Genomic DNA, 111,107 nt, shown 5'->3' on the forward strand with positions numbered 1-111,107 from the left:
GGGCCGCTGCGCTGACAACGGCTCGCGGAGGGACCCGTTGATGCGAAGGACCCAGCGGGAGATGATCCGGGTGTCCTGGTAGAACGCACCGTTCGTGCCGGCGTCGGGACTGATGTCACCGGTTCCTGCAGAGATGCAAAACGAAGAACCTTCCAGGACGGTGACGGCGCCAACGTCGGAACCGGAGGCTTCGTTGTCTTCATTCCAGGCGGTCATGGAAGGGCTCCCTCCTGAGGGGAAAGCTGCCCCGGCGGACCGGGGGAAAGCGGCATTGTCCCTATCGATTCTGGTGCACCCGCGAATGATGCGGAACCCCTGGAACAATTCTTCCTGCAACGAGGTCCGCATAGAGTTCAAGGTGCTCCCCAACCATCCGCTCCGCGCTGAACCTGTCCTCCACATCCTTGCGGCAAGCGGCCCTGTCCAAGGTTGCTGCGGCAGGAACCAGGCCCGCCAGTTCGGCAGTCCCTCCCAGGAAGCCGGTGCGTCCGTGGTCAACGATTTCCGGGGCGGAACCGATGGATGTCCCCACCACCGGTGTCCCAGTCGCCAGGGCTTCAATCATCACCAGGCCAAAGGGTTCAGACCACTGAATGGGATTCAGGAAGGCCATGGCTTCCCCCATCAGCCGGTATTTCCTGGCGTCGTCCACCTCGCCCACGAAATCCTCGTTGGGCCCAAGCATCGGTTCGATGACGTCCCGGAAGTAGCGGACCTCGTCCGGCTCCCGCATCTTGACCGCGATCTTGAGGTGCATCCCGGCCTGGCGGGCGATGGTGATGGCTTCAAGCAGTCCTTTGTCCGGGCACGACCGGCCGACGAAGCACAGGTAGCCGCCCTTCCCGGTTCCCACCGGAACCCTCGACAGGTCCATGCCGTGGTGGATGACCCGTGTGACGGGAAGATCAGGAGCATGTGACGCCTGGTCCCTTGAGATGGCGATGACAGCGCCCTTCCGGGCAACGGCGCGGTAGATGTCCGCAGCCTGTGCGTGGATCGGGCCGTGAATGGTGGTGGCCACAGGTACTCCGGCCGGCCGGTGCAGGTAGAGGGGGCCCGCCAACGTATGGTCGTGGATGATGTCCACGTCCTGGAGCTCCTCATAAGCCCTGGCCACATGGCTGAGCTCGGCGAGGGTGGTGCCCAGTCCCCCATAGTCGGTGGGCCGCATGCCCGGAACGATCTGCACGGGACAAGTGCTGTCTGCCGGCGCCGCCAGCAGCACCTCATGCCCGGCGGCGGCAAAACCCCTGGCAAGCGTGTCCACTACTCTCTCGGTTCCCCCATATGTTGCCGGTGGGACCGGAATCCACGGCCCCGTAACAAGTCCAATCCGCATTCCTGGCCTCCCAGGTTTGACAGGCCGGGCTCCCCAGTTGGCCGGGCAGGAACGCACCGCCCGGGCTCATATCCCGCCGCAGCGCAGTTCGATTCGAAAAGGGCCTACTGTTTGACCCCTGATCCGACTATTGCCCACGATTGCCCCCGCCACAAGACCCCGACCGTGATGGATGTCATGCCAGACCGAAGGAATGCCGGCCCCGGCCAGGCAGGTTATGCAGGGCATGAAGATTGAGATCTGGTCAGACGTTGCCTGCCCGTGGTGTTTCATTGGCAAGCGCCGGTTCGAGGCGGCCCTTGCAGCATTCCCCCATCATGACGCCGTTGAGGTGGTGTGGCGGAGCTACCAGCTGGATCCCACCCTGCCGGACCACTACGACGGGACCGAACTTGAGTACCTGAGCAACCGCAAGGGCATGGCAGCCGGGCAGGTCTCGCAGATGTTCGAGCACGTGGCACAGCAGGCAAAGGGCGAAGGCCTGGACTACCACTTCGACAAAGTGGTGGTGGCCAACAGTTTCACGGCCCACCGCCTGATCCACCTTGCAGCGGCGCACGGCCGGCAGGACGCGGCCAAGGAGCGCCTGCTCAGCGACCATTTCGAGCATGGCAAGGACATCGGCAGCAAGGACTATCTGTCGTCCCTCGCCGGGGACCTTGGCCTGCCCGCCCACGAGGTGGATGAACTCTTCACCACTGACAAGTATACGGACGAGGTCCGGTTCGACGTCCAGGAGGCCCGGAGCCTGGGAATCAGCGGCGTGCCGTTCTTCGTGATCGACCGCAAGTTCGGCCTCTCCGGCGCCCAGCCCACGGAGACGTTCACTGCCGCCCTCAACCAGGCCTGGCAGGAGGCCAACCCGCTGGTCCTGGTCAACTCCGCCGAGGCCGAGGCCTGCGGCCCCGAGGGCTGCGCGGTGTAGCGCTTTTTACTGACACATCGCGGTAAAGTGTCTGCATGCCCAGGATTTCAGCGGCCAGCAATGCCGAACAACGCGCGGACACCCAGCGCCGCATCCTCACCGCTTTCGGCGAACTCCTCTTTACCCATGGCCTTCCGGGGCTGACCATGACCGACGTGGCCCGGCACGCAGGGGTGGGCCGCACCGCCGTCTACAACTACTACGCGGACATCGAGGAACTCCTCATCTCCTACGCGCTGGATGAGACCGAGAAGTTCCTGTCCGACCTGCGCGAATCGCTGGCCCGCCTGGAGAACCCGGTGGAGCGGCTGGCCCTGTATGTCCGCGCCCAGGTGGTTGACCTCAGCCGCCGCCACCTCCCGCCCGGGCCTGCCATGGGGGCGGTGCTGTCGCCGTCGTCCTTTGCCAAGCTCTCCGACCACGTGGGTGAGCTGAGCGTCCTGCTGCAGGGCATCCTGCGCGACGGCATGGAGCAGGGCTACCTGCCGGTGGCCGACGTGGGCCAGCAGTCCCAGTTGATCCTGGGCACCCTGTCCTCCAGCGCGGCCAGGGGCAGCGACGAGCCTGCGGAACTGGAGGCCCGCGTGGCCAGGACGGTGCGCTTCATCCAGTTGGGCGCGGGTGCACGGTTCGACGACGACGGCCGGCCCATTCGGGTGGCACAGCTTCCGGCAGTCGCCGGCTGAGTCACAGTCAGGCCGCCGGGGTAACGGGCAGTTTGTTAAGGTCCGCTGTGCGCCGGCTTTCCCGTGGGCAGCTGAGCTTTCCGGGCGTCTGGTCCACCAGTTCCGGCTGGACGAGCGCCTTGTAGTCCTGCGCCAGGATCAGGTCCACGCTGGCGTCGGTCCTGCCGTCCTGGAAGTAGTCCGAGCCCGGCACGTTGCGCTGCACGGCGAATGCCGCCGACTGTCCGGCCGGACCTGACACCACTGCCGCCACACCCCGGTAGCCGGCGTTGATGTTCGATACGTTCCCCACCACGAACTTCCGTGCCAGCAGCTCGTCCGCAACGGTGCGGGCCAGCCCGGGTCTGCTGGTGGAGTTGTAGACGTTGAGGTTGATCTTGTCGTTGGGCGTGTAGTCGAACATCGGGGCCGGGCAGGATGACGCCGGGGCGGCGGCAGGCTCGGCGGTGGGGAGATGCAGCCGGCCGTTGATGATGGCCAGGGCAACGATGATGCCTGCGGCGATCAGGCCTGCCAGGAGGACCAGCACCACCCCGTGCAGCACGCGGCGGCGGACCCGGGCGGTCTCGTCGGCATCCGCGGCCGATTCCATGGCGGCGCGCAACTCAGGACCGGAAACAACATGGTGGCCGTGAAGGACACTGGGGTCCTTCGGCCGCTTCCTAGCCATCGAGCACCAGGACCCGGGCATGGATGGCAGTGCGCTGGTGCAGGGCAGTGCGGACCGCGCGGTGCAGGCCGTCCTCCAGGTAGAGGGTCCCCTGGTACTGCACCACGTGCGGGAACAGGTCACCGAAAAATGTGGAATCTTCCGCCAGCAGCGCTTCCAGGTCAAGGGTGCGCTTGGTGGTCACCAGTTCGTCCAGCCGGACCGGCCGCGGCGGCAGCGACGCCCACTGCTTGGGGGTGCTGTAACCATGGTCGGGGTAAGGGCGGCCCTCGCCCACAGCTTTGAATATCACCATGCCACAGTAGGCACCGCGGTGCCCCAGCGAAAGTGGCAGGGCGGACCGGCGACAGGTTGTAGCCAAACAGTGACCATACGCCGAGGGCCCGGGTGCTGGGACGGCGGACCGGGCAGCTCCGCTCCAGCTGACAGAATGGAGCCATGACAGCATCCGAGTCCCCTGCCGTGCCCGTGCCCGGAATCCGCCTGCCGTCCGCACCGCCGCTGGCGCTCCTGCTTGACGTGGACGGGCCGGTGGCCAGCCCCGTGACCCGGGACGTCAAGCCTGACATCATCCTTGACCTGGTGGCCCTGGCAGCCGCGGGGATTCCCGTCATCTTCAACACCGGCCGCTCCGACGCCTTCATCCGTGAACAGGTCATGGAACCGATGATCGCCGCCGGCATTCCGGCGGGAACGGTCATCCACGCCGTCTGCGAAAAGGGCGCGGTCTGGTTCAGCTACACCTCTGCCGGCCCCGGCCCCATCCATGTGGACCGGGAGCTTGCCGTTCCGGCGGCGTACGGCGACGACGTCCGCCGGCTGGTGGCGGAAGACTATGCAGCCCACATGTTCTTCGATGAGACCAAGCGGGCCATGGTGTCCGTGGAGCAGCACATCGATGTGCCCAGTGCCGAATACCTGGCCGAGCAGAAGCTGTTCGACGCCGAGGCCATGGAGCTCATGGCCCGCCACGGGCTGGGCGTTGTCAGGCTGGACCACCACGCCCCGAATTCCGACGACGAGGTGGACTACCGGGTGGACCCCACCATCATCTCCACGGACATCGAGTCGGTGCGGCTGGGGAAGGACCTTGGCGCCAGCCGGGCGGTGGAGTTGCTGGCCGCCCAGGGTATTACCCCGCAGGCCTGGCGGACGGTGGGCGATTCGCGCACCGACTACGCCATGGCGGACTGGCTGCACCACAACGACCACGCGGTGAAGCACGTGGACGTGCGGCCCGCGGACGGCGTGCCGGCCAAACCCTATCCGGTGCTGACCGCAGCGGACCTGGGGCTGGAGGCAACAGTAATCCACGACGACGCCGGCGGCGCCTTCCTGCGCAGCTGGCGTGAGGCGCTGGACGCCTGAGCCCCTGCCGGGCCGCCGTCGAACGTTCCCGCCGGGGCCCCAACAGCGCCCCGAAACATTCCGTTACTCCGGCAGGACTATCATGCAGGTAAGAATGCCCACTTCCACCAGCTCGGAGACAACCATTACAGAAGCACCGGTCCAGGACGAGGTCTACTACGGCGGCCAGGCGTCCGTGGAGGAACAATTTCACGCCGAGATCACGTCGGCGGCGGCGGAGCAGCGGCTTCGGCACCGGCCTGATGTCATCCGGCACAAGGGCCGCTATGCCCTGATCAATGACACCAGGACCCCGTACCAGGCCATGGTGGAAGACCTGCTGTTCCTGCGCAATGTCCTGGCCAACGCCGGCCTTGCCTATCTCCTGGTCCGCGGCAACAACGACCGGCCCGTGCTGGCCCTGGACTGGCAGGACCGGAAGAAGCTGAGGGCCGCCCTGGTGGAGGCGTGCCGGGACGAGCCCTTCTATTCCATGACCGTGGACGCCAAGAAGAAGACGTCCGTCCTGGTGGCCGACGGTGAGCTCTCGCCCAACCGGCAGGGACGCATCTTCCGCCTGTACCGGCCCCGGGTGGAGCCGGTGGGCGGCTTCGAGTTCGGCGCCTCTGCCGGCGTGCAGATCGAACTCTGGTCCTTCGAGGGCGAGGAGCTCACTCTTCCCATCGAGAACTCCCTGACCCGCAGGACCCTGCTGCGCCAGGACGCGGTCCGCGGCACCGTGGAACGCTACGGCCACACCTGGCCCACGATCGAAAACATGTTTGCCGACCACGCAAGCGACATCAGCTTCGACATCGACATCGTTTTCTCCTGGGTTGACGGAAGCTCGCCCGAATACATTGCGGCACGCCGCGCCCAGCAGCAGGGCGTTGTCCTCGGTGAAGGCGACGACCACGAGGCCCGGTTCCGGCAGATCAACGAACTCAAATACGCGCTGCGGTCGGTGTACATGTTTGCGCCCTGGATCCGCCGCATCTTCATCGCCACGGACTCCCCCGCGCCTGCCTGGCTGGCGGAGCACCCCGCGGTCACTATCGTCCGCAGCGAGGAGTTCTTCGCCGACCCCTCCGTGCTGCCCACCCACAACTCGCAGGCCGTGGAATGCCAGCTGCACCACATTGAAGGGCTGTCCGAACACTTCCTCTACTCCAATGACGACATGTTCTTTGGCCGCCCCGTGGGCCCTGACATGTTCTTCACCCCCGGCGGCATTACCAAGTTCATCGAGGCGGAAACCAGGATCGGCCTGGGTGAGAACGCCGCTGAGCGCAGCGGGTTCGAAAACGCCGCCCGGGTAAACCGGAAGCTCCTGTGGAACCGGTTCGGCAGGATCACCACCCGCCACCTGGAGCACACCGCCGCGCCTTTGCGGCGCAGCGTGGTGGCCCAGATGGAGGAGGAGTTCCCGACGGAGTTCAGCAAGACGGCGGCCAGCCGGTTCCGCGCGGCCGACAACATCTCCGTGACCAACTCGTTCTACCACTACTACGCTCTGCTCACCGGCCTGGCCGTCACGCAGACCGCCGCCAAGGTGCGCTACGTGGACACCACCATGCGGTCAGGTCTCAAGTACCTGCCCAAGCTGCTCGCCAAGCGCAACATGGACTTCTTCTGCCTGAATGACGGCAGCTTCCCAGAGGTCAGCGCCGACGAGCGCGCTGAAATGGTGACGGACTTCCTGGAGAGGTATTACCCCATCAAGGCACCCTGGGAGAAGTAGCCCGGTAGGGCTGCTCACCTTCCCGCTGTGTTCACCGCCCGGTGGACACTCCGAGCTTTGCGTTGCCCCGCTGCTTGGTGGTCTCCGGGATCCGGATCCCCGCAACCTCCAGCCGCCGGGCCGTCTCCTCGGGTGACACGTATTCGCCCACCGTGGGTGAACTGCCAAGGGGGACCACCGAGTGCACGATCGTGTGCTCGTACACGTGCACCAGGTTGAAGGATTGGCCGCCGTCCTGCCCGCGGGTGCCTCCGACAGGGACGTTCAGGTCCTGCGTATAGCAGGAGGCGGAAGCGACCGAGACGGGGACTCCGGCGAAGCTGGCCGTGGTGGAGTAGTGCAAGTGGCCGGCCAGGATGGTGCGGACATCCGAGTTGCGGACCACTGCTGCCAGCGATGCCTGGTCGCGCAGTTCCACCAGCACGGAAAGGTCCAGGACCGACGGGACCGGTGGGTGGTGGAGGGCCAGGATGGTGCCGTCCGGGGCGGGCGTTTCCAGCTGCTGGGCCAGCCAGTCCAGCTGGGCGGCACTCAGTTCGCCGTGGTGGAAACCGGGGACAGTGGTGTCCAGGGTGATGACGCGCAGCCCATTGATGAAGTAGCTGTGGTCCACCGGTTCGTCGCTGCCGGGCTGGTCGAGCAGTCCCCTGCGGAAGTTCGCCCGGTCGTCATGGTTTCCCATGGCCCAGATGACCTGGGCACCGAGTTCCTTGCAGGCAGGCTCCACGATGGCCCGCAGCTTTACGTAGGCCCGGGGATCGCCTTTGTCTGCGAGGTCGCCCGTGAAGATGACAGCCTCCGGCCTGGCGCCCGACGCTTTGACTTCGTCAAAGAGCTGGATGAGCCTGGCTTCGCTGTTGACAGTTCCGTAGAGGGGGTCCGGACCTCCCAACAGGTGGGGATCGCTCAGGTGGAGTAGGAAGTGGCGTGGCCGGGGATGTTCGGCCTCGATGTGCTCCATTGCTACCTCTATGGTCGGTGGGAAGCCGTTCTTCCCTTGTACCCTTCAGTAATATTTATCCAATCAGACATTTGGCAAACATGGGGTAAATCGCCGTAGCTGATGTGGAAAAAGTTGGAAGAACTGCGCTTTTGCAGGCCCAATTCGGCGGAACCCCCGTTTACCCGAGCGCCTGCTCGATCGCGTCAATGACTTCGGCCGAGTCCGGCTCAACAGTGGGGGCGAACCGGGCCACCACCTCGCCGTCGCGGTTGACCAGGAACTTCTCGAAATTCCACTTCACCAGTCCCGGCAGCAGCCCCGTTTTGAACTTGGTCAGCTCGCTGTACAACGGGTGCTGGTTCCTGCCGCGGACGTCGGCCTTGACGGTGAGCGGGAACGTGACGCCGAAATTCCGCTCGCAGAACTCGGCGATGTCACCGTCGGTGCCGGGTTCCTGGCCCGCGAACTGGTTGCACGGAACGCCCAGGACCTCGAATCCGCGGTCCTGCAACTTGCCGTAGAGCGCCTCCAATCCGGCGTACTGAGGGGTGAAGCCGCAGTTGGAGGCCACGTTGACCACCAACACGACCTTTCCCTTGAACTGTCCGAAGTCTGTCCTGGTGCCGTCGTTGAGGATCAGTGGGATTGGATACAGCGGCGCCGGCTGCCGGGTCTGCGGAAGGTTATACATAAGGGCAGTTCGTTGCCGCTGCCGGCAGGTACGGGTCGTGAGTGGAGATTTCTCAGGCCGGCGGGGGCGTTGGCGTTGCGCTCAACGTCGGGGTTGGCGTTGGCGTGGGCTCCGGTTCGGCGGGCGGCAGGGTCGGGGCGGGCGTAGGTTCAACCGTCGTTGGGGCCGGCACGGGAGCCGGCGCTGGTTCCGCGGGCGGCAGTGTCGGGGCGGGTGCAGGTGCGACTGTCGGTGGCGCCGGAACCGGAGCGGGCGCAGGTACGAGTATCGGTGGCGCCGGGGCCGGCACAGTGGCCACCGGAGCAGTCGGCAGGGGTTCACTCGGCGATGACACCGGATCGCTCGACGCCGGAGCAGGCTCGGATTGAGTCCGCGTCGGAGTGGGAGTCGGGGTCGGCGTCGGACTGGGGCCCGTAGGCGACGGCGTCGGAGGCGGCGTCGGACTGGGGCCCGCAGGGGACGGGGTTGGAGTCGGCGTAGGCGACGGAGTCGGAGTCGGGGTCGGAGTCGGGGTCGGAGTCGGGGTCGGCGTCGGCGACGGCGAAGGAGTTGGGGTCGGAGTCGGCGACGGCGTCGGGCTGGGGTCCGGGCTGGGCGCCGGGTTTATCGGCGACAGTGCCGGGTCGTTGGGTGCCGGGGTCGGCGAAGGTTCGGCGGGTGGCCTGGCCCCCGTCGTCAATTGCACATCAGGCGGCGGAAGCACCACACCCGTGGCCTCCGCCGGCGCAGGTACCGGAGCAAGCGGCAGGAGTGGCGGGAAGGGCGGGGCCTGCAGCCCGGCTGCGGGGAATCCATCGCCCGTGTCCACTTTGAGGGGGATGGTCCAGGTGATTCTGTCGCCTGCTATCCCCTGGCCAGGCGTATACGAAACCATGCCGGCAGGAAGTGTCCAGGTCACGTCGCGGAGCTGGAGGAAGCTCCATCTGAGCGGGTTGGTATAGCGTCCGTTCAGGATGGCCTCGAAATGCAGGTGGCAGCCCGTGGACCAGCCGGTGCTACCAACACGCGCGACGACCTGTCCTGCCTGCACCGTGTCACCCGAATGGACCCCGATGGAATCGAGGTGGTTGTAGGTGGTGATGAGTCCGTCGCCGTGATCGATTTCCACCCGGTTGCCGCCACCCCAGGGGTGCCATCCAGCCGCGCGAACAATACCGGCGTCAGCTGCGTGGACGGGTGTGCCGCAGGCCGCGGCATAATCCTGGCCCAGGTGGAAATCACCAGCGGTCCCGCTGATCGGACTGACCCGGAAACCGAACGGCGAACTCGGATCGAGAAGCTGAAGCGGGGCCATCAGAAAACCGGCGCCCGGCCTGCCCATGCCCGCCGGCCCTACCGTCAGGTCTCCGTGGGCAACTTGCGCCGCACCCCCTACTGCCGTGTGCGGGAAGGTCAGGGTGACCAGCGGATTGGACATTATCGCCGGGGGCGGAAGGGAACCTGCTGCGCCGACCTGGTCCGACGCCGGCGGAACCCGTTCCCTTTGTGCTTCCTGGACATTGCCACTCCCGGAAGTTCCACTGGGGACAGCAGCACTCTGGGTCCCGGCGCCCGAAACCGATCCCGCCAATTGCACCGGCCCTGCGGGGCCGGCAGAAAGGTTGATGGCATAGAGGGAAGCCGCGAGCACCCCTGCAGCGGCGGCGGCGCGGGCAACGGGGGGAAGGATACGCTGGTCCGGCTTCCTGTTGCCGGGCACTGAATTCTTGCCCAATTGACTGACTCCACGACGTGGCCGGCCGCACTTTGTCTCGACGGTATGTCCCATGGGACCACAGCACCGGAGGGGTGGAAACCCTATAGGTGGACATTGCGGGTTTTTTGCGGGCGTTAGGGGGTGGGAGTTTCCGCTGTTGAGACGGCAATTACCGTCGCCATTGCTGGAATGGGCGACAATGTCCCATGCGCAATGTCCTTCGTACATGGCAGGACGAAGTCAAGAAAACATTCTCAGGGAAGGCCGACGCACCACCGGAATGGTCGCTCCGGCTGGCGGAAGGCGACGATTCCGGCTACCACCTGCCCGGGTCCGCGGTGTGGGCAGTACACGGCTCCATGACGCCGATCGTTGGGGGAATCCGCACGTTGCTCATGCAGTCCCTCCACCCCGGCGCACTGGCGGGAGTCCACGAACACTCCAACTTCCGGGAAGACCCCCTGCGACGGCTGGCCAACACCATCCGGTGGATCTTCACGGTGACTTACGGATCCACGGCGGCAGCGGAGGAGGCAACGCGCCGTGTCCGCCGCCTCCATGAGCCTGTCCAGGGCACCTTCCAGGACAACGACGGCGGCGTCCGCACCTACAGTGCCAACGATCCCGGGCTGGCCCGGTGGGTCCACATCGCCTTTACCGATGGATTCCTCGCAGCCCACAAGATCTGGGGCGGACCCATTCCTGGCGGCCCGGACGCGTACGTCCGGGAGTGGGCCCAGGCGGGGCGGCTGATGGGAGTGGACAACCCGCCGCTGACGGAGGCGGAGATGCGCAGCCAGCTGGACCAGTGGTACGCGCAGGGTGAGCTGCGGGCGGACGACAGGGTGAAGGAAACCATTCAGTTTATTCGTTACGCTCCGCTGCATCCCCTGCTGAAGCCCGGCTACCGGATCCTGTTCGAAGCTGCCGTCTACAGCCTGGAACCCCGGTACCGGCAAATGCTCGGGCTTTCCGTTCCACGGCTGGGCCCCTTCCCCCTGCCCGTAAGGCTGGCCACAAAGGTGGTGCTCGGCGTCGTCCATCTTGCCCTGGGTGGACCCCGTCGGCGGATGGGTCCCAGCGAACTGGCAGCAAGGCAGCGCCTGAAGCGACTTGGTCAGCCAGCGGCAGACAAGGCCTAGCGGTGCCCTGAAATCCAAGCCCTGGTGCCGTAAACGAAAGAACCCGGCCCCGGAAATACCGGGGCCGGGTTCTTGACCGGCGGAGAATGGGGGATTTGAACCCCCGAGGGCGTTAACCCAACACGCGTTCCAGGCGTGCGCCATAGGCCGCTAGGCGAATTCTCCAACTGCTTCTGAATCAAAAGCAGGTACTAGATTACCTGAACTTTTCCCCATCGCCCAATCGGACCGTTCCGGGCAGAATCCCGCGCTCTCCTGCACCCTGCCCTGAGGCGACTCAGCGGCGCCCTTAACCTGACAATGGGCGCCCCCAATGCGCCCATTCCCCGTTGCACCGTTGAGCTGCCGGGTCCGTCCCGTTCAGCCAGGCCACGCAGCTCACAACCTTGAGATTGCCCCAATCGGTGTACATATCCATGATCGCCGCTGGGGCTGGGATAAGCAATGAAACCGGCGGAGTGATTGCGCCTTTCGGCAGTGCGGCGGAGCTCAGCAGGGTGTCCAGGACGGGAGCGGAGGCCGATTCGAGTCGAGCCGGATGTTCAGGTAAAGTATCTGACGGCCCCTCATGTGGCGTCATCCTGTTGAACTCCCCCAGGACCGGAAGGTAGCAAGGGTAGGCGGGCTCTGGCGGGTGCATGGGGGGTCTTTACTATTCCCCCACAGGGCGGCATTATGTCAGCCCGGATTGGTAGGGTTTTCTCTGTGACAGTTACTACCGCCCTGTACCGCAGATACCGTCCCGACTCGTTCGCTGACGTTATCGGGCAGGAGCACGTCACCGAGCCGCTGATGACGGCTTTGCGGAAAAACCGCGTCAACCATGCCTACCTTTTTTCCGGCCCCAGGGGCTGCGGCAAGACCACGTCCGCCCGCATCCTGGCCCGCTGCCTGAACTGCGCGCAAGGCCCCACCGACACTCCCTGCGGAACCTGCTCCAGCTGCGTCGAACTCGCACGCGGCGGCTCGGGCTCCCTTGACGTCATCGAGATCGACGCCGCCAGCCACGGCGGTGTTGACGACGCGCGGGACCTCCGCGAGCGCGCCACTTACGCCCCTGTGCGGGACCGCTACAAGATCTTCATCATCGACGAGGCCCACATGGTTACTTCAGCCGGGTTCAACGCCCTGCTGAAGATCGTGGAAGAGCCGCCGGAACACATCAAGTTCATCTTCGCCACCACGGAGCCGGACAAGGTCATTGGAACCATCCGCTCCCGGACACATCACTACCCCTTCCGGCTGGTGCCGCCCGAGCCGCTGATGGCTTACCTCGAGCTCCTGTGCCGCCAGGAAAACGTTCCTGTGGCCCCGGGGGTCCTGTCACTGGTCATCCGTGCCGGCGGCGGGTCGGTCCGTGATTCGCTCTCCGTCCTGGACCAGCTCATGGCCGGCGCCGGTCCGAATGGACTGGACTATGAGCTCGCCGTCGCCCTGCTGGGCTACACCCATGCGTCCCTGCTGGACGACGTCGTGGAGGCGGTTGCCGCATCCGACGCCGCCACCGTTTTCCGTGCCGTGGACCGCGTCATCCAGACCGGCCACGATCCCCGCCGGTTCGTTGAGGACCTGCTGGAGCGCTTCCGGGACCTGATCATCGTCCAGGCCATGCCCGAAAGTGCGCACGCCATCCTGCGCGGAATGCCCGCGGACCAGATTGCCCGCCTGCAGAACCAGGCCCACAACCTCGGCGCCGCGGAACTTTCCCGCGCCGCGGATGTGACCAACACGGCCCTGACCGAAATGACCGGGGCCACCTCCCCGCGGCTGCACCTGGAACTGCTGTGCGCCCGGATCCTGCTGCCCAGCTCCGAACAGAATGAGCGCGGCATGGCGGCCCGGATCGACCGCGTGGAGCGACGCCTCAACTACACCGGGAACGACGTCACCGTACCGGCAGCCCAGGGGGCTCCCGGCGCGGCCGTGCCGGCAGCCGCGCCTGCCGCCACTCCCGGCGCTTCCTTGCCCGAGCTCCCGCACGCGCCCGTGACGGCCGGCCCCTCCGGTCAGGCGGCACCACAGCCGCCGTCCCAATCCGCAACGGTGACGGGCGGCCCTTCCGGTCAGGCAGAGCCACCATCGCAGACCGCGGCCGCACGGCCCGCCTCGGCCGAGTCCATGCCAGGCGCATCCGCACCTGCGCAGCCCACCGCTGATGGTCCCCGAAGCCAGCTGACACCGCCGCGGGTGAGCACCAATGACTGGCCCATCGAGGAAGCGGCGCGCGTCCGGACACCGGACGGCTTCGCCGCGGCAGGCACCGGCCAAGCAGCGACGCAAAGCAGTGCAGCAGCCAGCCCAGACCCGGCCAACCGCCCATCCCCGGGCATCGAGCCAGCTGGCGCCGCAGCACCGCCGTCGGCGCGGCAGGAAGCACCGGCCGCGCCCGCCCCTGCCGCTCCCCCTGCGATGGGCGACGTGGAGGTCCTCCGCAGGGCCTGGCCGGACGTCCTGCAGGCACTGTCCAAAATCAAGCGCAGCACCTGGGCCCTCGTTGAGCCCAATGCGCAGGTCAGTGCCTTCGACGGCAGCGTTGTGACCTTGTCCTTCACCACTCAGGGGCTGGCCGGCGCGTTTGGCAGGGCGGACCACGCGGACAACCTGCGCCAGGCCATCCACAAGACCGTCGGCATCGACTGCCAAATCAACGCGGTTGCCGGCGGCACCAGCCAAGCGAGCGCTGAGCCAAACCCAAAAGTGCCCGCCAGCCCGGTGGTTCCGGCCACTTCAGCTGACGTTGCCTGGGGGCTTGCTCCTGCGCCCGCGCAACCTGCCTCACCGTCACAAGCTTCCGCGGCCGCCGGATCCCCCGCTGCACCGGCAAGCGGAAACTCTGAGCGCCCCACCACTGCCCGTAGCTCGACCACCGCCCAGAGCTCCCCTGGGGGCGGAGGTTCCGGGAGTAGTGCTGTTGCTGCAAGCCCGGGAGCCGCACCGGAGGGAACTCCCGCGGCGGCCACCTCTCCAGCCACCCGCCCGGCCGACGAAAACCTGCGCGGCCACCAGGACGCAAAGTCTTTGCAGCCTGGAGCCCAAGGCATGGGACCTGCTGCCAGTGGGTCCGGCGCGGACGCCGGTCAGTCTCCGTACCCTTCAGCCGGCGGCGACTACTCCTACTCCGATGACGACTGGGGACCGCCGCGGGACGAGGACGCTCCCCCGCTGGATGAGGAACCCCCTATGGATTGGGAGCCCTCCACCCGACCGGGCAACAGGACAGCGCCGTCATCCCCTTCGGCAGGCAGCGGCCAGGAAGCCCCGGGCTCCCGCAGTAAGCCTGCCGCGCGCCCCCAAGGGGCGGCGACCGGTGGCTCCGCCACAGACACGGTGGCCCTGCCTGTCCACCAAAATGCTGGCCCGGCGCACGATCCGTGGGCGCGGGCTGTGGAACAGGCCCCCGGCGTCTGGGTGGTCGGAGACAAGAGCAATATCGGTGCCAACCCCGCGCCCGGGTCCGTGCCTGACAACATCGGAACACAGGCCAACGTGCCGCATTACGCCCCCGCAACGGCCCAGGTGCCGCCCACCATCCCCGTGGCACCGGCAGCCAAGGCCGCTGCTGCAGCAGCTCCGGGCTGGGGTCCGGGTTCCAACGCAGCTTCGGGTCCGGGGGCAGCTTCCGGGGCCGGTCCCGGCGCGCCGGGCGCGGAAAAATACCAGGTGTTGTCCCCGGACCGCGTTCCCGCACCCGAATTCGCCATGGCCTCCGCGGCACCCGCCACGGTTGCCCGCTCAACGACCGCACAGGCTCCGGCTCCACAGTCCCCCGCTGCCCAGCCGACCGTTGCCCAGACCACCGTTGCCCAAGCCACTGTTACCCAATCCGCTGTTACCCAGTCCACCGTTGCGCCCTCCCGTCCCCAGACGCCGGCGGCTGCACCGGCCGCGGGACAAGGCGAAACGCGGCAAAGCCTTTACCAGCGGCTATCCAACAGCCCCGAAGCTGAGGCCGGACGCGCCAAGGCACCGGCCAGGGCGGCCGCCGCGCCGAGCGCCTTTATCCAGGACGTGCCGAGCGCCGACGATGAGACCATCGAGGAGTCGGGCGTGTTCGGCCGGGCCGCTGTGGAACGCATCCTGGGTGGAAAATTGATCGAGGAGCGGTCCGTGGACGGGAGCCCGGTCACGCCACGCTATTGACGGCCGCAAGGCAGCCGTGGCAGTCATGACCAACTGCTTGTTCCACCCGCCATCCACATCGAACTAAAGAGGGAAACGTGTACGAAGGTGCTGTCCAGGAGCTGATCGATGAGCTCGGACGCCTTCCAGGGGTGGGCCCCAAGTCCGCACAGCGGCTGGCGTTCCACATCCTTGAAGCAGACCCCCAGGACATGAAGCGGCTGGTGGAAGCGATCACCACGGTCAAGGAGCGGGTGAAGTTCTGCACGGTCTGCGGCAATGTCACCGAGCAGGAGCTGTGCAACATCTGCCGCGACCCGCGCCGCGATCCCTCGGTCATCTGCGTGGTGGAGGAATCAAAGGATGTCCTGGCCGTGGAGCGCACCCGTTCGTTCCGCGGCCGCTACCACGTACTGGGCGGCGCCATCAATCCCATCGCGGGCGTGGGACCGGAACAATTGCGGATCCGGGAGCTGCTCACCCGGTTGAACGACGGCGAGATCCAGGAAGTGATCATCGCCACCGACCCCAACCTGGAGGGTGAGGCAACGGCCACCTACCTGGCCCGCATGCTCAAGACGATCGGCATCGCCGTCACCCGCCTTGCCTCCGGCCTTCCCGTGGGCGGTGACCTGGAGTACGCGGACGAAGTCACCCTGGGCCGCGCCTTCGAAGGCCGGCGCAACGCCCTGGGCTGACGCACCTGGCGGCCTCCCGCCGTCGTACCTCACTACGAATTGGACCTGGCACTACGGATTGGACCTGCCGCAGCCGTGCACCGGCACCAGCGCCGTCCATGGCCGGTATGTGGTCACAATTCAACGCCGCTCCGGGCACGGCGATAAACTGTCGGAGGAAAGTCGCGCCGTCCCGGCGTCAGGCTGCCTGGCCTCCAGAACTCCAATTGATCCAATGAAGGTACGCGCATGAGTACGCCCACTACCGAAGTGCACAACGCAACGCAGCCGCAGGTTGCCCCCGCCGCCGGCGCGGTGACCAAACAGCTCATCGTGCAGAAATTCGGCGGCTCCTCCGTTGCGGACGCGGACGGGATCAAGCGCGTGGCAAAGCGCGTCGTCGATGCCCAGGAAGCAGGCAACGAAGTGGTTGTGGTCGTCTCGGCCATGGGCGACACCACGGACGAGCTCCTGGACCTCGCTGCCCAGGTGACCGATTCCGCCCCCGCCCGCGAAATGGACATGCTGCTTTCGGCCGGTGAGCGCATCTCCATGGCACTGCTGGCCATGGCCATCAACAAGCTCGGCGCCTCCGCCCAGTCCTTCACCGGGTCCCAGGCAGGCATGATCACCGACGGAATCCACGGCAAGGCCCGGATTATCGACGTCGACCCGCACCGGATCCGCACCGCCCTGGACAAGGGCAACATCGCCATCGTGGCAGGTTTCCAGGGCATGAGCCGGACCACCAACGAGATCACCACGTTGGGCCGCGGCGGCTCCGACACCACGGCGGTGGCACTGGCGGCAGCCCTGGAAGCTGACGTCTGCGAGATCTACACTGACGTGGACGGCATCTTTACCGCCGATCCGCGGGTGGTCCCGTCAGCCCAGAAGATTGACAGGATCTCCAGCGAGGAGATGCTGGAACTCGCCGCCTCAGGCGCCAAGATCCTCCACCTGCGCTGCGTGGAATACGCCCGCCGGTTCGGTGTCCCCCTGCATGTCCGTTCCTCGTTCAGCCAGCATGAAGGCACCTGGGTCATCCCCAGCGCCGACGACAAGATCACCACTCAAGAGGGAGTTGCCTTGGAGCAGCCAATCATCTCCGGCGTTGCGCATGACCGTTCCGAAGCGAAGGTCACCGTGGTCGGCGTTCCCGACATCCCCGGCAAGGCCGCCGCGATCTTCCAGGTCATCGCCGACGCACACTCCAACATCGACATGATCGTCCAGAACGTGTCCACCCACGGCACGGGCAAGACCGATATCTCCTTCACCCTGCCCATCGTCGAAGGCGCAGACGCCCTGGCAGCGCTGCACGCCGCACAGGACCAGATCGGCTTCGAGACCATCGAATACAACGAGCAGATCGGCAAGCTCTCACTGATCGGCGCCGGTATGCGCTCCCACCCTGGCGTCTCCGCCACCTTCTTCAAGGCGCTGTCCGACGCCGGCATCAACATCAATATGATCTCCACCTCCGAAATCCGCATCTCGGTGGTGACCCATGCCGACCTGCTGGATGAGGCCGTGCGCGTGATCCACAAGGCGTTCGGACTGGACACCGAAACCGAAGCGACTGTTTACGGCGGCACCGGCCGCTAGGCCCCGCGAAAAAAGCCGGGCGGCCCTTCCCTCAGGGGAATGGGCCGTCCGGCTTTTGGCCTTAAGGCGCGGCTGGAATGAATCAGCTCTCGCGGTCGATGTCTTCCCGGCGCACCGCGTAATGGTGTCCGGTTGAATCGGTTTCCACCACGAAATGTGAAAGGTCCTCTTCGGAAGCCTGTTCGAATTCGTCGTGTTTGTGCACGACGGGCGTGTCAGCGTCCAGTCGGGTGGCAGGACCAAAGACGAAGCGGAGCCTCTCAGTCAGGCCCATGAAACTGTTGAGGACATGTGCCACTGTTTCCACCCCCTTCCCGAACCTCGGGCTAAAGTGCAGCCGGCTCCGACGGGAGCCAGTGCCCTTATCTTAAGCCCGCGACAGGGAAAAGGCGCCGGTAGGCGAGGGAATGAAACCGCTAGCGCAGGGAGCGGTCTTCAGGGTTCCGCGGGACAACGTACGTGCTGCCGTCCGGCCTGGTGACGGTCTCCCACTGCTGGGTTTCTGCCTGGCGCTGTGCCAACAGCCTGCGGTTCTCCTCGGTCATGTCGTGCGCCAGCGCAGTCCGGCTCGCGGGACCAAAAACGGCCCGCAGCTTTCCTGTGGCGCGCATGAAGCGCTGGGAGGCGTTGCCCTTGTCCGCGGACTTGTCCCTGCCCATGAAGAAGTTCCTTCCACTCACCGTTCACCTGCATTAAATGCACACTAATGATTAGTGCACTAACAATTGGAGGACCCATGACCGCCACAGCAGAAATGGACGCTGCAGAGCCAGCCGCGGCAGAGCCGGCTGACGTGCAGGAGGAAGACCTGCTGCTGGAACATCAGCTCTGCTTTGCACTCACCGTGGCTGCCCGCAGCGTGGTGGGGGCCTATAAGCCAGTGCTCGAGAAACTCAACCTCACCCATCCGCAGTACCTGGTGATGCTCTGCCTGTGGGAAGACAGCCCGCGGACAGTCCGCAACATCAGCCAGGCCCTTGCCCAGGAGCCGGCCACCATTTCCCCGCTGCTCCGCAGGCTTGAGGCAGCGGAACTGATTACACGGGGCCGTGCGGACGGCAATGAGCGCGCCCTCGCCGTCGAGCTGACAGCCAAAGGCGCGGCATTGCGGCAGCAGGCGCTGCAGGTGCCGGGGACCATGATGGAGCGGCTGGGGCTGACCCGGGAACAGGTCACCGAACTGCACGCATCCATGATGGGCCTGATCGCTGCAACGTCACAGTGAGTGTCGGCAGGGACTGGTTGGGCCCGGTCCAGGACCAGCCGGCACCGGGTCAAGCGACTAGAATAACGGGACCTAGGGAGAGGAAGCCTGATGCGTAATTTCCGCATGCTCGCAGCGGTCCTGGCCGTCGGCGCCGGCCTGATTTCCGGTTGCAGCGGCACTCCTGACAACGGCGCGTCCACCTCAGCAGTGCCTACGACCTCCTCCGGCGGAAGTTCATCTGCCGGCTCGGCCGCTCCCTCCCCTGACACTGAAACCTCGGTCCCGGCTCCCGCACCAGCCACCTCGCGGCCAAGCGCCGGCCCGGGGCAGGGAAACGCCGAACTCGCCATAACGGTGGTCCCGTCCGAGGGCGCGGCCGAACTCGATTACACCCTGGCCTGTTCCGCCGGCACCCCTGCCGCAGAAAGCAGCCACCCCAACGCCGATGCCGCGTGCGCAGCCCTGAAAGCCAACCCGGGGATCCTGTCACCGGAGGAACCCGGAACCTCCCGGACCTGCACGCAGCAGTACGGCGGCCCCCAGAAGGCAACCGTGACGGGCATGGTGGATGGTGTTGCCGTGGAGTCCTCCTTTGCGCGGACCAACGGATGCGAAATCAGCGCATGGGATGCTGCCAAGGATGTGCTGGGTGCCGCCGGTGGAGCCTCTTAAGCTCCTGGCGGCCGCCGATGCGGGGGCGAGGGAAGAAGCCCACGTTCGGCGCGTCAGCCGCTACGCCGATCCCTACCTGGCCCGGCGGTCGGCGGGCCGGAAACATCCAGTGGAGGATTTCCTTTTCACCTATTACACGCAGAAGCCCGGCCAGCTGAAGCGGTGGCACCCTGGTGCCGGCGCGGTCCTTACCGGCGGCCAGGCGGCCATGCGGCTGGGGTGGAAGCATTACCGGGTGCTCGACGACGGCGAACTCGCCTCCCTGGGGCTGGCCGCGGGAAGCACCGCAGTCACCTTCGATCGGAGCGCCTTCCTGGCTGACCGCAAGGATGCGGTGGCCTTCGCCGGCATCATCCTCCGCGGGACGGCGGCCAGGCCGGCACAGTTCGGCTGTTTCGGCCTCCACGAGTGGGCCATGGTGTACCGGCAGGACAAGTTCGACCTCCGCCATGAGTATCTGCGGCTGCGGCTGGGAGCGGCCGGCACCGACCAGGTGGTGGAGGACAACAGGATCCGCTGTACCCATTTCGACGCGTTCCGCTTCTACACACCGGACGCCATCCCGCTCAACGAACACTCCCCCAGCCGGGACACGCAGCGGCACATGGAGCAGCCGGGCTGCCTGCACGCCAATATGGACCTTTACAAGTGGGCGTACAAGCTGCTGCCGGCGCTGTCCAGCGAACTGGTGATGGACTGCTTTGAACTGTCCTGGCGGATCAGGGCCATGGATATGCAGGCTTCCCCGTACGACCTGGCGGACTGGGGCTACCCCGCCATCCCCATCGAGACGCCCCAGGGCAAGGCCGCCTACGTCGAGCACCAACGAGCCTTCGCCGCGGACGCCGGGGTCCTGCGCGGAAGGCTCGCCGCGGAACTCGGGGCACTGTCAGACGGAGCACCACGGTGATCGACCTGACCATCAGGATCCGGGAGGACCCCGACGCCCCTGAGCATGTTTTCCGGCTTGTAGCCAAGGACAGCGCCCCCGCCGCGGAATCCACCCTGCCCCGACCCGCGGCCGCGCTGGCCGCCGTGGAGCGGTTCGGTGAAGACATCTTCTTTCCCAAGCCTGGTCCTCCCAAGCTGTGCACGCAGCAGTACGGGGGCCCGCAGGTTGCGGTGGTCACCGGTATTTTCCATGGCCGGCCCGTCAACTCGACCTTCACCCGCACCGACGGGTGCGAGATCGCACGGTGGAAGGCCATGGGCGCCCTGCTGGGCGGGACGGCCGCTTAGCTTTTCGTTTGCCTTCCGCATGCGCGCATGAAAAAGGTCCCGGGCGGACTGATGACCGCCCGGGACCTCCCCCCATGCCTTCCCGGTCAGGTCGCGGGTACCGCCTGCGCCAGGTCAAGCTGGGGAGCGCCGGCCGGGGCGGGGGCAGAGCGCTGTCCCACCTGGACGTTCACCCAGGTCTTGATGCCGTTGCTGCCAAGGCTCAGACGGGAGAGGTAGGAGCCCTCCTGGAGTCCTGTCCAATTCAGGGTTGCCGAGGTGGCGGTTCCGTTCGGCGCCACGATGGGGTTCGGGTTCACCGTGAGGTTTCCTGCGTCACCGGCGAAGGTCACAGCCTGGACCGAGGCAGTAGCCGGGCCGTTGTCCGGCGTGGCGTACAGGTTGGCCACCACATAGTAGGTACCGGCCCGCGGCGATTCCAGGTCAAGGAATTCGCTGGCCGACGCGGTCGCCACCTGGGTGGCCGTCAGCCCGCCCGAGGCGTTCGGTGCGTAGACCACCATGTCCCAGTCGACGTCGTCCGACTGTGCCTGGATGCCCAACCGTGCAAACGAGGCGCCGGCCGGCACCTTCACCTGGAGCAGGGCGTTGTGCGCGTCATTCGTGGGTGCGTACTCGCCCGGGGTCTTGGTGATGGCCGTCTGGCTCAGCGGTGCCAGGCCCTCCACGCCGACGGCGATGGGGCTGTCGGAGCCGGAGACAAGCTCCAGGGAGCCGCTGCCGGTCCCTGTGGCCGAGCTGAAGGAGAACGACGGGGCGATTTGGGCATCAACCGGCCGGATGGCGATGGGTGACGTTACCGTCCTTGGGCCCTTCCAGGTGAGGCTTCCGCTGCTGAACTTGCCCACCGGCGCGCTGACGTTCCGGATGGTGACGGTTACTTCCCGTGCCTGCCCGGCCTTGGCGAAGTTCAGTGCCTTGGGTTCGACGTTGACGTTGAAGCCCGGCATGTTCACCTCGGGGCGGTACATGCCCGGCACCAGGGCGGTCAGCTTGCGCTTCACCTGCACCTCTCCGACCAGGCTGCCCAGCGCGATCGAAGGCAGGTTCAGGTCGCGGGCGGCAATGCTGCCGGCCTGCGGCGCCCCGGTGTCCACACCCTGGCCGTTCAGGAAGCCCAGCCAGTCCTGGATTCCCGAGTCGTAGACCAGTCCGGGATCAAGGACGCGGGTGGAATCGATGTGGCCGGCGCCGCCCTGGAACGGGTCGGTGTTGGGCGAACCGTCGGCATTGACCAGCGGGTAGGCGGTGGTCATCATGGCGGACTTCACCATTGCAGGGGTCCACTTCGGCTGCTTGCCCAGGACCAGGGCACCGAAACCGGCGATGTGCGGTGCGGCCATGGAGGTGCCGGACATGAATCCGAACTGGTCACCGTCGTTGCCGATCGTGGAGACACCGGCCAGGACGTTGACGCCCGGAGCGGAAATGTCCGGCTTGAGCAGGTCACCGCCGGCGGCCAGGGTGGGTCCGCGGGAGGAGAACCCTGCAATCTGGGGTGCCGCGGCCGGCGGCAGTCCGGTCAGGTCGCCCTTGACCAGGCTGACAGTCAGCGTCGGGTTGGCTTCCAGCTTGGACTTCAGTTCCAGGCTCTTGGGGGCGTTGACGTGGACGGTGGGAATGACGTGGTTGTCGGCGTCCTCCGAGCTGCTGGTGAGGTTCACCAGGATCATGCCCACGCCGCCCTTGTCCAGGACTTCCTGGCTCTTGGCGGTCCGGTCCACAACGCCGCGGTCGCAGACCACAACCTTGCCGGCCACCTTGGACCCGTCAAGGGTGCCCGGGCCGCAAAGGTTGGGGTTGGCAGCACCCGGGGCTGCGGCGGCAGCAGCGAGGACAACGGGTTTGTCCGCCACTTCCGCCTTCATGATGGAAGCGCCCCGGTACAGCGATCCGTCGGATACCTTGACCGTTCCCACCAGGTCGCTCGGGAAGGTGGAGGCAGCCACCGTGGTCAGCCAGGGTGAGGCATGGTTCACGGTGGAGGCTGCAGGACCGGAGTTACCGGCCGACGCCGAAACGAAGACACCGGCGGCGGCAGCGTTGAGGAATGCCAGCGCCACGGGATCGCTGGTGCTGTTGTTGTTGCCGGAAATGGAGTAGTTCAGGACATCGACGCCGTCCTTGATGGCTGCGTCCACGGCCTCAACCGACGCTGAGGAGTAGCAGCCACCGGTGTCCGGGTTGGTGTCCTCCCAGCAGACTTTGTACACCGAGACCTTGGCGGCGGGGGCCACCCCCGAGCTCTTTCCGAAACTGGCTCCGTCGATCACCTGCTCGACATCGGCGTTGCCGGCTGCCGTGGTGGCGGTGTGGGTGCCGTGGCTGCCCACGTCCACCGGGGAAATCTGCTCCTCCGGTGCCCGGCTTCCGGGTGCCACGTACTGGAGGAAGGAATCGGCGAAGTAGCGGGCGCCGATGACCTTGGAATTGCAGAGGGATCCGTCAAACCCGGCTCCGGTGCCCTCGCCCTTTTGGCATTCGCCTTCGAAGGTGGTGCCGTCCGCTTTGAGCATGGCGATCTTGCCATCGCCGGTACGGTAGGGGACGCCCACCTGCGGGTCACCCTGCAGGGGCTTCACCGGTTCGCCCTGCAGGAAGGGGTTGTCCGGTGCGTAGCCGGAGTCGATGACACCCACCACAACGCCCTTGCCGGCGTTGGTTTGGCCGCCGAACTGCTTGGCCCAGGAGCCGTCCGGGCCGGTCAGCTTGAGGAAGTCGGTGGTGGTGTAATCAGGCTTGTTTTCGACGTCGGGCGCCACCACCAGGACGCGGCGGTCCTTGGACAGTGCTGCCGCCTGAGCCGCCGTCAGTTCGGCAGTGAACCCGTTGAGGGCCGCGGTGTACTGCTTGGCGGGTCGGATCCCCTGCGCCGCTGCGACGTCACGCTGCTGCTTGCGCAGGTGGGCGTCGTAAGCCTGGTAGTTGGGACTGCCGGCGTCGAGCTTCCTGCCCTGCTGGGGCTTGGTGGCTCCCAGTCCGGCAATTCCCCCTTCGTACGCCGCGGCAGCGGGACCGGCGAGCACCACGATGTACCGGCCGTCCTTGAATTGGCTGTCCTTCGCGGTGGAGTAGGAATTTTCCATACCTTGGCCTCCGGGTACCGCTGACGCGGGACCCGCTGCCACTGAGCCAAGGAGAAGGGGCAACCCGACGGCCAGCACGGCCGTTTTCCGGAGTCCCCCAGCCCGCGAGGGGCTCTTTCCAGTTGATTTCACGCGCAACCCTTTCACGATGTACCGCCCAGCCTTGGCGGGCAGCCGGAACGACTGGAACTGCAGGGGTAATTACAGATTTTGTAATTTGCTGAGACCAGACTGTTCACAGAGTACAGACTGAGAGCGTGATATGACATAGGGCACATTTGTGTTTTTTTCGCTTGTCATACCACGGCGTGCAAGCGGGCAGGACATGCAATCAGGCATGCAAAAGGGCGCCCCGAAGGACGCCCTGTTAAGAACGCAGGTGGAAGGCGGTGCTACTGGCGTGGAGTGCGTACCACGTCACTGATCCATTGCCTGGTTTTCTCGTCCACGGGGCCGGCTACCCGCGTCTGGCGGGCCAGCCGGTCCGCCTTTATTTTCTGGAACACCATCCGGCCCAGGCCGGCGAACACCGCCGCGGCAACCACGGGCAACAGCACGGACTTCGAATTCTCAGCCATCCAGCAATCCTAGTGAAGGCCCTCCGGCAACTCCAGAACCACTCCCACAGTGCCCCGGGCCCGGGCTCATTCCGTGCCGCCCGGCTGCCCGAAACCGCCGGATACAAAGGGGTGCGCCCGGCCCGGTAGAATGGTAAAGCAAGCTCGCGGAGCGCCCGACCTCATGGTGAACCAACGCAGGTGACCAACAGTCGCCCAAATCCCGGTACGGCGTGAGACGGCACCACTCCGCTGCGCCCTTACCCAAGCTCACGCACAGGAGTTACCGGATGCCCCGGATCGTTGTTGACGTCATGCCCAAGCCCGAGATTCTGGACCCGCAGGGGAAGGCGATCGTCGGGGCCCTCCCCCGGCTGGGCTTCACCAGCTTCAGCTCTGTCCGCCAGGGCAAGCGTTTCGAACTGACGGTCGACGGCGAGGTGACCGAGGACATCCTGGCCCAGGCCCGCGATGCCGCAGAGACCCTCCTGTCCAACCCCGTGATCGAAGATGTTGTCAACGTCGAGGTCGTCGAGGCCTGACATGACTGAACTCCCCCTGATCGGCGAAGCCGTCGCAGTCGCCGCGGTTCCGCGCCTCGCCGGCGCCCGCATCGGCGTCGTTACCTTCCCCGGGACCCTTGACGACCGGGACGCTGCCCGCGCCGTGCGCTTGGCCGGCGGCACCGCCGTCGAACTCTGGCACGGTGACAGCGAACTCGGCGACGTGGACGCCGTGGTCATTCCCGGCGGATTCTCCTACGGCGACTACCTGCGTGCCGGTGCCATTGCCCGGTTCGCACCGCTGATGTCCAAAATCATCGACGTCGCCAACTCCGACGCGAAGCTGCCCGTCCTTGGCATCTGCAACGGCTTCCAGATCCTCACCGAGTCGCACCTGCTGCCCGGTTCGATGATCAAGAACGACCACCTCAAGTTCCTCTGCCGCGACCAGGTGCTGCGCGTTGAGAACAGCAACACGGCGTGGACGCTGGACTACGAAGCGGGCCAGGAGATCACCATCCCGCTGAAAAACCAGGACGGCCAGTACATCGCGGACGAAAAGACCCTCGACGCCCTTGAGGCCGAGGGCCGCGTGGTGTTCCGCTACGTCGGGTTCAACCCGAACGGCTCCCGCCGGGACATCGCCGGTATCTCCAACGCCGCCGGCAACGTGGTCGGCCTCATGCCGCACCCCGAGCATGCAGTGGAGCCGGGCTTCGGTCCTGAATCGCTGGACGGCATCGGCGGTTCCGACACCGACGGACTGGGTTTCTTCACCTCCGTACTGAACAAGATTGTGGGAGGCGACAAGTGACCACGGAAACCACCAAGAAGTTCAACATCGACACGGTCGAACACGCTGCGAAGACGCCGGACACGGAGCTGCCCTGGGCCGAACTCGGCCTGAAGCAGAACGAGTTCGACGAGATCGTCAAGGTCCTGGGCCGCCGCCCCACCGGCGCGGAACTTGCCATGTACTCCGTCATGTGGAGCGAGCACTGCTCCTACAAGTCCTCAAAGAACCACCTGCGCCAGTTCGGCCAGAAGGTCACCGAGGAAATGAAGAAGGACATGCTGGTGGGCATCGGCGAAAACGCCGGCGTGACCAACCTCGGGGACGGCTGGGCCGTGACCTTCAAGATCGAATCGCACAACTCGCCGTCGTTCGTTGAGCCCTACCAGGGCGCTGCGACCGGCATCGGCGGCATCGTCCGCGACATTATCTCCATGGGCGCCCGTCCCGTTGCCGTGATGGACCCGCTGCGGTTCGGCGCCATCGACCACCCCGACACCGCGCGGGTCATGCACGGTGCAGTGGCCGGCATCGGCGGCTACGGCAACTCCCTGGGCCTGCCGAACATCGGCGGCGAAATGGTGTTCGACTCCGTCTACCAGGGAAACCCGCTGGTCAACGCCCTCGCCGTGGGCGTGATGCGCCACGAGGACATCCGCCTGGCCAACGCCTCCGGCAAGGGCAACAGGGTGGTCCTGTTCGGTGCGCGCACCGGCGGCGACGGCATCGGCGGCGCCTCGGTGCTGGCCTCCGAGTCCTTTGACGATACCAAGCCGTCCAAGCGTCCCGCCGTCCAGGTGGGCGACCCGTTCGCCGAGAAGGTGCTCATCGAGTGCTGCCTGGAGCTGTTCAAGGGCTCCCTGGTGGAAGGCATCCAGGACCTCGGCGCGGCAGGCATCTCCTGCGCCACCTCTGAACTGGCTTCCAACGGCGACGGCGGCATGCAGGTTGAGCTGACCTCCGTGCTGCTGCGTGACCCCACGCTGACGCCGGGCGAGATCCTGATGTCCGAGTCGCAGGAACGCATGATGGCCGTCGTCACGCCGGAAAACGTGGAAGCGTTCGAGGCCGTGATGGACAAGTGGGCCGTGGAGTACTCCTGGCTGGGCGAGGTGACCGACACGGGCCGCCTGATCATCACCTGGGAAGGCGAGGTGATTGTCGACGTCGATCCCCGCACCGTGGCACACGACGGCCCCGTCTACGACCGCCCGTTCGCACGCCCCGAGTGGCAGGACGCAGTGCAGGCGGACACCTTCACCGGTTCCGTCCAGGACGCCGGCCGGCCGGCCGCTCCGGCCGAGCTCGCTGCTGCCGTGACTGAGCTCGTGGCGTCGCCGAACATGTGCTCCAAGTCCTGGATCACCGACCAGTACGACCGGTACGTGGGGGGTAACACCTCCATGGCGTTCCCGGACGACGCCGGCGTGGTCCGCGTTGACGAGGAATCCGGCCTGGGCGTTGCCCTGGCCACCGATGCCAACGGCCGCTACACCTACCTGGACCCGTACCACGGTGCGCAGCTGGCGTTGGCCGAGGCCTACCGGAACGTTGCCACCGCAGGCGCCATCCCCATGGCCGTCAGCGACTGCCTGAACTTCGGCTCCCCCGAGGACCCGGATGTCATGTGGCAGCTCGCCGAAGCCATCCGCGGCCTGTCCGACGCCTGCATGGTGCTGGGCATTCCGGTCACGGGGGGCAACGTGTCGCTGTACAACCAGACGGGCACCACGCCCATCCACCCCTCCCCCGTGGTGGCAGTCCTGGGCAAGCTCGACGACGTTGCGCGCCGCACGCCGTCGGGCTGGCGTGAGGACGGCCAGGCCATCTACCTCCTGGGCACCACGGGTGCCGAGCTGGACGGTTCCGAATGGGCCAACATGCGCGGACACCTGGGCGGCCGGCCGCCGAAGGTGGACCTCGAGGCCGAGCGCGCCCTGGGTGAGATCCTGATCAACGCGTCCCGCGACGGCATGATCGACTCCGCCCACGACCTCTCCGAAGGCGGCCTCGCGGCAGCACTGGTGGAGTCCTCGCTGCGCTACGGCGTCGGTGCCAGGATTGCCCTGCAGGACGTCATGGACCGGGACGGCGTGGACCTGTTCACGGCCCTGTTCTCCGAGTCCCAGGGCCGTGCAGTTGTGGGCGTCCCGCGCTCCGAGGAGGTCCGCTTCACGGACATGTGCACCGCCCGCGGTTTCACCCACACCCGCATCGGCGTGGTGGACGCGGCCAGCGGCACACTCGAGATCAACGGCGTGGAGGCCCTGTCCCTGGACGCCCTCCGCGAAGCCCACGAAGGGACCCTGCCGAAGTACTTCGGCTAGTCCCGGGCCTGCCTCTCGATTGCTCCGTAACTGTCGTTTTGAACGCTCAGAACGACAGTTACGGAGCAATCGATGTTTAATCGCCCTTTCGCCAACCCGCCTGGACCAGAGCGCTGCGGACCTTTGTGACGGCTGGCTTGGCGTCGTTGAACATGTGGCGTCTGGAAATCCTGACTTCGGTCCAGCCGAGGGCCGCGTACCGCCCGGACCGGTCTATGTCCCGCACAACCTGTCCGTCTTCGCTGTGGTGTTCACCCTCGTATTCGATCCCGATCCGGTACTTGCGGTAGCTCAGATCGGGCTCATGGTGCCGCCTGCCGCCCTCGTCGATGATGGGGACGTTCAGCTCCGGTTCAGGCAATCCCGCCCGGACAAGGGCCAGCCGAAGAAAGATGTGCTTCACCTTCGGGACGAATGATGTGGTGCATGTCGGAATTCTCCTTTCGCAGCCGAAGAGGCAGCGAAAGCAGCTCCGCGGCGGTGAGGTGCGACGCGGCGCATCGCTCGTTGACCTCGATGAACGGCCGCACCCGCGTGCTCAACGGAAGCTCCGCCGTCGTGCATTCCGTCCGGCTGCCCCTGCCTTGACGCTTCAAGGAACTATGGCGCAATCGCCGCGGCGAGACTCCGGCCAAGGAGGCGTCGGCAACAGTGAAAGGGCGGCCGCGGAGTTCCTCCGGGAGCGGGCGTGGGGTCTTCATCGGTCCATAAGACCAAAATTGGGCAAAGACCGCAGAAGTGCCCCGGTGGGGATTAGTCCTCGCTGTGCAGCTCCCGCTGGCGGACGCTGAGCAGTTCGATCTCGGGCCTGCCTGCCACGAAGCGTTCGACGGCGGCAAGCACCTCCACGAGGTGTGGCCGGTCCGCTGCCACCAGGCCAACACCAAGCTGCGTGCGCCGGTACTGGCTGTGGTCCCCCACCTCGGCCACCGAGATTTCAAAGCGGCGTTTGAGTTCAGCCACGAGGGGCCTCACAACGGAGCGCTTCTCCTTCAGGCTGTGTACGTCGCCGAGGAGGATGTCGAACTCACTCCAGCCGATCCACATGGGCCCGGGCCTCCCTACTCGATGGTGAGCTCGCCCATCAGGTCCCAGCCTTCGCCGTCCAGCTGGCGGCTGATGATTTTCGGTGTTTCCGCGAGCGCCTGCGGCATGTCCGCCATGGCCTTCTTGAAGTGCCCGCTGTTGACGTGGTCCCCGGCGGCGTCGTCCTTGAAGGCCTCCACCAGGACGAACTCGTTGGGATCGTCCACGCTGCGGGACCAGTCGAACCACAGGTTGCCCGGCTCCTGCCGGGTGGCCCGGGTGAAGTCTGCCACGAGGTCGGGCCAGCGCTCCGACCAGTCAGGCTTGACCTTGAACTTGACGACGATAAAGATCACTGGGAGGTTCCTTCCGCGGCGAGAGTGCGTGCCCCTTCAATGTACCGGGACGTAACGTAACGCTGGGCCGCGCGGGTGACGAGGCCGCCGGCGGCGTAGAACCAGTTGGCGGGCTTGCTGAAGGCACGGATCCTTAGCCACACCTCCCCCTGGCTGTTGATCTCCACTTCGAAGGACTCCTCGCCGCGGGCAGGGTGCCCGCGCAGCGTCCCGTAGCCAAAGCCAGCGGATTGCGGAACACCCTCCGGCGCCGGCTCCCGGGCCCACACCACCTGGCAGGGCGCGGGCAGGCGGAAGGGCCCGACGCCGAACCCGCTGACCACGTGTGCCCCGGGCACCGCCCGTGGCAAATCGGCGCGGACCCGCAGCCCCGCCCGCCGCTGGAGTTCCCAGCCGAGGATGCCGTCCGCCACCCGACGATAGACGTCCAGTCCGGCGCCAAGGCGCGCTTCCTCCAGGACCCGGTCAAACCCCTCCGGGGCGCCGCCGTGCTCGGTGCCGCCGATTCCCGGATAGCTGAACTTTCCGGCGTCAGTCATTGCCGCCTGCCCTCTCGAGGCCTGCCCACCCCAGTTGCGCCTGCTGCTTCCGGCTCAAGCCAGACACCACCAGGTCGTACGAGTCCTCCACCATGTCACGGATCATCCCGTCCGGCAGCGAGCCGTCGAGGCGCACGCCATTCCAGTGGATCTTGTTCATGTGCCAGCCTCCGGTGATCGCAGGGTGTGCGGCGCGCAGCTGCACGGCCAGGGCCGGCTCGCATTTCAGGTTCACGTAAAAATCGCCTTCGTCCATGGAGGACAAGGCAAACAACTTTGCCTCGTGGCGGGTTCCCCCGGCAATGACGGCACGGACCTTGAAGACCGAGGTCTCCGGTCCGAACGGAAAATCCTCGTAGGCTCCCGGAAACGAAAGGCAGATCTTCCGCAGCGCTGTTGGGTCCATGAGGGAAGCCTATAAAGCAGAACGGCACGGTGCTAGTCTGCGAGCATGTCACACGATCAGGACGCCATACCTGTCCTGGACCTTGGTGCCGCCCGGCAGGCCTACGGCACCTTTAGGCCGGAATTCATTGAACAGCTGCGGCATGCCACCCACGACGTCGGGTTCTTCCAGGTCACCGGCTATGGGGGCCGGCCGGGCCAGGCCGAAGAGCTCCTGGACATCATCCGGCGCTTCTTCGATCTGCCCCTTGAGGAGCGGATGAAGCTGGACAACCGTCTGTCCCCCCACTTCCGCGGCTACACGCGCATGGGCACGGAGGTGACCCAGGGCCGTGCGGATGCCCGTGAGCAGATCGACTATTCACCGGAGCGCGAGCCGGTGCAGGACTATCCTGACGACCAGCCCTACTGGCTGCTGCAGGGCCCCAACCTGTGGCCTGACGAAGCCTTCCCGGAGCTGAAGCGGGCTGCCATGGAGTGGGCGGAGCTGATGTCCGGGGTGGGCATGGAGCTGTTGAGGGCGATCGCCGTTTCCCTGCAGCTGCCGGAAGACTACTTCGACGAGCCCTTCCGGGATTCACCGGCATGGATGGGCAAGCTGGTGCACTATGTGGGCGGTGTGGTGGAAGCGGCCGGGGACCAGGGCGTGGGCTCGCACGCGGACTACGGCTTTGTGACCCTCCTCCTGCAGGACAACGTGGGCGGCCTCGAAGTGCTGCCGCCCGGAACCAGCGAGTGGCTGCCGGTGGAGCCCCTTCCGGGAGCGCTGGTGGTGAACCTTGGCGAGATGCTCGAAGTTGCCACGGAGGGATACCTGGCGGCGACGATCCACCGCGTCCAGGCGCCGCCGCCGGGCGTCGACCGCTACTCGGTGCCGTTCTTCTGGTCGCCACGGCTTGACGCCGTCATCGAGCCCGTGCCGCTGTCTCCCGAGCTGAGGGCGGCTGCCCGCGGCATCACGGACGATCCGGCCAACCCGCTGCTGGCATCCTTCGGCCTCAACATGCTCAAGGGCCGGATGCGGGCCCATCCGGACGTGACGGAACGGCACTATCCTGACTTGATGAAGCGCCCCTGACGTGATGAAGCGCTAAAGGTTGTATTTCCAGGCGAGCTGCGCGGGACAGGCATTCATGACCACGTCCAGTCCCGCCGCCTTGGCGCGTTCCGCCGCCGCCTCGTCGATGACCCCCAACTGCAGCCATACGGCTTTTGCCCCAACGGCAATGGCCTGGTCCACCACGCTGCCCACCTTCTGCGAGTTCACAAAACAATCAACGACGTCGATGGGCTGCTTTTCGGCCGGGATGTCGCCGAGGGTGCGGTAGCCGGTTTCACCGTGGACAGCGTCGCCGGGCAGGTTGACGGGGATGATCTCCATGCCGAGACGGTCGCGGATCATCAGCGACACATCGTAGGCGGAGCGCCACTCATTGGTGGTGAGGCCGACGATTGCCCACCGGCCCTTGGTTCGCAGAAGGCGTTCAATAACGGCAGGATCGTTCGTGTGGCCCATGGAACCAGCCTACGCTTCCGCCCCGACACCGGCCCTTCATCGAATAAGAGAGTGATCACGGACGCTTCGGGGAGGTGTGAACGAATATTACGCGGCCCCACCGATAGTTTGCTCTCGCGGATTCATTGATGTGTAGTGGTCTTTGACCATCCCGAGCGGCCGAGAGACCTGGATCGATGACGCCGCAGCAACCCTGGTCGCCGGAGCTCCCCAACAGCCCCGGCGATAGCAAGGATCCCAGCCACGGGTAATCCGGAACTGACCACTCCGGCGAAGGCTGGCTCCGTAGGGTGCTACTGCCAGGACCGATGGAGTGATCCTATGACCGCAGTCCTGTCGTCGCTGCCTGGCGCGACCACCCCCTCCCATGCGCCTGCCCTCCCGGTGTCCTTCCGGAGCCTGCGCCGCACATTCGGCACCGGCTCCACGGCCCGGACCGTCCTGCGGGATGTGACTTTCGACGTTGCAGCCGGGGAAGTCCTGGCCATCCTGGGGCCCTCCGGTTGCGGAAAATCCACGCTCCTGCGCGCCACGGCGGGCCTGGACTACCCGACTGCCGGATCCGTCGTCATCGAAGACACCCCCGTGCACGGCATCGACCCGCGGTGCGCCTTCGCGTTCCAGGAACCCCGGCTCCTGTCCTGGCACACCCTGCAGGCCAACGTGGCCATCGGGCTGCCCGCCGGATGCAGCGCAAAGGAGGGCAAAGCCAAGGTGGCCCGGCTGCTGGAACTCGTGGGGCTGGAGAATTTCGCCAAGCACCGCCCCCGCGAGGTGTCCGGCGGGATGGCGCAGCGCGCGTCACTGGCGAGGGCCCTGGCCCGGAACCCCGGCGTCCTGCTGCTCGATGAGCCCTTTGGCGCCCTGGATGCCCTCACCCGGATCAGGATGCAGGACCTGCTCCTGGACATCCACCGGGCAGAGCCCACCACCGTCCTGCTGGTCACCCACGACGTGGATGAAGCCCTTCAGCTCGCAGACCGCATCATCGTGCTCGGCCCGGATGCCGCCGAACAGGGCGCAACGATCATCCGGACTGTGGAGGTGCCCGGCAGCCGGCCCCGCGGACGCGCCTCAGCCGAACTTGCCCTCATGCGCGCTTCGCTGCTGGAAACCCTGGGTGTTGACGGGCACCAAGCCCACTGACGGCAAGCCCACTGAGGCCAGTCCCGCCGATTCTCCCGCCCTTGCCGTAACCCGCCCTGTTGGCCCGGGCCGCCGTCGGACGCCACGCCTGACCGCGGCACCAGCCCGGGCTCCCCCTGTTCCATACCGTTCCATCCTCGCGTTCAAAGGAAACCCATGCCGCACGCATTGCCCATCACCCGCCGTTCAGTCCTTGGCGCAGCAGCCCTTGCCGCTTCCGCGGTCCTGGCACTCACGGGCTGCGTTGCAGGGGAAGGCTCCTCCGGCAGCGCAGCCGCGGCCGGCAGCAGCAAGGGCGGCACCCTCAACATCGACTTCGCCACCTACAACCCGCTGAGCCTGGTCATCAAGAAGCAGGGGTGGCTTGAGGCAAGCCTCAAGGACCGCGGCGTGAGCGTGAACTGGGTCCAGTCCGCAGGGTCCAACAAGGCCAACGAGGCCCTGCGCTCCGGCGCCATCGATGTTGGTTCCACGGCCGGATCGGCGGCGCTGCTGGCCCGCGCCAACGGTTCGGAAATCAAAGCCATCGACATCTTCTCCCAGCCCGAGTGGGCAGCACTGGTGGCACCCGCCGGATCGGACATTACGTCCGTGGCCGACCTCAAGGGCAAGTCCGTGGCGGCCACCAAGGGTACGGATCCCTATTTCTTCCTGCTGCAGGCACTGGAGCAGGCGGGGCTGAAGCCCGGTGACGTGACGGTCCAGAACCTGCAGCATGCCGATGGCCGTACAGCCCTGGAAAACGGCTCGGTCCAGGCGTGGTCGGGGCTGGATCCGATCATGGCAGGCGCTGAGCAGAAGGGCGCCAAGCTCTTTTACCGCAACCTCGATTTCAACACCTACGGCTTCCTCAACGCCACGGAATCGTTCCTGAAGAACAAGCCTGAACTTGCCCAGGCCGTGGTGAATGCCTATGAAAAGGCCCGCGCCTGGGCAGCACAGAACCCGGACCAGACCGCCCAGATCCTGGCCGACGCCGCCGGGCTGGATCCCGCCGTGGCCAAGACCGTGGTCCTGGAGCGCAGCAACCTGGACGTCAACCCGGCACCGGGGGACGCCCAGCGCAAAGTCCTGGAGAAGATCGGGCCCACGTTCGTGGAAACCGGTGACGTCAAGACGCAGAAGCAGATTGACGACGCCGTAGCCTCCCTTCTCGACGACTCGCTGGTGAAGAAGGCTGACCCCTCGGCCATCAAGGCCTCCTGATGACCCGCGCAGGAGAGCCAGACCTCACCAGCGGCAGTGTTGCGGACGGGCGTGCTGCAGCCGCCCCCGCAACAACGGCAGACGCCGCCCAGGCGGGTGCCGTGCCGGCACCCGCTCCGGCAACGGGATGGTCTCCCGCCGGAGTCCGCTCCAGGAACTGGGCGCGTCTGCCCCTTGGCCTGATCCTCCCGGCTGCCCTGTTGGCTGCATGGCAGCTGGCCTCCTCCAACGGGCTGTTCACAGTGGTCCAGCTGCCCCCGCCGGCCATGGTGCTGGCTGCTGCCGGCGAACTCGTGGAACGCGGGGAACTGGGCACCCACATCGCCATCTCCACCCAGCGGGTCCTGATCGGGTTCCTGGTGGGCGGCGCCCTGGGCCTGGTCCTGGGGGCCGGCGTCGGGCTGTCAAAACTCACAGACGCCCTGCTGGCACCCACCATCGGCGCGCTGCGCGCCGTGCCGTCCCTGGCCTGGGTGCCGCTGCTGATCCTGTGGATGAAGATCGGCGAGGACTCAAAGGTAACGCTCATCATCATCGGCGCATTCTTCCCCGTGTTCACCACCGTGTCCCTGGCGCTGCGCCACGTGGACCGCAACCTGGTGGAAGCCGCGCGCGCGTTCGGGTTGAAAGGCGTCCGCCTGCTGACCACAGTGCAGCTGCCCGCCGTCGTTCCTTCAGTGTTCTCCGGGCTGCGCCTTGCGCTTGCCCAGGCCTGGCTGTTCCTGGTGGCGGCCGAACTGATCGCTTCCTCCATGGGCCTGGGCTTCCTGTTGATCGACTCGCAGAACAACGGCCGCACGGACCGGCTGCTGCTGGCCATCGTGATGCTGGCCGTCATTGGCAAAATTACCGACGCCCTGCTTGGCCTGGCCGAAAAATGGGCGGTGAAACGATGGGCCTGAGCACCACCGAAACCTTTGACCTGAACGCGGGTGTGCGCCCGGACAACGTCGCCTTTTGGGAGCAGCAGGCGCTGCGCCTTGACTGGGATACGCCCTGGCACACCGCGCACCGCTGGATCCCGGCGGACCCGGAGGCCGGCCGCGGCCCCGAGATCACCTGGTTCGAGGGCGGCAGGCTGAACGTGGCCGCCAACTGCGTGGACCGCCACGTCGCCGCCGGCCGCGGGCAGAAGGTGGCCCTCCACTTCGAGGGCGAGCCGGGCGACCGGAAGTCCATCACCTACGCCGAACTCCAGCGCGAAGTGTCCAAGGCAGCCAACGCGCTCGTGGCCCTGGGGATCACCAAGGGCGACCGCGTGGTCATCTACCTCCCGGTCATCCCCGAAACGGTCATCATCACCCTCGCGGTGGCCCGCGTCGGCGCCGTCCACTCGCTGGTGTTCGGCGGTTTCTCCGCGGAGGCCCTGAAGTTCCGGGTGGAGGACACCGGCGCGAAGCTCCTGGTCACCACGGACGGCCAGTTCCGCCGCGGCGTGGCCGTCCCGGTCAAGGACAACGCGGACGCCGCCGTGTCCGGTGACAACGCGATCGAGCACATCCTGGTGGTCAACCGCACCACCCCGGCCAGCGACCTGGCCGCCGTGCCCATGACGGAAGGCCGCGATGTGTGGTGGCACGAGGTCGTCGACAACGCCCCGGACGTCCACCGGCCCGAAGCGTTCGACGCCGAAACGCCGCTGTTCATCATGTACACCTCCGGCACCACCGGCAAGCCCAAGGGCCTGGTGCACACCTCCGGCGGCTACCTGACGCAGGCGTCGTGGAGCTTCGAGCACCTCTTCAGCAACCCGGATCCAACCCTGCGGGACCAGGACGTGCACTGGTGCACCGCGGACCTCGCCTGGGTCACGGCGCACACCTACGAGATCTATGGCCCGCTGTCCAACGGCGTCACCCAGGTGATCTTCGAGGGCACTCCCAACACCCCGCACCCGGGCCGGCACTTCGAGATCATCGAACGCTACGGCGTGACCCAGTACTACACCGCGCCCACGCTGGTCCGTTCCCTCATGGGCTGGTTCCCGGACGGCGTCCCGGACAGCTACGATCTCTCCTCCATCCGCCTGCTGGGCACGGTGGGCGAGGCCGTCAACCCCGAGGCCTGGCGCTGGCTGCGGGAGAACGTCGGCGCCGGCACCTCACCTGTCGTGGACACGTGGTGGCAGTCCGAGACCGGCGCCACCATCCTCTCCCCCGCCCCCACGGACACCAGCTTCAAGCCGGGTTGTGCCGCGCGCCCGCTGCCGGGGGTCAGCACCAGGATCGTGGACGACGGCGGCAATACGGTTGCGCCGGGCGTCCAGGGAAACATCGTGGTTGACTCCCCCGGGCCCGCCATTGCGCGCACCGTCTGGGGCAACCCGCGCCGCTACTTCGACTCCTACTGGAGCAAGTACGCAGACCAGGGCTGGTTCCTGGCCGGTGACGGTGCGAAGTACGATGCCGACGGCGACATCTGGATCCTGGGCCGGATGGACGACACCCTCAACGTCTCCGGCCACCTCCTCTCCACGATCGAGATCGAGTCCGCCCTGGTGTCCCACCCGGATGTGGTGGAAGCCGGCGTCTGTCCGGTCGCGGACCCGAAAACCGGCCACGCCGTGGTGTCCTTCGTCGTCCTCAAAGCAGGCGTCAAGGCCCGCCCTGCCGGCGATGTGGCCCAGGAGCTCCGGAACCACGTGGCCAAGGAGATCGGCCCCATCGCCAAGCCGCGCGACGTCGTCGTGGTCCCCGATGTTCCCAAGACGCGCAGCGGCAAGATCATGCGCCGGCTGCTCACCCAGCTGTTCGAAGGTACCGCGCTGGGCGATACCACCTCACTCCAGAACGAGCCGGCGATCGCCGGCATCCAGCACGTCCTGCACCAGCGGACCCTAGCAAAGGAAAACTCATGACCGGGATCAGCAACGTCGCCCGACTCTCCGAACCGCTTAAATTCGCCTACTGGGTCCCGAACGTCTCCGGCGGCCTGGTGGTGTCCACCATCGAACAGCGCACCGGCTGGGACTTCGACTACAACAAGAAGCTCGCCCGGATCGCCGAGGACTCAGGCTTCGAGTATGCCCTGACCCAGACGCGCTACGCCGCGTCCTACGGGGCGGACAAGCAGCACGAGGCCACCTCGTTCAGCCTTGCCCTGCTGGCGGCCACGGAGCGCCTCAAGGTGATCTCCGCGGTCCACCCCGGCATGTGGCACCCGGGAGTGCTGGCGAAGTACATCATCACCGCGGACCACATCTCCAACGGCCGCGCCGCCGTGAACATCGTCTCCGGTTGGCTGAAGGCCGAGTTCACCAACTTCGGCCTGGAATGGCTGGAGCACGACGAGCGCTACGTCCGCACCGAGGAATTCATCAACGTCCTGCGCGGGCTGTGGACCGAAACCGAGTACAGCCAGTCCGGCAAGTACTACAACATCACCGACTTCACCCTGAACCCGGCACCGGTTGACGTCCCGGGCCGCGCCCACCCCGAGATCTTCTTCGGCGGAAACTCGACGGCGGCCCAGGCCACCGCGGGCCGGGTGGCCGACTGGTACTTCTCCAACGGCAAGGACCTGGAAGGCTTCAAGGAAAACATCGCCGGCGTGGTGGCCGCCGCAGGCGAAACCCGGCGCGGCACCGAGGGCCGGCTGGCAGCGCCGAAGTTTGGCCTGAACGGCTTCGTTATTGCCCGCGATTCCGAGAAGGAGGCGCGGGACACCCTGCGCGAGATCGTCGAAAAGGCGCACAAGCCGGCCGTCCAGGGCTTCCGGGACGCCGTGCAGGAAGCCGGGCCCTCCACCAAGGACGGCAAGGGCATGTGGGCGGATTCCACGTTCGAGGACCTGGTGCAGTACAACGACGGCTTCAAGACCCAGTTGATCGGCACCCCGGAGCAGATCGCCGAGCGCATCGTCGAGTACAAGAAGATCGGCGTAAACCTGTTCCTGACCGGCTACCTGCACTTCCAGGAGGAGGTGGCGGCGTTCGGCCAGGACATCCTGCCGATCGTGCGCGAACTGGAGGCGGACCTGGCCCGGAAGAACGGCACGGAGCTCGACCTCTCCAGGACCCCGGTTGCCGCCGAGGCGGTGGCTGTCTGATGGCCGACCGCACTTTCGGTTTCCGCACCCGCGCCCTGCACGCCGGCGGCACCCCCGACGCCGAACACGGCGCCCGCGCCGTCCCCATCTACCAGACCACGTCCTTCGTCTTCAAGGACACCAACGACGCTGCCAACCTGTTCGCCCTGCAGAAGTACGGCAACATCTACTCCCGCATCGGCAACCCCACGGTCGCGGCCTTCGAGGAGCGCATCGCGTCCCTTGAGGGCGGCATCGGCGCGGTGGCTACGTCGTCGGGCATGGCTGCCGAGTTCATCACCTTCGCCGCACTGACCCAGGCGGGAGACCACATCGTGGCAGCCTCCCAGCTCTACGGCGGCACAGTGACGCAGCTGGACGTGACCCTGCGCCGGTTCGGTGTGGACACCACGTTCGTCCCCGGCACCGACCCCGCTGACTACGCCGCGGCGGTCCGGGAGAACACGAAGGCGATCTTCGTGGAGGTGGTGGCCAACCCGTCGTCGGAGGTCCAGGACCTGGCGGCGCTGGCGAAGGTGGCGCACGACGCCGGAATCCCCCTGGTGGTCGACGCCACCTTGAGCACGCCGTACCTCGTGCGCCCGATCGAGCACGGCGCCGACATCGTGATCCACTCGGCCACAAAGTTCCTGGGCGGCCACGGCACCACCCTTGGCGGTGTGGTGGTGGAAAGCGGCCGGTTCGACTGGGGCAACGGCAAGTTCCCCACGATGACCGAGCCGGTGGCTTCCTACGGCAATGTCTCGTGGTGGGGCAACTTCGGCGAATATGGCTTCCTGACCAAGCTCCGCAGTGAACAGCTGCGGGACATTGGCCCGGCTCTTTCGCCGCAGTCGGCATTCCAGCTCCTTCAAGGAGTGGAAACCCTGCCCCAGCGGCTTGACGAGCACCTGAAGAACGCGCACGCCGTGGCCGAATGGCTGGAAAACGATGACCGGGTGGCGTACGTGAACTATTCAGGACTGCCCTCGCACCCGCACTTCGAACGGGCGCGGAAGTACCTGCCGCTGGGCCCCGGATCCGTCTTCTCCTTTGGGGTCAAGGGCGGGCGGGCCGCCGGCCAGAAGTTCATCGAGTCGCTGCAGCTGGCCTCGCACCTGGCAAACGTGGGTGACTCCCGGACCCTGGTGATCCATCCGGGCTCCACCACACACCAGCAGCTGAGCCCTGCCCAGCTCGAATCGGCAGGCGTGCCGGAAGACCTGGTCCGCATATCGGTGGGCCTTGAGGACATCGAGGACATCCTGTGGGACCTCGACCAGGCGCTGACCGAGGCGTCGAGCGTTGCGGCAGGGGCCGAACCAGACATTGAAGAACCTGCCGACGCCTGCACGATCGGAGCAAACGCATGAGCACCGCCGAACGTACCTGGTCCGGCCCGTCAGCACCGGAACGGCTGGCCCTGCTCCGGCAGGCGAAGTCGATTGCCATTGTTGGAGCTTCGGACAAACCGTCGCGGGCCAGCTACTTTGTGGCCACCTACCTGCTGTCCTCCACCCGGTACAAGGTGTACTTCGTCAACCCGGTGGTCAAGGAAATCCTGGGCCAGCCCACCTACGCCTCGCTGGCGGACCTGCCGGAAAGCCCCGACATCGTGGACGTGTTCCGCAAGCATGATGATCTTCCGGGCGTCCTGGACGAAGCAGTGGCCGCGGGCGCCAAGACGCTCTGGCTGCAGTTGGGGTCCTGGCATGAGGGCGTGGCCGCAGGCGCGGAAGCTGCCGGGCTCAATGTGGTGATGGACCGCTGCGTGAAGATCGAGCACGCCCGTTTCCACGGCGGCCTCCACCTGGCCGGGTTCGACACCGGGGTGATTTCCTCCAAACGGCAAGTCCTGTCCTGACTGTTTCCGCCTGCTCCGCCCGACGCTCCAGCCTTACCCGTTCCGGCCGGGCACTTCCCTGAACCTGTAGGGGCGACGTGCATCCCCGGACCAAGGCAGGCCGGCGGGCTGGTGTACCCGGACAGGCCCGCAGTTGCTCCATGGCACTGTTTCCGGGAGCCCTGCTTACCCTCGAGTAACTACCGCTGCCTGAACCGCCACGGCGCCCGGGAGACGGGCCGTGGCCGGGTCCGGCGTGCGCAGCCGACCGGGCGGAAAGACAAAAGAGCCGGTCTGGAACATGATGGGGGACAGGTTCCAGACCGGCACTTCATAGGGGTAATCGCTGGGCACCCCCACAGGGTTACGCGTTTTCAAAAACTTTTTTGGAAACGCCTTTCAGCGGCAATCAGCGGGCAACAGTCCTGGTCCACCGGGGCGGCGTCGACTGCCGGCGGGGTGCCTTCGCCAGCGCGAAGGAGTGCAGCCGGGCGGGCACGCGCTCGTCGCCGCAAACAGGTACGACGGCGGAGGGCGGCTCTGCTGGAAGGGCGGCGGCAGGGGCAACGGGCACGGCTGCGGGACGGGCTGCGGCCCCGGCGGGACAGAGGTCGGTGACCAGGCCGGTGCCGGCGCATTCACGCACTGCAGCGATTCCGGCCGCGAGGGCCTGCTTGTCCTGGTACGGCCCGGAGACCGCCACAACAGCGCCATCCGGGGCCAGGAGCCGGAACCGGAAGAACGAATCAGCGTCTATGAATGCTTCGAATTTTCCGGCCATGACGGTCCTTCCTTGGGCACCAGGGGGTACTACCGAGTTTCACCGGTGCGCCTGCAGCCCCACAAGGCCACCCGCGTTAAGCCTGTGTAAATTGCTTTCCACCCTGGGCAGGAACAGCCCATGACGCACAAACGGCAGGCCACCTGCAAAGGTGGCCTGCCGTCGTCGTAATTCTGCCCTGGGTGGGCGTGTCAGTCGTTGATGAGGTCGTTCACCACGATGGTCTGGTCCCGGTCCGGGCCCACGCCAATGGCGGAGAAGCGGGTTCCGGAGAGCTTCTCCAGCGCCAGCACGTAGTTCCGGGCGTTCTCGGGCAGGTCCGCCAGAGTGCGGGCGCCGGTGATGTCCTCGGTCCAGCCCTCAAAGTACTCGAAGATGGGCTTGGCATGGTGGAACTCGGTCTGCGTCATGGGCATCTCATCGTGCCGGACACCGTCCACGTCGTAAGCCACGCAGACGGGGATCTGCTCGATGCCGGTGAGCACGTCGAGCTTGGTGACGAAGTAGTCCGTGAAGCCGTTGACGCGGGACGCGTGGCGGGCCAGCACGGCGTCGTACCAGCCGCAGCGGCGCGGGCGGCCGGTGTTGACGCCAAATTCGCCGCCGGTCTTCTGCAGGTAGACGCCCATTTCGTCGAAGAGTTCGGTGGGGAACGGTCCGGCGCCAACGCGGGTGGTGTAGGCCTTGATGATGCCGATCGAGCGCGAAATGCGGGTGGGGCCGATGCCGGAGCCAACGGACGCACCACCGGCCGTGGGGTTGGAGGAGGTCACGAACGGGTAGGTGCCATGGTCCACGTCCAGGAACGTCGCCTGGCCACCTTCCATCAGGACCACCTTGCCCTCATCCAGCGCGGTGTTCAGGACCAGGGTGCTGTCGATCACCAGCGGGCGCAGCCGCTCGGCGAAGGACAGGAAGTACTCCACGATCTCGTCCACCACAACACTGCGGCGGTTGTAGACCTTGACCAGGAGTTCGTTCTTCTGGCGCAGCGAGCCTTCAACCTTCTGGCGGAGGATCGATTCGTCAAAGACGTCCTGGACGCGGATGCCCAGCCGGGCCACCTTGTCCATGTAGGCGGGGCCAATGCCGCGGCCGGTGGTGCCGATGGCGCGGCTGCCCAGGAAGCGTTCGGTCACTTTGTCCAGCACCTGGTGGTACGGGGCCACCAGGTGGGCGTTGGCGGAAACCCGCAGCTTTGAGGTGTCGGCGCCGCGGGCCTGGAGCCCGTCGATTTCCTGGAAGAGGGCCTCGAGGTTCACCACGCAGCCGTTGCCGATGATGGGAACAGCGTTGGGGCTGAGAATGCCTGCCGGCAGCAGCTTGAGTTCGTACTTTTCACCGCCTACGACGACGGTGTGCCCGGCGTTGTTGCCGCCGTTGGGCTTGACGACGTAGTCAACACGGCCGCCGAGCAGGTCGGTGGCCTTGCCTTTTCCTTCGTCGCCCCACTGGGCTCCTACGATCACAATTGCTGGCATGGGATCCTCCCCCATTCGTTCGGGCTGCCCGGGTCCTGCCACTGGTGGCGGGCCGTGCAGCGCCGTTCATGAGAATGCCCCGAATCGACCGGTCTTCGCTGGTCCGCGGGGCGGCACGGCGAAGCAAGAGTTCCGGGGCTCTTACCACCCAAGTTTAGCCGATGAGGCACTTTGTCCACTGTTGGGGCCCGCCGCGGTCCTGATGCAATGCAGACGGCCGACCTGCCATCCCATGCCGACATAAAGCGGCACAGATTTGCACGGCTCCACGCACGTCGATTTAGGTGAGAGTGAACCATCCGGAGCGGCCGAGAGACCTGGCTCGATGACGCCGCAGCAACCACGGTTCGGCAGGACACCTGCCGGCCGAAGGTGCTACTGCCAGGACCGATGGAAAGGAAGATTCCAGCATGTCCCTGAACACCGACCACATCCGCGTGACCCACGCCGGCTCATTGCCCCGAACCGCGGAGCTCATAGCAGCCAACGCCGCCAAGGAAGCCGGCGGCGTCACCCCGGAATTCCTGGAACTCCTCGAAGCTTCCGTGGTGGACGTGGTGCAGCGCCAGAAGGACCTTGGCATCGACATCCCCAATGACGGCGAGTACGGGCACACGATGTCCAGCTCGGTGGATTACGGCGCGTGGTGGAATTACTCCTTCGCCCGGCTGGGGGGATTGGAGCCCACCAGCGTGGACCGCTGGGCCGAGGCCGGGGTCCGCCGGTCATCGCCCGGCAACGTGGTCCTGACCTCCTTCCCGGACCGGCGGGACCGGCAGGCCTTCAACGAGGCCTACAACGATCCCGCCTCGGGCATCCTCACCCACCGCAAAAGCGTGGCCCAGCCCAAGATCGCCGGGCCGCTGACCTACACGGGCCACGACCTGGTGGCATCGGACATCAGGAACCTGAAATCCGGCCTCGCCGCCGCAGGCCTGTCGGACGGCTTCGTAGCGTCCCTGTCCCCTGGCTCATGCGCCCGGGTGGCCAATGAGTATTACACGTCGGACGAGGAACTTGTCTACGCCTGCGCCGACGTCATGCGGGAGGAATACAAGGCGATCATCGACGCCGGCCTCACAGTGCAGCTCGATGATCCGTCCCTGGCCGAAAGCTGGGACCAGATCAACCCCGAGCCGTCCCTGGCGGACTACCTGAAGTTCATCCAGCTGCGCGTGGAGGCCACCAACTGGGCCCTCCGGGACCTGCCGCAGGAACAGATCCGACTCCACGTCTGCTGGGGTTCCTGGCACGGCCCGCACACCACGGACATACCGTTCGCCGACATCATCGACTCGGTGCTCCAGGTCAACGCCGGAGCCTATTCCTTCGAGGCGGCGAATGTCCGGCACGAACACGAATGGCGGGTATGGGAGGACACCAAGCTCCCGGAGGGCAAGGTGATCATCCCGGGCGTGGTTTCGCATGCCACCAACGTGGTGGAGCACCCGGACCTGGTGGCGGACCGCATTGTCCGCTTTGCCGGCGTCGTGGGCCGGGAGAACGTCATCGCCTCCACTGACTGCGGCCTGGGCGGCAGGGTGCACCCGCAGATCGCCTGGGCCAAGCTGGAGTCGCTCGGTGAGGGTGCGCACCGCGCCTCCAAGCGCCTCTGGTAACCGCCCTCATTTCTGTCGAAACGAGACGCCGGTCCCGGCCCCATTTTTATTGGGTCCCGGGGACCGGCGTTTCGTTTCCCCGGGCTTGGTAAACTGGCAAAGGCCGACCAGGAATCGGCCCACCCCAACTAACCACCGTTGATGATCCGCGCCGCCGTGCGCCCATTTTCACCGATGGAAGCAATATCAATCCCCGCAGGAGAACCAGCACTTCATGACAGCCCTGGCACCCGAAACATTCCACGAACAGCTCATGAGCCGCCGCTACGAACCCAGCGTTGCCGCCGTCAACGAACTGTGCGATTCCCTGCAGGAGGCCAAGTCCGGAACCGTGGTGCCCTACGTGGACCCCATGCACGACGTGGAGGAGACCCGCATCATCAGCCTGTACTCCAACATTGGTGAAGCGGATCCGTCCGGGTTCATCACGGCCGGGGACCAGGATGCCGCCACCCGCATGCTGGGGATCCAGTGGAAGCTGGGCCTGCGCCCCGAGTTCGTCATGCCGTGGAACGTCCACCCCTGGCACGTCCCAGGCGTTGCCAACGGCAAGTTCACTCCGGACCAGATCCAGGCAGGCCTTAAGCCGCTGCTGAAATTCCTGGCCCTCGTCCCCCGCGCTTCGGTGATCGTGGCGCACGGCACCGAAGCCAACCGCCTGGCCAACCTGCTGCTGAAGACCGAGGTGCCCCTGCTGTGGCGCCGTGGCCTGAAGACCTACAAGGTCCGCTCCCTGAGCGGCCGCGCTTTCGCCGGTTCCCCGGCCCGCCAGGAAGAGTACCTGGAGGACATGCGCGCCGCATATGCAGACGCCATGGCCCGCACAGGCATCGCGAACAAGGCATAGCAACCGCTTTAAACAGGCGACGGCGGGCGGTGACTTCCAATTCGAAAGTCACCGCCCGCCGTCGGCCGTTTTAAGCCTGGGGGCTTCTACTTGCCCTCAATGGCTGCCTTCGCTGCGGGGTCGGAGTCGTTCAGGAACTTCTCGATCCGCTCCGGCTCGTCCGCCTCACCGATGGCCGAGGACGCCCTGCCCAGGGAGTAGAGCGCCCGCAGGAATCCGCGGTTCGGCTCATGCTCCCAGGGGATGGGTCCCACGCCGCGCCAGCCGTTGCGCCGCAGCGCGTCCAGTCCGCGGTGATAACCCACCCGGGCGTAGGCGTAGGAGTCGATGGTGCGTCCCTCCGTCCACGCCTCCTCGGCCAGGATGGCCCACAAGAGCGAGGACGTGGGGTGCTTAGCCACCAGGTCCAGGGCTTCGTGGCCGGCCTCCAGCTGCCCGTTCACCTCGGTTTCGGCAGGCAGGAGCGTGGGCTCCGGCCCCATCAGGTTCCTGCGGAACTCGTCCGACATCTAGAAGGTCTTTCCGGCCGAACCGAGCTGCTTGGTGGCTTCCACCACGCGGGCTGCCAGGCCGGCTTCGGCGGAGGCGCCCCAGACGCGGGGGTCGTAGGTCTTCTTGTTGCCCACTTCGCCGTCCACTTTCAGGACGCCGTCGTAGTTCCTGAACATGTGGTCCGCCACGGGACGCGTGTAGGCGTACTGGGTGTCGGTGTCGATGTTCATCTTGATGGTGCCGTAGGAGACGGCGTCCGCGATCTCCTGGTCCGAGGAGCCCGATCCGCCGTGGAACACGAGGTCGAACGGGTTCTCCTTGCCGATCTTGGCGCCGACCTGGGCCTGGATGTCCTTGAGGATCTCCGGGCGGAGCTTGACGCCGCCGGGCTTGTAGACGCCGTGCACGTTGCCGAAGGTCAGGGCCGTGATGTAGCGGCCGTTCTCGCCGGAGCCGAGGGCGTCGATGGTGGCCAGGGCATCCTCCACTGTGGTGTACAGCTTGTCGTTGATGGCGTTCTCAACGCCGTCTTCCTCGCCGCCGACGGTGCCGATTTCAACTTCGAGGATCATCTTGGCGGCAGCAGTGCGGGCCAGCAGTTCGCGTGCGATGCGCAGGTTCTCCTGCAGGGTCTCTGCCGATCCGTCCCACATGTGGGAGTTGAACAGCGGGTTGCGGCCGGCCTTGACCTCAGCTTCGGAAGCTTCCAGCAGGGGCAGGACGAAGCCGTCCAGCTTGTCCTTGGGGCAGTGGTCCGTGTGCAGGGCGACGTTGACGCCGTAGTTCTTGGCGACTTCGCGGGCGAAGGCTGCGAAGCCCAGGGAACCGGCAACCATGTCCTTGGTGGATGCGCCGGACCAGTAGGCGGCGCCGCCGGTGGAAACCTGGACGATGCCGTCGGACTCCGCCTCGGCGAAACCGCGGAGCGCTGCGTTGAGCGTCTGCGAGGACGTGACGTTCACGGCCGGGTATGCGAAGCCGCCCGCCTTCGCGCGGTCGATCATTTCGGAGTAGATCTCTGGGGTTGCAATGGGCATGCTGGCTCCTCTGCTGAGTTTCGTCTGTGGGTGGAAGACCCTCAAGTAGACCGCTTACGGCTAGGCACCATCCTAGCCATTCCGGGACGCCGAGGGTGTTTCGGGTCACCGCCCGGTAACACTCAGACGTGCTGGTTGAAGACGTGGCGGCGGATCCAGGCGTGCATGGCGATGGCGGCTGCGGAGGCGGCGTTGATGGACCGGGTGGAGCCGAACTGCTCGATGGACAAGGTGGCGACGGCTGCCTGGTGGACTTCCGGGGTCAGCCCAGGGCCTTCCTGCCCGAAAACCAGCACGCAATCGCGCGGCAGTTCGTACGTCTCCAGGGGAACCGAATCCGGGAAGATGTCGATCCCGATGATCGCCAGCCCCTCCCCCTTGGCCCACTGGACGAAGTCCTCGATGGTGGGGTGGTGGCGGACGTGCTGGTAGCGGTCGGTGACCATGGCACCGCGCCGGTTCCACCGCCGCCGGCCGATAATGTGCACCTCTTTGGCAAGGAATGCGTTGGCGGTGCGCACCACCGTGCCGATGTTCAGGTCGTGCTGCCAGTTCTCAATGGCGACGTGGAAGTTATGGCGCCGGGAGTCCAGTTCCGCCACGATCGCCTCGTGCTTCCAGTAGCGGTATTTGTCCAGGACGTTGCGGCGGTCGCCGTCCGCAAGCAGGTCGGGATCCCAGTGGTCGCCTTGGGGCAGTTTCCCTTCCCAGGGCCCGACGCCGACCTCCGCCTTTGCGGATTCGGCCTCCCCGGGCTCGTGGCGGGGTTCCTCTGGCAGGCCGGGCGTTTGGTTCACCCCTCAACACTAGACTGGACCACTGGAGCATTCATCACCGGTGGAGGTAGACGTGGCAGAAGAAGACCAGGTAGCAGGAAACGCCGCGGTCTACCGCAGTGGCCAGGAGATTGAGTGCTGGCTGACGGACATGGACGGCGTCCTGGTCCATGAGAACCAGCCGATCCCCGGCGCTGCGGAACTGATCCAGCGGTGGGTGGACACATCCAAGCGCTTCCTGGTGCTGACCAACAACTCCATCTTCACCCCGCGTGATCTTGCCGCCCGCCTTCGCTCCTCCGGCCTCGAGATTCCGGAGGAGAATATCTGGACCTCGGCCCTGGCCACGGCCCAGTTCCTCAAGGACCAGGTGTCAGCAGGCGGCTCGGAGTCCGGCAACCGCGCCTACACCATCGGCGAGGCAGGGCTGACGACGGCGCTGCACGAGGCCGGCTTCATCCTCACGGACCAGAACCCGGACTTTGTGGTGCTCGGCGAGACGCGCACGTACTCCTTTGAGGCGATCACCGCGGCCATCCGCCTGATCCTCGCCGGGGCCCGCTTCATCGCCACCAACCCGGACGCCACCGGCCCGTCCAAGGACGGGCCCATGCCGGCCACCGGAGCCATCGCCGCCCTGATCACCAAAGCCACGGGCCGCGAGCCATACATTGTGGGCAAGCCGAATCCCATGATGTTCCGATCTGCGATGAACCAGATCGACGCACATTCCGAGACGACCGCCATGATCGGCGACCGGATGGATACGGACATCATCGCCGGCATGGAGGCCGGCCTGCACACCGTCCTGGTCCTCAGCGGCATCACGCACAAGGACGACATTGCGGCGTATCCGTTCCGGCCCAACCAGGTGCTGAACTCCGTGGCGGACCTGAAAAACCAGATCTAGAAGATACTCACCCGGGAACCGCCCCGGGGCAGGGGGAAGAAGCCGTCCAGCAGTTCCGTCACCAGCGGCCGGTAGATCTGTGGATTCCAGCCGGGGCTGGCGTGGGCCGGCGCCGCACCGGTGGTCTGCAGGTTGCTTGAGACCATGTTGTCCTTGAAGACCACCGCCCAGGTTTCCGCTGCGGTTTCGTAGTCGACGGTCCTGTCCTTGGGGTTGCCGAGATAGGCCATCTTGGCCGTCCCCAGCTTCCCGGCGAACTGGCTGCCCTCGAAGTGGTAGATATACGCGGATTCGGTCTGGACCAGCACGTTTGAGGGGGCGATCGGGGACAGCTGCTCCATCGTCTGGTCGAGGATCTGGCGCCAGCTCCGTTCGTCTTTGTGAATGATCCGCTCCCCCAGCTCATACCCGCCGCGCAGCGTGGACGGGAACCTGACCCCGCGCTCGTAAAGGAACACCACGCCGTCGAACCAGCTCTGGTCCAGGACGTCGTGGGCGCTGTAGGGGCTGGAGTCCAGGAGGATGAACTGCACCTGGACCTCATGCAGGGCAAGGAGCCGGGCGGCGACCTGGGTGGCGAGCATCCCGCCGAAGCTGTGGCCGTAGAAGAACAGCTTGGTGATTTTCTCTGCGGCGATGTAGTCGGTGATCGCGTTGACCACCTCTGTGATGTTCAGCCCAAGGTTGGAATACCCGACGGCGGCGAGCCGGGCGCGCTTGTTCAGCGCCCCACGCATGGTGTTCAGGATCCATTGGGCCTCTTCCCAGCTGGTTTTGTACCCCGGGAACAGGAACCAGCTGGCATCCGGGTAGTAGGCGTCGGCGAAGTCGTCGGCAACGCCCAGGATCCTGGTGGTCCGTCGCTGCGACTGCACCTCGCGGGTCACCAGCATGTCTGCAGCGAGCAGGCCGGATGCCCCGGCCCCGGCCAGGAACGTGCGGCGCGAAAAGCGTTTGAGGGCAGCCGCCTCCGCCAGCAGCCGGGCACCCGATACGCCATGCCGGCCCTGCGGATTGACCTCCCCCTCATACGGCACACTCCTACCGTAAGCCCACCCAAACGTGCCGCCGCAACGGGCGGGTGTAACCGTTTGGCGACGTTGGGGTCAGCTGGCCGCCTGGCCTTCCGTGACGGGGAGCGTGGACGAGGGTTCCTGCTGGCGGCGATGAATCTCCAGGCCAATGTCGTTGTAGCGGCCCAGCAGGTCCGCGCCGTCCTGGGCGTGCGGATTGTCGAGCAGCGCGAAGAGCGCGTCACTGGCTGCAAGCAGCTCTTCATTCGAGTATTCCGTCAGTGGCCTGCCGTACAGCTCCTCGATCCACATGACGGGCAGGTGTGGATACTCCCCGGCGAAACGGCCCCCAGGGAACAGTTCCCGGATGTCGTCGTCCATGGGCAGTGGCTGCCCACTGGACTGACCGTCCATGGAAGCGGTCCGGGCAAGGGGTGTCAGCTGGAGGGAGACACCTGCGCCATACCCGCCGGACAGGGTGTTGGCGTCAAGCGCATTCAGGTCGCTGCGCAGTCCGGAAAGGGCAGAGGACTCCACAAGGTCGGCCTGCGAAAGGTCAACGCTGATATGGCAGCGGATCCCCATCCGCCGGACCCGGCGGATGATGTGGACCAGGTGGGGGCGGGAACCACAATGCAGGCTTCCCCGGACTTCGATCCGGACGATGTCTGCGGGGACATCGAAGTTAACAACTGCGTCTAATGCTCGGTCCATAGGTACTCCAAAAGAGGTCTATGGCCGACGGCTCAACCTCCGCAAGCGTAACCTTCACGGGAGTCCCCGCACAACCCGTCTCCTAGGAACGGGCACCATGGCTTACTTTGCCCGGTTCCTCGTAGTGTGTCCGGGCACCGGTGCCACCCACCGAATCAACGATGGACTTCGCAATGTCACGCAGTTTGGTGTTGCTGTTGCTGGACGCCTCGGTGAGGATTTGGACGGCAGTCGCCTGGCTGCAGCGGTTCTGTGCCATGACGATGCCGATGGCGATATCGATGATCGTGCGGGACTCCAGCGTTGCCCGAAGGTTCGACGCGCTGTCCGCGTGCAGTGAGAACCGCACCGCGAGGCGCAGGGCCTGCGAGATTTCCCGGGTGAAGTCCCGGGCCCTTGCCGCGGCGTTTCCCTCGAATTTGCGGGGAACATCGGAATAAAGGTTCAGGGCCGCCTTGGCCTCGCCCTGCAGGGTGAACGGAAGGGAAAGCACCGAGCGCAGCCCGTGTGAGGCCACGGCTGTGGCGTAATCGGGACCCCACCGGTTCTCCTCCAACAGGTCGGGAACGTGGACTTCGCGTTCCTCCTTTGCCGCGGTGAGGCAGGGTCCCTGCGACAGGGAATATTGGATTTCGTCCACTTCGCGGGCCGAGTCGCTGCTCCAGCCGATGGTGGCAGCCTTGCGGTCACGGAGCAGCGTGATGCCGCACAGGGCGTCCTCGCCGTCCCCTGCCATCTGGTGGGCGGAGAAACGGGCCAGTTCGTTGAGGAAATCCTCGAAATCAGCGCTTTCCAGAATGAGGTTCTGGACCTGGTCGGTTGCGCTCAAAGGCTGTTGTGGGGGGAGCAAGGTGCGTGTTCTCCAAGCAACTGAAAAGTGTTAACGCACATCATAAAACAGCGCCAACAGCCCAGCCAACAGCCGGCCGGGGTGCGGCCCCCGGGACACGCCCCGGGGGCCGGCAGGACTAGGCCAGGCCCAGCTCATCCTTGCCGAACGCGAACAGGTATGGGACGCCGGTTTCGGCTTCGATTTTTTCCTTGGCGCCCGTATCGCGGTCGACGATCACGGCCACCGCCACCACGTTGCCGCCGGCCTTCCGGACGCCCTCCACCGCCGTCAGTGCGGAACCGCCCGTGGTGGACGTGTCTTCCAAAACCAGCACCTTGCGTCCCTCAACGGACGGGCCCTCCACCTGGCGGCCCATCCCGTAGGATTTCTGGGCCTTGCGGACCACGAACGCGTCAACCGTCCGGCCTGCGTCAACGGCAGCATGCATCACGGCAGTGCCAACCGGGTCCGCGCCCATGGTCAGTCCGCCGGCGCACTCAAAGTCGATCCCGGCGTCGTCCGCCAGTGCAAGCATTACCTGGCCCACCAGCTTGGACGCCTCGTGGTGCAGGGTGATCCGGCGGAGGTCGATGTAGTAGTCAGCCTCGGCTCCGCTCGAGAGGATCACCTTGCCGCGGACCACGGCGAGTTCCTTGATGAGTTCGAGCAGGCGGGCGCGGGCAGCTGCGGTGTCGACCGCAGTGTCAGTGGGCGAAGTCATGGGCTCAAGTTTAGTGGGTGGGTTGACGATGAGCGGGCGGGCAAAGCCGGGCGCGTGCTCGGGACGCGGCCCGAAGGCGATGACGCGCGGCAGGACACGCTTAACCACCGGGTTGTGGCGCAGGATGAAGAAGATCACCCGCCGGAAGGAAAGCGCGCTTCGGGCACCATCGCCGGCCAGGACCTCCCCGGACAGCCTCCCGTCGAAGAGCGGAACGAACACCACCCGGTGCATGATGCGCTGCACGGTTTGGACCACCACCGTGGGCATGCTGCGGCGGCGCTGGATCGCCGCCAGGGTCCTAATCCGCACCTGGCCCCGGCGCAGGTCGGGTGCAAGGCGTTCCGCGGCCGCCACCGCGTCCTGTATGGCCAGGTTGATTCCCACTCCCCCGGCCGGCGACATCGCATGCGCGGCGTCCCCGATGCACAGGAACCCGTCGATGTACCAGCGCTGCAGCCGGTTGAGCTTCACGTCCAGCCAATGCAGGTCATCCAGGCTGCGGATCGAATCAACGCGGTCGGCGAGGTCGGGACGAAGTGCCGCCACGCGCTGCCGGAACCGTTCCACTCCGCCGGCCCTGATTCTGGCGTCCGCGCCTTTGGGTGCAAGGTACCCCAACTGGTAGTAGTCGGTGCGGTTGAGGGCAATCATGGCATCCCGGTCGCCCAGTGAGGGCACCACGCCCGCCACTGCCCCCTGCTCGGAAGCATGGCGCGGAAGTTTGAACCACCAGGTGTCGAACGGCACCGGATACTCCCTGGTGCGCATCCCTGCCGCCTGGCGCAGCACTGAATGGCGGCCGTCCGCGGCCACCACGACGTCTGCATACAGGACCTGCTCAGGCCCGGCCCCGCCGTCGGCCCGGTAGCGCACGCCGGTGACGTGGCCGCCGTCGAACTCCAAACCGGTCGCCGCGCTCGCCATGAGGAGCGTGAACGTCGGTTCCGCGGCGGCAGCCGAGGCGAGGAAATCCAGGAAGTCCCACTGGGGCATCATGGCCACGTAGTTGTATGGGGGCTTTAAAGAGTCGAAAGCAGCCAGAGTGACCAGCCCGGCGCCGGGAACCGGGACGGCGACGTTGTTCAGCCGGCTTTGCGGCAGGCTGCGGAATCCGGCTCCCAGGCCCAGTTCGTCAATCAGCCGGATGGTGGAGGCGTGCACCGTGTCGCCGCGGAAATCCCGCAGGAAGTCGCGGTGCTTCTCCAGGACCGTCACGTGCACCCCGGCCCGGGCCAACAGCAGGCCCAGCATCATTCCCGCCGGGCCGCCGCCCACCACGGCACATCCTGTCCGCTTCATGCATTTACGCTACGCCGCGCAGTGGCGGCCCGGAACAGTTGAGGGTTGTTGACTGCGCTGGCTAGGCTGGACCACATGCGCGAACTCCAGGCCAAGATCATAGAAGAAATGGGCGTTCAGCCCCGGATCGATCCCGCAGGGGAGGTGCGCAAACGCGTCACGTTCCTCAAGGAATACCTGAAGGCAACCCACACCAAGGGCTTTGTCCTGGGCATCTCCGGCGGGCTGGATTCCTCCCTTGCCGGAAGGCTGGCACAGCTGGCAGTGGATGAGCTTGAGGCCGAAGGCGTGGAGGCCAATTTCGTGGCCGTCCGCCTGCCGTACGGCGTGCAGCATGACGAGGAAGACGCCCAGGCCGCGCTGGACTTCATTAAGGCCAAGACGGAATGGACATTCAACATTTCGGCTGCGGTGGACGGTTTTGAAGACGAGTTCGAAAAGACCGCGGGCTCGGAGATCTCCGACTTCCACAAGGGCAACACCAAGGCCCGCACCCGCATGATCGCGCAGTATGCATTGGCCGGCGAATTCAACTACCTGGTGCTCGGCACCGACCACGGGGCAGAGTCAGTGACTGGCTTCTTCACCAAGTACGGCGACGGCGGCGCGGACATCCTGCCCTTGTTCGGCCTCAACAAGCGGCAGAACCGGGCCCTGCTGGCTGAGCTTGGAGCGCCCGCCCGCGTCTGGGAGAAGGTGCCCACCGCCGACCTGCTCGATGACCGGCCGGGCCGCACGGACGAGGACGAGCTGGGCCTCAGCTACGACCAGATCGACGACTACCTTGAAGGCCGGGAGGTTCCGGACGCGGTTGCTGAATCCATCGAGCAGAAGTACCTCCGGACCCGCCACAAGCGCACCGTGCCGGTAACCATCTTTGACACCTGGTGGAAGCACGAGGGCCCCGAGGAGCCCCGCGCGGGACTGTAGCCGGCCGCGCTGGGTTTCCCCGGCTTTGGGGAGCACGACCAAGCCGCGGAGACTCAGCGGGCCCGCCGTCCGCCGTCGCCGCCCCCGCCAAGCTGCTGCGTAATCCGGTGCGCCTCCGCCATCAGGAGGCCGCCCAGTTCCTCCTGCCGTTCCGGCTTGAAGCGCGGTTCGATGCCCGTCAATGACAGCGCCCAGGCCGGTTTCCCGGTACGGTCGAAGACGGCAGCACCCATCCCCCAGCTTCCTTCCAGGACCAGCCCGGGGTTCACCGAGTAGCCGGCCAGCCGGGTGCGGGCCAGGTTCTTCCGCACCAGTTCGGGCGTGTGGTTCCCGGCGAACTCTCCTGCGTGTTCGCTCCAGCGGCCCAGCAACTCCTCCTGCTCGCTTTCCGGAAGGAAGGCCAAGATGGCCGTCCCGGCCGATGCGACCCCCAGGGGGAACCGCACACCCTCGTGCAGGACGAAGGAGCGGACCGGAAAGCTTCCCTCTTCACGCAGCAGGCAGACCGTCCCGGCACCGCGGCGGATGGAGAAGAAGGCGCTCTCACCGGTGGCCTGCGCCAGCCGGCGGAGGCTGGGGCGGGCGATGTCCTCCAGGGGGAACCGCGCCGAAGCGACCGAACCCATCAGGAGGACCTCCGGGCCGAGCACCCAGTTGCCCGTGACGGGATCGTGGTCCAGCAAACCTTCCGCGGCGAGGGACGTCAGGAGCCTGTGGACCGTTGGACGCGTGAGGCCCGATTCGCGCACGAGGTCCACGAGCGGCATTCCCTCCGCGCTCCGGCCCGCCAACCTTAGGAGCCCGGCGATCCGCGTAACCACCTGGGCGCCCTGCACCGGCACGTCCGCCATAAACCCTCCTAGTGTCCACAATATGGATAAGTGCCATCCTACTGTCCATACTGTAAATGATCGATGGCTCCTTGTTGACAGTCACAATCAGGCGCCCGTAGTCTCCCAATTCAGATCCCCTATATCCACTTAGTGGACACCAAAGTGCTCAACGAGGAGACAAGATGAAGAAACTCCAGGATTCTGCGGCCAGCGCCCTGGAAGGAGCCCTGCAGGACGGCATCACGCTCGCCGTAGGAGGATTCGGCCTGAGCGGCATTCCCGCCGACCTGATTGAAGCCGTCCGTGATTCCGGCGTCCGGGACCTCACCGTGGTGTCCAACAACATGGGCGTTGACGGCAAGGGGCTGGGCATCCTGATCGAGGCAGGCCAGGTCAGCAAGGTTATCGCGTCGTATGTCGGCGAAAACAAGCTGTTCGCAGAGCAGTACCTTGCCGGCAGGCTGGAAGTGGAATTCACCCCGCAGGGCACCCTGGCTGAGCGGCTTCGCGCCGGCGGCGCCGGCATCCCGGCGTTCTACACCAAGACCGGCGTGGGCACCCTTGTTGCCGACGGCAAGCCGCACGAGGTGTTCGACGGCGAAACGTACGTTCAGGAGCGCGCCATCCGGGCCGACGTCGCACTGGTCCACGCCCACACCGCGGACACGGACGGCAACCTCATCTACCGCTACACGGCCCGGAACTTCAACCCCGTAGTGGCCACCGCCGGCAAGCTGACCATCGCCGAGGCGGAAGTGATCGTGGAGCCCGGCCAGCTGGACCCGAACCACATTGTGACCCCCGGCGTATTTGTCCAGCGGCTGGTGCAGGCCACGGACCGGACCAAGGACATCGAGCAGCGGACCGTCCGGCAGCGCGCCGGCCTCGTCTCAGCCTGACCTCCGCCCCTGCGCCGGCCACCGCCCACACCTAAGAACCCCACTCAATGGAGAGAAACCCTGCCATGACCACCACGCCGCTCAATCACCAGGACGTCCGCCAGAAGGGTTTGGCCCGGATGGCTGAAACGCTGGCCGGATGGACACAGAAGTGGTTCCCGGACGCCTACATTTTTGCCCTGGCAGGCGTGCTGCTGGTGGCCATCGCAGCACTCGCCATGGGTGCCTCGCCCAAAGCAGTGGTGGACTCCTTCGGCAACGGTTTCTGGGACCTCACCGCCTTCACCCTCCAGATGGCCATGGTGGTGCTGACCGGGTACGTCGTGGCCACATCGCCGCCCGTGGCCCGGCTTATTGACCGGCTGGCGCAGGTTCCGCACTCCGCACGCTCCGCCGTCAGCTTCGTGGCCATGCTGTCCATGTCGGTGTCGTTCGTGAACTGGGGCTTGAGCCTGATCTTCGGCGGGCTCCTGGCGCGTGCCGTGGCACGCCGGGCGGATCTGCACGTCGATTACCGGGCGCTCGGGGCGGCGGCCTTCATGGGGCTGGGCGCAGTCTGGGCGTTGGGCATGTCCTCCTCCGCAGCCCAACTCCAGGCGACGAAGGCCTCCATCCCTCCGGCGCTGCTGAAGATCACCGGCGTCCTGGACTTCGGCACCACCATCTTCACCTGGCAGTCCCTGCTGACCCTGGTCATCCTGATGCTGCTGACCACCGTCATCGCCCACTTCTCAGCCCCCACGGGCGGCGCCGTCAAAACCGCGGCGGATCTCGGCGTCGACCTTGATGACCAGCCCGAACCGCCGGCCGAAAAGTCCCGGCCCGGCGAGTGGCTCGAATACAGCAGGGTCCTGCCCGTCCTGGCCGGGGTACTGACCCTTGGCTGGCTGGTGTCCCAGCTGCTGACCCTGCCCATCCTGAGCGTGGTCAGCTCACTGAACGGGTACCTGCTGGTTTTCCTGATGCTGGGGCTGGTGCTGCACGGCACCCCGCGCAAGTTCCTCCAGTCAGTGACCAAGGCCGTGCCCGCCACCGCCGGCATTTTGGTCCAGTTCCCGCTCTATGCCGCCATGGCAGCCATCCTCACCAAAGCCACCGGCGCGGGCGGCCTCTCGGTCTCAGAACACCTGGCACACTTCTTCACCAGCATCGGCGGCAATGGGGCGTTCGCAGTCATCATCGCGATCTACACGGCCCTCCTTGGCATGTTCGTGCCCTCCGGCGGTGGAAAGTGGCTGGTGGAAGCGCCCTACGTCATGCAGTCCGCCACCGACGTGCACATGAACCTCGGCTGGACCGTGCAGATCTACAACATGGCAGAGGCCCTGCCCAACCTCATCAACCCGTTCTTCATGCTGCCGCTGCTGGCCGTATTGGGCCTGCGCGCCAGGGACCTGGTGGGCTTCACGTTCCAGCAGTTCCTGTTCCACCTGCCGGTGGTCCTGCTGCTCGCCTGGCTGCTGGGGATGACGTTCGAGTTCGTGCCGCCGGTAATACCCAACTGATAAAGCCAAGAAGACCAAAAGGAGAAACCCATGGGATGGACCAGGGATGAAATGGCTGCCATTGCGGCCGAAGAACTCAACGACGGCGACTACGTCAACCTGGGGATCGGCATCCCCACGCTGGTAGCCAACAACCTGCCCGAGGGCGTGCGTGTGGTCCTGCAAAGCGAGAACGGACTGCTGGGCATGGGCCCGTTCCCGTACGAGGGCGAGGAGGACGCCGACCTCATCAACGCCGGCAAGCAGACCGTCACGGTGCTGCCCGGCGGCAGCATTTTCGACTCCGCCACCTCGTTCGGGATGATCCGCGGCGGGCACGTCAAAGTGGCCATCCTGGGGGCCATGCAGGTCTCCGGCAACGGTGACCTTGCCAACTGGACCATCCCCGGGAAGATGGTCAAAGGGATGGGCGGCGCCATGGACCTCGTGGCCGGAACCCCGCGGGTGGTGGTCCTCACCGAACACAACGCCAAGGACGGCACCGCCAAGATTGTCCGCGAATGTACCTTGCCTTTGACCGGGCTTAGCTGCGTTGACCGGATCATCAGCGACCTCGCCGTTTTCGACCTTGAAAAGACGTCCGACGGCGGGCGGCAGCTCACCCTCACCCGGCTCGCCCCGGGCGTCACCGTGGAGGAGATCCGGGAGAAGACTGAAGCCGGCTTCCAGGTCCGGCTCGACAATAAGGAAGTGGCGGCATGAGCCTGAAGGAACAGTTCGGCAAGGATGTCCTGCTCACCGGCTGGGGCCACAGCCGGTTCGGCAAGCTGACAGACGAGACTCTTGAGTCCCTGATCGTCCATGTCGCCGCCGAAGCGATCGGCAACGCCGGCATTGAACCCGGGCAGATCGACGAAATCTACGTGGGACAGTTCAACTCCGGAATGATGCCGCTGGCATTCCCTTCCTCCTTGGCGCTGCAGGTCTCACCGGACCTGGCCAACGTCCCGTCCACCCGCGTTGAAAACGCCTGCGCCTCCGGTTCCGCGGCCTTCCAGCAGGGGACCAAGTCGCTCCTGGCCGGCACCGCCAGGACGGTCCTGGTGATCGGCGCCGAAAAGATGACCCATGCCGGGGCGGACGTGGTGGGCGCCGGGCTGCTGGGCGCGGATTACGACATGGCCGGCAAGCCCTCCACCACCGGTTTCACCGGCCTCTTCGCCGAAGTAGCAAAGCACTACGAAAAGCGCTACGGGCCGGTTTCCGATGTGCTGGGCACGATTGCTGCGAAGAACCACCGCAACGGCGTCGACAACCCGTACGCCCAGCTCCGCAAGGACCTCGGTGAGGAGTTCTGCCGGACCGTCTCGGACAAGAACCCGATGGTGGCCGATCCCCTGCGCCGCACCGACTGTTCCCCCGTCTCTGACGGCGCCGCCGCCGTGGTGCTCAGCGTTGCCCCCACCGGCGGTGCCACCGCCCCGGTCCGTCTGGCCGGCTTCGGCCAGGCCAACGATTTCTTTCCCGCCGACCGCCGCGACCCCACCGCCTTCGCCGCCACGCGCGCCTCCTGGCTACGTGCCCTGGCGATGGCCGGCGTCGGGCTGGAAGATCTGGACTTCGCCGAGGTGCACGACTGCTTCACCATCGCCGAGCTGCTCATGTATGAGGCCATGGGCCTGACCGAACCGGGACAGGGCTCCCGCGCGGTAAGGGAAGGCTGGGTCTTCAAGGACGGCAAGCTTCCGATTAACGTCTCCGGCGGCCTTAAAGCCAAGGGCCACCCGGTAGGTGCCACCGGCGTCTCACAGCACGTCATCGCTGCAATGCAGCTCACGGGCACCGCGGGCGGCATGCAGCTCCCGGCTCCGCGGCGGGCGGCCGTGCAGAACATGGGCGGCGTGGGCATCGCCAACTACGTCAGCGTGCTCGAAGCCGTGTAGGGCCGCCGGGTTTCCCCACCTTTTAGGCAGCACGACGGCGGGTCGCACCAAAAGTGCGGCGCGCCGTCGTCATTTTTGGCAAAAGATGGGGAATTTCAGCGGGGCGGCCCGCTGGAGGTCAGCCGCGGGTCCGGATCAGGGCGGCAATCTCCGCGAAGCCCAGCCGTTCGGCGTTCTGCAGGGCCGTCCGGCCTTCCGGGTCGCGGATGGCCGGGTCCCCGCCGGCCTCCAGGAGCAGCCGCACCACCTCCTGCTGGCGGGGGCCGCCGTTGTTGAGCAGCACCGCCTCCTGCATGGCGGTCCAGCCCAGGCTGTTGACGTGGTTGACCGGGACACCTGCTGCGATCAGGATGCGGACTGTCTCCACATGTCCGTGCTCGCTGGCGGGGATCAGGGCGGTTCCGCCGTAACGGTTGGTTGCGGCCACGTCTGCCCCGGCCGCCAAGGTCAGTTCCAGCACGTCATTGAAGCCCTCGGCACCCGCGTAGAGGAACGCCGAGTCCTGGATGGAGTCCTTGGCGTTGACGTCGCCTCCGCGGCTGATGAGTTCGGCCACCAAGGGCGCATTGTTTGCTTTCGCGGCCTTGATCAAGTCCTGGTCGAGCTGCGCCTGCTCAGCGGCTGAAAGGGCAGCAGGGGAGGTGGCGGGAGCCGCCGTCGGGGAAGCGCGGCCACCTGATGGCGCCGCGGTGTCCGGGCCACCGGGACTGACAGAGACGACGGGCGGCGGAGAGTCCACTTCTTGAGGTTCACCGGGACTGGCCTGGCACCCGGCCAGGAACATGGCCATGCCCATGCCCACGCCGGTCATGATGAATGCCCCAGCGCGGTTCCGCCCCATAAGCGCAGCCTACTTTGCAGTTCCGGCAGCGGCGATGGCCTCGGCGCCGGCGGTGGCACAGGCTTCATCCAGGGCACCGTCGGGCGCCCCGCCCACACCGATGCCGGCCACGGAAACGCCGTTGACCTTCAGCGGAACACCGCCCGCCAGGAACAGGGTGCCGGGCAAGTCGGCGATCGAGGGTCCGTTGCCGTTGATGCGCTTGGCCAGCTCGCTGGTGGGGGTGCCGAAAGCTGCGGCGGTGTAGGCCTTTTGCTTGGCGGCCTCAATGGTGTGGGCGGCGGCATTGTCTCCCCGCAGCAGTGCCTGCACGGTGCCAAAGCGGTCAACGAGTGCAATCGTGACGAACGGCAGTTTGTCCGCCTGGCACTTGGCGAGCGCCGCTGAGACAGCCTGGGTGGAGGCGGTGGCAGAGATGCGGTTCTGCTGCACCACGGTTTCAGGCGCCGGCTGGATATCGGCGGCGGGTACGGCGGCGGGCGCTTCAGGGCCGCTGACACGGCCAGTTCCGGCGTTGGCGGCTGCGGTGGCTCCGGCCGTGACCAGGAGTGCCCCGGCTGCTGCGGCGGCGAGTGCTTTGTAGGACTTCTTCATGCTGCATTCCTTGGGTTGGGAGTGGTTTTTGTTGCCGGTTTCCATCCTTCAGGGCCGCGGTTGGCGTGGCATCGGGCGTTCGCCTGTCCCTGGCTGGCCCGAAAGGCCAGCCGTATCAGCCAAAAGGCTGAGGGACCACGCGGCCCTGGAGCCCTAGCATGGAGGCAGTGAATCGCACCATGAGATCCCGATCCCACACGCCAGCCAGAGATGCCACCCCAACCTCCGGTCCGGGGGCCGACCTTGCTGCCGCCGGCAATGACACCGGCAATGACAGCGGGTCCGGTCAGATCCCGCCCACCCCGAAAGGCCGCCTGGGCAGCATCGAGGCCGCAGTCCATCTCGGCTTCGCCGTTCTCCTGGTGGCATCGGTGGTGCGGTATGTCATGCGGCATTCCCCGGCCGACAACCTTGTGGTCCTGGGACTCGCCGCCGCCGCCTGCCTGCTCTACGCCGTCGTGGCCCTGCTCCCGCTGCGGGACCGGCACAGCGCCCCCTGGATGGTTGCGCTGGTGGCCGTCTGGGCGGTCCTGGTGGTGGCAGCACCGAGCTTCGCCTGGTGTTCCTTCGCCCTCTTCTTCCTGTGCAGGAGTGCGCTGCGAGGTGCCGCGTCCTACGTCCTGGCGGGTGCCATCACCCTGGCAACCGCGGCCGGACTGTTTCGGCTCGGCAACGGCACCGACGTGGCCATGCTGCTGGGGCCTGTCGCGGTGGGCGTCATGCTGACGCTCATCTACGACCGGATACAGCACGACGCCGAAGAGCAGCGCCGCCTGCACGCGGAGGTTACGTTGGCCCAAGGCCAGCTGGCGGCCAGTGAACGCCGCGCCGGCACCATCGCCGAACGGGAGCGGGTGTCACGTGAAATCCACGACACCGTCACCCAGGGACTCGCCAGCAGCCTGCTCCTGCTCGAAGCCGCGGACCGCGGATGGCCAGGTGCGGCAGCGCAGGAGGATCTCCACCAGGCCACCAAGCTGCTCCGCGCCAACCTGGCGGAAACCCGGAACCTGGTCCACGAGCTTGCCTCCCCCGGGCTGGAATCGACGCCGTTGCCGGAGGCGCTGCTGCTCGCCGCCCGGCAGTATTTGCCCGAAGTGACCCTTACGGTGACGGGCAGGCCAAGGTTGGTCCCGCCGGATGTCCGGCACGCCCTGCTGCGGGTGGTGCAGAGTGCGGCCTCCAACATCGCGCTGCATGCTGCGGCTTCAGCAGCCGCCCTGACGGTGGGCTTCCTGCCGGACGCCGTCACCTTGGACATTTACGACGACGGCGCCGGCTTTGATCCGGCGGCGGCAGCTCCGCCGTCGACCACCGGAGGGTACGGCCTGCGGGCCATGCGGCAGCGGGTGGAGCAGCTGGGCGGCATTTTCTCCGTGCAGAGCGCCCCCGGTGAGGGGACCATCGTGGCAGCGCAGCTGCCTTTGGAGGGGGCCAAATGAGCAGCATCACGGTCCTGCTGGTGGACGACCACCTGGTGGTCAGGAGCGGCCTGCGCGCATTGCTGGGAACGCAGCCCGACCTGGAGGTTGTGGCCGAGGCATCAACAGGCGAGGAGGCATTGCGGCTGGTGCGTACGCACGTCCCGGCTGTGGTGGTGATGGACCTTGCCATGGGCCCGGGCATGGATGGAATCGAAGCCATCAAACGGATCCGGGACCTCAACACGGGGCAGGCCATCCTGGTTTTCACCACCTATGATTCGGATGCCGATATTGTCCGGGCAGTGGATTCCGGTGCCATGGGCTACCTGCTGAAGGATGCCGCCCCGGAAGAAATTTTTGCCGCCCTCCGTGGTGCGGTGCAGGGCAGGAGCGTGATGAGCCCGCCCGTGGCCTCGCGGTTGTTCCAGCAGCTGCGCAACCCCGACGAAGTCCTCACACCCCGGGAAGCCGAACTGCTCAGTCTGCTCACCGAAGGCCTGAGCAACCGCGAACTCGGCCGGCGGCTCTTTATCTCCGAGGCCACCGTAAAAACGCACTTGGCACACATCTACGCCAAGCTCGGAGTGGACACCCGGGCCGCCGCCATTGCCACCGCAATCCGCCGCGAGGGCATGCGATAACGGCGCTTTATGGCCGATACTCTTGCACCTGCGCCCTGCGCCCCGTACGTTGGGGACTGCGGGGGACGTTCTCCGCACACTCTGGGCGGATAACCCGGGGAGAGAATCAGAGTCACATGAAGGAATGCAGCCATGGCAACAGGCACAGTTAAATGGTTCAACGCCGAAAAGGGTTTTGGCTTCATTGCCCCCGATGACGGGTCCGCTGACGTTTTCGCCCACTACTCGGCAATCGCCTCCAGCGGATACCGCTCCCTGGACGAGAACCAGAAGGTCGAATTCGATGTGACCCAGGGCCCGAAGGGCCCGCAGGCAGAGAACATCCGCCCGCTCTAAGTCTTCGGCGGCCGCCGGCACCTGCCGGGACCCCATCCAGCGGCCCCTCCAACCACAGGTTGGAGGGGCCGCTGTTTTGTGTGCCGCTGTTTCTGGGTATCAAGGCCCTAAGGTTCCCCCTTTTGGGATAATTGATGCATGACCGGACAGGACCAGGACAGGGATCCCTGGGAGGAGTTTGACGCCCTGGGGCCCGCAGCGCCCGACCGCGTGCCCGGCCAGCCCGGCGGAGAGCCGCACGGATTCGGTTTCCGGACCGGGGTACGCAGCGCCAGAGTGGCCGTCGGCTTTGCCGTTTACGCGCTGGCGTTGGGAACCATTCTGGCCCTGACAGGATGCATCGTTTTTATCAGCCGGCAGCAATGGCTGCTGACGGGCCTCATGCTGGTCTTCGAGGTGGTCTTCGTTTTCGCTTTCACGCGGTTGGTTGCCCAGGCACGGCGCCGGACTCCGCGCGGCAGGCAGGACCGCTGACCAATCAGGTCCTCTTGACCTTGACGCAACGTCAAACCGTAGGCTCGGAGCATGGAAGAAATCGCCGATACCGGCGGAAGGGACTGGTCCATCCAGGACGTGGCCCGCATCGCCGGCACCACCAGCCGTACGCTTCGCCACTACGACGACATTGGCCTGCTGAAGCCCACCCGGGTGGGCAGTAACGGTTACCGCTATTACGACGGCGGCGCCCTCCTCCAGTTGCAGCGCATCCTTTTGCTGCGGGAGCTGGGACTGGGCCTGCCGGCCATCGCGGAGGTCTTCCACCACCAGGCCAATCCCGTCACCGCTCTCACCCACCATCTTGAGTGGCTTGGCCGGGAGCAACAGCGGCTGGCGCGGCAAATGCGGGCAGTGCGGCAAACGATCGAAACAATAAGGGCCGGAGGCCAACTAATGGCAGAGGACATGTTTGAGGGCTTCGACCACACCCAGTACAAGGATGAGGTCGAAGAACGGTGGGGCAAGGACGCCTATGCAACGTCCAACTCGTGGTGGCGCGGCATGGCTGCGGAGGACAAGCGCGAGTGGATGGCACGGGTGCAGAGACTTGGCCGGGACTGGACTGCTGCAGCCCACTCCGGAGTTGCCGCGGACGGTCCGGAAGCCCAGGAACTGGCCACGCGGCACGTCGAGTGGCTGAAATCCATCCCCGGCACCCCCGCAACCGACAGCGGTGGCGACACGAAGGCATATGTCCTGGGACTGGCGGACATGTACGTGGAAGACCCGCGCTTTGCCGCGAATTACGGCGGAGTCGAGGAGGCGGGCTTCGTCCGGGCGGCGCTTCGCAGTTTCGCGCAGAAGTACCTGTAGGGCTGAGGCTGCGGCAACGTCAGCGGCTGCGGTTCCACAGCACGGCGGCGGCACCCGCCGCCGTCGTCGCTGCGGCTGCCGCGACCATCCTGCGCCGCGCCGTCCGCCGTCCGCCGTGCCAACCACCGCTAATGGCGGCCTTACGCGTATGGCCCGAGGGCTCGTAGAGGGTTCCCGTGGAGGCCGCTGCCGGCTTCTTCCGGGACAGATGGGTCTTCTCCACCTGCACGGCCATGGCCGCTTCCACTTTCGCCGGCATGACCTTGTGCTGGAGGACCAGCAGGCGGCCGGCCGGACCGACTACTGCTTCGCGGCGTGGCTTGGCTGCCAGGCCGACGATCGTTCGCGCCACCCGTTCCGGTGTGTAGACGGGCGGCATGGCAACGACTTTCCGTCCCGTGTAGTTGGCGGCATGCTGGAAGAAAGGTGTGTCAATTGCCGCAGGCAGTACCGTGCAGACCTTCACCCTCCGGATTCCGTCCAGCTGCAGTTCGGAACGGATGCTGACGCTGAGGGAACGGACCGCAGCCTTGGACATGGAGTAGGCCGCTGTATAGGGCTGGGAGATCTCACCCACGATGGATGCGACATTGATCAGCACGCCCGCGCCCTGGGCCCGAAGACGGGGCAGGGCCGCGCGGGCACCATGGATGTATCCGCCGATGTTCACATCGAGGACGCGGCGGATGTCCGCCAGCGGAACGTCGGTGATCCGGCCGAAGACACCAACGGCGGCATTGTTCACCCACACATCCAGGTGCCCGAACTCCTCGACTGCCCGGGCCGCCAGCGCGTCAACGCTTTCGGCATCGGTCACATCCGTGGGAACCGCGATGGCCTTGCCACCCCGCTTCCTCACCTCGTGCACCAGGCTTTCCAGTGCACCGGCGCTCCGCGCAGCAAGTACCAGCCGGGCACCCTTGTCCGCGAATTCGAGCGCCGTGGCACGGCCGATGCCGCTTGAGGCCCCGGTGATGACCACGACTGCCTTTTTGACCCGCATCCCGCCTCCGTCCCGCGCTCCTTGGGGCGCTGACAAAACACTAAGTATGCTTACCAGTGTGATGGTATCGAGAGGCAGGCCGTGGGACAAGCTTCCTGTGGCCTGGCGTCCCGGGTCCGCGGCTCAGCGTTTGGCGCTGGTTCGATTGGCCTTGGCCCGCTTGGTCCGCCGGATGAGGAGCAGTATCACGGCAACGGCCAGTGCAGCGTAGACGGCATAGTTCAGGAACCGCGAGTACTCGTCGATGAGCCGGTACTGGGTACCCAACAGGTAGCCCAGGCCGATAAGGGCGCCATTCCACAGCCCGCTGCCGGCAAGCGTGAAGAGGCTGAAGGTTGTCAGGGACATGGCAGCTGCCCCGGCCGGCAGGGAAATGAGGCTGCGGACGCCGGGCAACAGGCGGCCGAAGAAGATTGACGACCTCCCGTGACGGCGGAACCACCCTGCTGCGTGCTCGAAGTCTTCGCGGTCCACCAGGGGCAGTTTGGACAACCACCGGATGGACCGCTCGAGCCCCAGCTTGGCGCCGAGCCAGTAGAGCAGCAGCGCTCCCAGATAGGCGCCAAGGGTGCTGGTGGCAAAAACGAGGAAGAGGTTCAGGGAGCCCTGCTTGGCAAGATAGCCGGTCAAAGGGAGGATCACCTCGCTGGGGATGGGAGGCACCACGGTTTCAGCAAGCGTGAAGCCGCCAACGCCCCATTCCCCCAGGGTGTCGATGGCTGTCGCCGCAAAGCCGACGATTCCAGTGAGTCCCTCAGTGGGGCTGGCTGCTCCGGTGATATTTGTCCACATAGGCCCGTCCCGTCCTGTCCCAGGCGCCGGATTACCGGTGCTTGAATTCCGGCTGGCGCTTCTCGGCGAACGCCGCCATGCCTTCCTTCTGGTCCTCGGTGGCGAACAGGGAGTGGAAGAGCCGCCGTTCGAACACCACTCCCTGGGCCAGCCCGGTTTCGAAGGCGGCATTGACAGCTTCCTTGGCCGCCATCGCCGCCGGCTTGGACTTGCCGGCGATCACCGCTGCCACCTTCAGTGCCTCGGACACCACGTCCCCGGCCGGAACCACCCGGGACACCAGCCCGCACCGGTCAGCTTCCTCCGCATCGATGAACCTGCCGGTGAGGATCATATCCATGGCCTTCGCCTTGCCTACGGCACGTGTGAGCCGTTGAGAGCCACCCATGCCCGGGAGGACAGCGAGATTGATTTCCGGCTGCCCGAACTTGGCGTTGTCCCCGGCGATGATGAGATCGCACATCATGGCCAGTTCGCAGCCGCCGCCCAGGGCAAACCCGGACACCGCAGCGATGGTGGGAATCCGCAAGCGGGTGAAGTCCTCCCAGCCCCGGAACCAGTCCGCCGTGTACATGTCCATGTAGCCCTGGTCCGCCATCTCCTTGATGTCGGCTCCCGCGGCGAATGCTTTGCCGGAGCCGGTGATGACCACCGCACCGACTCCTGGATCGGAATCCATGGCGGTAACGGCGGCGACCACTTCCTCCATGGTGGCCTTGTTCAGCGCGTTCAGCGCCGACGGCCTGTTGAGGGTCACCAGCCCTACCCTGCCCTGCTGCTCCACCAGGATGTTGGCGTACTCCGTCATTCGGGGCTCCCGTCGTCGTGTGCTGTTGTGATGCGGCGCCGGTCCGTCAACTTGCTGCCGGTATTCTCCCCCGCCGCCGCGCCGCCGCCGTGCTGCTCCCCGTCCTGATGCTCCGCCTTCCCAGGGGCGTGCCGCCCGGATGACTCACGGATGTCCGTGATGATGGCCGAGAAGTCGCGGCCTGCGCCGCCTTCCGCGGCAAACCTATCGTAGATCCGCGCGGCCAGCGCTCCCATTTCTCCCACTACCCCCGTGCTGTCGAGGGCGTTGACGGCGAGATTGAGGTCCTTGGCCATGAGCGCTGCAGCGAAACCCGGCTGGTAGTCCCTGTTGGCGGGGCTGGCGGGAACCGGGCCGGGCACAGGGCAATTGGTGGTCAGCGCCCAGCACTGGCCGGACGCGGCGGATGCGACGTCGAACAGGGCCTGGTGGGTCAGGCCCAGCTTTTCGCCGAGCACGAAAGCCTCACTGACCGCGATCATGGACACGCCCAGGATGAGGTTGTTGCAGATCTTGGCAGCCTGGCCGGCTCCGTGCCCGCCGCAGTGCACCACCCGCTTGCCCATGACCTCCAGGAGCGGCCGAACAGCCTCAAAATCAGCCGCATCGCCGCCGGCCATGAACGTCAGTGTGCCTGCTTCGGCCCCCACCACGCCGCCGGAGACGGGGGCGTCAACGGAGCGGTGGCCCGCTTCAACCGCCAGGCGCGCGGCTTCCCGGGCCTCGTCCACATTGATGGTGGAGCAGTCCAGGAACATCGTTCCAGGCTGCGCCGCAGCCAGCAGCCCGGGTCGGCCAGCGCCGCCCACGTAAGCATCCAGGACGTGGCGGCCGCTGGGGAACATGGTGAGGACCACGTCGGCGCCCGCCAGCGCATCCAAGGCGTTTCCTGCCACCGGGATGCCTTGGGCGCGCGCCGTTTGGAGGGCTTCGGGGACCACATCGAAACCGGCCACCCGGTAACCGGCGCGGTGCAGGTTCAGGGCCATGGGACTGCCCATGTGTCCCAGGCCCAGGAAGGCCACGTTGCTCTTGTCAGGCATGGTCGGCCTCCTTTGCATGCGGTCCAGTCGGTGGGTGCAAATCCAGTTCCCCGCCGTCCAGGGGCTTGAAGAACCCGTCCACCTGCCCGGGGAGCACCTCGGCCAGCGTGGCGGGTTTCCACTGCGGATTCCTGTCCTTGTCCACCACCTGGGCGCGGATTCCTTCGCGGAAGTCAGGTCCGGCCAGGAAGCGGATCCCTGCCCGGTATTCCTGGGCCAGGGCTTCATCCAGGGTCAGGTTCGCGGCACGGCGCAGGGACGCCAGGGTGACCTTGACCGAGGTAGGCGACTTGGCTTCAATCGTGGCGGCGGCTTCCGCGGCGTCTTCCTGTCCGGGCCCGGTCCAGGCCCGGAGCCGGCTGACGATTTCCCCTGCATCGTCGGAGGCGTAGCAGGAGTCGATCCACTCCCGCTGCCCGGCCAGCGCAGAAGCAGGGGGCTGCTCAACATAACGGCCGACGGCGTCTTCCGGGCTTTCATTCTCCAGCGCAGCCACGAGGCGTGGCAGCGCGTTGGACGGAACGTAATGGTCGGCGAGCCCCAGGAACAGGGCATCGCCCGCCGCCAGGTGCGCTCCGGTCAGGGCGGCATGGGTTCCCGTTTCGCCGGGTGCGTGTGAGAGCAGGAAGGTCCCGCCGACGTCGGGCGCGAATCCAATGGTGGTCTCCGGCATCCCCATCCGGGTCCGCTCGGTGACGACGCGGACGTCCCCGTGCGCGGAAATCCCCACCCCGCCGCCGAGGACCAGCCCGTCCATGAGGGCCACGTACGGCTTGGGGTACCGGGCAATCAGGGAGTTCACGCGGTATTCGGTCTGCCAGAAACCGGCCGTCCTGTTTCCGCCGTGCAGCATGTCCCGGTAGATGGCCACGATGTCTCCGCCCGCGCACAGGCCCCGTTCCCCGGCGCCCTGCACCAGGACGGCGGCCACGTCGTCGTCACCTGTCCATTCGGTGAGCTGCCGCAGGAGCAGGTCCACCATTCCCGTGGTGAGTGCGTTGACCGCCCTGGGCCGGTTGAGGGTGATCACGCCCAGCCGGCCGCGGCGTTCAAAGAGTACCTCCGCGGCACCGTTCCCTGCCGCACTGTCCGTTGTGTTGTCCTTGCCTGCGGTCATCGGCTGGGTGCTCCTTCGCATGGTGGCCGGATGCGTGATCCAGGTCATTCTGTTGCGAATATACCCGCCACTTCGTGCCGGGAACCAACCGCGGCGGATCGGGGGCGGCGGCGCGTCCAGGCTTTACCCGGCGTGCGGCTGCCAAGGTAAGTTAGGAACCGTGAAGATAGCTACCTGGAATGTGAATTCGCTCCGCGCCCGTGCCGACCGCGTTGAAGCCTGGCTTGAGCGCAGCGACTGCGACGTCCTGGCCATCCAGGAGACCAAGTGCAAGGACGATAACTTCCCGTGGGAGCTCTTTGAACGGATGGGCTACGAGGTGGCCCACTTCGGGGTGAACCAGTGGAACGGCGTGGCCATCGCCTCCCGGGTGGGGCTCGAGGACGTGGAACGGACGTTCCTGGACCAGCCCTCGTTCGGCAAGGCCGGCAAGGATCCCGTGCAGGAGGCCCGGGCCATGGCGGCCACCTGCGCCGGCATCCGCATCTGGAGCCTTTACGTCCCCAACGGCCGTTCACTGGACGACGAGCACATGCCGTACAAGCTCAAGTGGCTGGAAAGCCTCAAGACGCACGCCCAGGCCCTGGTCACTGACAACCCCCAGGCGCAGGTGGCGCTGATGGGCGACTGGAACATCGCCCCCTTCGACGACGACGTCTGGGACATCGATCTGTTCATCAACAACCGCTCCACGCACGTCAGCCCGCCGGAGCGGGAGGCGTTCCACGCGTTCGAAACGGCGGGCTACACCGATGTGGTGCGCCCCTATACCCCGGGCCCCGGGGTCTACACCTACTGGGACTACACGCAGCTGCGGTTCCCCAGGAAGGAAGGCATGCGGATCGACTTCATCCTGGCCTCCCCCGCCCTGGCCGCGCGCGTCACCGGCGCCTCGATTGACCGCGAGGAACGCAAGGGCAAAGGCGCTTCGGACCACGCTCCCGTGCTGGTGGAACTGGCGGACTGATGACTGCATCCTGGACCCATTCAAGGAGGCCGTAATGACGGGAAACCTCTACCGGGGCCAGGCCGGCCTGCCTTTTTCCTCAACCCTGCGCGTCTACGAACCCCTGGAAGCCTTCCCGGAGGAACAACGCCCGGCCCTCCAGGCCGCGGGGGCGCAGGCGGTCTCCCGTGCCGCCGTCGAAAACGCTGAACTGCTGGCCTCACTGGGACGAATCACCCGCTCCGGCGGCGACCCCTTCCCCACCGGCCGCACGGACCTGGTGCGCGTCACCACCGTACCGGCCCCGGATGGCGGAACGTCCGACGACGGTGCCGGCGCCGACACCGGCCCCGTCCTCCTTTACTGCCCCAGCCAGCTTGTCCTGCGCGCCGGGCTGGCGGCCAACGCCTTGATGGAGGGAATCCACGGCCCCCTGGCCGAGCTGCTGATCCCCGAGGAGCAGCGTGACCGGCACCAGGAGCGGATCGACCAGGTGAAGGCCCGGGACGGATCAATCCGGGTGCACACCCGGGCGTCCACCTGGGGAATCCCGTTCAGCTGGTTCTCACTGTTCATGGAATCGGACCGCAAGGATGTGGTGGAAGCCGCGGGGCGCATCCTCACCGTGCGGGTTTGGGCACCCATCACCGATGCCCTGGAGCGGGCCCGCTACGCGGTGGCCAACCTGGCACTCGCCGCGCCGGACCTGGACATGCTTGATGACCTGGCGCAGCTGACGGAGTGGCTTGAGCAGTTCCACGTGAACTCCATGGTGGAACTGGACTATGGGGCCGTGGCGGACAAGGTCTATCCTGACGAATCGCCCATGGACATCAGGCTGGGCATCGAGTGCCTGGCGGAGGGTGACATGACCGGAGCCGCCGCGGCCTACCGCCGTCTTGCCTCCCGCTGGATCCCCATCCGGCAGCTGGCCCGCGCGTCCTGACGCGCCTTCAGCTTCTGGGCGGTGCCGTGGTGCGCCGGACGATCAGTTCATGGGGCGCGACGGTGGAGCGGACGGATCCGATCTCACCGTCCAGTTCGTCCAGAAGCATCTTGGTGGCCAGTTCGGCCTGCTCGTCGGGGCGTTGCCCAACCGTGGTCAGTCCCATGGCGTCGGCGAAGTCGTGGTTGTCGATGCCCACAACAGACAGTTCGCCGGGGACGTTGACGCCTACGCGGTTGGCCTCGAAGATGACGCCCATGGCCATCTCATCGGAGGCGCAGAAGATCGCCGTGGGCTTTTGGCCGGGACGGGACCACAGGCGGCGGAAGGCCTCCTGGCCGCTGCGGACCGTGAAGTCACCCCACTCGTCCCATTCCGGCCTGGTGGGCAGCCCGGCTGCGGCCATCACGTCCTTGAACGCCAGGATGCGCACCCGGGGGACGTCGAAGTTCAGGTCGGTCTCATCATCGCCGTGCAACAGGGCGATGTCCCGGTGGCCCAGGTCGATCAGGTGCCGGACCGCGGTGGAGGCGGCGGCGTAGTCGTCGATGCCGATGTAGGGGCATTCCTCCACGTGGCCGCCCACCACTACCAGGGGAATGTCAATCTTTTGCAGGTGCTCGATCTCTTCGTGGCTGAGCGCCATGCACAAAACCAGCAGGGCGTCGATCTGCTTGTACACCATGGTCTTGCTGAAGAGCCGTTCACGATTGCTGCCGTGCCCGCCCAGGTTGAAAAGGGAGAGGTTATAGTGGCGGGCGTGGAGCTCGCGGTCGGCGCCCTCGATGGCTTTGGAGAAGAACCAGCGGCTGACGAAGGGAGCCAGGACGCCGATGGTCTTGGTGCGGCCCGTGGCCAGGCCGGAGGCGGATGACGACGCCACGTAGCCCAGGTTTCCTGCCACCTCCAGGATTTTTTCCCGGGTGGCCGGCGAGACCCGCGGCAGTCCGCGAACGGCCCGGGAGACAGTGGCTGTTGAGACTCCGGCGGCTGCCGCCACGTCCTCGATGCTGACGCCGTTGTGGCCGCCCCGCTGGGACCTTTCCGTTGTCCGTGCCACCGTGTCCCCTCTTTTAACTCCTTTTCGGCGCACGGCCGAACAGCCCTGCGTCTACCCCGGCCATGTATTTTCCCACTCTGCGGCCAGGCTGTGGTTTCCCGGGCAACGATGACAGCGTCGCTGAACCGCCGCCCGCGCGCCTACCTGCGGGCGGGAAGCTTCCGGCGCAGGCGAACCATTCCATACAGCGCCAGCAATGATGCCAACAGGCCAAGGGCCCAGCCAAGAGCCGGTTGGGCCGTGACTTCCATCCACACGGTTACTACCAGGAGGACCAGTGCCCAAAACGCGAGGAAACCGATGATGATGTCGAAGTCCTCACCCGAGCGGACCAGCCGGCTGCGGTTCCCCGCCCCCGGCGTGCGGGGGCGGGGACCGTTGTTCGTCACTTGACTGCACCAGCCGTGAGGCCGGCAACAATCTTGCGCTGGAACACCAGTACCAGGATCACCAGCGGGATGGTGACGATGGTGCCTGCAGCCATGATGGCCGTGTAGGGGATCTGGTTGGGTTGCGCGCCGGCGAAGTTGGCGATGGCCACCGTCACCGGCTGGGTTGCGTCACTCGACAGCTGGCTGGCGATCAGGAACTCGTTCCACGAGGAAATGAAGGCCAGGATTGCGGTGGTGAAGATCGCCGGTGCTGCCAGGGGCATGATGACCTTGCGGAACGCCTGCCCCTGCGTGCAGCCGTCAACGCGCGCTGATTCCTCCAACTCCCATGGCATTTCCCGGAAGAACGAGGTCATGGTGTAGACCGTCAGCGGGAGCACGAAGGAGATGTTCGGGATGATCAGCGCCTGGTAGCTGCCCATCCAGCCGATGTTGGTGAACAGCTGGAAGAGCGGGGTGATCAGGGCGACGCCGGGGAACATGGAGGCTCCCAGGATGAAGCCGAGCACCAGGAACTTGCCCCGGAAGTTCAACCGGGCCAATGCGTAGGCCGCAAAAACGCCGATCAGCAAGGACACCAGCGTTACGACGCCACCGATGAACACACTGTTGAGCAGCGCCTGGCCGAACCTGTTGCCGAACGACGTGTCGAACGCCGTGTTGAAGTTGTCCAGGGTTACGTGCGTGGGAAGGATCGACGTGTCGTAGGTGAAGCCCACCTCGCGGAACGCGGTCACCACCATCCAGTACGCCGGTGCCAGGCACCAGAGCAGGACGATGGCTGCGCTGATGTAAGTGCGGCCCTGGGCCCACTTTTCCCTGTTTTGCGCCGTCTTGCGGCCCTTGTCCTGCCGCGCCCGCAGCTCGGTTGCTGCCGTTGCCGTGGTCATTTCTTCCCCTTTCCTGTGGCGCCGCTCTGCTCAACCACGTTGGCCCCGAGGAACCGGACGAAGATGAACGCCACCAGGAAGATGATGATGAAGGTGATGGTGGACAGTGCGGCCGCCGAGTTGAACCCTTGCCTGATCTGGTTGATCACCAGGATGGATAGGGTGGTGGTGTTGTTCGCACCACCGGTCAGGATGTAGGGCAGGTCAAACATGCGCAGTGCATCCAGGGTGCGGAACAGGATGGCCACCATCAGTGCAGGCTTCACCAGCGGCAGGGTGATCAGGCGGAACCGCTGCCAGGCAGTGGTCCCATCCACCTTTGCGGCCTCGTAAACCTCCGCCGGAATCATTTGCAGGCCGGCAAGGATCAACAGCGCCATAAACGGCGTCGTCTTCCAAACGTCCGCAATGATCACGGCCCACTTGGCCGGCCACTCGCTGCCAGTCCACAGGATGGTGGTGTTGAACAGCTTGTTGGCGATGCCTTCAAAAGCGAAGATGAAGAACCAGAGCTTGGCGGTCACGGCCGTGGGGATTGCCCACGGCACCAGGACAGCTGCGCGGACCAGGCTGCGTCCGCGGAATTCGCGGGCCATGATCATGGCCATCCAGAAGCCGAGGACCGTCTCCAGGGTCACCGTCACTATGGTGAAGAAGAACGTGGTGGCTGTAGCGGACCAGAACTGCCCGCCCAGGGTGCCCGGCGGGCAGGCGACGGTTCCGCCGCCCGGCGATGAACACTGCTGTGCCAGCCAGTTCACGTAGTTTTGGATACCCGCCGAGCCGCCTTGGGTGAAAAGGCCGGTGGCGGGGTCAAGGCCGGCGTCCTTCTGGAAGGACATCACGATGGCGCTGATGATGGGATATATGATCACGACGCCCAAGGCGACGATGGTGGGGGCCAGGAGCCAGGATGCCCACCGGCCCTGGCTTGCAATCCTGTTGTCCTCCCCTACGCCCTTGGGCGCGTGATGGACGGGGGTACCGCCCGACGCCGGTGACTTAACCGGCGTCGGGCCTAGTTCGGTTGCCATGGCAGAACTACTGTCCTGCACCGGAGGATTCGATGGACTTCTGCATGTCAGAAAGTGCGGTTTCCACTGTCTTTTCTCCCTTGAGTGCGGAGTATGCGTTTTCCTGGATTGCCTTGGTGACCGCCGGGTAGAACGGCGTTACGGGACGCGGCACGGCGTTCTGGATCGAGGTCTGGAGAACAGACAAGTAAGGCAGCTTGGCCACGAGTGCCTGGTCTTCGTACACCGACGTCAGGATCGGAGCCAGCGAGGCCTGGTTTGCAAAGAACTTCTGGTTTTCCTCGGTCTCGATGAACTTGATGAAATCCAAGGCCGTGGCCTTGTTCTTTGAATACACACTGATGGCTGCGTTATGCCCACCAAGGGCGGAGGCACCGGGTCCAGACTTACCCGGCAGGGGCGCCATGCCGAACTTGTCCTTGACGGCGGAAGATCCTTCCGTGCTCATCAGGCTGTAGACATAGGGCCAGTTGCGCAGGAACAGCAGCTTGCCGCTTTGGAAGGCCTGGCGGCTGTCCTCTTCCTTGAAGGTGATGGCCTCCTTGGGGATGTTCCCGTCAGCGTAGGCTTTGGCCAGGTTTTCCAGGCCAGCCTTGGCTTCCGGCGTGTTCAGGTTCGGCTTGCCGTCCTTATTCAGGACGGAACCGCCGGCGGAGTTGATGGCTTCTGCAGCGTTGACGGTGAGGCCTTCGTACTTGCTGAACTGGCCGGAGTAGCACCCGATGTTGTTCTGCTTTGCGATGGAGCACATGCCCATCATCTCGTCCCAGGTCTTGGGCGCGTTGGGAACCAGGTCCTTCCGATAAAACAGGATGCCACCGTCGGAATCCTTGGGGCCGGCATAAAGCGTGCCCTTATAGGAGGCCGCATCAACCGGTGCCTTAAGCATCTTGGAAGTGTCTATGGCCATCTTGTCCTTCAGCGGCTGCAACCAGCCCTTGGCGGCAAACTCCGCGGTCCAAATAACGTCCACGCTGACCACGTCATAGTCGGACTGCTTCGCCTGGAAGTGCTGGACAAGGTCATCATGCTGCTGGTCCGCCTGGTCGGTCTGTTCTTTGAACGTGACCTTTTCATCGGGGTGCGCCGCGTTCCACTTCTCTATGAAGGGGCGCACAACATTGTTGTTGTCCTTGCCCTGTACGTAGGTGATGGGGCCGCGGCCGTCGAGGTTGGCGTCAGCGTCGCTGCCCCCACCGCCCGTGGTGCCCCCTCCACCTCCGCCGCCGCAGGCGGACAACGTAAGGGCCAGAATGCCGGCAGTGGCAGCCGGAAGCAGGAATCTCGGGGTTTTCATTAGCTTGAAGCTCCTCGCTGAGTGACAAGTAAGTCGACAGTGCGCTTGCTAGGTGAGGTTGATGTGGTGACCATCACACTAGTAAGGTTGCTGTCGGGAATGCAAGCGTTTACATCAAAAAGTTATCAGAGGGGAACCAAATGCCCGACATATCCGTTCCGGCGTCCCGCCCAGAGCCAACTCCCTGGTGGGTGGACGCCGTGGTCTACCAGATCTATCCCCGGTCCTTTGCCGACGGCAACGGCGATGGAATGGGCGACCTGCGAGGCGTACGGGACCGGCTCCCCTATCTTGCAGGGCTGGGTGTGGACGCTATCTGGCTGTCCCCCTTCTACAAGTCGCCGCAGGCCGACGGCGGCTACGACGTAGCGGACTACCGGCAAGTGGACCCGCTGTTCGGCTCGCTGGCGGACTTCGACGCCATGTTGCAGGAAGCTCACCGCCGCGGGTTGAAGGTCATTGTGGACCTTGTCCCCAACCACACCTCCGACGAGCACGCCTGGTTCCGGGAAGCGCTGGCGGCAGCGCCGGGAAGTCCTGAACGCGACCGGTACATGTTCAGGGACGGCAAGGACGAGGTCCCGGGATCCGGAGACGGCAGGCGGGCACCCAACAACTGGAAATCCATATTCGGCGGACCGGCCTGGAGTCGCGTGACCGAGGCCGACGGGTCGCCCGGCCAGTGGTACCTGCACCTCTTCGACACCAAGCAGCCGGACCTGAACTGGGAAAACGCGGAAGTTCAGGAGGAAATGCGTTCAGTACTGCGCTTCTGGCTGGACCGCGGCGCGGACGGCTTCCGAGTGGACGTTGCCCACGGCCTGGTCAAGGAAGCAGGACTTCCGGACTGGGAAGGCGTAGCTGCGATGGTGGAAGGAACGTCCGCTCCCCGCCTGGAGAACCACCTGCCGGGCGATGCCCCCCACGCCCACACCGATGCCGAGGAACCGCACCGGGCTGTCTCCCCCATGTATCCGCCGTCGCCCTTCTTCGACCAGGACGGAGTCCATGCCATCTACCGGGACTGGAACCGGGTCCTGGCCGAATACGGCGGGGACCGGATGATGGTGGCCGAGGCCTGGGTGGAACCGGCCGAGCGCCTTGCACGGTATGTCCGGCCCGATGAGATGCAGCAGGCCTTCAACTTCGATTTCCTGCTGGCCGGCTGGGACGCCGAACGCATGGCCGACGCCATCGACGCTTCCCTGGCGGCGGCAGCATTGGTGGGGGCTCCCTGTACCTGGGTCCTCAGCAACCACGACACCGTGCGGCACAGCACCCGGTTTGGGCTCAAGGATCCCACCACCTTCCCCAAGGGCATCGGCGACGCAGACGAACAGCCCGATGCAGCTCTGGGCCTTGCGCGTGCCCGGGCCGCCACCTTGGTTGCGCTGGCTCTTCCGGGCTCGGCCTACCTTTACCAGGGCGAGGAGTTGGGCCTTCCGGAGCACACCACCCTTCCCGACTCAGCCAGGCAGGACCCCACCTTCTTCCGGACCCACGGTGCCGAGATCGGCCGGGACGGCTGCCGCGTCCCGCTGCCATGGGCAGCGGATCAACCAGGTTTTGGCTTCTCTGGTTCACTATCCGGGGACGCTCCCGGGCCGTGGCTTCCCCAGCCGGAAAGCTTCGGTCCCCTGGCCGCCGACCAGCAGGACGGCGAGGAGGGCTCAACGCTGGAGCTTTACCGGGCCGCGCTGGCCTTCAGGTCAGCCCAGCACCTGGGCAGCGGAAGGGTGGAGTGGACTGAGGAACACGCGCCGGACAGCGGGGTTCTGGCATTCCAGAACGGAGGCGTGGTGGTGCTGTCCAACATGGGTTTCGCCTCCGCCCCCGTGCCCGACGGCTATGCCGTGGTGCTGTCCAGCGGCCCCGAACCAGCCGAAGACTGGGCCGGCATGCGGGAGGTTCCCGTTGACAGCACCGTGTACCTGCAGAGGGTGTAGCGGCAAAAAGAACTCAGCGGACCCGCTCTGCACGGCCGAAGCGGGTCCGCGCCCCGGCCCCGATGTGGATAACAACGGGGATCTCCCTGCCCACGACGGACTCCAGGGCCTCCAGCAGCCCGGCGACCTCGGCTGCGAGCAGGTGCGGTGCCACGCCCTGACGTGGCAGGAGCCGCAGCCTCAGCGCGGGCGAGCCTTTCACGTCGTAGGTGGTGACGGAGGCACCGGCAAGGTCCGGCCGTCCCTCGAGGGCCTGCCTCAGCGCCTGTTCCGCGACGCCGCCGCCAATCCGGACGTCGCCCGGGGTGTCGCCGGGATCGTATTCGGCGGCCAGAAGGTTTGACCGCCCCTTTCCTTGCTGGGCAATCCAGGCCACCATGAGCCCTATCAACGCCAGCAACGCCAGTGCCACCACGATCCACAACCAGCTTTCCGGCCGGCCGGGGAACCGGGTGGAATCGAAGAGCCGGTTAATGCCGCTCCACGATTCGGCGGACCAGGAGTGCCACCAAGGGGCCAGCGGAGGAACGGCCGCCAGCAGCACCAGCAGGACGCCCGCCCCCAGCAGGATCAGGCCGAATATGGTGAGCAGGATGCGGTTGAGCAGCGCCGGTGTGCTGTTCATGCTCCGATCACCCCGGAAGGAGTGACATTGACGCGGGGAACAGGAGCAGGTTCCAGCAGCATTTGGTCCAGCTCGTCGCGGACCGCTTCAAGCACCCTGCCCTGGTCCACGGGTACACCGGAGGTGGGCCGGACATTCACCTGCACCTGCCGCTGGGAGACAACCACCATGACCTGTTCAGGAGTGACGTTGGCGGCGAGCCGTGCGCGGCGGGCGAGGGAGGATGCGATGACCTCGTCGTCCACCACCACGGCCGGAAGCCTCTCCCCGTGCCCGCCGGCCAGCAGATGGCGGGCGCGCTTTCCCGGGAGGATGCCGTTGAGGAGGAAGACCAGGCCGACCATGGCGAGCACGCCACCGATCGCGGCGAGCAGCAGCGGAGAGGTTCCAGCGGGAAGATCCACAATGCGCTGCGCTGCCACCTGGGGCTCGATCAGCCACGCGGGCTGGCCCACGGCATGGACTCCCGACTCGAGGACACCGTACGCGGCCAGCACCAGCACAAGGACAGCAGCAACCACGGATACCGCGGCCCGCGGGGAATGGGTCTCGCGGTACAGGATCCTGCGCATGTCAGGTCCGTTGCTTCTGTGCGGTGCGCTGTTCGCCTGGCGGTTCTCCACTCTGCTGCTCACCGCACCCGCCCTCCTGTACTGATCCTTGCCCCGCTGATGCGGATGTCAACCCGGCTCAACCTGGAACCGCTCAATTCCGAGACGGTAGCCATGATGCTTGCCTTGGCCCTGACTGTGCGGTCCCAGATGGACCCGCCGAACGCATCCACCTTCGCCGGGTCCAGGACCACCGACTGCAAAGGCGGGACGCTGATGGGCGTGACGAGGGACAAAGCCAGCAGGCCGTCGTCGTCCGTCCAATCCGCCCGCACGTCCTGGGCTTCGACGCCCAGCGCCGTCGCGGCGGCCGCCTTGGCAAGGCTCGTCAAGGCCTGGGTGCTGATTCGGTTATGGCCGCTGAGCGCCTGCCCACGCACAACGGGCGCGGGCGAGCTCATGAGGACGAGCGCCGGCCGGTGATGGCATCGAACACGCCACGCAGGTCCAGCTTTCCCTCGGCGGCACGTCCCAGGACCGCGCCGATGGCCATGAAGAGCAGGGAGACAAGGAAGCCCCACAGGCCGAACTGCAGGGACATGAAGGCCACGAAGGCGCCCATGGCGGTGCCTGCCACGGTGAGGTTCACAGCAGCGCCTCCCGTTCGGGACCGGCCGTCGCGGTGGTCTTGACCGGCGGCGGCACGTAGACGTCCGTGACCTCGACGTTCACCTCGATGACCTGCAGCCCCACCAGTTCCTCGACTGCCCGGTAAACGGCTGCGCGGACATCATTGGCCAGTGCGTGAAGCGGTGTGCCGTAACTTGCCACCAGGGTGATGTCAACAGCCACCTGCGTTTCGCCCACTTCCGCGTGCACACCGGCAGCGTGGTCGGAACTTCCGACGGCGTCGCGGATGGCGCCTAAAGCACGGGACGGGCCCGAACCCAGGGAGTAAACGCCGGGAACCGAGCGCGCGGCGATTCCTGCCACCTTGGCCACAGCAGTCTCGGAAATTACCGTCCGGCCCGGACCAGGAGCCGGAGCCGGGCTTGCTGCAGGACGGTTTGGCACCACGGGTTGTGGGTTCTGGTATTCCATCAGGCACTCCCCCTTCTGTTGTTTCCACCCTATCCCCAGGCTGCGACACATGCCCCGGAAACTCTGCGGCCCGCCGTCAAGGAATTGCGTTGCGTCCTGGTTAAACACAGTCCCTTTAAAAGGATCAGGCGGGGAGCCCCGAAGGACTCCCCGCCTGGATCAGTGCCACATGCAGCGGCAGGGCGGGTGCCGCCTACTTGTAGAGGCCCTCGCCGCCAACCCTGGCGTTGGTGGGCAGGTATCCGAACGGGCCGAGGCCGTTCTGGCCAAAGCCCCTGTCAACCTGGGATACGCCGTCGCGGAAATTGATCTTGACCGTCGGCGACAGCGAACCGCCGCGGACGCCGTTGACGTTGTCGATGAAGGACTGCACCAGGCCGCCTGGCTGGACGTAGTGCGAATATGCCTGGAACTGCCGGCCGTTTTGCTTGGCGGACGGACTTTCCGGAGCGTTGGCCGGAAGGTTCAGGTCGGTCGGGGACCCGAGCGCCAATCCGCTGTTGTTCATCGGCTGGTAGTCGGAACGGACGCCGTCGCCCACGAAGCCGTAGACGCCGTCGGGGCCGCGCATGCCTGCGGCGTACGTGAACTGGTGGCTGATGGTGAACAGGTAGTACTTGTTCCTGCCGCCCTCGTTCTGGATGAAGATCTGCGGGCGCTCAGTCTGGTCGTTGACGCAGTTGGCGGACAGGATCGGCGGCAGGAAGGACCACTTGGTCAGGTCCTTGTTGTCCGCTACGGCCAGGCCCACGTTTGCGGTCTGGTAGTACGCGCCGCTGCCCTGGACGTCGCTGATGTCCTCGGCGTGGGGGTCGCCCGGCTGGTAGCCGAGGTCCTCGCCCTTGCACTGGTAATCACCGCGGGTGCCGCCGGTGTTGCCTTCGAACACCATGAAGGTCTTGCCGGGATGGGCCGGGTCGGCGAAGGTGTAGGGGTCGCGGAACGCGAAGCCGGGGTTCTGCGCCTTGGTCTGGTACATCTTTCCGTCCGGTTCCAGCAGCTTGGTGTGGTCGAAGCCGTCGAACGTGACGCCGTTCTGGTCCGCGTGAATGTTGCCCAGCGCCTTGGCGATGGCTGCGTCGGGAGCAATCCCGCCGCCGCCTGCGTTCCGCTCGGCCACATCGTAGAAGGTGGTGGCCGTGTAGAAGACGTTCACGTGGTTGCCCTGCATCAGGCGGGTGGAGCCGGACCATTCGGTGTTGCCGATGGAGGTGTTGTCCAGGAACAGGTGTCCGCCGTAGTTCCACTTGTCCTTTGCCGGATCCGCATTGGTTTTCCGGAAGAAGTAGCCGATCCGGGCGTTCCAGTGGCGCTGGTCGAAGCCGTAGCCGGCGTGGCGGTCGGCCACCAGGGAGAAGATGACGTCCCAGCCCTTGTAGCTGATCTGGTTGGCATTCTCATCCGTCAGGGACCAGGTGTCCCAGACCCAGACGTCGTCATTCATGGTGGGGAAATCCTCTGGGATTTCCGGCATGGTGACGTCCGGGCTCATGGAGTTCGTGCCCGGGGAGACCGAGGAGTCACTCTGTGCCATGATCTGCTTGGCGTCCGCGCGGGTCCACTTGGAGGTGAAGTCCGACGCCGGGTCAAAAGGCTGCTGGGTGTGTTGCGTCGGCAGGGGGAAACCTGGGGTGGGGGCCGGCATCTGCTGGACTGCGGGCGGGTCGGAGGGCTCGTTGGCCTGCGCCGAGGGGACGGCCAGGAAGGCTGAGGCCGCCGCGGTTGCCACCAGCGCTGCGGCGGCTGTGCGCCACCGCGGCAGCCGGTGTTGGGGGTGCTTGTGCATTTCTTGCTCTTCTCGCGGAGTTGTAACTGTTCGTGGAAGACGGGCCTGCGCCCATGGCCCCGCAACAACCGCGTCCGGCAACACCGCAGGCGTCGTGAGGGACGCCATTGTGTTGGGGAATCAGGGCCTGGGTGCGGCCCTGTTGGCCGATGGAAAGCATGCTTTCCCTCGGCTTGCCCGTCCACGCTAGACGGGAAGCCGGAGTGGTTCAAACCTTGTTTCGGGCGCTCCAACCCGCTACCGCCGAGTAGGATGCAAGCGCTTACGCAATCCAAGGCGCGCGCGTGCCACAACGGTTTGTCAGAAATCAAATGTTTCAGATGTCAGTCGAATTTATTTGTACGACCTTTAGAGAGGCGGGCCCGAGCCCCGCAGGACGTGGACCAGAGCACCTGGATTCAGGGGCTGCCCTAAGTGGATCCGCTGGCCATGGAGTGGGGTGTGCGACGCAAGCTTGTTCGCGGATCCGAACCAGCAAGGCAAGGTTTTGCGAACAAGCTCAGGAATTTCGAGTGCTCAACCAGAAAATGGCCCAACCAGGACGTGAAGCCCGATATCGGCAGCGGCCAGGATGCGGGGTCAGCATTACCCGGCCAGCCGAACACCGGGTTAAATGACGAAAAGCACCAGCTCCGAAGAACTGATGCTTCCCAGTGGTGGCTCCGACCGGCGTCGATCCGGTGACCTTTCGATTTTCAGTCGAACGCTCTACCAACTGAGCTACAGAGCCTAGGTGACTAGTCACCATGACAGCCGGAATTTCTTCCAACAATCAGAGCGACCCTGACGGGACTTGAACCCGCGACCTCCGCCGTGACAGGGCGGCGCGCTAACCAACTGCGCTACAGGGCCTTGCGTTTCTTGCCTTCGCAGTATCTCTACCGCTTTTTTCAAGGCTTCCAGCCTACCAGACTTTTTTAGCCTGCTTGACCAGTTCCTTGCGTACCCCCAACGGGATTCGAACCCGTGCCGCCGCCGTGAAAGGGCGGTGTCCTAGGCCGCTAGACGATGGGGGCCAGAACCCGTTCGGAACAAAATAAAAGGCGTCAAGCGAGGCTTTCCGTCTTTGTCCTTTGCGTTTCTCCGAACTGGACTCTAAAACTATAGGGCCTCTGCAGGAATTATCCAAAATCGGCGGAAAACCGCGCTTTGGGCCTCCTCACGGGTCAAGATGGACGGATGGATGCCGTCGCAGCGCTCAATGAGATTGCTTTCTGGCTGGAGCGCGGACGCGCCGCCACCTTCAAGGTCCAGGCCTTCCGCAAAGCGGCGGCCGCCATCAGCCCCCTGGGCGCGGAGGAATTGGCCACCCGGGCGCGGACCGGGCGGCTCAAGTCCATGAAGGGAATCGGCGACCGCACCTACGCGGTCATCAAGCAGGCGGTGGACGGCCAGGTCCCCGATTACCTGGCGGACCTCCGGGAGAAGGGCGCCCAGCCCCTGGCGTCCGGCGGGAAGGAAATCCGGGAGGCACTAAGGGGCGATCTGCACAGCCACAGCGAATGGTCCGACGGCGGCTCCCCCATTGAGTTGATGGTGGCGGCGGCGGGGGTGCTGGGCCGGGAGTACCTGGCACTGACCGACCACTCCCCCAACCTCACCATTGCCAACGGCTTATCGGCCGAGCGGCTGCAGGACCAACTGGACGTGGTGGCAGCGGTGAACGGCAACGGCGGGGGTACCCGGCTCCTGACCGGAATCGAAGTGGACATCCTCGAATCCGGTGAGCTGGACCAGGAACCGGAGCTGTTGGACCGCCTGGACATCGTGGTGGCCAGCGTCCATTCAAAGCTGCGCGCGGACAGGAAAACCATGACCACCCGGATGCTCGGCGGCATCCAGGATCCGCACACCAATGTCCTGGGCCACTGCACGGGGCGGCTGGTGGAGGGCTCGCGCGGAACCCGGCCGCCGTCGGAATTCGACGCCGTTGAAGTGTTCGCCGCGTGCGCGGAACACAACGTGGCGGTCGAGATCAATTCCCGCCCGGAACGGCAGGACCCTCCCGATGCCCTGATCCAGTTGGCGCTGGAAGCAGGCTGCCTGTTCTCGATCGACAGCGATGCCCACGCACCCGGGCAGCTGGATTTCCTGCAGTATGGCGCAGAGCGGGCGGCCCGGAACGGCGTGCCGGCCGAGCGGATCATCACCACCTGGCCCGTGGAAGACCTGCTTGGCTGGGCCGGCAAACGATAGGGTCGGCACCCAGACATCCGCAGCACGTTGTGGGGGAGCATCCTGACCGAGGACACCGACGTGGCCGATTTCCGCCAGCCCGGGGCCTTTTCCCGCCGTAGATTTGTCTCATGCCGCCAACCAGCCCCGCCCATGAACCGCTGACCACCGCCACTGCAGCAGCGAAGCCCGTGAAAGCCCTTGGGGTGGCCGCCATGGTGATCACGGTCGTTTTGTGGGCGTCGGCATTCGTGGGAATCCGGGCCATTGGCCCCTACTTCTCCCCCGGCCCGCTGACCCTTGGCCGGCTGGTGATTGCCGCCATCGTTCTGGCCTTCCTGGTGGTGCCGCAACTGCTCAAGAGCCGGCTTCTGCCCCGGGGACGGGAATGGCTGCCCATTCTCGCCTACGGCGTGATGTGGTTCGGTGGCTACAACGTGGCACTGAACGCCGCCGAGCACATCCTCGATGCCGGCACCAGCGCCCTGCTGATCAACGTCAACCCCATCCTGGTGGCCATTATGGCCGGAATTTTCCTCAAGGAAGGCTTCCCGCGCTGGCTGCTCATCGGAAGCACCGTGGCCTTCGCGGGTGTCGCATTGATCGCCCTGGGATCCGGACAGCCGCGTTCAGGGGAGAGTTCGACGGCGGACCTGGCGGGTGTGGCGCTTTGCCTCCTTGCCGCGGTGCTCGCCGCCGTCAGCGTCATCATCCAGAAGCCGGTCGTACGGAAGTTCCCCGCGGCGCAGGCAACCTGGTTCGGCATCGTGGTGGGGGCATTTTGCTGCCTGCCCTTCGCCGGGCAGTTGGCGTCCGAAGTGCAGGCTGCCCCGCCGCAGGCCACGCTTGCGCTGGCCTATCTGGGTGTATTCCCTACAGCCATCGCCTTCACCACGTGGGCATATGCGTTGTCGCTGGTGGATGCGGGGAAGCTGGCCGCCACCACGTACCTGGTCCCGGGCACCACGGTGTTGATTTCCTGGCTGCTGCTGGGCGAGATCCCCACGACATGGGGACTCGTGGGCGGACTGGTGTGCCTGGTGGGTGTGGGGCTCACCCGGCGCCGTACCGGGGTCCGCAGCCGGCAGCGGCCGCTTCGGCGCTAGAGTCGGTGTATGCCAGCCAGCCTTCCGCCGGGGCTTCCGATTGTGCCTTCCGGCCCGAGCGAGCCGTCCGGGTTCACAATGTCCCCTGACGAGTTCGAGGCCGCCGTCCAGGATGCCCTGGCCAGCATTCCGGCCAGGCTGGCCCGGGCCATGGACAACGTGGCCGTCTTCATCGACGACGACTACGTGCCGGGCCCCGGGGAAGATCCGGACACGGTGCTGCTGGGACTCTACGAAGGGGTCCCGCTGACGGAACGTGATTCCTGGTGGGAGGCCGGTTCCCTGCCGGACCGGATAACAATCTTCCGCGAACCCATTCTTCGGATCTGCGATTCCAAGGACGACGTGATCCACGAAGTGGCCGTCACCGTGGTGCACGAAGTCGCCCACCACTTCGGCATATCCGATGACCGGCTGCACGAGCTGGGCTGGGGCTAGCCTTGTAGGCATGGGACACGACCACAGCCACAATCACGGAATCACCGCCACCGGGCGGCACCGGAAACGCCTTGTGGCCGTCCTGGGGATCACGCTTGCCGTGGTGGTCATCCAGATCGTCGGGGCCGTGCTGTCCGGATCGCTCTCGCTGCTCGCAGACGCGGGACATATGCTGTCGGACGCGGCCGGTGTCACCATCGCCCTCCTGGCTTCCTGGATTGCAGGGCGCCCTGCGAGCAACCAGCGGACCTACGGCTACCAGCGCGCGGAGGTCCTCGCGGCCCTGGCCAATGCGCTGATCCTGATCGTGATCTCCGTGGTCATCTTCTCCGAGGCGATCCGCCGTTTCAGTGCTCCGCCGGAAGTGCAGACGGACATCATGCTCTTTGCCGCCATCCTCGGTGCCGTGGCAAACCTCGTGTCGCTCATGATCCTGCGCACGGCACAGGACGAGAGCCTGAACATCCGGGGCGCCTACCTGGAAGTACTCGGCGACCTCCTTGGTTCTATGGCCGTCATCATCGCGGCGGCAGTGATCATGCTGACCGGCTTCCGGGCGGCGGACACCATCGCCTCTGTCCTGATCGCGCTGATGATCCTGCCGCGCGCCTGGAGCCTGCTGCGTGATGTGGTGGATGTCCTGCTGGAAGCCAGTCCCAAGGGAGTGGAGGTGCAGATGATCCGCGAACACATCCTCTCCGTTGCCGGCGTGACGGACGTGCATGACATCCATATCTGGACCATCACGTCCGGCGTCCCCGTGTTCTCGGCCCACGTTGTTGTGGAGGACGGAGTGCTCAACGCGCGGGGCGCCGACCAGTTACTGGACAAACTCATTACCTGTCTGGGTTCGCATTTCGATACCGACCACTGCACCTTCCAACTGGAGCCGGCCAGCCACTCGGAGCATGAAGCGCACCAGCATGCCTGAGCACGACACGCCCCACGGATTCAGCTCCTAATGACACGCTTGTGGTTTATGTTATTGATGTGACTAGTGTTGCTAATGTGCAGAACGTCACGTAACCTCGGACTGCTGGCGAGCAGCTGAGGGGCACCGTCGTGCCGCGTCCAGAACCTCACTCCCAGCCTTACCGTTGCGAGGTCTCTGCAGATGGCTTTATCCGGATCCGGCCGCAGGACGGCCGTGCTGTGCGCCGCCGTCGTCCTTTTTGCATCCGTGGCAACGCCGGCAGCCGCTGTACCGGCGCCATCCACTCTGTTGGCCGTTCCGGCGTCGCCTGAAATCCCTTCGCCGGAGGACATCGCAGCAGCGAAGGCCAGCGAGGCCGCGACGGCGGACCGGGTCAGCCAGATCGAGCGCATCCTTGGCGACGCCTCCACAGCCCAGCAGGCAGCATTTGCCGTGGCCATGCAGGCCAACAACTCGTACAGCGAGGCACTGGTGGAGCTGCAGCAGAGGACAGACGCGGCAGCCGTTGCCTCCGCCAGGGCCTCGTCCGCCCGTGAACAGCAGGACAAAACCCGGAAGCAGGTGGGGCAGCTCGCCGGGGACCTGTACCGCAACGGCGGCCTGAACCCCACTCTCGGGACCCTGGCCAGCGGCGGTGAGAGCCTGCAGCAGGCAGCCACGCTCGAGGCCCTTTCAGCCAGCCGAAGCCGGGCCTTCGAGGCTGCGGACGCCGCGGCCACCGCCTACCGTTCCCTGACCGCAGCTGCCGAAGACGCCACCAAAGCCGCGGACGACGCAGCGAAAACGGCTGAACAACGGAAGTCCCAGGCGGAACAGGCCAACGCCGCGCAGGCCAAGGCCGTGGCCGACGCCAAAGCGCAGCGGACCATCCTGGTGGACCAGCTGGCACAGCTCCGCAACACCACTGTGGCGCTGGAATCGGCCCGCGTGGATGCCCTGGACCGGCAGCGCGAAGAGGCCCGGCTTGCCGCCCTGTCCGCCGCCGCCGACAAGGCTGCACAGGACAAGGCCGAGCAGGACAAGGCTGCCCAAAACCAGGCGACGCCCAACCAGGCAGCGCAAAGCCAGGCAGCACAAAACGCAACACAGAACGGCCGTGGACAGGAAGCGGCCCCGGCGGCCCCGGCGCCCGCAGCACCTGTTGCGCCTGCACCGGCTGCCGTCGCCCCCGCGTCGCCCGCTCCCGCCCCGGCTGCGCCCGTACCCGCGGCACCCGCACCCGTTGCTCCGGTTGCCCCCGCGCCCGCACCCGCTGCACCCGCTGCACCCGCCCCGGCCCCTGCCCCTTCCACCGGCTCAGGGACCTACGAGGCAGCCATCTCCGTCGCTCTGGGAAAGGTGGGCGCCCCGTACTTCTACCAGTGGGGCGGCACCGGCCCCTACGGCTTTGACTGCTCAGGACTGGTCCAGAACGCCTTCGCGGCGGCCGGAAAGTATCTCCCCCGCACAGCCTCACAGCAATACGCTGCCGCCCCGATCCACGTTCCCATTTCACAGGCCCGCCGCGGCGACCTGCTCGTCTGGGGTTCGGCACCGAACTTCTACCACGTCGCCATCTACCTTGGGAACGGCCAGGTGGTGCAGGCACTCAACCCGCAGGAGGGCATCACCGTTTCCACCATCAGCTCCATGGTGGGCATGGACCTCTACCCGTATGCGGCCCGCTACTGAGCTGCACGGCTGAATTGCAGGGCTGAGCTGCATAGCCAGGCTGCCCGGGCCGTGGCCGTTTCCGCCGCCGTCGTCAGCTCAAGATGTCCTTGGTGACGAACCGGCCGTAGGCGAGCGCCCCGAACACTGCCACATAGCCGGCCTGCAGGAGGCCGTTGCTGGCAAAGGAATCCCATTCAAGGGGCTGGCGGAGCATGTCACCGAAACCAAGCCAGTAGTGGCTGAAAAGCCACGGGTGCAGCCACTCCAGCTGCGGCAACTGGTCCAGGACCTGGGAGACCACCGAGACCACCACCGTGGCTGCCATCGCTCCCACCGGCACCACGGTCAGGGTGGACAGGAACAGCCCGATTGCCGACAGTCCGGCGAGTGACACAGCAAGGTAGGCAGCGATCAGCACGATGCGCAGGGCAGCCTCGGAGGGCTGGACCACCCCGCCGGAGAGCAGCGTCACCGGACCCACCGGGAAAAGTGCCGCGCCAATGGCCGCGCCCGCAAGGCCAACGGTCAAGGGCGCCACGATGCAGAAGGCCAACGCGCCAGCGTACTTGACCAGGAGGAGCCGGACCCGCCCGGCCGGCGCGACCAGGAGGTACCGGAGGGTTCCCAGGCTTGCCTCTCCGGCGATCGTGTCGCCCGCCACCACGCCTACCGTGAGCGGCATGAACAGCGGCACGGAAACCAGCATGGCGGTAAAGGCCACGAACAGGCCGTTCTGGGTGATCCGGTCAAGGAAGGCAGGCCCCCGCCCGGGCGGAACCGCGGAAGAGACCTTCACCGCAACGGCAATCAGGACCGGGATGGCGGCGAGCGCCAGGAGCAGCGCCCACGTCCGCCGCCGGCCGAACAGGACTTTAAGTTCCGACGCCAACAGGGACAGCCCCGAGCTGCGCGGGACTGCGGCTGGCAGGGCAGTTCCGGCAGCCTCCGGAATCTCCGCGGGCACACTACTGGGCAACGTCGAATCCCTCCCCGGTGAGGGCAACAAAGCGGTCTTCAAGGCTTTCCCGCTCGACGGCGAATCCCCGGACGCGGACGCCGGCCTGGACGAGGTGCGCCACAACGTCCTCGGGAAGCACCGCCGGCGGCTGGGCGCCACCTTCCAGCTCTGCCACGATGGTCTCCCCCTCCGGCTGCGCCCGCTGTCCGGTTACAGCGCGTCCGGGTCCAGCCTGTCCAGATTCAGCCTGTCCGGGTTCCGGCATGAGTCCCAGCCGCGCCAGGACCTGCCGGGCCGCTCCGCCGTCGGGCGTCACCAGCCGGAGCCGGGTGCTTCCGGCCTGCCGCAGCTCGGCAAGGGGCCCCTGCGCCACGAGCTTCCCAACGCTCATGACGGCAGCGTGGGTGCACATCTGGTCCACTTCGGCCAGCAGATGGCTGGACACAAAAACGGTGGTGCCCTCATGCGCCAGCGACCGCACCAGATTGCGGACTTCCCGCGTGCCCTGCGGGTCCAGCCCGTTCGTGGGCTCATCCAGGACCAGCAGGTCCCGTGGCGACAGCAAGGCGTTGGCGATGCCCAGCCGCTGCTTCATTCCCAGCGAGTAGGCGTGCACGCGCTTCCCGGCTGCGTGCTCCAGGCCCACGCGCTCCAGCGCCCGCTGTACCCGTCTGCGCCGGGTAGCGGGAACGGTGTGCGGGCTCGCGGCGTCCAGCCGGTGGAGGTTGGCGGCGCCGGACAGAAATGGGTAGAACGCCGGACCTTCCACCAGGGCGCCCACGCGCGGCAACACGTCATGGAGCCTGCCAGGCATCTCCTGGCCGAGCAGGGTCACCGACCCTGCGGATGCCGCGGCGAGGCCGAGCAGCATGCGGATGGTGGTGGTCTTGCCGGAGCCGTTGGGTCCCAGGAAGCCGAAGACCGTACCATGCGGGACGGCAAGGTCTACGTGGTCGACGGCGGCCTGCCGGCCAAAGTGCTTGCTAAGCCCGCGGGTCTCGATGGCCAAACCAGAACCCACCGGGCCGGCCCCCGTCCCGCCAACGCTCCCCCGCGCGTCCAACACTTACTGAGCCGCTGCTGCTGCGGCCTGCAGCCGATCCGGCGCCACCATTCCCGCGAAGATACGTCCGTCGTCCGTGACCAGGACGTTGAGCAGGGCGGTGGAGAGCAAGCGGCCGCCGGGGACGGCGGTGGCGGCCTGGGACAGGAGCGGGTCCTGCAGCAATGATTGGGCCGCAGAGGCGGATCCATTCGCCGTGCCCACCACGGTCTCCCAGCCAGTGCCGGTTATGGAGACGCGTCCCTTGCCGGCACCGTTTGAGAGGAGCTGTTCAGGAGTGATGGCCGTGCCGGGATCGCGGAAACTGGCCGGCATATGGGACTTGTCCGGAACGGGAAGTTCCTTAATGGTGCTGCCCGGGGGCGGGGCGAAGTTGAAGACGGACTGATCCGGGGCGTCCAGCGAGAGGCTCGTGAACCTGGAACGGAACGCGGGGTTGTCGGCTCCGCGTGCGGTCACCTGGACGGACAGGGGCATCCCGTTTTCACCGTCGACGGCGATTTCCACCTTGGCCACCAGCGTTGTTTCGGTGCGCGGTTCGATCAGCAGGTTGTAGGCGGTGCGTCCGGCAACAGATACGTCCGGTCCCACCGAAACGGCTGTGGTGGGTTCAATCTTGGACAGGAAATGCTGTGCCAGGTCGCCCGGCGTTGGCATTCCCGCTTCCCCCTGGTGGTCCTTGGAGCGCGCCGGGTCCTGGGCATGCGCGGGCAGGGTCAAGTGCGCGGCTGTGTTGTCCTTGGACGAATAGAACCAGACGTCGGCGCCGTGGCGGACCACGTCCCGTTCAGCCAGCTGGTCCATCACCTGCACGCGGGCATTGTCCTTGCCATCCAGGTAGACGCGCGCGGTGTGCTTGCCTGACAGCAGCTCAATCACGGAGGCGGCACTCCCGGCGGGGGCAGGACCGGATGGCTTGCCGGTGGCCGGCAGCTCTGGAAGTCCCAGTTCAGCGGACTGTTCCACGGTGCCGGAGAACGTCTGCATGTGGTGGCTCGCCGCCAGTTCCAGGACCTGCGCCGGCGTCTTGGCCGGTAATGGGTTGCTGGCACCTGCCGGGAGGGACCCGGCCAGGGCGCCGGCGGCAATCACCAGCGGGGCCGCGACCGCGGGCAGCCACCGCAGCCACACCCGGCGGCCATCTGTGCTGTTTCGCTGCAACCGTATTTTTTGCAGCCGTCCGCTGGAATCCAGCGCGTTGGAGCCCATAGGTAAAGACTACGCCGGTGCAGGTGGATAGGTGCCCCCTGTATTGTCCCCGTCCTGGACAGAGGCGCCGGATGGTTTGGGCACCACCGTGCCCGCACCGCCGTCGACCATTATTATTTGCCCGGTGCCGATTAGTACGGTGGCATCCGCGACTCCAACGACCGCAGGTATGCCGTACTCCCTGGCCACAACGGCGCCGTGGGAATTGGCGCCGCCCATCTCCATCACCAGCCCTCCTGCGGTCAGGAACAGCGGAGTCCAGCCCGGGTCCGTGGACGGGGCCACCAGGATTTCCCCGGGCTCCAGGCGGGCACCGACGGGATCGAGGATGACGCGCGCCGCAGCAGTCACTGTTCCCGCCGAGGCAGGGCTGCCGGCCAGCGTTCCCTCCGCGGAATGTCCGACGCCGGTATGCACCGCTTCGGGTTCGGTGCCGTCCGAGAGCAGCACCCGCGGAATGTGGCGGCGCCGGAGCTCCTGGGCGTAATCCTGGCGCCGGCCGGCCACGAGTGCCCGAAGGTCCCGGGCGGGTGCTCCGTTGTCCGCGGCGTTCCCGGACAAAGCGTTCCCGGACAGAGTGTTCCCGGACAAAGCCTGGCGGGCCTCGGCGAAGTCCAGGAAGAACACGTCGTCCTGCTGTTCGATGACGCCGGCCTGCGCCAGTTCCCTGCCCGCCTGCTGCAGCAGCCGGCGGACTTCCGCAAGGCCGGCCACCAATTGGTACTTTGGCAGCTCACGCAGGCCGGCGAACATCCGTGCCCTCCGAAGCGCGGCACGCACCAGTTTTGCCCTGATCCGGCCGCGGGCGGCGGCGCGGGCAACGAGCCGGTCCACCTGCGCCTCAGCGTCCTCGATGGCCTTGCTGAACTGTGCGTCAGGCGCCAGGGCCGGGTCCTCCAGCCGAAGGTAGTTGGCAAGGATGCCCAGGATATGCGCCGGTTCCTCCGACCATCGCGGCAGGCCGACGTCGATCTCGCCCACTGCCCTGTGGCCGTACCTGGCCAGGAACCTGGCCAGGCCCGCGTCAAGGCGTGCCGGCAGCTGCCCGGCCTGGAACGCGGCCGCCAGCGCAGCCGGGTCCTCCGCCATCAGTGCCGTGCGTGATTCAGCGTCTTCCCGGATTTCCGTGGCAAGGTGCCACAGCTCCAGGTCCATTTCCGTGGTGACGTTGTTGGGCAGGCCACGGATCACGGGCTGCAGTTCACCCCAGGCATTCCCGCCCAGCAGCTTTCCCGCCACGCCAAGCATGGCGAAACCCAGGGCAGGAAGGGGAAGAATGGCCGGCACAATCGGAAACAGGCGCCGCCCCAGGAGCAACTCGGCGTGGTCAAGGCCTGCCATCGCGCCGGCACCGTCGTCCGAACCCAGCGACGCCTCAAAGTCCCGCGTGAAGCGGTCCAGCCGCCGGAGGGCTGCCCCCGGCCGGAACAGCGCCCGAAGGAAAGTGCCGGGAACCTTCGCGCGGACTGCTGCGGGAGCGACGTGGTGCAGCAGCCCAAAGGGCGTCCTCGTGGTCACCGAAAAAGCGGGGTCCTCGAACAGGTGCCGCATGACCGTTGCAGTCCGGGCCTCCATGACGTCGAAAACCCGGGGAACCAGCCGGCGGCCCAGAGTGCTGCGGATGGGAGTGGTGAAGTCTATGTAGATCCGCTGCCCGGCTTCGGCATAGGGCGACGGTCCACGACGGGGATCAGGAACAGGGAAGCCGACAGCTGTGGCGACGGAGGAAGCGATGAGGCGCACCGCTGCAAGGCCCATGGGCGTAAGCGGCCGGGTAAGCCCCTGGGCCAGGCTGAAGCATAGATACGCCTTGGTACCGCCCGCGGCTGCGTTGCTCTTGGGGACCGGGTACAAGGTGGTGATCGGCCTGGACTGCGTGAGCCACAGGGTCCCGGCACGGTCGATGGCCCACTCCGTGTCCTGCGGGGCGCCGAAATGATCCTCGGCCTGCAGGCCGAGCCGCGCGAGTCCGGCCAGCTGCCCGTCCGTCAGGCAGGCGGCGTCACCGGCTGCCTGACGCCTCCGGGTCTGCGTCCCGCCGCCGGGCAGGGGCCGTACCTCAACGCCTTTGCCGCCCAGTTTCCGTTCCAGGACCTTGCCTGTCAGGGCGTCCACCACGAAGTGGTCCGGATTGACGGCGCCCGAGACGACGGCCTCGCCCAGGCCCGGGCTGGCATCGATAACGATCTGCCGCCTGCGGCCGGTCAGGGGGTTCGCCGTGAACATGACGCCGGCGGCGTCCGCGTCCACCATCCGCTGGACCACCACAGCGAGCGCCACGCCTGCCGGATCGATACCCAGGCTTGCCCGGTAGGCCGTTGCCCGGTCCGTCCACAGCGACGCCCAGCAATTGCGGACGGCATCAAGCACGGCAGGCACTCCGATGACGTTGAGGTAGGTGTCCTGCTGCCCGGCGAAGCTGGCGAATGGCAGGTCTTCAGCGGTGGCCGAGGACCTGACTGCCACCGGAACATCGGACCCCAGGGCCGTGTAGGCCTGTTCCACCGCCCGGGAGACCGCCGCCGGAAGCCCGGTTGCCAGGATCGCGGAACGTGCCGTTCCAGCCAGCCCAGCGACGTCGGGCGGTTCCGCAACGCCGGCCCGTGCTGCGTCTCCGAGCACGGCGTAGACCCCGGCCAACGCGGGAGGCAGGGAACCGGGGGTACCGACTGCCTGCCGGTATGCGTCGGTGGTGAGGCAGAAGCCCTCCGGGACCGGCAACCCTGCGGACAAAAGCTCTCCGAGGTTGGCTGCCTTGCCGCCCACCAACGCCAGCATTCCGGCATCAAGCCGGCGCAGATCCAGCACCAGCCCGGCGTCGGTGCTGGTGGCTGCTGTCGGCAGCCCTGGCTGCTCCATGACCCAGGTGCCTTATCCGAGGGGGTGCCGTGCTGCCTGGCCCGTGCCGGCTAGGCGGCGTCGCCCAGGATCGGACCGAACCGCGCACGGTCGGCCAGGCGGGGGTCCTCCCGGTCGGGGACCACCATGACCGGCCCCTTGGCGTGGTGGAGCACGCCGTCGGACGTTGAGCCCAGGAGCATGCCGGTGAAGCCGCCGCGGCCGCGGGTACCCACCACCACCAGCTCCACGTGCCGGCTTTCCTCCACGAGCACGTCCACCGGCGAGCCGTCCTTCAGCTCGTAGTCGGCCTGCAGGTGCGGGTAGTGGCTGCGGAGCCACGCCATGCCGGCTTCCAGGGTGACCCGGATATCGTCAAACAATGCCTTCCGGTCCATGGGTGCGGGAACCCAAGCCAGGGAACCGCTGTACTGGGGAACGGCGCAGATCACGCGGAGCAAGGCGCCCAGCCGTTCGGCCTGGTCTGCTGCCTCGAGGACCGCAACGCGTGCTTGCTCGGAGCCATCGACGCCTACCACCACCACGTTCTCCACCGGCCGGTGACCGGACTTTGCCTGCTCTGCCTTGACCCGGCGGTCCTCGGTGGTTTCGCCGAGGCGGTCGGAACAGAACAGCGGGACCGTCACCGTGGGGCATTTTGCATGGGCGGGCAGGGCACTGCTGACGGATCCCAGGAGGCGGCCTACGAAGCCACCGCGGCCGCGGGTGCCCACCACCAGGAGTTCAGCTGATTCGGAAATGTCCAGCAGCACTCCTGCTGCGTCGCCGTTCTCCACGGCGGAACTGACGTCGATGTCGTAGGCGGAAACCTTCTCCACGGCCTGCCTGGCGATGGCCTCGGCGCCTTCACGGATGACCGAATCGTCCACCGTGGCATAACCTCCGTCCAGTCCGGACGCGGCGAAGATCGGCACGGAATAGGCGGTGACGATATGGAGCGGACGACGGCGGCGCTGGGCTTCCCGCGCGGCCCACACCAGGGCGCATTGGCCGTGGTCCGAACCGTCGACGCCCACCACGATGCCGTGGGGAGCGGCAGACGCAGCACCACCGTCCCGGGCCGGGTCCGGGTGCAACTCTCCTGAGCCCATGGGGGCCGCCTCCTCGCGATACGCCTGATGTTGCGGCTATTCTGCCAGAAAACGGACCGCTCCCCGTGCATCCCGGCCCCCAGCGGCACCGGCAGGAAAAGGGCCGTTCCCATTTCCCACTATTCTCCGTCCCCCAGGGCTTAGCAAGCCTGTTCAGGGGCGGTAAAGCCTTGTTATCCACAGGCCTTCCGGCGTGGTTCGGAAAGCGCCTTCAGGTCATTGGGACTGTTTTCTTCATTGGGCTATCCACGGCCGCATTTGTTCTGTAGTCTTCAGGGCATTGTTGGTCCGGGACGCCAACTGCAACTTCCTTGCGGACTGTCCCGGCCATGCACTGCGGCCGTACTTGGGGGGTAACGGGACGCGGGCCGGCGAGGATGCCGGCACCTGCCAAAAGCTTCGAAGGAGGGAAACTGTAGTGTCAAGCATGCCTGGGGATGCCGGGACCGAACAGACCACCACTGTGATCATTGGCACCGGCCTGTCCGGACTTGCCGTGGCTGCAGAACTGCGCCGCCATGGCGTGGACTCCATCGTGGTGGACGGACTGGACATCCTCGGCGCTGGCCAACCCGCAAACACGTCGTCATTGCAGCGCTGCGATGCGGCGGACAGCGATACCCTCCGGGAGCGCAACGAGATCCTGCGCCACCTGCGCAATTACGTCGCAAGCCACAGCGTGGACGTTCGGAACACGACCCGGGCGGTCCAGCTGACCATGCTTGAAGGGCCCGGGCATGACGCCGCTCCGCAGTGGCAGGTGCACACTCCCACCGGCATCCTGCTGGCGGACCACATCGTCCTGACCAGGTGCGCCCACAGCCAGCTCCGGCGCATGCTCAGCGACTTCGGGATTGCCGTTGGCCGCAACGTGGCAGCGGCGATGCGGGCCATTGGTATCTACCTGGTGGGCGTGGGCGAGCTGATCACGCCGTCGCCCAAGGAAGTACTGCGCCAGGCCAAGACGGTGGGCCAGGCCATCTCGGCCAAGGTCAATCCGGACACCGGCCGTTCATCCGGCGGCGCCTTCCCGGCAACGGGAAGCTTTGCGGTGCTGACCTGCTGACGGCCCTCCCGGTGCCCGCCGGCAGGCTGGACCCGTCCGGACCGGCCGGCGCGGGCTACGTCCGGCCGTCCTCCCCGGTACTCCCGTCATCCGCTGCATCCCCGTCATCCCCCTCGCCGGTGAGCCGGCGCCGCGCCATGACGCCAAGGGCCACCAGCAGCCCCACGGCCACGGCTGCAAAAACCACAATGCTCCACTGGAAGGGCTCGCCCGCATTGGCCGGTTCGGCCGGCTCCTCCGTTACCCCGGGTTGTGCTGTGCCCATTCCCGGAACCGCACCCGCCGCCGTCGCGCTTCCCGCTGCTGACGGTCCGGACGTTGCAGACGCGGCGCCGCCTGAAGCCGCGGTGAACGTAAACGTGCCCTCAATGGGGTGCGAGTCCGAGCTGACCACCCGCCATGCCACGGTGTACTTGCCCGCGGGGCCGCCGGGCCGAAGCTTTTGGGTGGCCGTGTTGTCCACGATCTGCACGGACCCGTCCGCCCATTCGGTGCCGCCGGCGTCCTTGACAGAGAACGAGGAGCCGATGCCCAGCGGCGTGTTGCCGAAGGTCACGGAGACCTCGGTGGGCGGGGCCGCCAACGCAGCCCCCTGGGCCGGGCTGGTGGACTCGGCAGCGTCATGGGCGGAGGCCGGCCCAGCCAGGCCCAGCATTGCGGCGGCGAAAACAAAGGAGAGGAGGAGACAACCGGGCACAAGGCCCAACAACTGGCGGCGGACTTGGCGCATGTTTGGGCTGCTCCTCGTGTTGGCTTCCTTACAGACTAGGCGCATTTGCGGGCCTGCTCCCTGCCGTCCCCTTAGGATGCAGGTATTCCCACACACTTCCCCGGAGGACTAATGCTTAAGCAAGGCTCTGCCCTGGACCGGTATTTCAGGGTCACCGAGCGCGGTTCCAACCTTTCCCGCGAGATCCGCGGCGGGTTCGCCACATTCTTCGCCATGAGCTACATCGTGGTGCTGAACCCGCTGATCCTGTCCGGTCCGGACTCGAGCGGCACCACGCTGGGCTTCACGGCGGTGGCCGCCGTCACCGCGTTGGTGGCAGGCATCCTAACCATCCTCATGGGCGCCTGGGGCCGGCACCCCTTCGCCCTGGCCACCGGCCTGGGCGTGAACGCCTTTGTGGCCGTCACCGTGGCCACAAACCCGGGGCTGACCTGGCCCGACATGATGGGCCTGGTGGTCCTCTCCGGCGTCACCATGCTGATCCTGGTCCTCACGGGCTTCCGTACCGCCGTCTTCAGGGCTGTGCCGGATGGCCTCAAGACGGCAATCGTGGTGGGCATCGGCCTGTTCATCGCCCTGATCGGGCTGGTCAACGCCGGGTTCGTGCGCCGCATTCCTGACGTTGCCGGCACCACGGTTCCTGTTGGCCTGGGCTTCGAAGGCAAGCTGCTGGGCTGGCCCACGGCGGTTTTCGTTTTCGGCCTGGTCCTGACCATCGCCCTGGTGGTACGCAAGGTCAAGGGCGCCATCCTGATCGGCATCATTACCTCCACGGTGCTGTCCGTGCTCCTTGAGATGACCCTGCACATCGGCCCGAGTTTCGACGGCAAGAACTTCAACCCCCAGGGCTGGTCCCTGGTGGCGCCGGCGTTTTCCGGCTGGGCTGCCCCCGACCTCTCGCTGATCGGCAAGGCCAATCCCTTCGGCGCCTTCCAGCACCTCGGCTTCGTGGCCGCAGCGCTGCTGGCCTTCGTCATCCTGCTCAGCATCTTCTTCGACGCCATGGGCACCATGGTGGGCCTGGCCAACGAAGCCGGCACGGTGGACGAGCACGGCAACATTCCCGACGTCGACCGTGTGCTCCAGGTGGACGCACTCGGCGCCATCATCGGCGGCGGCGCTTCCGTCTCCTCCAACCAGATCTACGTCGAAGCCGGTGCCGGCATTGGTGAAGGCGCCCGCACCGGCGTCGCCTCAATCGTTACCGGCCTGCTGTTCCTGGTGGCCATGTTCTTCACTCCCCTGATCAACCTGGTCCCGTTTGAGGCCGTGGCCCCTGCCCTGGTGGTGGTGGGCTTCATGATGGTGTCCCAGGTGGGCAAGATCGACTGGCAGGACTGGGGCATCGCCATCCCCGCGTTCCTGACGTTCACCCTGATGCCGTTCACCTACTCCATCGCCAACGGCCTGGGCGCAGGCTTCATCGCCTACGTGCTGATCCGTTCTGTCCAGGGCAGGGTCAAGGACATCCATCCGCTGATGTGGGCCGTGGCCGCGGCGTTCGCGCTGTTCTTCGCCATCGGCCCCATCGAGGCCGCACTGGGAATGTAGTTACACGGGGGTGTTCGGCGCGAGCCCCTCGTCGCCGGACACCGCCAGGGCCTTCCTTTGGCGCAGCCGGTCCAGCCGGTTCATCAGCGGCGAGGTGGTGGCGCCATGGATCACGATGGACAGCGCCACCACCAGCCCAACGAAGGACCAGAGCCAGTGCGCCTGGTCCGCGAAACGGCCTTCGCCCAGCGCAAAGGCCAGGTAGTACAAGGATCCGATTCCGCGGATCCCGAAGAATGAGAGCGCCACGCGTTCCCGCGGTCCGGTCTTGCCGCCCAGCAGGCCCAGCCAGCCGGCCAACGGCCGGACCACCAGCAGGAAGGCCAAGGCCACCAGCACTTCCACGATCCCGATGCCGGCGAGCAGCCCGCGGGCGATTGCGCCGCCGAGCAGGACCAGGATCACCACCGTCAGGAGCCGCTCCAGCTGCTCAATGTAGGAGTGCAGCACGCGGTGGTAGCCGTGGGTGCGTTCAGCGGCCCGGATGGTCACGGCACAGACGAACACCGCGATGAACCCGTAGCCCTCCACCATCTCTGTCAGCCCGTATGCCAGGAACGTCGCCGCCAGGGCCACGAAACCCTCGGAGTGGTTGGACACCCTGAGGCTGTCGGCGCGGGCAGAGAAGAACAGCCTGGCGAGCAGCTTGCCGGTGAGGACACCCACCAGAAGCCCGACGGCCAGCCGCCACAGCACATCCAGCCCAAACCATTCGCCGAACCAGGCAGACGGGTTTGCCCCGGCGATGCTGATGGCGATGGCCAGGTACACGAACGGGAACGCCAGCCCGTCATTGAGCCCGGCTTCCGAGGTCAGGCCGAACCGGACCTCATCCTCCTTGTCGGTGTGGTCGTCCTGGCCGGCGGGTTCGCCCACTTGGACTTCGGACGCCAGGACGGGGTCGGTGGGGGCAAGGCTGGCGGCCACCAGCAGCGCCGCACCCAGCCCAAGGCCCAGGAACCACATGCCCAGCAGCGTCAGGGCCAGAATGCACAACGGCATGGCGATGCCCAGGAGCCGCCATGTGGTGGACCAGCGTTTGCGCCCCACCGGCCGGTCAAGGGCCAGCCCGGCGCCCATCAGCGAAATGATCACGCAGACCTCCGCGAGGTGCATGACAAAGTCGCCGTGTTCCACCGGGTCCGGGTCCGGCAGCGAGGGAATCAGCGCGAACGCACCCATCCCGGCCCCCAGGAAGACCATCGGCATGGACAGGGGCGTATCACGCAGCAGCTTGGGCAGGACCGCGGCGATGAAGACGGCCAGGCCGGCCGCGGCAAAGAGGATGTCTGGGGCTTCAAACATGGGGAAGGCTCTCCAGCCTGGAATGGGTGCGTGGATCCGAAAGCGGACACGCCACACTTCGATGGGCGGACTGCTCTCACCATAACCCGTGCATCAGGCATATCCCCGGCGCCCCGGTGAAGTCCCGGTTCTTGGATCCCGGACAGGACGACGGCGGCGTTGCTGGTTTTCGCGCCCGGCATGCGGTGAGCTTGAGGCATGTCCCTCCAGCTCCCCGCCGTCGACGTCCCGCCCCAGCCCTGGACAGGGAGGTTCGACGGCGACGGCCCCGGTCACCGCCGATGGTGGCAGGCAGTGAACCCCTTCGATAACACCGCGCCGGCGGCCGTCGGCGGACCAGACGCGGCCGCCGCGGCGGGCCACAGGCCCGTGGCCCTGCTGGGCTTCGCCAGCGACGAGGGGGTGCGCCGGAACCAGGGCCGCACCGGAGCGTCAGCCGCCCCCGCAGCCCTGCGGAAGGCGCTGGGCCCGCTGGCTTTCCACCTGGACCGTACCGTGGCTGACATGGGCGACGTGGCGGTGCCCGGGGAAGACCTGGAAGCCGGGCAGGAACGTCTTGGCCGGGCGGTTGCCGCATTGCTCGACGCCGGCCACCAGACCGTTGTCCTGGGCGGCGGCCACGAAACCGCCTACGCGAGCTACCTTGGGGTCAGCGCCTCATCGGCAGTCCAGGACGGAGGGCGCCTTGGCGTCCTGAACCTTGACGCACACTTCGACCTCCGCGACGAGCCCGTGCCCAGTTCGGGGACTCCGTTCCTGCAGATGGCCCGCGCAGAAGCCGGCGCCGGACGCGAATTCCGCTACGCCGTCGTCGGCATCTCGGAGCCGAACAACACCCGGGTCCTCTTCGACGCCGCCCGGAAGCTGGGCGTCCGGTACCTGCTGGACGAGGACTGTGACGCGGACCGGGTACGCGACTTCGTGGACGGCTTCCTGGCGGACATCGACGTGCTGTACCTGACCATCGACCTGGACGTGCTGCCCGCCGCGGTGGCGCCCGGGGTGAGCGCGCCCGCAGCCTACGGGGTGCCGCTGCCCGTCATTTCCGCGGTGTGCCGGCAGGTGGCGCGGAGCGGGAAGCTCCTGCATCTGGACGTCGCGGAGCTGAACCCCGCGTTCGACATCGATGGCCGGACCGCCAAAACCGGTGCGCGGCTGGTGGACACGCTGCTGCGCTGACAGCCGCTGCTGCCGGCCCTAGGCTCCCTTCAGGACGTACCGCCGTTCCGGCCGTCCCACGCCGTACTTGAGCCGCACCTCCAGCGTGCCTTCGTCGTGCAGGTATTCCAGATAGCGGCGGGCGCTGACGCGGGAGGTGCCCAGCTCCTGCGCCACTTCGGCGGCTGAGACGTCACCGGCGGCAGCGTTGACTGCCGCCTCCACCAGCCTCAGAGTCTCAATGCTGCAGCCCTTGGGGAGGGGACGTTCGGCGCGGTCCAGGCCGAACACGCGGTTGACGTCCGACTGTTCGGCCACGTCCTTGGACGCATCCAGGCTTTGGTAGGCGTTGCGGTAGTGTTCCAGCCGCTCCTGCAGGTCCGTCTGCGAAAAAGGCTTGATCAGGTAATGGACAATGCCACCGCGGAGTGCCTTCCGCACGGTTTCCACCTCACGGGCGGCGCTGATGACCAGCACGTCCAGCTCCGGCGCCACGCTGCGCAGGCGCTGCATCAGGTCAAGGCCGTTGATGTCCGGGAGGTGGATGTCCAGCAGCACCAGGTCCGGCCGGAGCCTTTCGGTCTCCGCGACGGCCTGGGCCCCGGTGTGTGCCGCACCCACCACGGTGAAACCGGGTGTGCGCTGGATGAAACCGGCGTGCACCTTGGCCACCATGAAGTCGTCATCGACGATCAGGACCTTGATCATGGCCGGGTACTCCCTCGTTTCAGCACGGCGGTAAAGACAGCCCCATTATCGTTGGCCACCGTCAGGTTTCCGCCACTGCGGCGGCACACCACCCTGGACAGCGCCAGCCCAAAGCCGCGGCTGCCGGCCGGACCCGGTTCCTTGGTGGTGAAGCCCTGGCGGAAAATGTGGTCCGTGGAACCGCCGGGAACACCGGGTCCGTTGTCCCGCACCGTCACCACAACGTCTTCCCCGGCCTTGCCCTCCACCAGCACCCTGACGGCTGCCTGCGGAAGCCCGGTGACGGCGTCGAACGCGTTGTCCACCAGGTTCCCCACCACGGTGGTGAGGTCCCGGGACAGCTCGTCGTCAACCGTGTCCAGCACGGAGTCGGGATCCAGCTGCAGGGCCGCGCCGCGTTCGGCGGCGAGGCTCGACTTGGCGATCAACAGGGCGGCGAGCGCGGGATCCTTGATCCGGCCCGTCACTTCGTCGTTGAGTCTGGTCCGGTCCACGGTGGCACCGTTGACGAACTGGACCACGGAGTCGTATTCGCCGATCTGGATCAGGCCGGAAATGACGTGCAGCTGGTTGGCGAACTCATGTGCCTGGGCCCGCAGGGTATCCGTGGCGGTGCGGGTGGTGCCCAGTTCCTGCTCCAGTTCCGAGAGTTCTGTACGGTCGCGAAGCGTGGTCACCGAGCCGATGACCCTGCCGCGGGACTGGATGGGCACCCGGTTCATCACCACCAGCCGGTCCCCCACCAACACCAACTGGTCGGGCCCGGGCTGGTCACGGGTGAGGACTTCCTTGAGGGCGGGTTCGACGGCGAGGCCCGCCACGCGCTTGCCCACACAATCGGGCGGAAGTCCCAGCAGGGCACGCGCGCTGTGGTTGGCCACCGTGATCCGCTCGTGCAGGTCCAACGCCACCACGCCCTCCTTGAGGCCGTGCAGCATGGCCTCACGGTTCTCCACCAGGCTGGTGATCTCGCTGGGTTCCATGCCAAGGGTCTGCCGCTTGACCCGCCGCGACAGCAACAGGGAACCGGCGATGCCCAGGACGCTCGCAACGCCAAGGTAGGTCAGGAGGTTGGGGACGGCGTCGCCCAGCCGCTCGAGCACCGTGGGATAGTTGCGGCTGATGGAGGCGATGCCGATCATGCGGCCGGTGTCATCAAGGACAGGAACGTGCGCGGACAGGAGCGGGGCGGGAGTCCCGCCCACCACTCCGGTCCAGGCCCTGCCTTCCATCACCCTGCTGGTGCCGAGCTCCAGCGGCCCGCCCAGCAGGCTCGGGTCCGAGGACGCTACAACCGTGCGGTCCAGTTTTGCCAGTGCCACCCTGGATGAGCCAGAGACGATCCGCACGGATTCCGCCACCGCGGGAAGCACGGCCCCGCCCCGCGGTTCAGCCTCAGGGAGGAGCTCGCGCACTACCGGATTGCCGCCCAGTGCTTCCGCGGCCGACAACGCACGCCGGCCTTCGATCCGTTCAAAGGCCGCAGCGGACTGGGCCAGGGAAATGGCCACCACGCCCACCAGGACAGCCAGGACAATGAGCAACTGCAGCAGAAGGTACTGCCCCGCGAGGGACATTCCTCGTCGTCGAGTCACAATCGTCTTCCTGGTGTTGCTGGTTGGGCCGGGTGGCCCGGCGGTTTGGCTGGCCTCCCATGCACGCAAAAGTACGGGGCGCAGGGCCGGGTGGTACCGGGAACTATATCCCAAAGCCCGCAGCCGGGACGTTTGTGGGGTTTTGGAAACGTGAACGCAATGAACACAACTTTCTCTGCGTACACAAGAGTGATCCCTGTCACGGGCGGCCCTAGCATCGAAAACACCAAGTCAGCCGATGCTGATCAGATTTGTTTGAGAGAAGAGGAACACATGCGCCAGATCCGCGCATTGCGAATTGCCGCCGTTGCCGCCGGCATCGCCCTGATGGCCACCGGTTGCGGTGCCACCGGCAAGAGCTCCACCGGTGCGGAAAGCTCCGGCGCCGCCGCCGGACCCATCACCGGCCTGCAGATCATGGTCCCCAACACCCCCGGCGGCGGTTACGACACCACCGCCCGTGCCGCCGCAAAGGTCCTCGACGACGAGAAGATCTCCACCAACACCGAGGTCTTCAACCTCGCGGGGGCCGGCGGCACCGTGGGCCTCGCCCGCATCGTCAACGAGAAGGGCAACGGCGACCTTGCCATGCTCATGGGCCTGGGCGTCGTGGGCGCCAGCTACACCAACAAGTCCGAGTCCAAGTTGACCGACACCACTCCCCTGGCCCGGCTCATTGAAGAGCCCGGCGCCATCATGGTCGGCAAGGATTCCCCGTACAAGACCATCGATGACCTGGTGAAGGCATGGAAGTCTGATCCCGGTTCCATCGCCGTCGGCGGCGGCTCCTCCCCCGGCGGCCCCGACCACCTGCTGCCCATGCAGCTGGCCGGTGCCGTGGGCATCGACGCCACCAAGGTCAACTACGTCGCGTACGACGGCGGCGGCGACCTCCTGCCCGCAATCCTGGGCAACAAGCTGGGCTTCGCAGCTTCCGGCGCCGGCGAGTACCTGAAGCAGATCGAATCCGGCGAGGTACGCGTCCTGGCCACCAGCGGCGAGAAGCGCCTGGACGGCGTGGACGCACCCACCCTGAAGGAATCCAACATCGACCTGGTATTCACCAACTGGCGCGGCGTCGTGGCCCCTCCGGGAATCAGCGACAAGGACAAGGCTTCCCTGATCGCAGCCCTGGAAAAGATGCACGGCACGGCCGGCTGGAAGGAAGCCCTGAAGACCCACAGCTGGACCGACGCCTTCATCACCGGTGACCAGTTCAAGACCTTCCTCACCGAGCAGGACAAGCGCGTGGCGGACGTCCTCACCAAGCTTGGGTTGGCGTGACCTCCCTGACAACAGGCCTCAAAGGCCGCTCCGAGCTGGGAGTTGCACTCCTGCTCGGGGCGGCCGGCGTCCTGGTCTTCCTGGACGCCAACGGCCTGGTAACCCCGTATTCGAAGTCCGACCCGGTCGGCCCCAAAACCGTTCCGTTCATCGTGGCCGGAATGCTGGTGGTCTGCGCCGTGCTGCTGGCCGTCAACGTGCTGCGCGGCGGCAAGGGCGAGGCTGAAGGCGGGGAAGACGTCGACCTCACTCACCCCGCAGACTGGAAGACCATCCTGCCGCTGGCAGGCGCCTTCATCCTGAACATCCTGCTGATCGACTGGGCCGGCTGGGTGATCTCCGGAACCATCCTGTTCTGGGGCAGCGTCCTGGCCCTCGGCAGCCGCCGCTACGTCCGGGACGGGCTGATCTCCGTGGCCCTGTCCCTGCTGACCTTCTACGGCTTCTACCTCGGCCTGGGCATCGCGTTGCCGGCCGGCCTCCTGGAAGGAATCCTCTAAATGGACGTCTGGTCCTCCCTCATGGACGGCTTCGCCACCGCCCTGACCCCCATGAATTTCCTGTACGCCGTCATCGGCGTCATCCTGGGCACCGCCGTCGGCGTCCTCCCCGGCCTGGGCCCGGCCATGACGGTTGCCCTCCTGCTTCCCGTCACCTACGCCCTGGAACCCACCAGCGCCTTCATCATGTTCGCCGGCATCTACTACGGCGGCATGTACGGCGGCTCCACCACGTCCATCCTCCTCAACACCCCCGGCGAATCGTCCTCCGTGGTCACTGCCATTGAGGGCAACAAGATGGCAAAGGCCGGAAGGGCGGCGCAGGCGCTTGCGACGGCGGCAATCGGCTCGTTCGTCGCCGGCACCATCGGCACGGCGCTGCTGGCGGTCTGCGCACCGATCGTGGTGAAGTTCGCCGTGAGCCTTGGCGCGCCCAGCTACTTCGCGATCATGGTTTTGGCCCTGCTGGCCGTCACGGCCGTGCTCGGCTCTTCACGGCTGCGCGGTTTCGCCTCCCTGGGCCTCGGCCTGGCCATTGGCCTGGTGGGCATGGACTCCGTCACCGGCCAGCGCCGCCTGACGTTCGGCCAGCCCCTCCTCGCTGACGGCCTGGACATCGTGGTGGTGGCCGTGGCCATCTTCGCCGTGGGCGAGGCCCTCTGGGTGGCGGCGCACCTGCGCCGGACCCCCCTGCATGCCATTCCCGTCGGCCAGCCCTGGATGGGCAAGTCCGACTGGAAGCGCTCCTGGAAGCCGTGGTTGCGCGGTACCGCCTTCGGCTTCCCGTTTGGCGCACTGCCGGCAGGTGGCGCCGAGATCCCCACGTTCCTCTCCTATGTCACGGAAAAGCGCCTCAGCAAACACCCGGAGGAGTTCGGCAAGGGCGCCATCGAGGGCGTGGCCGGCCCGGAAGCGGCCAACAACGCCGCCGCGGCCGGAACCCTGACCCCCATGCTGGCCCTGGGCCTGCCCACCAACGCCACAGCCGCCGTGATGCTGGCCGCCTTCACCTCGTACGGCATCCAGCCCGGCCCGCAGCTCTTCGAAAGCGAAGGCCCCCTGGTATGGGCGCTGATCGCCAGCCTCTTCATCGGCAACCTGCTGCTGCTCGTGATCAACCTGCCGCTGGCACCGATGTGGGCAAAGCTGCTCCAGCTCCCCCGCCCGTACCTGTATGCAGGCATCCTGTTCTTCGCCACGCTGGGCGCCTACTCGGTGAACCTGCAGGCGTTCGACCTCGTGATCCTGCTGGTCCTGGGCGCACTCGGCTTCATGATGCGGCGCTTCGGGCTTCCCGTCCTGCCGCTGATCCTCGGCGTAATCCTGGGTCCGCGGATCGAAGGGCAGCTCCGCAAGACGCTGCAGCTGAGCGCCGGTGACCCGGCAGGGCTCCTCAGCGAGCCGATCGCCGTCGGGATCTACGTCATTATTGCCCTCATCCTGCTCTGGCCCTTCGCCTACAAGCTGTTCCGGCGGAACCGTCCGGAGCGCCGGCCGCTGATTCCCGCCAATTCGGGCGCAGCGGACTACAGCGACTGAGCAGGCGCACCGCACCGTCAAATCCCTACCCACATCGAGCAGAAAGCAAGGAGACACCATGACCGTCGTTGTGGGATACGTCCCGACTCCGGAGGGCGAAGCTGCCCTGACCCAGGCCATCACCGAAGCCCGGAAGACCAACACCAGGCTTCTGGTCATCAATTCGTCCAAGGGCGACGCCCTGGTGGACAACCGCTTTGCCCAGGACGGCGACATCCAGGACATCGAGCAGCGACTGGCGGGCCAGGGCATCGAGTACCTGATCAAACGGCCGGTCCGCGGTCATGATGCCGCGGCCGAGGTGCTGGACGCCGCCGAGGAACACGACGCAGAGCTTATTGTGATTGGCCTGCGGCGCCGCACCCCCGTGGGCAAGCTGATCATGGGCAGCACGTCCCAGCGCATCCTGTTGGAGGCGGACTGCCCGGTCCTTGCCGTAAAGGCGGGCTAGGCGGGGACGGCCGCCGGCGCCCGGAACAACTCCTGGCGCTGGCGGCCCAAGCCCTCCACCTCTACCTCCACCACGTCGCCCGGCTGGAGGTAGGGGAAACGGCCGCTGAGGGCCACCCCCTGGGGCGTCCCGGTGAGGATCACGTCACCCGGTTCCAGCCGCATGTACTGGCTGCAGTGGTGGACCAGCGTGGGCGCATCAAAGATGAGCTCCGCCGACGAGGAATCCTGCCGCGGCTCACCATTCACCCAGCTGCGCAGCCGCAGGTTCCCGCCGTCGATCATGTCGGCCGGCACCAGCCACGGGCCCAGGGGCGTTGACCCGGGAAGGGACTTGCCCTTGGTCCATTGCCCGGCCGCCCCGGGCAACTGGTATTCCCGCTCAGACAAGTCGTTCGCCGTGACGTAGCCGGCAATGCACTCGCTGGCCTCTTCCACCGACCTGAGGTAGCTGGCTTCGCTGCCAATCACGATGCCCAGTTCCACTTCCCAGTCGTACCGGGTGGAGCGGGGCGGAAGCGGGGCGGTGTCATAGGGGCCCGTGACGGTGTTGCTGGGCTTGAGGAAGACGACGGGAACCGTGGGCGGTTCCGCGCCTGATTCGGCGGCATGGGCGGCATAGTTCATCCCGATGCCCACTACCGAGCCGGGCCGGGCTACGGGAGAACCAACCCGGAGCGCAGCCGCACCCTCTATGACCGGCAATTCCCCGGACTCCAGCGCTTTGCGCACCTTGGCCAGTCCGCCGTCGGCAAGGAACGCTCCGTCCACGTCAGCGGTAAGGGGCAACAGGCTGAAATACCGGTCGGTTCCGTCCGCCGAGGGAACCAGCACGGCGGGCTGTTCACTGCCGCTGTCGCCAAGGCGCATGATCTTCATTCCGATTCTCCTCAAGCTGATCGACCGGGTGCTTCCGGGGCCCTTTGGCGCCCCCTGTCCATGCTCATGGATCTACGGCCCGCGCGGCGAACCGACGGTTTGTGACTGGACCTCCACAGCTCAAATAGGACAGTCATCTGACATCTAACCGGAGCAGTCGGTAGAATAGTGGAGCCATCCTGGCACGAAACACAGAAAGTTCAGTACATGACTACAGCCACTTTGGAGCGGATCCCCGCCGCTGCCAAGCCAACCGAAGAACCTGCTGTGCAGTCCATCAGCCTGGAATTCTCCAGCGCCAGCGAGGTCCATGCAGGACTGGAAGAGGCGGTGGCCGAACTGATTGAGGTGGCGGCAAAGGATGCCGAGTGCGGCATTCGCGTCACCAGGCTGCACCCCGGAAGCTACACGGTAGCCCTGGATGCGTCGGTGCCCTTCGGCGAAACGTACGAGTCCTTCGCCGCCTGACCTGCCTCCCGGGCCCCACGGCTACCGCCGCCAGGGTGCCCGGCAACGAAAAATCCCCGCACGCCATACGGCGTTTGCGGGGATTTTTCGTGGCTGCGGGCGGACCGTCAGCCGCGGCGGACCTGGACGCCGTCGGACTTCAGGAAAAGCTGCTTCTCCGCCGGGCCTGACGGGCCGGCCGGGACCAGCCAAAGGACGTTGCCGCTTTGGGACACTTCTTCCACCTCACCGGCTGCCACCACATGCGCATGCTTGATGATCTCGACCCGGTCCCCGGCCTGGAGGGCCTTCCAGTCGGACACCGCGGCGGAATGGGCGTTTCGCCTGGACAGGACTGCCCCACGTGCTTTCATTTGAACTTCTACCCCTTTGTATCGTTCTGCTGCCACAGCCTCTTTGATGTGACCTTCACTACATCTTCAGTTCTACTACACTCCCGGCGCCACGGTGGGCCGCGGCGCCGGAAATTCCACCTTTCGGACGGACAGTCCGAAGGCGCTGAAGATTCTTCGGTGTCAGGCGAGCGGCCCGACGGCGGATTCGGCCGCCCGAAGCACGTCCCCCGAGGCGACCAGCCCGTCAGCCGCTTCCAGTTCCGGCGAGAGGAAACGGTCCGTCCCCGGTCCCTCCACCACCGCGCGGAGCGCAGCCACGACGGCGGTGCCCGCAGGCCCCGGCGTCAGGACGCCACCCGAAAGCTGCGAGCGGATATCCAGTGCGCGGGCCGAGGCCACCAGTTCGATGGCCAGGACGCGGCGGAGGTTCTCCACGGCTTTGCGCAGCTTCCGGGCCGCGTGCCAGCCCATGGACACATGGTCCTCCTGCATGGCGGAGCTCGGAATAGAGTCCACGGACGCCGGAACGGCAAGCCGCTTGTTGTCCGACACCAGGCCGGCCTGGGTGTACTGGGCGATCATCAGCCCGGAGTCCACTCCGGGGTCAGCCGCGAGGAACGCAGGCAGGCCATGCGAACGGGCAGGATCCAGCATCCGGTCGGTCCGGCGTTCAGCGATGGAGCTCAGGTCGGCGACCGCGATGGCCAGGTAGTCCAGGACGTATGCCACGGGCGCGCCGTGGAAGTTGCCGTTGGAACTGACACGGCCGTCCGGAAGGACCACCGGATTGTCGATGGCTGCCGCCAGTTCCCGGGTGGCCACCAGTTCCGCATGGTCGACGGTGTCGCGGACGGCACCGGCAACCTGCGGGGCGCAGCGCAGGGAGTAAGCGTCCTGCACCCGGGAATCCCCCACCCGGTGCGAAGCGACGATGGGCGAACCGGACAGCACGCGCAGCATGTTGTCCGCGCTGGCCGCCTGGCCGGGGTGCGGCCGCAGTGCGGCGTGCAGTTCGGGCAGGAATACCTGGTCGGTGCCCAGCAGCGCCTCGACGCTGAGCGCAGCGGTGATGTCCGCCGTTGACAGCAGCTGCCGAAGGTCCGCGATGGCCATGAGGAGCATGCCCAGCATGCCCTCGGTGCCATTGACCAGGGCCAGGCCTTCCTTTTCGGCGAGGGTGACCGGCTCGATGCCGTGTTCTGCCAGCAGCTCAGCGACAGGCCGCTCTCCCCGCCCGCCGTACGTCACGCCGTCGGGCCCCGCCGCCTCCCCCTCGCCCATCAGGACCAGGGCGCAGTGGGACAGTGGCGCCAGGTCGCCGGAGCAGCCCAGCGAGCCGAACTCGCGGACCACCGGGGTGATGCCGGCATTCAGGACGTCAACCATGGTCTGCAGGACCACGGGGCGGACACCGGTGCGGCCGGAGGCGAGGGTCTTGGCGCGCAGGAACATGATGCCGCGGACCACTTCCCGTTCCACGGCCGGTCCCATGCCCGCAGCATGGCTCCGGATCAGGGACTTCTGCAGCTGCGTTCGCAGTTCGTTGGGGATGTGGCGGTTGGCCAGGGCGCCGAAGCCGGTGGAGATGCCGTACGCCGGAACGTCGCTGGAGGCGAGGTCATCAATGTGGGCGCGGACTTTGGCAACGGTTTCCAGGGCGTCCGGGGAAATGGCCACCTTGGCGTCGTGGCGCGCGACGGCGAGCACATCCTCAGGCGTCACACCAACGGCCCCAAGGGTGACGGTCAGCGGTTCGTGGGTTGTGAGAGTCACTTGTGGTTCCTAGTTCTCGTTCATCGGGATGCGGACGCCGCGTTCTTTGGCGACGTCGAGGGCGCGGTCGTAGCCCGCGTCGGCGTGGCGGATGACGCCCATGCCGGGGTCGTTGGTGAGGAGGCGCTCGAGTTTCTGCGCGGCGAGGTCGGTGCCGTCGGCGACGGAGACCTGACCGGCGTGGATGGACCGGCCGATGCCGACGCCGCCGCCGTGGTGCAAGGACACCCAGGTGGCACCGGAGGCGGTGTTCAGCAGGGCGTTGAGCATGGGCCAGTCGGCGATGGCATCCGAGCCGTCCTGCATGGATTCGGTTTCGCGGTACGGGGAGGCGACGGATCCCGAGTCCAGGTGGTCGCGGCCGATGACGATGGGGGCCTTGACCTTGCCGTCCTTCACGAGCTGGTTGAAGAGCAGGCCGGCCTTGGCGCGTTCGCCGTAGCCGAGCCAGCAGATGCGTGCCGGGAGGCCTTCGAACTCGACGCGTTCCTGGGCGGCGTCGATCCAGCGGTGCAGGTGCTTGTTCTCGGGGAAGAGTTCCTTGATGGCTTCGTCCGTGACGCGGATGTCTTCCGGGTCACCGGACAGGGCAACCCAGCGGAACGGGCCCAGGCCCTCGCAGAACAGGGGCCGAATGTAGGCCGGAACGAAACCGGGGAATTCGAACGCCCGGGTGTAGCCACCCTTGCGTGCTTCGTCCCGGATGGAGTTGCCGTAGTCGAAGACCTCGGCGCCGGCATCCTGGAATTCCACCATGGCCTGGACGTGCCGGGCCATCGATGCCTGGGCCTTCTTGGTAAACCCTTCAGGATCGGCTTCTGCCTCGCGGTGCCACTCGCCCACCGAAATGCCTTCCGGCAGGTAGGACAGGGGGTCGTGGGCAGAGGTCTGGTCCGTGACGATGTCCACGGTGAGTTCGCCGGCTTTGTGGCGGCGCAGGATCTCGGGGAAGACTTCGGCGGCGTTGCCCACGTAGCCCACGGACCAGCCGCGGCGCTCCTCCTTTGCCTTGAGCACCTTGGCGATGGCGGCGTCGAGATCGGTTTCCACCTCGTCCAGGTAGCGCTTGCCGGCCCGGCGGCGCAGGCGGGTTTCGTCGACGTCGACGATCAGGCAGGCGCCTTCGTTCAGGGTGACGGCCAGCGGCTGGGCACCGCCCATGCCGCCGCAGCCGCCGGTAAGGGTCAGCG

Annotated in this window: 110 protein-coding genes, 4 tRNA genes, 1 other RNA gene, 2 pseudogenes and 1 riboswitch (2 of these 118 only partly in view); of the genes and pseudogenes, 54 read left to right on the forward strand and 63 right to left on the reverse strand. The window is 66.3% G+C overall.

Annotation, left to right across the window (positions count from 1 at the left end):
• Both Q9R31_RS16715 and Q9R31_RS16720 read right to left on the reverse strand, forming a co-directional pair.
• On the reverse strand, positions 1–216 hold the beginning of the coding sequence (locus Q9R31_RS16715; protein WP_311263833.1) for a glycogen debranching N-terminal domain-containing protein. Its footprint begins 1,953 nt before the window's first position; the window shows 216 of its 2,169 coding nt (coding positions 1–216); its start codon is at positions 214–216; the stop codon falls past the left edge of the window.
• A gap of 61 nt (positions 217–277) precedes the next feature.
• Complete coding sequence (locus tag Q9R31_RS16720) at positions 278–1,339, reverse strand: glycosyltransferase family 4 protein (RefSeq protein WP_311263834.1); 1,062 nt, start codon at positions 1,337–1,339, stop codon at positions 278–280.
• 226 nt (positions 1,340–1,565) lie between these two features.
• Here Q9R31_RS16720 and Q9R31_RS16725 point away from each other — a divergent pair, with 226 nt between their 5' ends.
• On the forward strand, positions 1,566–2,264 hold the full coding sequence (locus Q9R31_RS16725; RefSeq protein WP_311263835.1) for a DsbA family oxidoreductase: 699 nt from the start codon (positions 1,566–1,568) through the stop codon (positions 2,262–2,264).
• A gap of 35 nt (positions 2,265–2,299) precedes the next feature.
• Positions 2,300–2,950 carry a TetR/AcrR family transcriptional regulator gene (locus tag Q9R31_RS16730; protein WP_311263836.1) on the forward strand — a complete coding sequence of 217 codons (651 nt, stop codon included), beginning with the start codon at positions 2,300–2,302 and terminating at the stop codon, positions 2,948–2,950.
• A gap of 7 nt (positions 2,951–2,957) precedes the next feature.
• On the opposite strand, the gene Q9R31_RS16735 is transcribed toward Q9R31_RS16730, so the two are convergent.
• Both Q9R31_RS16735 and Q9R31_RS16740 read right to left on the reverse strand, forming a co-directional pair.
• The gene (locus Q9R31_RS16735) at positions 2,958–3,620 is read right to left on the reverse strand and encodes a LytR C-terminal domain-containing protein (RefSeq protein WP_311263837.1); all 663 of its coding nucleotides are present in this window, start codon (positions 3,618–3,620) and stop codon (positions 2,958–2,960) included.
• On the reverse strand, positions 3,613–3,912 hold the full coding sequence (locus Q9R31_RS16740) for a type II toxin-antitoxin system VapB family antitoxin (protein ID WP_026264985.1): 300 nt from the start codon (positions 3,910–3,912) through the stop codon (positions 3,613–3,615). The genes Q9R31_RS16735 and Q9R31_RS16740 overlap by 8 nt, the downstream gene beginning before the upstream one ends.
• Before the next feature lie 146 nt (positions 3,913–4,058).
• Between Q9R31_RS16740 and Q9R31_RS16745 the strand changes: the two genes are divergently transcribed.
• Both Q9R31_RS16745 and Q9R31_RS16750 read left to right on the forward strand, forming a co-directional pair.
• Positions 4,059–4,988: a hypothetical protein gene (locus Q9R31_RS16745; RefSeq protein ID WP_311263838.1), complete on the forward strand. Its 930-nt coding sequence runs from the start codon at positions 4,059–4,061 to the stop codon at positions 4,986–4,988.
• Positions 4,989–5,070: 82 nt separating this feature from the next.
• Positions 5,071–6,708 carry a stealth family protein gene (locus tag Q9R31_RS16750; RefSeq protein WP_311263839.1) on the forward strand — a complete coding sequence of 546 codons (1,638 nt, stop codon included), beginning with the start codon at positions 5,071–5,073 and terminating at the stop codon, positions 6,706–6,708.
• A 31-nt stretch (positions 6,709–6,739) separates the two neighbouring features.
• Here the strand turns inward: Q9R31_RS16750 and Q9R31_RS16755 are convergent, their stop codons facing one another.
• Together Q9R31_RS16755 and Q9R31_RS16760 are read right to left on the reverse strand one after the other, a co-directional pair.
• Complete coding sequence (locus Q9R31_RS16755; RefSeq protein WP_311263840.1) at positions 6,740–7,669, reverse strand: phosphodiesterase; 930 nt, start codon at positions 7,667–7,669, stop codon at positions 6,740–6,742.
• Between the two features lie 160 nt (positions 7,670–7,829).
• The gene (locus Q9R31_RS16760) at positions 7,830–8,342 is read right to left on the reverse strand and encodes a glutathione peroxidase (protein ID WP_311263841.1); all 513 of its coding nucleotides are present in this window, start codon (positions 8,340–8,342) and stop codon (positions 7,830–7,832) included.
• A 41-nt stretch (positions 8,343–8,383) separates the two neighbouring features.
• On the opposite strand from Q9R31_RS16760, the gene Q9R31_RS16765 reads away from it, so the two are divergent.
• The gene (locus Q9R31_RS16765) at positions 8,384–8,710 is read left to right on the forward strand and encodes a hypothetical protein (RefSeq protein ID WP_311263964.1); all 327 of its coding nucleotides are present in this window, start codon (positions 8,384–8,386) and stop codon (positions 8,708–8,710) included.
• Between the two features lie 572 nt (positions 8,711–9,282).
• Here the strand turns inward: Q9R31_RS16765 and Q9R31_RS16770 are convergent.
• Positions 9,283–10,266: pseudogene (locus Q9R31_RS16770) on the reverse strand (M23 family metallopeptidase); the annotation flags it as partial.
• On the opposite strand from Q9R31_RS16770, the gene Q9R31_RS16775 reads away from it, so the two are divergent.
• Positions 10,245–11,180: an oxygenase MpaB family protein gene (locus tag Q9R31_RS16775; RefSeq protein WP_311263842.1), complete on the forward strand. Its 936-nt coding sequence runs from the start codon at positions 10,245–10,247 to the stop codon at positions 11,178–11,180. The pseudogene Q9R31_RS16770 and the gene Q9R31_RS16775 sit on opposite strands and share 22 nt — an antisense overlap.
• Before the next feature lie 80 nt (positions 11,181–11,260).
• Here Q9R31_RS16775 and Q9R31_RS16780 read toward each other — a convergent pair.
• Positions 11,261–11,345, reverse strand: a tRNA-Ser gene (locus tag Q9R31_RS16780).
• A 392-nt stretch (positions 11,346–11,737) separates the two neighbouring features.
• Here Q9R31_RS16780 and ffs point away from each other — a divergent pair.
• From ffs to Q9R31_RS16800, 4 genes are all read left to right on the forward strand, one after another.
• An RNA gene (gene ffs, locus Q9R31_RS16785) (signal recognition particle sRNA small type) lies at positions 11,738–11,834 on the forward strand.
• A gap of 21 nt (positions 11,835–11,855) precedes the next feature.
• On the forward strand, positions 11,856–15,320 hold the full coding sequence (locus Q9R31_RS16790; RefSeq protein WP_311263843.1) for a DNA polymerase III subunit gamma and tau: 3,465 nt from the start codon (positions 11,856–11,858) through the stop codon (positions 15,318–15,320).
• Between the two features lie 77 nt (positions 15,321–15,397).
• On the forward strand, positions 15,398–15,997 hold the full coding sequence (recR, locus tag Q9R31_RS16795) for a recombination mediator RecR (protein ID WP_056337278.1): 600 nt from the start codon (positions 15,398–15,400) through the stop codon (positions 15,995–15,997).
• A gap of 228 nt (positions 15,998–16,225) precedes the next feature.
• Positions 16,226–17,584, forward strand: a complete 1,359-nt coding sequence (locus Q9R31_RS16800; protein WP_311263844.1) for an aspartate kinase — start codon at positions 16,226–16,228, stop codon at positions 17,582–17,584.
• 82 nt (positions 17,585–17,666) lie between these two features.
• Here the strand turns inward: Q9R31_RS16800 and Q9R31_RS16805 are convergent, their stop codons facing one another.
• Positions 17,667–17,882, reverse strand: coding sequence for a hypothetical protein (locus Q9R31_RS16805; protein WP_311263845.1), 216 nt, complete (start codon positions 17,880–17,882; stop codon positions 17,667–17,669).
• A gap of 118 nt (positions 17,883–18,000) precedes the next feature.
• The gene (locus Q9R31_RS16810) at positions 18,001–18,243 is read right to left on the reverse strand and encodes a hypothetical protein (RefSeq protein ID WP_311263846.1); all 243 of its coding nucleotides are present in this window, start codon (positions 18,241–18,243) and stop codon (positions 18,001–18,003) included.
• A 95-nt stretch (positions 18,244–18,338) separates the two neighbouring features.
• Between Q9R31_RS16810 and Q9R31_RS16815 the strand changes: the two genes are divergently transcribed.
• The 4 genes from Q9R31_RS16815 (at position 18,339) to Q9R31_RS16830 (ending at position 20,702) form a co-directional block, all read left to right on the forward strand.
• Entirely contained in the window at positions 18,339–18,809 is a 471-nt protein-coding gene (locus Q9R31_RS16815) for a transcriptional regulator, SarA/Rot family (RefSeq protein WP_311263960.1), read from the forward strand.
• A gap of 90 nt (positions 18,810–18,899) precedes the next feature.
• Positions 18,900–19,463, forward strand: coding sequence for an SSI family serine proteinase inhibitor (locus Q9R31_RS16820; protein ID WP_311263847.1), 564 nt, complete (start codon positions 18,900–18,902; stop codon positions 19,461–19,463).
• A complete protein-coding gene (locus tag Q9R31_RS16825) occupies positions 19,441–20,373 on the forward strand; it encodes a 3-methyladenine DNA glycosylase (RefSeq protein WP_311263848.1) in 933 nt (310 codons plus the stop codon). The genes Q9R31_RS16820 and Q9R31_RS16825 overlap by 23 nt, the downstream gene beginning before the upstream one ends.
• A complete protein-coding gene (locus Q9R31_RS16830; protein ID WP_311263849.1) occupies positions 20,370–20,702 on the forward strand; it encodes a serine protease inhibitor in 333 nt (110 codons plus the stop codon). Before Q9R31_RS16825 ends, Q9R31_RS16830 begins: the two co-directional genes overlap by 4 nt.
• 86 nt (positions 20,703–20,788) lie before the next feature.
• On the opposite strand, the gene Q9R31_RS16835 is transcribed toward Q9R31_RS16830, so the two are convergent.
• Both Q9R31_RS16835 and Q9R31_RS16840 read right to left on the reverse strand, forming a co-directional pair.
• Complete coding sequence (locus Q9R31_RS16835; RefSeq protein ID WP_311263850.1) at positions 20,789–23,788, reverse strand: S8 family serine peptidase; 3,000 nt, start codon at positions 23,786–23,788, stop codon at positions 20,789–20,791.
• A gap of 392 nt (positions 23,789–24,180) precedes the next feature.
• Positions 24,181–24,366: a hypothetical protein gene (locus Q9R31_RS16840; protein ID WP_311263851.1), complete on the reverse strand. Its 186-nt coding sequence runs from the start codon at positions 24,364–24,366 to the stop codon at positions 24,181–24,183.
• A gap of 269 nt (positions 24,367–24,635) precedes the next feature.
• On the opposite strand from Q9R31_RS16840, the gene purS reads away from it, so the two are divergent.
• From purS to purL, 3 genes are read left to right on the forward strand one after another with little or no spacing between them, the layout of a single operon-like run.
• Entirely contained in the window at positions 24,636–24,887 is a 252-nt protein-coding gene (gene purS, locus Q9R31_RS16845; protein WP_003798434.1) for a phosphoribosylformylglycinamidine synthase subunit PurS, read from the forward strand.
• Position 24,888: 1 nt separating this feature from the next.
• On the forward strand, positions 24,889–25,662 hold the full coding sequence (gene purQ, locus Q9R31_RS16850) for a phosphoribosylformylglycinamidine synthase subunit PurQ (protein ID WP_311263852.1): 774 nt from the start codon (positions 24,889–24,891) through the stop codon (positions 25,660–25,662).
• Entirely contained in the window at positions 25,659–27,968 is a 2,310-nt protein-coding gene (gene purL / locus Q9R31_RS16855) for a phosphoribosylformylglycinamidine synthase subunit PurL (protein WP_311263853.1), read from the forward strand. The genes purQ and purL overlap by 4 nt, the downstream gene beginning before the upstream one ends.
• 76 nt (positions 27,969–28,044) lie before the next feature.
• On the opposite strand, the gene Q9R31_RS16860 is transcribed toward purL, so the two are convergent.
• From Q9R31_RS16860 to Q9R31_RS16880, 5 genes are all read right to left on the reverse strand, one after another.
• Positions 28,045–28,371: a hypothetical protein gene (locus tag Q9R31_RS16860; RefSeq protein WP_311263854.1), complete on the reverse strand. Its 327-nt coding sequence runs from the start codon at positions 28,369–28,371 to the stop codon at positions 28,045–28,047.
• 350 nt (positions 28,372–28,721) lie between these two features.
• A complete protein-coding gene (locus tag Q9R31_RS16865) occupies positions 28,722–29,015 on the reverse strand; it encodes a DUF503 domain-containing protein (RefSeq protein ID WP_311263855.1) in 294 nt (97 codons plus the stop codon).
• A 14-nt stretch (positions 29,016–29,029) separates the two neighbouring features.
• The gene (locus tag Q9R31_RS16870) at positions 29,030–29,350 is read right to left on the reverse strand and encodes a putative quinol monooxygenase (protein WP_311263856.1); all 321 of its coding nucleotides are present in this window, start codon (positions 29,348–29,350) and stop codon (positions 29,030–29,032) included.
• Positions 29,347–29,889, reverse strand: a complete 543-nt coding sequence (locus Q9R31_RS16875) for a DUF1990 domain-containing protein (protein ID WP_311263857.1) — start codon at positions 29,887–29,889, stop codon at positions 29,347–29,349. Before Q9R31_RS16875 ends, Q9R31_RS16870 begins: the two co-directional genes overlap by 4 nt.
• A complete protein-coding gene (locus Q9R31_RS16880; RefSeq protein WP_311263858.1) occupies positions 29,882–30,295 on the reverse strand; it encodes an MmcQ/YjbR family DNA-binding protein in 414 nt (137 codons plus the stop codon). Before Q9R31_RS16880 ends, Q9R31_RS16875 begins: the two co-directional genes overlap by 8 nt.
• A 45-nt stretch (positions 30,296–30,340) precedes the next feature.
• Here Q9R31_RS16880 and Q9R31_RS16885 point away from each other — a divergent pair, with 45 nt between their 5' ends.
• Positions 30,341–31,372, forward strand: a complete 1,032-nt coding sequence (locus Q9R31_RS16885) for a 2-oxoglutarate and iron-dependent oxygenase domain-containing protein (protein ID WP_311263859.1) — start codon at positions 30,341–30,343, stop codon at positions 31,370–31,372.
• A 12-nt stretch (positions 31,373–31,384) separates the two neighbouring features.
• On the opposite strand, the gene Q9R31_RS16890 is transcribed toward Q9R31_RS16885, so the two are convergent.
• Positions 31,385–31,810, reverse strand: coding sequence for a CoA-binding protein (locus Q9R31_RS16890; RefSeq protein ID WP_311263860.1), 426 nt, complete (start codon positions 31,808–31,810; stop codon positions 31,385–31,387).
• A 321-nt stretch (positions 31,811–32,131) separates the two neighbouring features.
• On the opposite strand from Q9R31_RS16890, the gene Q9R31_RS16895 reads away from it, so the two are divergent.
• The 7 genes from Q9R31_RS16895 (at position 32,132) to Q9R31_RS16925 (ending at position 40,052) form a co-directional block, all read left to right on the forward strand.
• Positions 32,132–32,956 (forward strand): ABC transporter ATP-binding protein, encoded by an 825-nt coding sequence (locus Q9R31_RS16895; RefSeq protein WP_311263861.1) that lies wholly within the window; start codon positions 32,132–32,134, stop codon positions 32,954–32,956.
• Positions 32,957–33,112: 156 nt separating this feature from the next.
• Positions 33,113–34,162: an aliphatic sulfonate ABC transporter substrate-binding protein gene (locus Q9R31_RS16900; protein ID WP_311263862.1), complete on the forward strand. Its 1,050-nt coding sequence runs from the start codon at positions 33,113–33,115 to the stop codon at positions 34,160–34,162.
• The gene (locus Q9R31_RS16905; protein WP_311263863.1) at positions 34,162–35,064 is read left to right on the forward strand and encodes an ABC transporter permease; all 903 of its coding nucleotides are present in this window, start codon (positions 34,162–34,164) and stop codon (positions 35,062–35,064) included. Before Q9R31_RS16900 ends, Q9R31_RS16905 begins: the two co-directional genes overlap by 1 nt.
• On the forward strand, positions 35,040–37,019 hold the full coding sequence (gene acs / locus Q9R31_RS16910) for an acetate--CoA ligase (protein WP_397428267.1): 1,980 nt from the start codon (positions 35,040–35,042) through the stop codon (positions 37,017–37,019). Before Q9R31_RS16905 ends, acs begins: the two co-directional genes overlap by 25 nt.
• Positions 37,016–38,209 (forward strand): dimethylsulfone monooxygenase SfnG, encoded by a 1,194-nt coding sequence (gene sfnG / locus Q9R31_RS16915; protein WP_311263864.1) that lies wholly within the window; start codon positions 37,016–37,018, stop codon positions 38,207–38,209. The genes acs and sfnG overlap by 4 nt, the downstream gene beginning before the upstream one ends.
• Positions 38,209–39,561: an O-acetylhomoserine aminocarboxypropyltransferase/cysteine synthase family protein gene (locus Q9R31_RS16920; RefSeq protein WP_311263865.1), complete on the forward strand. Its 1,353-nt coding sequence runs from the start codon at positions 38,209–38,211 to the stop codon at positions 39,559–39,561. The genes sfnG and Q9R31_RS16920 overlap by 1 nt, the downstream gene beginning before the upstream one ends.
• On the forward strand, positions 39,558–40,052 hold the full coding sequence (locus Q9R31_RS16925) for a CoA-binding protein (RefSeq protein ID WP_311263866.1): 495 nt from the start codon (positions 39,558–39,560) through the stop codon (positions 40,050–40,052). The genes Q9R31_RS16920 and Q9R31_RS16925 overlap by 4 nt, the downstream gene beginning before the upstream one ends.
• Before the next feature lie 388 nt (positions 40,053–40,440).
• On the opposite strand, the gene Q9R31_RS16930 is transcribed toward Q9R31_RS16925, so the two are convergent.
• On the reverse strand, positions 40,441–40,812 hold the full coding sequence (locus tag Q9R31_RS16930) for a YegP family protein (protein ID WP_311263867.1): 372 nt from the start codon (positions 40,810–40,812) through the stop codon (positions 40,441–40,443).
• Between the two features lie 191 nt (positions 40,813–41,003).
• Positions 41,004–42,293, reverse strand: coding sequence for an adenylosuccinate synthase (locus tag Q9R31_RS16935; RefSeq protein WP_311263868.1), 1,290 nt, complete (start codon positions 42,291–42,293; stop codon positions 41,004–41,006).
• Positions 42,294–42,585: 292 nt separating this feature from the next.
• A riboswitch (SAM riboswitch) is annotated at positions 42,586–42,690 on the forward strand.
• 13 nt (positions 42,691–42,703) lie between these two features.
• On the opposite strand from Q9R31_RS16935, the gene Q9R31_RS16940 reads away from it, so the two are divergent.
• Positions 42,704–43,912 (forward strand): cobalamin-independent methionine synthase II family protein, encoded by a 1,209-nt coding sequence (locus Q9R31_RS16940; RefSeq protein WP_311263869.1) that lies wholly within the window; start codon positions 42,704–42,706, stop codon positions 43,910–43,912.
• Between the two features lie 214 nt (positions 43,913–44,126).
• Positions 44,127–44,759, forward strand: coding sequence for a uracil-DNA glycosylase (locus Q9R31_RS16945; RefSeq protein WP_311263870.1), 633 nt, complete (start codon positions 44,127–44,129; stop codon positions 44,757–44,759).
• An 86-nt stretch (positions 44,760–44,845) separates the two neighbouring features.
• On the opposite strand, the gene Q9R31_RS16950 is transcribed toward Q9R31_RS16945, so the two are convergent.
• The 3 genes from Q9R31_RS16950 to Q9R31_RS16960 all read right to left on the reverse strand — a co-directional run bounded on the left by Q9R31_RS16950 (position 44,846) and on the right by Q9R31_RS16960 (position 47,085).
• A complete protein-coding gene (locus Q9R31_RS16950) occupies positions 44,846–45,268 on the reverse strand; it encodes a DUF3151 domain-containing protein (protein ID WP_311263871.1) in 423 nt (140 codons plus the stop codon).
• Positions 45,269–46,288, reverse strand: coding sequence for a class II fructose-bisphosphate aldolase (fbaA, locus tag Q9R31_RS16955; RefSeq protein ID WP_311263872.1), 1,020 nt, complete (start codon positions 46,286–46,288; stop codon positions 45,269–45,271).
• A gap of 122 nt (positions 46,289–46,410) precedes the next feature.
• Positions 46,411–47,085, reverse strand: coding sequence for a TrmH family RNA methyltransferase (locus Q9R31_RS16960; protein ID WP_311263873.1), 675 nt, complete (start codon positions 47,083–47,085; stop codon positions 46,411–46,413).
• 40 nt (positions 47,086–47,125) lie between these two features.
• Here Q9R31_RS16960 and Q9R31_RS16965 point away from each other — a divergent pair, with 40 nt between their 5' ends.
• Positions 47,126–47,974, forward strand: a complete 849-nt coding sequence (locus Q9R31_RS16965) for an HAD-IIA family hydrolase (RefSeq protein WP_397428268.1) — start codon at positions 47,126–47,128, stop codon at positions 47,972–47,974.
• Here Q9R31_RS16965 and Q9R31_RS16970 read toward each other — a convergent pair.
• The 5 genes and pseudogenes from Q9R31_RS16970 to Q9R31_RS16990 all read right to left on the reverse strand — a co-directional run.
• On the reverse strand, positions 47,971–49,011 hold the full coding sequence (locus Q9R31_RS16970) for an alpha/beta hydrolase (RefSeq protein ID WP_311263875.1): 1,041 nt from the start codon (positions 49,009–49,011) through the stop codon (positions 47,971–47,973). The two genes, Q9R31_RS16965 and Q9R31_RS16970, sit on opposite strands and share 4 nt — an antisense overlap.
• 69 nt (positions 49,012–49,080) lie before the next feature.
• Entirely contained in the window at positions 49,081–49,701 is a 621-nt protein-coding gene (locus tag Q9R31_RS16975; RefSeq protein ID WP_311263876.1) for a hypothetical protein, read from the reverse strand.
• Positions 49,702–49,783: 82 nt separating this feature from the next.
• Positions 49,784–50,530 carry a GAF and ANTAR domain-containing protein gene (locus Q9R31_RS16980; protein ID WP_311263877.1) on the reverse strand — a complete coding sequence of 249 codons (747 nt, stop codon included), beginning with the start codon at positions 50,528–50,530 and terminating at the stop codon, positions 49,784–49,786.
• Positions 50,531–50,669: 139 nt separating this feature from the next.
• On the reverse strand, positions 50,670–51,254 hold the full coding sequence (gene pyrE / locus Q9R31_RS16985; RefSeq protein ID WP_168223241.1) for an orotate phosphoribosyltransferase: 585 nt from the start codon (positions 51,252–51,254) through the stop codon (positions 50,670–50,672).
• Between the two features lie 48 nt (positions 51,255–51,302).
• Positions 51,303–52,556, reverse strand: a pseudogene (locus Q9R31_RS16990) (FAD-dependent oxidoreductase); the annotation flags it as partial.
• A gap of 75 nt (positions 52,557–52,631) precedes the next feature.
• Here Q9R31_RS16990 and nadE point away from each other — a divergent pair.
• Positions 52,632–53,486 (forward strand): ammonia-dependent NAD(+) synthetase, encoded by an 855-nt coding sequence (nadE, locus tag Q9R31_RS16995; protein WP_311263878.1) that lies wholly within the window; start codon positions 52,632–52,634, stop codon positions 53,484–53,486.
• Between the two features lie 53 nt (positions 53,487–53,539).
• On the opposite strand, the gene Q9R31_RS17000 is transcribed toward nadE, so the two are convergent.
• Entirely contained in the window at positions 53,540–54,337 is a 798-nt protein-coding gene (locus tag Q9R31_RS17000; protein ID WP_311263879.1) for an IclR family transcriptional regulator, read from the reverse strand.
• A 164-nt stretch (positions 54,338–54,501) separates the two neighbouring features.
• Here Q9R31_RS17000 and Q9R31_RS17005 point away from each other — a divergent pair, with 164 nt between their 5' ends.
• From Q9R31_RS17005 to Q9R31_RS17020, 4 genes are all read left to right on the forward strand, one after another.
• Entirely contained in the window at positions 54,502–55,218 is a 717-nt protein-coding gene (locus Q9R31_RS17005; protein WP_311263880.1) for a CoA transferase subunit A, read from the forward strand.
• 65 nt (positions 55,219–55,283) lie between these two features.
• Positions 55,284–56,723: a TIGR00366 family protein gene (locus Q9R31_RS17010; RefSeq protein WP_311263881.1), complete on the forward strand. Its 1,440-nt coding sequence runs from the start codon at positions 55,284–55,286 to the stop codon at positions 56,721–56,723.
• 30 nt (positions 56,724–56,753) lie between these two features.
• Positions 56,754–57,425 (forward strand): CoA transferase subunit B, encoded by a 672-nt coding sequence (locus Q9R31_RS17015; protein WP_311263882.1) that lies wholly within the window; start codon positions 56,754–56,756, stop codon positions 57,423–57,425.
• On the forward strand, positions 57,422–58,606 hold the full coding sequence (locus Q9R31_RS17020; RefSeq protein ID WP_311263883.1) for an acetyl-CoA acetyltransferase: 1,185 nt from the start codon (positions 57,422–57,424) through the stop codon (positions 58,604–58,606). The genes Q9R31_RS17015 and Q9R31_RS17020 overlap by 4 nt, the downstream gene beginning before the upstream one ends.
• Positions 58,607–58,724: 118 nt before the next feature.
• Here the strand turns inward: Q9R31_RS17020 and Q9R31_RS17025 are convergent, their stop codons facing one another.
• Both Q9R31_RS17025 and Q9R31_RS17030 read right to left on the reverse strand, forming a co-directional pair.
• Positions 58,725–59,447 (reverse strand): ankyrin repeat domain-containing protein, encoded by a 723-nt coding sequence (locus Q9R31_RS17025; RefSeq protein ID WP_311263884.1) that lies wholly within the window; start codon positions 59,445–59,447, stop codon positions 58,725–58,727.
• 9 nt (positions 59,448–59,456) lie between these two features.
• Positions 59,457–60,041 carry a heme-binding protein gene (locus Q9R31_RS17030; protein WP_311263885.1) on the reverse strand — a complete coding sequence of 195 codons (585 nt, stop codon included), beginning with the start codon at positions 60,039–60,041 and terminating at the stop codon, positions 59,457–59,459.
• A 179-nt stretch (positions 60,042–60,220) separates the two neighbouring features.
• Between Q9R31_RS17030 and Q9R31_RS17035 the strand changes: the two genes are divergently transcribed.
• From Q9R31_RS17035 to Q9R31_RS17055, 5 genes are all read left to right on the forward strand, one after another.
• Entirely contained in the window at positions 60,221–61,483 is a 1,263-nt protein-coding gene (locus Q9R31_RS17035) for a histidine kinase (protein WP_311263886.1), read from the forward strand.
• Positions 61,480–62,106 (forward strand): response regulator transcription factor, encoded by a 627-nt coding sequence (locus tag Q9R31_RS17040; RefSeq protein WP_311263887.1) that lies wholly within the window; start codon positions 61,480–61,482, stop codon positions 62,104–62,106. The genes Q9R31_RS17035 and Q9R31_RS17040 overlap by 4 nt, the downstream gene beginning before the upstream one ends.
• Positions 62,107–62,238: 132 nt before the next feature.
• The gene (locus tag Q9R31_RS17045) at positions 62,239–62,442 is read left to right on the forward strand and encodes a cold-shock protein (protein ID WP_013599688.1); all 204 of its coding nucleotides are present in this window, start codon (positions 62,239–62,241) and stop codon (positions 62,440–62,442) included.
• Between the two features lie 138 nt (positions 62,443–62,580).
• The gene (locus Q9R31_RS17050) at positions 62,581–62,916 is read left to right on the forward strand and encodes a hypothetical protein (RefSeq protein ID WP_311263888.1); all 336 of its coding nucleotides are present in this window, start codon (positions 62,581–62,583) and stop codon (positions 62,914–62,916) included.
• A gap of 51 nt (positions 62,917–62,967) precedes the next feature.
• On the forward strand, positions 62,968–63,753 hold the full coding sequence (locus Q9R31_RS17055; protein ID WP_311263889.1) for a TipAS antibiotic-recognition domain-containing protein: 786 nt from the start codon (positions 62,968–62,970) through the stop codon (positions 63,751–63,753).
• Between the two features lie 19 nt (positions 63,754–63,772).
• Here the strand turns inward: Q9R31_RS17055 and Q9R31_RS17060 are convergent, their stop codons facing one another.
• From Q9R31_RS17060 to Q9R31_RS17080, 5 genes are all read right to left on the reverse strand, one after another.
• On the reverse strand, positions 63,773–64,756 hold the full coding sequence (locus Q9R31_RS17060) for an SDR family oxidoreductase (RefSeq protein WP_311263890.1): 984 nt from the start codon (positions 64,754–64,756) through the stop codon (positions 63,773–63,775).
• A 123-nt stretch (positions 64,757–64,879) separates the two neighbouring features.
• Positions 64,880–65,548, reverse strand: a complete 669-nt coding sequence (locus Q9R31_RS17065) for a DedA family protein (RefSeq protein WP_311263891.1) — start codon at positions 65,546–65,548, stop codon at positions 64,880–64,882.
• Between the two features lie 31 nt (positions 65,549–65,579).
• Positions 65,580–66,356, reverse strand: a complete 777-nt coding sequence (locus Q9R31_RS17070; RefSeq protein WP_311263892.1) for an enoyl-CoA hydratase — start codon at positions 66,354–66,356, stop codon at positions 65,580–65,582.
• Complete coding sequence (mmsB, locus tag Q9R31_RS17075; RefSeq protein ID WP_311263893.1) at positions 66,353–67,399, reverse strand: 3-hydroxyisobutyrate dehydrogenase; 1,047 nt, start codon at positions 67,397–67,399, stop codon at positions 66,353–66,355. Before mmsB ends, Q9R31_RS17070 begins: the two co-directional genes overlap by 4 nt.
• Positions 67,392–68,516 carry an enoyl-CoA hydratase/isomerase family protein gene (locus Q9R31_RS17080; protein ID WP_311263894.1) on the reverse strand — a complete coding sequence of 375 codons (1,125 nt, stop codon included), beginning with the start codon at positions 68,514–68,516 and terminating at the stop codon, positions 67,392–67,394. The genes mmsB and Q9R31_RS17080 overlap by 8 nt, the downstream gene beginning before the upstream one ends.
• A 160-nt stretch (positions 68,517–68,676) precedes the next feature.
• Between Q9R31_RS17080 and Q9R31_RS17085 the strand changes: the two genes are divergently transcribed.
• Entirely contained in the window at positions 68,677–69,483 is an 807-nt protein-coding gene (locus Q9R31_RS17085) for an exodeoxyribonuclease III (RefSeq protein WP_311263895.1), read from the forward strand.
• A gap of 34 nt (positions 69,484–69,517) precedes the next feature.
• Positions 69,518–70,408, forward strand: coding sequence for a hypothetical protein (locus Q9R31_RS17090; RefSeq protein ID WP_311263896.1), 891 nt, complete (start codon positions 69,518–69,520; stop codon positions 70,406–70,408).
• A gap of 7 nt (positions 70,409–70,415) precedes the next feature.
• On the opposite strand, the gene Q9R31_RS17095 is transcribed toward Q9R31_RS17090, so the two are convergent.
• From Q9R31_RS17095 to Q9R31_RS17115, 5 genes are all read right to left on the reverse strand, one after another.
• The gene (locus Q9R31_RS17095) at positions 70,416–71,468 is read right to left on the reverse strand and encodes a LacI family DNA-binding transcriptional regulator (protein ID WP_311263897.1); all 1,053 of its coding nucleotides are present in this window, start codon (positions 71,466–71,468) and stop codon (positions 70,416–70,418) included.
• Between the two features lie 140 nt (positions 71,469–71,608).
• Entirely contained in the window at positions 71,609–71,857 is a 249-nt protein-coding gene (locus Q9R31_RS17100; protein ID WP_311263898.1) for a hypothetical protein, read from the reverse strand.
• Entirely contained in the window at positions 71,854–72,750 is an 897-nt protein-coding gene (locus Q9R31_RS17105) for a carbohydrate ABC transporter permease (RefSeq protein WP_311263899.1), read from the reverse strand. Before Q9R31_RS17105 ends, Q9R31_RS17100 begins: the two co-directional genes overlap by 4 nt.
• The gene (locus Q9R31_RS17110; RefSeq protein WP_311263900.1) at positions 72,747–73,784 is read right to left on the reverse strand and encodes a sugar ABC transporter permease; all 1,038 of its coding nucleotides are present in this window, start codon (positions 73,782–73,784) and stop codon (positions 72,747–72,749) included. Before Q9R31_RS17110 ends, Q9R31_RS17105 begins: the two co-directional genes overlap by 4 nt.
• A gap of 7 nt (positions 73,785–73,791) precedes the next feature.
• Positions 73,792–75,081: an ABC transporter substrate-binding protein gene (locus Q9R31_RS17115; protein WP_311263901.1), complete on the reverse strand. Its 1,290-nt coding sequence runs from the start codon at positions 75,079–75,081 to the stop codon at positions 73,792–73,794.
• Positions 75,082–75,221: 140 nt separating this feature from the next.
• On the opposite strand from Q9R31_RS17115, the gene Q9R31_RS17120 reads away from it, so the two are divergent.
• Positions 75,222–77,027: a glycoside hydrolase family 13 protein gene (locus Q9R31_RS17120; RefSeq protein ID WP_311263902.1), complete on the forward strand. Its 1,806-nt coding sequence runs from the start codon at positions 75,222–75,224 to the stop codon at positions 77,025–77,027.
• 13 nt (positions 77,028–77,040) lie between these two features.
• On the opposite strand, the gene Q9R31_RS17125 is transcribed toward Q9R31_RS17120, so the two are convergent.
• The 9 genes from Q9R31_RS17125 to Q9R31_RS17165 form a co-directional block, all read right to left on the reverse strand.
• The gene (locus Q9R31_RS17125; RefSeq protein WP_311263903.1) at positions 77,041–77,652 is read right to left on the reverse strand and encodes a hypothetical protein; all 612 of its coding nucleotides are present in this window, start codon (positions 77,650–77,652) and stop codon (positions 77,041–77,043) included.
• Positions 77,649–78,287 (reverse strand): hypothetical protein, encoded by a 639-nt coding sequence (locus Q9R31_RS17130; RefSeq protein WP_311263904.1) that lies wholly within the window; start codon positions 78,285–78,287, stop codon positions 77,649–77,651. The genes Q9R31_RS17125 and Q9R31_RS17130 overlap by 4 nt, the downstream gene beginning before the upstream one ends.
• Positions 78,284–78,664 (reverse strand): hypothetical protein, encoded by a 381-nt coding sequence (locus Q9R31_RS17135; RefSeq protein WP_311263905.1) that lies wholly within the window; start codon positions 78,662–78,664, stop codon positions 78,284–78,286. The genes Q9R31_RS17130 and Q9R31_RS17135 overlap by 4 nt, the downstream gene beginning before the upstream one ends.
• Positions 78,661–78,852 (reverse strand): hypothetical protein, encoded by a 192-nt coding sequence (locus Q9R31_RS17140; protein WP_311263906.1) that lies wholly within the window; start codon positions 78,850–78,852, stop codon positions 78,661–78,663. The genes Q9R31_RS17135 and Q9R31_RS17140 overlap by 4 nt, the downstream gene beginning before the upstream one ends.
• On the reverse strand, positions 78,849–79,304 hold the full coding sequence (locus Q9R31_RS17145) for an Asp23/Gls24 family envelope stress response protein (protein ID WP_311263907.1): 456 nt from the start codon (positions 79,302–79,304) through the stop codon (positions 78,849–78,851). Before Q9R31_RS17145 ends, Q9R31_RS17140 begins: the two co-directional genes overlap by 4 nt.
• Before the next feature lie 193 nt (positions 79,305–79,497).
• A complete protein-coding gene (locus Q9R31_RS17150) occupies positions 79,498–81,090 on the reverse strand; it encodes a glycoside hydrolase family 68 protein (protein ID WP_311263908.1) in 1,593 nt (530 codons plus the stop codon).
• A 654-nt stretch (positions 81,091–81,744) separates the two neighbouring features.
• Positions 81,745–81,820: transfer RNA gene (locus Q9R31_RS17155), tRNA-Phe, on the reverse strand.
• A gap of 48 nt (positions 81,821–81,868) precedes the next feature.
• Positions 81,869–81,942, reverse strand: a tRNA-Asp gene (locus tag Q9R31_RS17160).
• 91 nt (positions 81,943–82,033) lie between these two features.
• Positions 82,034–82,106 (reverse strand) — tRNA-Glu (locus Q9R31_RS17165).
• Between the two features lie 163 nt (positions 82,107–82,269).
• Here Q9R31_RS17165 and Q9R31_RS17170 point away from each other — a divergent pair.
• The 5 genes from Q9R31_RS17170 to Q9R31_RS17190 all read left to right on the forward strand — a co-directional run bounded on the left by Q9R31_RS17170 (position 82,270) and on the right by Q9R31_RS17190 (position 87,414).
• Positions 82,270–83,286, forward strand: a complete 1,017-nt coding sequence (locus Q9R31_RS17170; protein WP_311263909.1) for a PHP domain-containing protein — start codon at positions 82,270–82,272, stop codon at positions 83,284–83,286.
• 110 nt (positions 83,287–83,396) lie between these two features.
• Positions 83,397–84,371: a DMT family transporter gene (locus Q9R31_RS17175; RefSeq protein WP_311263910.1), complete on the forward strand. Its 975-nt coding sequence runs from the start codon at positions 83,397–83,399 to the stop codon at positions 84,369–84,371.
• A gap of 9 nt (positions 84,372–84,380) precedes the next feature.
• Complete coding sequence (locus tag Q9R31_RS17180) at positions 84,381–84,809, forward strand: metallopeptidase family protein (protein ID WP_311263911.1); 429 nt, start codon at positions 84,381–84,383, stop codon at positions 84,807–84,809.
• A gap of 10 nt (positions 84,810–84,819) precedes the next feature.
• Positions 84,820–85,740, forward strand: a complete 921-nt coding sequence (locus Q9R31_RS17185) for a cation diffusion facilitator family transporter (RefSeq protein WP_311263912.1) — start codon at positions 84,820–84,822, stop codon at positions 85,738–85,740.
• Between the two features lie 183 nt (positions 85,741–85,923).
• Positions 85,924–87,414 (forward strand): C40 family peptidase, encoded by a 1,491-nt coding sequence (locus tag Q9R31_RS17190; protein WP_311263913.1) that lies wholly within the window; start codon positions 85,924–85,926, stop codon positions 87,412–87,414.
• 73 nt (positions 87,415–87,487) lie between these two features.
• Here Q9R31_RS17190 and Q9R31_RS17195 read toward each other — a convergent pair whose 3' ends face one another.
• From Q9R31_RS17195 to Q9R31_RS17215, 5 genes are read right to left on the reverse strand one after another with little or no spacing between them, the layout of a single operon-like run.
• Positions 87,488–88,372: an ABC transporter permease gene (locus Q9R31_RS17195; RefSeq protein WP_311263914.1), complete on the reverse strand. Its 885-nt coding sequence runs from the start codon at positions 88,370–88,372 to the stop codon at positions 87,488–87,490.
• Positions 88,362–89,363 (reverse strand): ATP-binding cassette domain-containing protein, encoded by a 1,002-nt coding sequence (locus tag Q9R31_RS17200; protein WP_311263915.1) that lies wholly within the window; start codon positions 89,361–89,363, stop codon positions 88,362–88,364. The genes Q9R31_RS17195 and Q9R31_RS17200 overlap by 11 nt, the downstream gene beginning before the upstream one ends.
• A gap of 57 nt (positions 89,364–89,420) precedes the next feature.
• The gene (locus tag Q9R31_RS17205) at positions 89,421–90,578 is read right to left on the reverse strand and encodes a hypothetical protein (RefSeq protein ID WP_311263916.1); all 1,158 of its coding nucleotides are present in this window, start codon (positions 90,576–90,578) and stop codon (positions 89,421–89,423) included.
• Positions 90,579–90,635: 57 nt separating this feature from the next.
• Positions 90,636–93,485: a PEP/pyruvate-binding domain-containing protein gene (locus Q9R31_RS17210; protein ID WP_311263917.1), complete on the reverse strand. Its 2,850-nt coding sequence runs from the start codon at positions 93,483–93,485 to the stop codon at positions 90,636–90,638.
• Between the two features lie 50 nt (positions 93,486–93,535).
• The gene (locus tag Q9R31_RS17215; RefSeq protein ID WP_311263918.1) at positions 93,536–94,576 is read right to left on the reverse strand and encodes a universal stress protein; all 1,041 of its coding nucleotides are present in this window, start codon (positions 94,574–94,576) and stop codon (positions 93,536–93,538) included.
• 427 nt (positions 94,577–95,003) lie between these two features.
• On the opposite strand from Q9R31_RS17215, the gene Q9R31_RS17220 reads away from it, so the two are divergent.
• Positions 95,004–95,642 (forward strand): NAD(P)-binding protein, encoded by a 639-nt coding sequence (locus Q9R31_RS17220; RefSeq protein WP_311263962.1) that lies wholly within the window; start codon positions 95,004–95,006, stop codon positions 95,640–95,642.
• Between the two features lie 55 nt (positions 95,643–95,697).
• Here the strand turns inward: Q9R31_RS17220 and Q9R31_RS17225 are convergent, their stop codons facing one another.
• The gene (locus Q9R31_RS17225; RefSeq protein WP_311263919.1) at positions 95,698–96,372 is read right to left on the reverse strand and encodes a copper resistance protein CopC; all 675 of its coding nucleotides are present in this window, start codon (positions 96,370–96,372) and stop codon (positions 95,698–95,700) included.
• Positions 96,373–96,483: 111 nt separating this feature from the next.
• On the opposite strand from Q9R31_RS17225, the gene Q9R31_RS17230 reads away from it, so the two are divergent.
• Positions 96,484–97,923, forward strand: a complete 1,440-nt coding sequence (locus Q9R31_RS17230; RefSeq protein WP_311263920.1) for an NCS2 family permease — start codon at positions 96,484–96,486, stop codon at positions 97,921–97,923.
• On the opposite strand, the gene Q9R31_RS17235 is transcribed toward Q9R31_RS17230, so the two are convergent.
• Complete coding sequence (locus tag Q9R31_RS17235; RefSeq protein WP_311263921.1) at positions 97,924–99,228, reverse strand: cation:proton antiporter; 1,305 nt, start codon at positions 99,226–99,228, stop codon at positions 97,924–97,926.
• A 198-nt stretch (positions 99,229–99,426) separates the two neighbouring features.
• Here Q9R31_RS17235 and hutG point away from each other — a divergent pair, with 198 nt between their 5' ends.
• Positions 99,427–100,407, forward strand: coding sequence for a formimidoylglutamase (hutG, locus tag Q9R31_RS17240; protein WP_311263922.1), 981 nt, complete (start codon positions 99,427–99,429; stop codon positions 100,405–100,407).
• 18 nt (positions 100,408–100,425) lie between these two features.
• Here the strand turns inward: hutG and Q9R31_RS17245 are convergent, their stop codons facing one another.
• On the reverse strand, positions 100,426–101,094 hold the full coding sequence (locus Q9R31_RS17245; RefSeq protein WP_311263923.1) for a response regulator: 669 nt from the start codon (positions 101,092–101,094) through the stop codon (positions 100,426–100,428).
• Positions 101,091–102,671 carry a sensor histidine kinase gene (locus tag Q9R31_RS17250; protein ID WP_311263963.1) on the reverse strand — a complete coding sequence of 527 codons (1,581 nt, stop codon included), beginning with the start codon at positions 102,669–102,671 and terminating at the stop codon, positions 101,091–101,093. Before Q9R31_RS17250 ends, Q9R31_RS17245 begins: the two co-directional genes overlap by 4 nt.
• Before the next feature lie 291 nt (positions 102,672–102,962).
• On the opposite strand from Q9R31_RS17250, the gene Q9R31_RS17255 reads away from it, so the two are divergent.
• From Q9R31_RS17255 to Q9R31_RS17270, 4 genes are read left to right on the forward strand one after another with little or no spacing between them, the layout of a single operon-like run.
• Positions 102,963–103,973, forward strand: coding sequence for a tripartite tricarboxylate transporter substrate-binding protein (locus Q9R31_RS17255; RefSeq protein WP_311263924.1), 1,011 nt, complete (start codon positions 102,963–102,965; stop codon positions 103,971–103,973).
• Positions 103,970–104,473 carry a tripartite tricarboxylate transporter TctB family protein gene (locus Q9R31_RS17260; protein ID WP_311263925.1) on the forward strand — a complete coding sequence of 168 codons (504 nt, stop codon included), beginning with the start codon at positions 103,970–103,972 and terminating at the stop codon, positions 104,471–104,473. Before Q9R31_RS17255 ends, Q9R31_RS17260 begins: the two co-directional genes overlap by 4 nt.
• Positions 104,474–106,012, forward strand: a complete 1,539-nt coding sequence (locus Q9R31_RS17265; protein ID WP_311263926.1) for a tripartite tricarboxylate transporter permease — start codon at positions 104,474–104,476, stop codon at positions 106,010–106,012.
• 58 nt (positions 106,013–106,070) lie between these two features.
• Entirely contained in the window at positions 106,071–106,463 is a 393-nt protein-coding gene (locus Q9R31_RS17270) for a universal stress protein (RefSeq protein WP_311263927.1), read from the forward strand.
• On the opposite strand, the gene Q9R31_RS17275 is transcribed toward Q9R31_RS17270, so the two are convergent.
• Positions 106,460–107,341, reverse strand: a complete 882-nt coding sequence (locus Q9R31_RS17275; protein WP_311263928.1) for a fumarylacetoacetate hydrolase family protein — start codon at positions 107,339–107,341, stop codon at positions 106,460–106,462. The genes Q9R31_RS17270 and Q9R31_RS17275 overlap by 4 nt on opposite strands.
• Before the next feature lie 207 nt (positions 107,342–107,548).
• On the opposite strand from Q9R31_RS17275, the gene Q9R31_RS17280 reads away from it, so the two are divergent.
• The gene (locus Q9R31_RS17280; protein ID WP_311263929.1) at positions 107,549–107,809 is read left to right on the forward strand and encodes a hypothetical protein; all 261 of its coding nucleotides are present in this window, start codon (positions 107,549–107,551) and stop codon (positions 107,807–107,809) included.
• Positions 107,810–107,916: 107 nt separating this feature from the next.
• Here Q9R31_RS17280 and Q9R31_RS17285 read toward each other — a convergent pair whose 3' ends face one another.
• The 3 genes from Q9R31_RS17285 to hutU form a co-directional block, all read right to left on the reverse strand.
• Positions 107,917–108,162 (reverse strand): hypothetical protein, encoded by a 246-nt coding sequence (locus Q9R31_RS17285; protein ID WP_311263930.1) that lies wholly within the window; start codon positions 108,160–108,162, stop codon positions 107,917–107,919.
• A gap of 162 nt (positions 108,163–108,324) precedes the next feature.
• The gene (gene hutH, locus Q9R31_RS17290) at positions 108,325–109,917 is read right to left on the reverse strand and encodes a histidine ammonia-lyase (RefSeq protein WP_311263931.1); all 1,593 of its coding nucleotides are present in this window, start codon (positions 109,915–109,917) and stop codon (positions 108,325–108,327) included.
• Positions 109,918–109,926: 9 nt separating this feature from the next.
• Positions 109,927–111,107, reverse strand: partial view of a urocanate hydratase gene (gene hutU / locus Q9R31_RS17295; RefSeq protein ID WP_311263932.1) — the 3' portion only. The gene runs 514 nt beyond the window's last position; only the last 1,181 of its 1,695 coding nucleotides appear in the window; the start codon falls outside the window, past its right edge; its stop codon occupies positions 109,927–109,929.

This window comes from Pseudarthrobacter sp. BRE9, assembly GCF_031844305.1.
GTDB lineage: Bacteria > Actinomycetota > Actinomycetes > Actinomycetales > Micrococcaceae > Arthrobacter.

Coding starts and splice junctions, on each gene's coding strand:
- Q9R31_RS16720 (WP_311263834.1), bottom strand. CDS start 1,339: ATGCGGATTGGACTTGTTACGGGGCCGTGGATTCCGGTCCCACCGGCA.
- Q9R31_RS16725 (WP_311263835.1), top strand. CDS start 1,566: ATGAAGATTGAGATCTGGTCAGACGTTGCCTGCCCGTGGTGTTTCATT.
- Q9R31_RS16730 (WP_311263836.1), top strand. CDS start 2,300: ATGCCCAGGATTTCAGCGGCCAGCAATGCCGAACAACGCGCGGACACC.
- Q9R31_RS16735 (WP_311263837.1), bottom strand. CDS start 3,620: ATGGCTAGGAAGCGGCCGAAGGACCCCAGTGTCCTTCACGGCCACCAT.
- Q9R31_RS16745 (WP_311263838.1), top strand. CDS start 4,059: ATGACAGCATCCGAGTCCCCTGCCGTGCCCGTGCCCGGAATCCGCCTG.
- Q9R31_RS16750 (WP_311263839.1), top strand. CDS start 5,071: ATGCAGGTAAGAATGCCCACTTCCACCAGCTCGGAGACAACCATTACA.
- Q9R31_RS16755 (WP_311263840.1), bottom strand. CDS start 7,669: ATGGAGCACATCGAGGCCGAACATCCCCGGCCACGCCACTTCCTACTC.
- Q9R31_RS16760 (WP_311263841.1), bottom strand. CDS start 8,342: ATGTATAACCTTCCGCAGACCCGGCAGCCGGCGCCGCTGTATCCAATC.
- Q9R31_RS16775 (WP_311263842.1), top strand. CDS start 10,245: ATGCGCAATGTCCTTCGTACATGGCAGGACGAAGTCAAGAAAACATTC.
- Q9R31_RS16790 (WP_311263843.1), top strand. CDS start 11,856: ATGTCAGCCCGGATTGGTAGGGTTTTCTCTGTGACAGTTACTACCGCC.
- Q9R31_RS16800 (WP_311263844.1), top strand. CDS start 16,226: ATGAGTACGCCCACTACCGAAGTGCACAACGCAACGCAGCCGCAGGTT.
- Q9R31_RS16810 (WP_311263846.1), bottom strand. CDS start 18,243: ATGGGCAGGGACAAGTCCGCGGACAAGGGCAACGCCTCCCAGCGCTTC.
- Q9R31_RS16815 (WP_311263960.1), top strand. CDS start 18,339: ATGGACGCTGCAGAGCCAGCCGCGGCAGAGCCGGCTGACGTGCAGGAG.
- Q9R31_RS16820 (WP_311263847.1), top strand. CDS start 18,900: ATGCGTAATTTCCGCATGCTCGCAGCGGTCCTGGCCGTCGGCGCCGGC.
- Q9R31_RS16835 (WP_311263850.1), bottom strand. CDS start 23,788: ATGGAAAATTCCTACTCCACCGCGAAGGACAGCCAATTCAAGGACGGC.
- Q9R31_RS16840 (WP_311263851.1), bottom strand. CDS start 24,366: ATGGCTGAGAATTCGAAGTCCGTGCTGTTGCCCGTGGTTGCCGCGGCG.
- purS (WP_003798434.1), top strand. CDS start 24,636: ATGCCCCGGATCGTTGTTGACGTCATGCCCAAGCCCGAGATTCTGGAC.
- purQ (WP_311263852.1), top strand. CDS start 24,889: ATGACTGAACTCCCCCTGATCGGCGAAGCCGTCGCAGTCGCCGCGGTT.
- Q9R31_RS16865 (WP_311263855.1), bottom strand. CDS start 29,015: ATGTGGATCGGCTGGAGTGAGTTCGACATCCTCCTCGGCGACGTACAC.
- Q9R31_RS16875 (WP_311263857.1), bottom strand. CDS start 29,889: ATGACTGACGCCGGAAAGTTCAGCTATCCGGGAATCGGCGGCACCGAG.
- Q9R31_RS16880 (WP_311263858.1), bottom strand. CDS start 30,295: ATGGACCCAACAGCGCTGCGGAAGATCTGCCTTTCGTTTCCGGGAGCC.
- Q9R31_RS16885 (WP_311263859.1), top strand. CDS start 30,341: ATGTCACACGATCAGGACGCCATACCTGTCCTGGACCTTGGTGCCGCC.
- Q9R31_RS16890 (WP_311263860.1), bottom strand. CDS start 31,810: ATGGGCCACACGAACGATCCTGCCGTTATTGAACGCCTTCTGCGAACC.
- Q9R31_RS16895 (WP_311263861.1), top strand. CDS start 32,132: ATGACCGCAGTCCTGTCGTCGCTGCCTGGCGCGACCACCCCCTCCCAT.
- Q9R31_RS16900 (WP_311263862.1), top strand. CDS start 33,113: ATGCCGCACGCATTGCCCATCACCCGCCGTTCAGTCCTTGGCGCAGCA.
- Q9R31_RS16905 (WP_311263863.1), top strand. CDS start 34,162: ATGACCCGCGCAGGAGAGCCAGACCTCACCAGCGGCAGTGTTGCGGAC.
- acs (WP_397428267.1), top strand. CDS start 35,040: ATGGGCGGTGAAACGATGGGCCTGAGCACCACCGAAACCTTTGACCTG.
- sfnG (WP_311263864.1), top strand. CDS start 37,016: ATGACCGGGATCAGCAACGTCGCCCGACTCTCCGAACCGCTTAAATTC.
- Q9R31_RS16920 (WP_311263865.1), top strand. CDS start 38,209: ATGGCCGACCGCACTTTCGGTTTCCGCACCCGCGCCCTGCACGCCGGC.
- Q9R31_RS16925 (WP_311263866.1), top strand. CDS start 39,558: ATGAGCACCGCCGAACGTACCTGGTCCGGCCCGTCAGCACCGGAACGG.
- Q9R31_RS16930 (WP_311263867.1), bottom strand. CDS start 40,812: ATGGCCGGAAAATTCGAAGCATTCATAGACGCTGATTCGTTCTTCCGG.
- Q9R31_RS16935 (WP_311263868.1), bottom strand. CDS start 42,293: ATGCCAGCAATTGTGATCGTAGGAGCCCAGTGGGGCGACGAAGGAAAA.
- Q9R31_RS16940 (WP_311263869.1), top strand. CDS start 42,704: ATGTCCCTGAACACCGACCACATCCGCGTGACCCACGCCGGCTCATTG.
- Q9R31_RS16945 (WP_311263870.1), top strand. CDS start 44,127: ATGACAGCCCTGGCACCCGAAACATTCCACGAACAGCTCATGAGCCGC.
- Q9R31_RS16950 (WP_311263871.1), bottom strand. CDS start 45,268: ATGTCGGACGAGTTCCGCAGGAACCTGATGGGGCCGGAGCCCACGCTC.
- fbaA (WP_311263872.1), bottom strand. CDS start 46,288: ATGCCCATTGCAACCCCAGAGATCTACTCCGAAATGATCGACCGCGCG.
- Q9R31_RS16975 (WP_311263876.1), bottom strand. CDS start 49,701: ATGGACCGAGCATTAGACGCAGTTGTTAACTTCGATGTCCCCGCAGAC.
- pyrE (WP_168223241.1), bottom strand. CDS start 51,254: ATGACTTCGCCCACTGACACTGCGGTCGACACCGCAGCTGCCCGCGCC.
- nadE (WP_311263878.1), top strand. CDS start 52,632: ATGCGCGAACTCCAGGCCAAGATCATAGAAGAAATGGGCGTTCAGCCC.
- Q9R31_RS17000 (WP_311263879.1), bottom strand. CDS start 54,337: ATGGCGGACGTGCCGGTGCAGGGCGCCCAGGTGGTTACGCGGATCGCC.
- Q9R31_RS17005 (WP_311263880.1), top strand. CDS start 54,502: ATGAAGAAACTCCAGGATTCTGCGGCCAGCGCCCTGGAAGGAGCCCTG.
- Q9R31_RS17010 (WP_311263881.1), top strand. CDS start 55,284: ATGACCACCACGCCGCTCAATCACCAGGACGTCCGCCAGAAGGGTTTG.
- Q9R31_RS17015 (WP_311263882.1), top strand. CDS start 56,754: ATGGGATGGACCAGGGATGAAATGGCTGCCATTGCGGCCGAAGAACTC.
- Q9R31_RS17020 (WP_311263883.1), top strand. CDS start 57,422: ATGAGCCTGAAGGAACAGTTCGGCAAGGATGTCCTGCTCACCGGCTGG.
- Q9R31_RS17025 (WP_311263884.1), bottom strand. CDS start 59,447: ATGGGGCGGAACCGCGCTGGGGCATTCATCATGACCGGCGTGGGCATG.
- Q9R31_RS17030 (WP_311263885.1), bottom strand. CDS start 60,041: ATGAAGAAGTCCTACAAAGCACTCGCCGCCGCAGCAGCCGGGGCACTC.
- Q9R31_RS17035 (WP_311263886.1), top strand. CDS start 60,221: ATGAGATCCCGATCCCACACGCCAGCCAGAGATGCCACCCCAACCTCC.
- Q9R31_RS17040 (WP_311263887.1), top strand. CDS start 61,480: ATGAGCAGCATCACGGTCCTGCTGGTGGACGACCACCTGGTGGTCAGG.
- Q9R31_RS17045 (WP_013599688.1), top strand. CDS start 62,239: ATGGCAACAGGCACAGTTAAATGGTTCAACGCCGAAAAGGGTTTTGGC.
- Q9R31_RS17050 (WP_311263888.1), top strand. CDS start 62,581: ATGACCGGACAGGACCAGGACAGGGATCCCTGGGAGGAGTTTGACGCC.
- Q9R31_RS17055 (WP_311263889.1), top strand. CDS start 62,968: ATGGAAGAAATCGCCGATACCGGCGGAAGGGACTGGTCCATCCAGGAC.
- Q9R31_RS17060 (WP_311263890.1), bottom strand. CDS start 64,756: ATGCGGGTCAAAAAGGCAGTCGTGGTCATCACCGGGGCCTCAAGCGGC.
- Q9R31_RS17065 (WP_311263891.1), bottom strand. CDS start 65,548: ATGTGGACAAATATCACCGGAGCAGCCAGCCCCACTGAGGGACTCACT.
- Q9R31_RS17070 (WP_311263892.1), bottom strand. CDS start 66,356: ATGACGGAGTACGCCAACATCCTGGTGGAGCAGCAGGGCAGGGTAGGG.
- mmsB (WP_311263893.1), bottom strand. CDS start 67,399: ATGCCTGACAAGAGCAACGTGGCCTTCCTGGGCCTGGGACACATGGGC.
- Q9R31_RS17080 (WP_311263894.1), bottom strand. CDS start 68,516: ATGACCGCAGGCAAGGACAACACAACGGACAGTGCGGCAGGGAACGGT.
- Q9R31_RS17090 (WP_311263896.1), top strand. CDS start 69,518: ATGACGGGAAACCTCTACCGGGGCCAGGCCGGCCTGCCTTTTTCCTCA.
- Q9R31_RS17105 (WP_311263899.1), bottom strand. CDS start 72,750: ATGACCACGGCAACGGCAGCAACCGAGCTGCGGGCGCGGCAGGACAAG.
- Q9R31_RS17110 (WP_311263900.1), bottom strand. CDS start 73,784: ATGGCAACCGAACTAGGCCCGACGCCGGTTAAGTCACCGGCGTCGGGC.
- Q9R31_RS17115 (WP_311263901.1), bottom strand. CDS start 75,081: ATGAAAACCCCGAGATTCCTGCTTCCGGCTGCCACTGCCGGCATTCTG.
- Q9R31_RS17120 (WP_311263902.1), top strand. CDS start 75,222: ATGCCCGACATATCCGTTCCGGCGTCCCGCCCAGAGCCAACTCCCTGG.
- Q9R31_RS17125 (WP_311263903.1), bottom strand. CDS start 77,652: ATGAACAGCACACCGGCGCTGCTCAACCGCATCCTGCTCACCATATTC.
- Q9R31_RS17135 (WP_311263905.1), bottom strand. CDS start 78,664: ATGAGCTCGCCCGCGCCCGTTGTGCGTGGGCAGGCGCTCAGCGGCCAT.
- Q9R31_RS17145 (WP_311263907.1), bottom strand. CDS start 79,304: ATGGAATACCAGAACCCACAACCCGTGGTGCCAAACCGTCCTGCAGCA.
- Q9R31_RS17150 (WP_311263908.1), bottom strand. CDS start 81,090: ATGCACAAGCACCCCCAACACCGGCTGCCGCGGTGGCGCACAGCCGCC.
- Q9R31_RS17170 (WP_311263909.1), top strand. CDS start 82,270: ATGGATGCCGTCGCAGCGCTCAATGAGATTGCTTTCTGGCTGGAGCGC.
- Q9R31_RS17175 (WP_311263910.1), top strand. CDS start 83,397: ATGCCGCCAACCAGCCCCGCCCATGAACCGCTGACCACCGCCACTGCA.
- Q9R31_RS17180 (WP_311263911.1), top strand. CDS start 84,381: ATGCCAGCCAGCCTTCCGCCGGGGCTTCCGATTGTGCCTTCCGGCCCG.
- Q9R31_RS17185 (WP_311263912.1), top strand. CDS start 84,820: ATGGGACACGACCACAGCCACAATCACGGAATCACCGCCACCGGGCGG.
- Q9R31_RS17190 (WP_311263913.1), top strand. CDS start 85,924: ATGGCTTTATCCGGATCCGGCCGCAGGACGGCCGTGCTGTGCGCCGCC.
- Q9R31_RS17210 (WP_311263917.1), bottom strand. CDS start 93,485: ATGGAGCAGCCAGGGCTGCCGACAGCAGCCACCAGCACCGACGCCGGG.
- Q9R31_RS17215 (WP_311263918.1), bottom strand. CDS start 94,576: ATGGGCTCAGGAGAGTTGCACCCGGACCCGGCCCGGGACGGTGGTGCT.
- Q9R31_RS17220 (WP_311263962.1), top strand. CDS start 95,004: ATGCCTGGGGATGCCGGGACCGAACAGACCACCACTGTGATCATTGGC.
- Q9R31_RS17225 (WP_311263919.1), bottom strand. CDS start 96,372: ATGCGCCAAGTCCGCCGCCAGTTGTTGGGCCTTGTGCCCGGTTGTCTC.
- Q9R31_RS17230 (WP_311263920.1), top strand. CDS start 96,484: ATGCTTAAGCAAGGCTCTGCCCTGGACCGGTATTTCAGGGTCACCGAG.
- Q9R31_RS17235 (WP_311263921.1), bottom strand. CDS start 99,228: ATGTTTGAAGCCCCAGACATCCTCTTTGCCGCGGCCGGCCTGGCCGTC.
- hutG (WP_311263922.1), top strand. CDS start 99,427: ATGTCCCTCCAGCTCCCCGCCGTCGACGTCCCGCCCCAGCCCTGGACA.
- Q9R31_RS17245 (WP_311263923.1), bottom strand. CDS start 101,094: ATGATCAAGGTCCTGATCGTCGATGACGACTTCATGGTGGCCAAGGTG.
- Q9R31_RS17250 (WP_311263963.1), bottom strand. CDS start 102,671: ATGTCCCTCGCGGGGCAGTACCTTCTGCTGCAGTTGCTCATTGTCCTG.
- Q9R31_RS17255 (WP_311263924.1), top strand. CDS start 102,963: ATGCGCCAGATCCGCGCATTGCGAATTGCCGCCGTTGCCGCCGGCATC.
- Q9R31_RS17265 (WP_311263926.1), top strand. CDS start 104,474: ATGGACGTCTGGTCCTCCCTCATGGACGGCTTCGCCACCGCCCTGACC.
- Q9R31_RS17270 (WP_311263927.1), top strand. CDS start 106,071: ATGACCGTCGTTGTGGGATACGTCCCGACTCCGGAGGGCGAAGCTGCC.
- Q9R31_RS17275 (WP_311263928.1), bottom strand. CDS start 107,341: ATGAAGATCATGCGCCTTGGCGACAGCGGCAGTGAACAGCCCGCCGTG.
- Q9R31_RS17280 (WP_311263929.1), top strand. CDS start 107,549: ATGACTACAGCCACTTTGGAGCGGATCCCCGCCGCTGCCAAGCCAACC.
- Q9R31_RS17285 (WP_311263930.1), bottom strand. CDS start 108,162: ATGAAAGCACGTGGGGCAGTCCTGTCCAGGCGAAACGCCCATTCCGCC.